The 111,646-nt window shown below is 73.6% G+C and carries 92 protein-coding genes, 3 tRNA genes, 1 pseudogene and 1 riboswitch (1 of these 97 cut by a window edge); of the genes and pseudogenes, 57 read left to right on the top strand and 39 right to left on the bottom strand.

All coding sequences use genetic code 11. From position 1 onward, the window contains the following. From SNE206_RS10765 to SNE206_RS10715, 11 genes and pseudogenes are all read left to right on the top strand, one after another. Window positions 1-136 (top strand): annotated as a pseudogene (locus SNE206_RS10765) (6-phosphogluconate dehydrogenase); the annotation flags it as partial. Between the two features lie 27 nt (window positions 137-163). Beyond that, complete coding sequence (gene recF / locus SNE206_RS10760) at window positions 164-1,297, top strand: DNA replication/repair protein RecF (RefSeq protein WP_407913135.1); 1,134 nt, start codon at window positions 164-166, stop codon at window positions 1,295-1,297. 61 nt (window positions 1,298-1,358) lie between these two features. Beyond that, the gene (locus SNE206_RS10755) at window positions 1,359-1,952 is read left to right on the top strand and encodes a DUF721 domain-containing protein (protein WP_407913134.1); all 594 of its coding nucleotides are present in this window, start codon (window positions 1,359-1,361) and stop codon (window positions 1,950-1,952) included. A gap of 271 nt (window positions 1,953-2,223) precedes the next feature. Then, complete coding sequence (gene gyrB / locus SNE206_RS10750) at window positions 2,224-4,224, top strand: DNA topoisomerase (ATP-hydrolyzing) subunit B (protein ID WP_407913133.1); 2,001 nt, start codon at window positions 2,224-2,226, stop codon at window positions 4,222-4,224. Between the two features lie 86 nt (window positions 4,225-4,310). Beyond that, window positions 4,311-6,884, top strand: coding sequence for a DNA gyrase subunit A (gene gyrA / locus SNE206_RS10745; RefSeq protein WP_407913141.1), 2,574 nt, complete (start codon window positions 4,311-4,313; stop codon window positions 6,882-6,884). A gap of 46 nt (window positions 6,885-6,930) precedes the next feature. Beyond that, window positions 6,931-7,653 (top strand): DUF3566 domain-containing protein, encoded by a 723-nt coding sequence (locus tag SNE206_RS10740; RefSeq protein ID WP_407913132.1) that lies wholly within the window; start codon window positions 6,931-6,933, stop codon window positions 7,651-7,653. Between the two features lie 208 nt (window positions 7,654-7,861). Next, the gene (locus tag SNE206_RS10735) at window positions 7,862-9,238 is read left to right on the top strand and encodes a class I SAM-dependent methyltransferase (protein ID WP_407913131.1); all 1,377 of its coding nucleotides are present in this window, start codon (window positions 7,862-7,864) and stop codon (window positions 9,236-9,238) included. A gap of 16 nt (window positions 9,239-9,254) precedes the next feature. After that, window positions 9,255-9,328 (top strand) — tRNA-Ile (locus SNE206_RS10730). A gap of 424 nt (window positions 9,329-9,752) precedes the next feature. Next, entirely contained in the window at window positions 9,753-10,046 is a 294-nt protein-coding gene (locus SNE206_RS10725; protein ID WP_407913140.1) for a DUF6191 domain-containing protein, read from the top strand. 189 nt (window positions 10,047-10,235) lie between these two features. Beyond that, window positions 10,236-10,364: a DLW-39 family protein gene (locus tag SNE206_RS10720; protein WP_014137031.1), complete on the top strand. Its 129-nt coding sequence runs from the start codon at window positions 10,236-10,238 to the stop codon at window positions 10,362-10,364. Window positions 10,365-10,490: 126 nt separating this feature from the next. Continuing rightward, window positions 10,491-10,563: transfer RNA gene (locus SNE206_RS10715), tRNA-Ala, on the top strand. Window positions 10,564-10,744: 181 nt separating this feature from the next. Here the strand turns inward: SNE206_RS10715 and SNE206_RS10710 are convergent. Then, window positions 10,745-11,647, bottom strand: a complete 903-nt coding sequence (locus SNE206_RS10710) for a DUF5324 family protein (protein WP_407913130.1) — start codon at window positions 11,645-11,647, stop codon at window positions 10,745-10,747. Between the two features lie 152 nt (window positions 11,648-11,799). Between SNE206_RS10710 and SNE206_RS10705 the strand changes: the two genes are divergently transcribed. Together SNE206_RS10705 and SNE206_RS10700 are read left to right on the top strand one after the other, a co-directional pair. After that, window positions 11,800-12,321, top strand: coding sequence for a peptidylprolyl isomerase (locus SNE206_RS10705; RefSeq protein WP_407913129.1), 522 nt, complete (start codon window positions 11,800-11,802; stop codon window positions 12,319-12,321). Between the two features lie 85 nt (window positions 12,322-12,406). Continuing rightward, window positions 12,407-13,306 (top strand): rhomboid family intramembrane serine protease, encoded by a 900-nt coding sequence (locus tag SNE206_RS10700; RefSeq protein ID WP_407913128.1) that lies wholly within the window; start codon window positions 12,407-12,409, stop codon window positions 13,304-13,306. Window positions 13,307-13,604: 298 nt separating this feature from the next. On the opposite strand, the gene crgA is transcribed toward SNE206_RS10700, so the two are convergent. Further along, window positions 13,605-13,856 carry a cell division protein CrgA gene (gene crgA, locus SNE206_RS10695; protein ID WP_405012300.1) on the bottom strand — a complete coding sequence of 84 codons (252 nt, stop codon included), beginning with the start codon at window positions 13,854-13,856 and terminating at the stop codon, window positions 13,605-13,607. 164 nt (window positions 13,857-14,020) lie between these two features. Here crgA and SNE206_RS10690 point away from each other — a divergent pair, with 164 nt between their 5' ends. The 6 genes from SNE206_RS10690 (at window position 14,021) to SNE206_RS10665 (ending at window position 18,546) form a co-directional block, all read left to right on the top strand. Beyond that, the gene (locus SNE206_RS10690) at window positions 14,021-14,779 is read left to right on the top strand and encodes a DUF881 domain-containing protein (RefSeq protein ID WP_407913127.1); all 759 of its coding nucleotides are present in this window, start codon (window positions 14,021-14,023) and stop codon (window positions 14,777-14,779) included. An 87-nt stretch (window positions 14,780-14,866) separates the two neighbouring features. Continuing rightward, window positions 14,867-15,037 (top strand): hypothetical protein, encoded by a 171-nt coding sequence (locus SNE206_RS10685; RefSeq protein ID WP_405012298.1) that lies wholly within the window; start codon window positions 14,867-14,869, stop codon window positions 15,035-15,037. Window positions 15,038-15,102: 65 nt separating this feature from the next. After that, complete coding sequence (locus tag SNE206_RS10680; RefSeq protein WP_407913126.1) at window positions 15,103-15,762, top strand: aminodeoxychorismate/anthranilate synthase component II; 660 nt, start codon at window positions 15,103-15,105, stop codon at window positions 15,760-15,762. Between the two features lie 4 nt (window positions 15,763-15,766). Next, complete coding sequence (locus SNE206_RS10675; RefSeq protein ID WP_407913125.1) at window positions 15,767-16,813, top strand: class E sortase; 1,047 nt, start codon at window positions 15,767-15,769, stop codon at window positions 16,811-16,813. Window positions 16,814-16,838: 25 nt separating this feature from the next. Beyond that, the gene (locus tag SNE206_RS10670) at window positions 16,839-17,537 is read left to right on the top strand and encodes a class E sortase (protein ID WP_407913124.1); all 699 of its coding nucleotides are present in this window, start codon (window positions 16,839-16,841) and stop codon (window positions 17,535-17,537) included. Between the two features lie 37 nt (window positions 17,538-17,574). After that, entirely contained in the window at window positions 17,575-18,546 is a 972-nt protein-coding gene (locus SNE206_RS10665) for a Bro-N domain-containing protein (protein WP_407913123.1), read from the top strand. A 134-nt stretch (window positions 18,547-18,680) separates the two neighbouring features. Here the strand turns inward: SNE206_RS10665 and pknB are convergent, their stop codons facing one another. The 6 genes from pknB to SNE206_RS10635 all read right to left on the bottom strand — a co-directional run bounded on the left by pknB (window position 18,681) and on the right by SNE206_RS10635 (window position 27,021). After that, window positions 18,681-20,717: a Stk1 family PASTA domain-containing Ser/Thr kinase gene (gene pknB, locus SNE206_RS10660; RefSeq protein ID WP_407913122.1), complete on the bottom strand. Its 2,037-nt coding sequence runs from the start codon at window positions 20,715-20,717 to the stop codon at window positions 18,681-18,683. A gap of 251 nt (window positions 20,718-20,968) precedes the next feature. After that, window positions 20,969-22,432 (bottom strand): peptidoglycan D,D-transpeptidase FtsI family protein, encoded by a 1,464-nt coding sequence (locus SNE206_RS10655; RefSeq protein ID WP_407913121.1) that lies wholly within the window; start codon window positions 22,430-22,432, stop codon window positions 20,969-20,971. Window positions 22,433-22,446: 14 nt separating this feature from the next. After that, window positions 22,447-23,865 carry an FtsW/RodA/SpoVE family cell cycle protein gene (locus tag SNE206_RS10650; RefSeq protein WP_407913139.1) on the bottom strand — a complete coding sequence of 473 codons (1,419 nt, stop codon included), beginning with the start codon at window positions 23,863-23,865 and terminating at the stop codon, window positions 22,447-22,449. 61 nt (window positions 23,866-23,926) lie between these two features. Continuing rightward, on the bottom strand, window positions 23,927-25,513 hold the full coding sequence (locus tag SNE206_RS10645; RefSeq protein WP_407913120.1) for a PP2C family protein-serine/threonine phosphatase: 1,587 nt from the start codon (window positions 25,511-25,513) through the stop codon (window positions 23,927-23,929). A gap of 122 nt (window positions 25,514-25,635) precedes the next feature. Continuing rightward, the gene (locus SNE206_RS10640; protein ID WP_407913119.1) at window positions 25,636-26,148 is read right to left on the bottom strand and encodes an FHA domain-containing protein; all 513 of its coding nucleotides are present in this window, start codon (window positions 26,146-26,148) and stop codon (window positions 25,636-25,638) included. Between the two features lie 12 nt (window positions 26,149-26,160). After that, entirely contained in the window at window positions 26,161-27,021 is an 861-nt protein-coding gene (locus SNE206_RS10635) for an FhaA domain-containing protein (protein ID WP_405012289.1), read from the bottom strand. Between the two features lie 440 nt (window positions 27,022-27,461). Here SNE206_RS10635 and SNE206_RS10630 point away from each other — a divergent pair. Further along, window positions 27,462-27,545 (top strand) — tRNA-Leu (locus SNE206_RS10630). A 373-nt stretch (window positions 27,546-27,918) separates the two neighbouring features. Continuing rightward, on the top strand, window positions 27,919-30,939 hold the full coding sequence (locus tag SNE206_RS10625; protein ID WP_407913118.1) for a protease pro-enzyme activation domain-containing protein: 3,021 nt from the start codon (window positions 27,919-27,921) through the stop codon (window positions 30,937-30,939). A 68-nt stretch (window positions 30,940-31,007) separates the two neighbouring features. Here SNE206_RS10625 and SNE206_RS10620 read toward each other — a convergent pair whose 3' ends face one another. After that, on the bottom strand, window positions 31,008-32,159 hold the full coding sequence (locus tag SNE206_RS10620) for a sensor histidine kinase (RefSeq protein WP_407913117.1): 1,152 nt from the start codon (window positions 32,157-32,159) through the stop codon (window positions 31,008-31,010). Then, the gene (locus SNE206_RS10615; protein ID WP_407913116.1) at window positions 32,156-32,827 is read right to left on the bottom strand and encodes a response regulator; all 672 of its coding nucleotides are present in this window, start codon (window positions 32,825-32,827) and stop codon (window positions 32,156-32,158) included. The genes SNE206_RS10620 and SNE206_RS10615 overlap by 4 nt, the downstream gene beginning before the upstream one ends. A 232-nt stretch (window positions 32,828-33,059) precedes the next feature. On the opposite strand from SNE206_RS10615, the gene SNE206_RS10610 reads away from it, so the two are divergent. Next, window positions 33,060-34,934: a phosphatidylglycerol lysyltransferase domain-containing protein gene (locus tag SNE206_RS10610; protein WP_407913115.1), complete on the top strand. Its 1,875-nt coding sequence runs from the start codon at window positions 33,060-33,062 to the stop codon at window positions 34,932-34,934. A gap of 354 nt (window positions 34,935-35,288) precedes the next feature. After that, window positions 35,289-35,975, top strand: a complete 687-nt coding sequence (locus tag SNE206_RS10605) for a hypothetical protein (RefSeq protein ID WP_407913114.1) — start codon at window positions 35,289-35,291, stop codon at window positions 35,973-35,975. A gap of 18 nt (window positions 35,976-35,993) precedes the next feature. Here SNE206_RS10605 and SNE206_RS10600 read toward each other — a convergent pair whose 3' ends face one another. Further along, window positions 35,994-38,702 (bottom strand): SpoIIE family protein phosphatase, encoded by a 2,709-nt coding sequence (locus SNE206_RS10600; protein ID WP_407913113.1) that lies wholly within the window; start codon window positions 38,700-38,702, stop codon window positions 35,994-35,996. A gap of 357 nt (window positions 38,703-39,059) precedes the next feature. On the opposite strand from SNE206_RS10600, the gene SNE206_RS10595 reads away from it, so the two are divergent. The 5 genes from SNE206_RS10595 (at window position 39,060) to SNE206_RS10575 (ending at window position 44,840) form a co-directional block, all read left to right on the top strand. Further along, entirely contained in the window at window positions 39,060-40,232 is a 1,173-nt protein-coding gene (locus tag SNE206_RS10595) for a rhodanese-like domain-containing protein (RefSeq protein WP_407913112.1), read from the top strand. An 85-nt stretch (window positions 40,233-40,317) separates the two neighbouring features. Beyond that, on the top strand, window positions 40,318-40,950 hold the full coding sequence (locus SNE206_RS10590; protein ID WP_407913111.1) for a DUF5819 family protein: 633 nt from the start codon (window positions 40,318-40,320) through the stop codon (window positions 40,948-40,950). A gap of 92 nt (window positions 40,951-41,042) precedes the next feature. Beyond that, window positions 41,043-42,029 carry an HTTM domain-containing protein gene (locus SNE206_RS10585; RefSeq protein ID WP_407913138.1) on the top strand — a complete coding sequence of 329 codons (987 nt, stop codon included), beginning with the start codon at window positions 41,043-41,045 and terminating at the stop codon, window positions 42,027-42,029. Window positions 42,030-42,039: 10 nt separating this feature from the next. After that, window positions 42,040-44,163 carry an FUSC family protein gene (locus SNE206_RS10580; protein WP_407913110.1) on the top strand — a complete coding sequence of 708 codons (2,124 nt, stop codon included), beginning with the start codon at window positions 42,040-42,042 and terminating at the stop codon, window positions 44,161-44,163. Continuing rightward, window positions 44,160-44,840 (top strand): TrmH family RNA methyltransferase, encoded by a 681-nt coding sequence (locus tag SNE206_RS10575; RefSeq protein WP_407913109.1) that lies wholly within the window; start codon window positions 44,160-44,162, stop codon window positions 44,838-44,840. The genes SNE206_RS10580 and SNE206_RS10575 overlap by 4 nt, the downstream gene beginning before the upstream one ends. A 27-nt stretch (window positions 44,841-44,867) precedes the next feature. On the opposite strand, the gene SNE206_RS10570 is transcribed toward SNE206_RS10575, so the two are convergent. The 4 genes from SNE206_RS10570 to SNE206_RS10555 all read right to left on the bottom strand — a co-directional run bounded on the left by SNE206_RS10570 (window position 44,868) and on the right by SNE206_RS10555 (window position 48,980). Next, window positions 44,868-46,184, bottom strand: coding sequence for a peptidoglycan-binding protein (locus tag SNE206_RS10570; protein WP_407913108.1), 1,317 nt, complete (start codon window positions 46,182-46,184; stop codon window positions 44,868-44,870). 140 nt (window positions 46,185-46,324) lie between these two features. Then, window positions 46,325-47,248, bottom strand: a complete 924-nt coding sequence (locus tag SNE206_RS10565; RefSeq protein WP_407913107.1) for a pyridoxamine 5'-phosphate oxidase family protein — start codon at window positions 47,246-47,248, stop codon at window positions 46,325-46,327. Between the two features lie 8 nt (window positions 47,249-47,256). Beyond that, a complete protein-coding gene (locus SNE206_RS10560; RefSeq protein ID WP_407913106.1) occupies window positions 47,257-47,730 on the bottom strand; it encodes a VOC family protein in 474 nt (157 codons plus the stop codon). Window positions 47,731-47,849: 119 nt separating this feature from the next. Beyond that, a complete protein-coding gene (locus SNE206_RS10555) occupies window positions 47,850-48,980 on the bottom strand; it encodes a hypothetical protein (RefSeq protein ID WP_407913105.1) in 1,131 nt (376 codons plus the stop codon). A gap of 415 nt (window positions 48,981-49,395) precedes the next feature. Between SNE206_RS10555 and SNE206_RS10550 the strand changes: the two genes are divergently transcribed. Next, complete coding sequence (locus SNE206_RS10550) at window positions 49,396-49,953, top strand: CGNR zinc finger domain-containing protein (protein WP_407913104.1); 558 nt, start codon at window positions 49,396-49,398, stop codon at window positions 49,951-49,953. Between the two features lie 28 nt (window positions 49,954-49,981). On the opposite strand, the gene SNE206_RS10545 is transcribed toward SNE206_RS10550, so the two are convergent. Next, entirely contained in the window at window positions 49,982-51,463 is a 1,482-nt protein-coding gene (locus SNE206_RS10545) for an FAD-dependent monooxygenase (protein ID WP_407913103.1), read from the bottom strand. A 105-nt stretch (window positions 51,464-51,568) separates the two neighbouring features. Between SNE206_RS10545 and SNE206_RS10540 the strand changes: the two genes are divergently transcribed. Together SNE206_RS10540 and SNE206_RS10535 are read left to right on the top strand one after the other, a co-directional pair. Then, window positions 51,569-52,789, top strand: a complete 1,221-nt coding sequence (locus tag SNE206_RS10540; RefSeq protein WP_407913102.1) for a glycosyltransferase — start codon at window positions 51,569-51,571, stop codon at window positions 52,787-52,789. Continuing rightward, window positions 52,786-54,945 carry a glycosyltransferase family 39 protein gene (locus SNE206_RS10535; RefSeq protein WP_407913101.1) on the top strand — a complete coding sequence of 720 codons (2,160 nt, stop codon included), beginning with the start codon at window positions 52,786-52,788 and terminating at the stop codon, window positions 54,943-54,945. The genes SNE206_RS10540 and SNE206_RS10535 overlap by 4 nt, the downstream gene beginning before the upstream one ends. Window positions 54,946-55,023: 78 nt before the next feature. Here SNE206_RS10535 and paaN read toward each other — a convergent pair whose 3' ends face one another. Both paaN and SNE206_RS10525 read right to left on the bottom strand, forming a co-directional pair. Next, window positions 55,024-56,724, bottom strand: coding sequence for a phenylacetic acid degradation protein PaaN (paaN, locus tag SNE206_RS10530; protein ID WP_407913100.1), 1,701 nt, complete (start codon window positions 56,722-56,724; stop codon window positions 55,024-55,026). Between the two features lie 134 nt (window positions 56,725-56,858). Next, window positions 56,859-58,139 (bottom strand): hypothetical protein, encoded by a 1,281-nt coding sequence (locus tag SNE206_RS10525; protein WP_407913099.1) that lies wholly within the window; start codon window positions 58,137-58,139, stop codon window positions 56,859-56,861. Between the two features lie 142 nt (window positions 58,140-58,281). Here SNE206_RS10525 and SNE206_RS10520 point away from each other — a divergent pair, with 142 nt between their 5' ends. Further along, window positions 58,282-58,866, top strand: a complete 585-nt coding sequence (locus SNE206_RS10520; RefSeq protein ID WP_407913098.1) for a TetR/AcrR family transcriptional regulator — start codon at window positions 58,282-58,284, stop codon at window positions 58,864-58,866. A 38-nt stretch (window positions 58,867-58,904) separates the two neighbouring features. Here the strand turns inward: SNE206_RS10520 and SNE206_RS10515 are convergent, their stop codons facing one another. Continuing rightward, window positions 58,905-59,369 carry an Lrp/AsnC family transcriptional regulator gene (locus SNE206_RS10515; RefSeq protein WP_407913097.1) on the bottom strand — a complete coding sequence of 155 codons (465 nt, stop codon included), beginning with the start codon at window positions 59,367-59,369 and terminating at the stop codon, window positions 58,905-58,907. 147 nt (window positions 59,370-59,516) lie between these two features. On the opposite strand from SNE206_RS10515, the gene pdhA reads away from it, so the two are divergent. From pdhA to SNE206_RS10495, 4 genes are all read left to right on the top strand, one after another. Next, window positions 59,517-60,662, top strand: coding sequence for a pyruvate dehydrogenase (acetyl-transferring) E1 component subunit alpha (gene pdhA, locus SNE206_RS10510; protein ID WP_407913096.1), 1,146 nt, complete (start codon window positions 59,517-59,519; stop codon window positions 60,660-60,662). Further along, window positions 60,659-61,654, top strand: a complete 996-nt coding sequence (locus SNE206_RS10505; protein ID WP_407913095.1) for an alpha-ketoacid dehydrogenase subunit beta — start codon at window positions 60,659-60,661, stop codon at window positions 61,652-61,654. Before pdhA ends, SNE206_RS10505 begins: the two co-directional genes overlap by 4 nt. A gap of 2 nt (window positions 61,655-61,656) precedes the next feature. Then, complete coding sequence (locus SNE206_RS10500) at window positions 61,657-62,994, top strand: dihydrolipoamide acetyltransferase family protein (protein ID WP_407913094.1); 1,338 nt, start codon at window positions 61,657-61,659, stop codon at window positions 62,992-62,994. Window positions 62,995-63,318: 324 nt separating this feature from the next. Continuing rightward, window positions 63,319-64,956, top strand: coding sequence for a globin domain-containing protein (locus tag SNE206_RS10495; protein WP_407913093.1), 1,638 nt, complete (start codon window positions 63,319-63,321; stop codon window positions 64,954-64,956). 34 nt (window positions 64,957-64,990) lie between these two features. Here the strand turns inward: SNE206_RS10495 and SNE206_RS10490 are convergent, their stop codons facing one another. Then, window positions 64,991-65,518 (bottom strand): NUDIX domain-containing protein, encoded by a 528-nt coding sequence (locus tag SNE206_RS10490; protein ID WP_405012263.1) that lies wholly within the window; start codon window positions 65,516-65,518, stop codon window positions 64,991-64,993. A gap of 337 nt (window positions 65,519-65,855) precedes the next feature. Between SNE206_RS10490 and SNE206_RS10485 the strand changes: the two genes are divergently transcribed. After that, window positions 65,856-66,284, top strand: a complete 429-nt coding sequence (locus SNE206_RS10485) for an SsgA family sporulation/cell division regulator (RefSeq protein ID WP_405012262.1) — start codon at window positions 65,856-65,858, stop codon at window positions 66,282-66,284. A gap of 56 nt (window positions 66,285-66,340) precedes the next feature. On the opposite strand, the gene SNE206_RS10480 is transcribed toward SNE206_RS10485, so the two are convergent. Beyond that, on the bottom strand, window positions 66,341-66,718 hold the full coding sequence (locus tag SNE206_RS10480) for a phage holin family protein (protein ID WP_407913092.1): 378 nt from the start codon (window positions 66,716-66,718) through the stop codon (window positions 66,341-66,343). 116 nt (window positions 66,719-66,834) lie between these two features. Between SNE206_RS10480 and SNE206_RS10475 the strand changes: the two genes are divergently transcribed. From SNE206_RS10475 to SNE206_RS10465, 3 genes are all read left to right on the top strand, one after another. After that, window positions 66,835-67,152: a cupin domain-containing protein gene (locus SNE206_RS10475; RefSeq protein WP_407913091.1), complete on the top strand. Its 318-nt coding sequence runs from the start codon at window positions 66,835-66,837 to the stop codon at window positions 67,150-67,152. 100 nt (window positions 67,153-67,252) lie between these two features. After that, window positions 67,253-67,915: a thiaminase II gene (tenA, locus tag SNE206_RS10470; protein WP_407913090.1), complete on the top strand. Its 663-nt coding sequence runs from the start codon at window positions 67,253-67,255 to the stop codon at window positions 67,913-67,915. 204 nt (window positions 67,916-68,119) lie between these two features. Then, the gene (locus SNE206_RS10465) at window positions 68,120-68,320 is read left to right on the top strand and encodes a DUF5326 family protein (protein WP_407913089.1); all 201 of its coding nucleotides are present in this window, start codon (window positions 68,120-68,122) and stop codon (window positions 68,318-68,320) included. A gap of 63 nt (window positions 68,321-68,383) precedes the next feature. Here SNE206_RS10465 and SNE206_RS10460 read toward each other — a convergent pair whose 3' ends face one another. From SNE206_RS10460 to SNE206_RS10435, 6 genes are all read right to left on the bottom strand, one after another. Further along, complete coding sequence (locus SNE206_RS10460) at window positions 68,384-71,158, bottom strand: PKD domain-containing protein (RefSeq protein WP_407913088.1); 2,775 nt, start codon at window positions 71,156-71,158, stop codon at window positions 68,384-68,386. 125 nt (window positions 71,159-71,283) lie between these two features. Then, entirely contained in the window at window positions 71,284-72,192 is a 909-nt protein-coding gene (locus SNE206_RS10455) for an NAD-dependent epimerase/dehydratase family protein (RefSeq protein ID WP_407913087.1), read from the bottom strand. 4 nt (window positions 72,193-72,196) lie between these two features. Then, window positions 72,197-73,243, bottom strand: coding sequence for a cytochrome P450 (locus SNE206_RS10450; protein WP_407913086.1), 1,047 nt, complete (start codon window positions 73,241-73,243; stop codon window positions 72,197-72,199). Next, the gene (locus SNE206_RS10445; protein ID WP_407913085.1) at window positions 73,240-74,709 is read right to left on the bottom strand and encodes a class I adenylate-forming enzyme family protein; all 1,470 of its coding nucleotides are present in this window, start codon (window positions 74,707-74,709) and stop codon (window positions 73,240-73,242) included. The genes SNE206_RS10450 and SNE206_RS10445 overlap by 4 nt, the downstream gene beginning before the upstream one ends. Then, on the bottom strand, window positions 74,706-75,446 hold the full coding sequence (locus SNE206_RS10440) for a glycosyltransferase (protein ID WP_407913084.1): 741 nt from the start codon (window positions 75,444-75,446) through the stop codon (window positions 74,706-74,708). Before SNE206_RS10440 ends, SNE206_RS10445 begins: the two co-directional genes overlap by 4 nt. Further along, window positions 75,443-76,453 carry a 3-oxoacyl-ACP synthase III family protein gene (locus SNE206_RS10435; protein ID WP_407913083.1) on the bottom strand — a complete coding sequence of 337 codons (1,011 nt, stop codon included), beginning with the start codon at window positions 76,451-76,453 and terminating at the stop codon, window positions 75,443-75,445. Before SNE206_RS10435 ends, SNE206_RS10440 begins: the two co-directional genes overlap by 4 nt. 217 nt (window positions 76,454-76,670) lie before the next feature. On the opposite strand from SNE206_RS10435, the gene SNE206_RS10430 reads away from it, so the two are divergent. Then, a complete protein-coding gene (locus SNE206_RS10430) occupies window positions 76,671-77,336 on the top strand; it encodes a VC0807 family protein (protein ID WP_407913082.1) in 666 nt (221 codons plus the stop codon). A gap of 33 nt (window positions 77,337-77,369) precedes the next feature. On the opposite strand, the gene SNE206_RS10425 is transcribed toward SNE206_RS10430, so the two are convergent. Both SNE206_RS10425 and SNE206_RS10420 read right to left on the bottom strand, forming a co-directional pair. Beyond that, window positions 77,370-78,848 carry an SPFH domain-containing protein gene (locus SNE206_RS10425; protein WP_407913081.1) on the bottom strand — a complete coding sequence of 493 codons (1,479 nt, stop codon included), beginning with the start codon at window positions 78,846-78,848 and terminating at the stop codon, window positions 77,370-77,372. Window positions 78,849-79,007: 159 nt separating this feature from the next. Beyond that, window positions 79,008-79,208 (bottom strand): hypothetical protein, encoded by a 201-nt coding sequence (locus SNE206_RS10420; protein WP_405012249.1) that lies wholly within the window; start codon window positions 79,206-79,208, stop codon window positions 79,008-79,010. Between the two features lie 97 nt (window positions 79,209-79,305). Further along, window positions 79,306-79,438, top strand: a riboswitch (TPP riboswitch). On the opposite strand from SNE206_RS10420, the gene thiC reads away from it, so the two are divergent. The 5 genes from thiC to SNE206_RS10395 all read left to right on the top strand — a co-directional run bounded on the left by thiC (window position 79,434) and on the right by SNE206_RS10395 (window position 86,331). Then, the gene (gene thiC, locus SNE206_RS10415) at window positions 79,434-81,251 is read left to right on the top strand and encodes a phosphomethylpyrimidine synthase ThiC (protein WP_407913080.1); all 1,818 of its coding nucleotides are present in this window, start codon (window positions 79,434-79,436) and stop codon (window positions 81,249-81,251) included. Its footprint overlaps the riboswitch before it by 5 nt. 146 nt (window positions 81,252-81,397) lie before the next feature. After that, window positions 81,398-81,943 carry a Uma2 family endonuclease gene (locus tag SNE206_RS10410; RefSeq protein ID WP_407913079.1) on the top strand — a complete coding sequence of 182 codons (546 nt, stop codon included), beginning with the start codon at window positions 81,398-81,400 and terminating at the stop codon, window positions 81,941-81,943. 627 nt (window positions 81,944-82,570) lie between these two features. After that, window positions 82,571-83,923: a hypothetical protein gene (locus tag SNE206_RS10405; RefSeq protein ID WP_407913078.1), complete on the top strand. Its 1,353-nt coding sequence runs from the start codon at window positions 82,571-82,573 to the stop codon at window positions 83,921-83,923. A 151-nt stretch (window positions 83,924-84,074) separates the two neighbouring features. Then, window positions 84,075-84,569, top strand: coding sequence for an N-acetyltransferase (locus SNE206_RS10400; protein WP_407913077.1), 495 nt, complete (start codon window positions 84,075-84,077; stop codon window positions 84,567-84,569). 94 nt (window positions 84,570-84,663) lie between these two features. Next, on the top strand, window positions 84,664-86,331 hold the full coding sequence (locus SNE206_RS10395; protein WP_407913076.1) for a VWA domain-containing protein: 1,668 nt from the start codon (window positions 84,664-84,666) through the stop codon (window positions 86,329-86,331). Window positions 86,332-86,371: 40 nt separating this feature from the next. On the opposite strand, the gene SNE206_RS10390 is transcribed toward SNE206_RS10395, so the two are convergent. The 4 genes from SNE206_RS10390 to SNE206_RS10375 all read right to left on the bottom strand — a co-directional run bounded on the left by SNE206_RS10390 (window position 86,372) and on the right by SNE206_RS10375 (window position 91,070). Beyond that, a complete protein-coding gene (locus tag SNE206_RS10390) occupies window positions 86,372-87,238 on the bottom strand; it encodes a glycerophosphodiester phosphodiesterase (protein ID WP_407913075.1) in 867 nt (288 codons plus the stop codon). A 204-nt stretch (window positions 87,239-87,442) separates the two neighbouring features. Continuing rightward, window positions 87,443-88,288 (bottom strand): hypothetical protein, encoded by an 846-nt coding sequence (locus tag SNE206_RS10385; protein ID WP_407913074.1) that lies wholly within the window; start codon window positions 88,286-88,288, stop codon window positions 87,443-87,445. A 292-nt stretch (window positions 88,289-88,580) separates the two neighbouring features. Then, window positions 88,581-89,771, bottom strand: a complete 1,191-nt coding sequence (locus SNE206_RS10380; RefSeq protein WP_407913073.1) for a metallophosphoesterase — start codon at window positions 89,769-89,771, stop codon at window positions 88,581-88,583. 144 nt (window positions 89,772-89,915) lie between these two features. After that, entirely contained in the window at window positions 89,916-91,070 is a 1,155-nt protein-coding gene (locus SNE206_RS10375; RefSeq protein ID WP_407913072.1) for a LacI family DNA-binding transcriptional regulator, read from the bottom strand. Between the two features lie 329 nt (window positions 91,071-91,399). On the opposite strand from SNE206_RS10375, the gene hisC reads away from it, so the two are divergent. From hisC to SNE206_RS10320, 11 genes are all read left to right on the top strand, one after another. Then, complete coding sequence (hisC, locus tag SNE206_RS10370; protein ID WP_407913071.1) at window positions 91,400-92,479, top strand: histidinol-phosphate transaminase; 1,080 nt, start codon at window positions 91,400-91,402, stop codon at window positions 92,477-92,479. 278 nt (window positions 92,480-92,757) lie between these two features. Continuing rightward, window positions 92,758-94,116, top strand: coding sequence for an efflux RND transporter periplasmic adaptor subunit (locus SNE206_RS10365; RefSeq protein ID WP_407913070.1), 1,359 nt, complete (start codon window positions 92,758-92,760; stop codon window positions 94,114-94,116). Then, window positions 94,116-94,892, top strand: coding sequence for an ABC transporter ATP-binding protein (locus tag SNE206_RS10360; RefSeq protein ID WP_407913069.1), 777 nt, complete (start codon window positions 94,116-94,118; stop codon window positions 94,890-94,892). Before SNE206_RS10365 ends, SNE206_RS10360 begins: the two co-directional genes overlap by 1 nt. After that, window positions 94,889-96,091, top strand: a complete 1,203-nt coding sequence (locus tag SNE206_RS10355; protein ID WP_407913068.1) for an ABC transporter permease — start codon at window positions 94,889-94,891, stop codon at window positions 96,089-96,091. Before SNE206_RS10360 ends, SNE206_RS10355 begins: the two co-directional genes overlap by 4 nt. A 17-nt stretch (window positions 96,092-96,108) precedes the next feature. Then, complete coding sequence (locus SNE206_RS10350; RefSeq protein ID WP_407913067.1) at window positions 96,109-96,774, top strand: DUF5666 domain-containing protein; 666 nt, start codon at window positions 96,109-96,111, stop codon at window positions 96,772-96,774. 347 nt (window positions 96,775-97,121) lie between these two features. Continuing rightward, on the top strand, window positions 97,122-97,883 hold the full coding sequence (locus SNE206_RS10345; RefSeq protein WP_407913066.1) for a response regulator transcription factor: 762 nt from the start codon (window positions 97,122-97,124) through the stop codon (window positions 97,881-97,883). Window positions 97,884-97,886: 3 nt separating this feature from the next. Continuing rightward, window positions 97,887-99,455, top strand: coding sequence for a sensor histidine kinase (locus SNE206_RS10340; RefSeq protein WP_407913065.1), 1,569 nt, complete (start codon window positions 97,887-97,889; stop codon window positions 99,453-99,455). 373 nt (window positions 99,456-99,828) lie between these two features. Further along, window positions 99,829-101,370: a cytochrome ubiquinol oxidase subunit I gene (locus tag SNE206_RS10335; protein ID WP_407913064.1), complete on the top strand. Its 1,542-nt coding sequence runs from the start codon at window positions 99,829-99,831 to the stop codon at window positions 101,368-101,370. 13 nt (window positions 101,371-101,383) lie between these two features. Continuing rightward, window positions 101,384-102,394 (top strand): cytochrome d ubiquinol oxidase subunit II, encoded by a 1,011-nt coding sequence (cydB, locus tag SNE206_RS10330; protein WP_407913063.1) that lies wholly within the window; start codon window positions 101,384-101,386, stop codon window positions 102,392-102,394. Then, on the top strand, window positions 102,391-105,870 hold the full coding sequence (gene cydD / locus SNE206_RS10325) for a thiol reductant ABC exporter subunit CydD (protein ID WP_407913062.1): 3,480 nt from the start codon (window positions 102,391-102,393) through the stop codon (window positions 105,868-105,870). The genes cydB and cydD overlap by 4 nt, the downstream gene beginning before the upstream one ends. Before the next feature lie 133 nt (window positions 105,871-106,003). Then, on the top strand, window positions 106,004-107,848 hold the full coding sequence (locus SNE206_RS10320; RefSeq protein ID WP_407913061.1) for a GAF domain-containing sensor histidine kinase: 1,845 nt from the start codon (window positions 106,004-106,006) through the stop codon (window positions 107,846-107,848). A 28-nt stretch (window positions 107,849-107,876) separates the two neighbouring features. On the opposite strand, the gene SNE206_RS10315 is transcribed toward SNE206_RS10320, so the two are convergent. From SNE206_RS10315 to SNE206_RS10290, 6 genes are all read right to left on the bottom strand, one after another. After that, window positions 107,877-108,404 carry a hypothetical protein gene (locus SNE206_RS10315; protein ID WP_407913060.1) on the bottom strand — a complete coding sequence of 176 codons (528 nt, stop codon included), beginning with the start codon at window positions 108,402-108,404 and terminating at the stop codon, window positions 107,877-107,879. A gap of 109 nt (window positions 108,405-108,513) precedes the next feature. Then, the gene (locus SNE206_RS10310; protein WP_407913059.1) at window positions 108,514-109,344 is read right to left on the bottom strand and encodes an HAD family hydrolase; all 831 of its coding nucleotides are present in this window, start codon (window positions 109,342-109,344) and stop codon (window positions 108,514-108,516) included. A gap of 195 nt (window positions 109,345-109,539) precedes the next feature. Then, window positions 109,540-110,001: a hypothetical protein gene (locus tag SNE206_RS10305; RefSeq protein WP_407913058.1), complete on the bottom strand. Its 462-nt coding sequence runs from the start codon at window positions 109,999-110,001 to the stop codon at window positions 109,540-109,542. Beyond that, window positions 109,998-110,645, bottom strand: coding sequence for a DUF433 domain-containing protein (locus SNE206_RS10300; RefSeq protein ID WP_407913057.1), 648 nt, complete (start codon window positions 110,643-110,645; stop codon window positions 109,998-110,000). The genes SNE206_RS10305 and SNE206_RS10300 overlap by 4 nt, the downstream gene beginning before the upstream one ends. Before the next feature lie 352 nt (window positions 110,646-110,997). After that, window positions 110,998-111,390 carry a DNA-binding protein gene (locus SNE206_RS10295; protein WP_407913056.1) on the bottom strand — a complete coding sequence of 131 codons (393 nt, stop codon included), beginning with the start codon at window positions 111,388-111,390 and terminating at the stop codon, window positions 110,998-111,000. Beyond that, window positions 111,387-111,646, bottom strand: partial view of a hypothetical protein gene (locus SNE206_RS10290; protein WP_407913055.1) — the 3' portion only. The gene runs 22 nt beyond the window's last position; 260 of the gene's 282 nt are visible here — the last part of the coding sequence; its start codon lies off the right edge, out of view; it ends in the stop codon at window positions 111,387-111,389. Before SNE206_RS10290 ends, SNE206_RS10295 begins: the two co-directional genes overlap by 4 nt.

Raw genomic sequence — 111,646 nt, 5'->3', positions numbered from 1 at the left:
CCACGCCGTCCCCCTCCCCGCCATCACCGCCTCCCTCTTCGCCCGCTTCACCTCCCGCCAGGACGACTCCCCCCAGATGAAAATGATCGCCGCACTGCGCAACCAGTTCGGCGGCCACGCGGTCGAGCCGAAGTAATCCACAGAAGGCGGGCGCAGTCCACACATGCATGTCGCGCACCTGTCGCTCGCCGACTTCCGTTCGTACGCCCGGGTCGAGGTGCCCCTCGACCCGGGCGTCACGGCGTTCGTGGGGCCCAACGGCCAGGGCAAGACCAACCTCGTCGAGGCGGTCGGCTACGTCGCCACGCTGGGCAGCCACCGGGTGGCCACCGACGCCCCGCTGATCCGTCTCGGCACCGAGCGGGCCGTGGTGCGCTGCTCGGTCGTCCGGGACCGGCGCACGACCCTGGTCGAGCTGGAGATCACCGCGGGCAAGGCCAACCGGGCGCGGATCAACCGCTCCGACAACGTGCGTCCGCGGGACGTCCTCGGGCTGCTGAGGACGGTGCTCTTCGCTCCCGAGGACCTGGCCCTGGTGAAGGGCGACCCCGGTGAGCGCCGCCGCTTCCTCGACGAGCTGCTGACCGCGCGCGCACCCCGCCTCGCCGGCGTGCGGCAGGACTACGAGCGGGTGCTCAAGCAGCGCAACGCCCTGCTGAAGACCGCGGCGATGGCCCGCCGGGCGGGCGGCGGCAAGGGCGCGGACCTCTCCACCCTGGAGATCTGGGACGGCCACCTGGCCCGGGCCGGTGCCGAGCTCACCGCCTTCCGGCTGCAGCTGGTCGCAACCCTGCAGCCGCTCACCGCGGAGGCGTACCGGCAGTTGGCCCCGGGCGGCGGCGAACCCGTGCTGGAGTACCGCAGCTCCTTCGAGGGCGCGCTGCCGACCAGCCGCGAGGAGGCGGAGGAGCAGCTGCTGGCCGCGATGCAGGCCGCCCGCAAGCAGGAGATCGAGCGCGGGCTGACGCTCGTCGGCCCGCACCGCGACGAGGTGGTGCTGCGGCTCGGCCCGCTCCCGGCCAAGGGGTACGCGAGCCACGGCGAGAGCTGGTCGTTCGCGCTGGCGCTGCGGCTGGCCTCGTACGAGCTGCTCAAGGCGGACGGGGGAGAGCCGGTGCTGATCCTCGACGACGTCTTCGCCGAGCTGGACGCCCGGCGGCGGGACCGGCTGGCCGAGCTCGTGGCCGGGGGCGAGCAGGTGCTCGTGACGGCCGCGGTGGCGGAGGACGTGCCGAAGGCCCTCGCGGGGGCGCGCTACAGCGTCTCCGGCGGCACGGTGGACCGTCCGGACGCGTGAGGCCCGTGGGTTCCGTACGCTGGAAGGCTCATCCGTCGCCGGGACCAAGGAGCACCGCGCCATGAGCGAGACGCCGGAGCCGTCGGGTGCGGGTGCGTCGGGTACGGGTGCGGGTGTGTCGGGTACGGGTGCGGGCGCGTCCGAGCCGGCGGGGGCGGTCACCTCGGGGGTGGATCTGGCCCGGGTCGCGCTGCGTGCGGCCAAGGAGCAGGCGCGGCAGCGCGGCGAGCAGGTCCGGGAGAAGCGCGAGGCGAAGCGGCACGGGCTGCGGAGCGGGGCGCGCGCGGACGGCCGTGACCCGGTGCCGCTGGGGGCGGCGCTGAATCGTTTGATCACGGAGCGGGGTTGGGAGGCGCCGGCCGCGGTCGGCGGGGTGATGGGCCGGTGGCCGCAGATCGTCGGGCCCGACATCGCGGCGCACTGCGTGCCGGTGCAGTTCGTGGAGGCCGAGGCGGTGCTCACCGTGCAGTGCGACTCCACCGCATGGGCCACCCAACTCAGACTTCTGGCAAGGCAGTTGGTGGCACGGCTGAATCACGAGCTCGGGCACGGCACGGTCCGGGTGATCAAGGTGCTCGGACCGGACGCCCCCAAGCGCGGCTACGGCCGGCTGCGGGCGCCGGGCAGCCGGGGCCCGGGCGACACCTGGGGCTGAGCACGTCACCCGGAGTGAACCGTTCCGGAACGGCTGGCGGCCCGCGTAGGGGCGCTGAGACCCCCGGCCGAGTATCGGGACATGTGCGGAGGGGATTCAGGGCGGCACATCTGCCCTCAGGGGCTGCCAAACGCCCATCTCTGTCAGTCGTACCGGTAGACTGGAGCGCAAACACAGTTGCTCGTAGCAACCGAGTCGAAACGCCGTGGTCGCAGACCCGCCCGAGACGGGGGCGGGGGTGCGGCCCGCACTGTGCCAGAGAGGGCGCTTCGTGGCCGATTCCGGCAACCCCAGCCAGACCAATGAACCCATCGACCCGGCGACCGGGAAGTCCTACGACGCCAACGCCATCCAGGTGTTGGAGGGCCTCGACGCCGTTCGCAAGCGCCCCGGCATGTACATCGGATCCACCGGCGAGCGGGGCCTGCACCACCTGGTGCAGGAGGTCGTGGACAACTCCGTGGACGAGGCGATGGCCGGGCACGCGGACACCATCGGCGTGACGATCCTGGCCGACGGCGCCGTGCGGGTCGTCGACAACGGCCGCGGCATCCCGGTGGGCATCGTCCCGGGGCAGGAGAAGCCCGCGGTCGAGGTCGTGCTGACCGTGCTCCACGCCGGCGGCAAGTTCGGCGGCGGCGGCTACGCCGTCTCCGGCGGTCTGCACGGTGTCGGCGTCTCGGTGGTGAACGCCCTCTCCACCCGGCTCTCCGTCGAGATCCACACCGACGGCCACCGCTGGACCCAGGACTACAAGATGGGCGCGCCGACCGCGCCGCTCGACCGGCACGAGGCGACCGACCGCACCGGCACCAGCGTCACCTTCTGGGCCGACCCGGACATCTTCGAGACCACGGTCTACTCCTTCGAGACGCTGTCGCGGCGCTTCCAGGAGATGGCGTTCCTCAACAAGGGCCTCACCATCTCGCTGACCGACGAGCGCCCCGAGCACTACGACGACGAGGGCAACCCGCTCACCGTCAGCTACCGGTACGACGGCGGCATCGCCGACTTCGTCGCCCACCTCAACTCCCGCAAGGGCGAGCCCGTCCACCCGTCCGTCATCGACTTCGAGGCCGAGGACAAGGACCGGACGATCTCCGCCGAGATCGCCATGCAGTGGAACAGCTCGTACACCGAGGGCGTCTACTCCTTCGCCAACACCATCCACACCCACGGTGGCGGCACCCACGAGGAGGGCTTCCGCGCCGCGCTCACCGGCCTGATGAACCGGTACGCGCGCGACAAGAAGATCCTCCGGGAGAAGGACGACAACCTCTCCGGCGAGGACATCCGCGAGGGCCTGACCGCGATCATCTCGATCAAGCTCGGCGAGCCGCAGTTCGAGGGCCAGACCAAGGACAAGCTCGGCAACACCGAGGCGAAGACCTTCGTGCAGAAGGTCGTCAACGAGCACTTCGCCGACTGGCTGGACCGCAACCCCAACGAGGCCGCGGACATCATCCGCAAGTCCATCCAGGCCGCCAGCGCGCGCGTCGCCGCCCGCAAGGCCCGCGACCTCACGCGCCGCAAGGGCCTGCTGGAGACGGCCTCGCTGCCCGGCAAGCTCTCCGACTGCCAGTCCAAGGACCCGGCGGAGTGCGAGATCTTCATCGTCGAGGGCGACTCGGCCGGCGGCTCCGCCAAGCAGGGCCGCGACCCGCGCATCCAGGCGATCCTCCCGATCCGCGGCAAGATCCTGAACGTCGAGAAGGCGCGCATCGACAAGGTGCTCCAGAACACCGAGGTCCAGGCGCTGATCTCGGCGTTCGGCTGCGGCATCCAGGAGGACTACGACGAGTCCAAGCTCCGCTATCACAAGATTGTCCTGATGGCGGACGCCGACGTCGACGGACAGCACATCCGCACCCTGCTGCTCACCCTGCTCTTCCGCTTCATGCGGCCGCTGGTCGAGTCCGGGTACGTCTACCTCGCCATGCCCCCGCTGTACAAGATCAAGTGGGGCAAGGACGACTTCGAGTACGTCTACTCCGACCGTGAGCGCGACTCCGTCATCGCCGCGGGCGTCGCGGCCGGGCGCCGGCTGCCCAAGGACGACGCGATCCAGCGCTTCAAGGGCCTCGGCGAGATGAACGCCGAGGAACTCCGCATCACCACCATGGACCAGGCGTACCGGCTGCTGCAGCAGATCACCCTGGAGGACGCGGCCCGCGCCGACGATCTCTTCTCCGTCCTCATGGGCGAGGACGTCGAGGCCCGCCGCTCCTTCATCCAGCGCAACGCCAAGGACGTCCGCTTCCTGGACGTCTGACGGGGCCGAACCCCGCCAGCACCGTCCAGTCACGCGTGAAAGGAAACTGACCACCAGTGGTCGACGACAACCGTCCCGACGGCGACATGCAGCCGCAGCAGGCCGAGAGCACCGCCACCGACACGTTCGTGTCCCGGGTCGAGCCGATCGAGCTCGAGACCGAGATGCAGCGCTCCTACCTCGACTACGCGATGAGCGTGATCGTGAGCCGCGCGCTGCCCGAGGTCCGCGACGGCCTCAAGCCGGTGCACCGACGCGTGCTGTACGCGATGTACGACGGCGGGTACCGGCCCGAGAAGGGCTACTACAAGTGCGCCCGCGTCGTCGGCGACGTGATGGGCAACTACCACCCGCACGGCGACACCTCGATCTACGACACCGTCGTCCGCCTGGCCCAGACGTGGTCGCTGCGGATGCCGCTCGTGGACGGCAACGGCAACTTCGGCTCCCCGGGCAACGACCCGGCGGCGGCCATGCGCTACACCGAGTGCAAGATGATGCCGCTGGCCATGGAGATGATGCGCGACATCGACGAGGAGACCGTCGACTTCGCCGCCAACTACGACGGCCGCTCGCAGGAGCCGACCGTCCTCCCGGCCCGCATCCCCAACCTGCTGATCAACGGCGCCACCGGCATCGCGGTCGGCATGGCCACCAACATCCCCCCGCACAACCTGCGCGAGGTCGCCTCGGGCGCACTCTGGTCGCTCGACCACCCCGAGGCCACCAACGAGGAGCTCCTCGACGCGCTCATCGAGCGGATCAAGGGCCCCGACTTCCCCACCGGCGCGCTGATCGTCGGCCGCCGCGGCATCGAGGACGCCTACCGCACCGGCCGCGGCTCGATCACCATGCGCGCGGTCGTCGAGGTCGAGGAGATCCAGGGCCGCCAGTGCCTGGTCATCACCGAGCTCCCCTACCAGGTCAACCCGGACAACCTCGCGCTGAAGATCGCCGACCTGGTGAAGGACGGCAAGATCGCCGGCATCGCCGACGTCCGCGACGAGTCCTCCTCCCGGACCGGCCAGCGCCTGGTCATCGTGCTCAAGCGCGACGCCGTCGCCAAGGTCGTCCTCAACAACCTCTACAAGCACACCGACCTGCAGACCAACTTCGGCGCCAACATGCTCGCCCTGGTCGACGGCGTGCCCCGCACGCTCTCGCTCGACGCCTTCATCCGGCACTGGGTGGCGCACCAGATCGAGGTCATCGTCCGCCGCACCACCTTCCGGCTCCGCAAGGCCGAGGAGCGCGCGCACATCCTGCGCGCCCTGCTCAAGGCCCTGGACCAGATCGACGCGGTCATCGCCCTCATCCGCGCCTCCGAGAGCGCCGACGCCGCCCGCACCGGCCTCATGGGCCTGCTCGACATCGACGAGCTCCAGGCCAACGCCATCCTCGAGATGCAGCTGCGCCGCCTCGCCGCCCTGGAGAGCGCCCGCATCCTCAGCGAGCACGACGAGCTGCAGGCGAAGATCAGCGAGTACAACGCGATCCTCGCCTCGCCCGGGCGCCAGCGCGGCATCGTCTCCGAGGAGCTCACCGCCATCGTCGAGAAGTACGGCGACGAGCGGCGCTCCACCCTCATCCCCTCCGACGGCGACCTCTCCATCGAGGACCTCATCGCCGAGGAGGACATCGTCGTCACGATCACCCGCGGCGGCTACGTCAAGCGCACCCGCTCCGACCTCTACCGCTCGCAGAAGCGCGGCGGCAAGGGCGTCCGCGGTGCGCAGCTCAAGCAGGACGACATCGTCGACCACTTCTTCGTGACGACGACGCACAACTGGATCCTGTTCTTCACCAACAAGGGCAGGGTCTACCGGGCCAAGGGCTACGAGCTGCCCGACGCCGGCCGCGACGCCCGCGGCCAGCACGTCGCCAACCTCCTGGCCTTCCAGCCGGAGGAGCACATCGCGCAGGTCATGGCGGTGCGCACCTACGAGGACAAGCCCTACCTGGTGCTCGCCACCCGCAACGGCCTGGTGAAGAAGTCCCTGCTCAAGGACTACGACTCGCCGCGCTCCGGCGGTCTGATCGCGATCAACCTGCGCCAGGACGAGGAGGGCCGGGACGACGAGCTGATCGGCGCCGAGCTGGTCTCCGCCGACGACGACCTGCTGCTGATCTCCAAGAAGGCCCAGTCGATCCGCTTCACCGCCACCGACGACGCCCTGCGGCCGATGAGCCGTGCGACCTCCGGCGTGAAGGGCATGGCCTTCCGCGAGGACGACGAGCTGCTGTCCATGAACGTCATCCGGCCGAGCACGTACGTGTTCACCGCGACGGACGGCGGGTACGCGAAGCGCACGCCCGTGGCCGAGTACCGTGTGCAGGGCCGGGGAGGTTTCGGTATCAAGGCGGCGAAGATCGTCGAGGGCCGCGGCTCCCTGGTCGGCGCCCTCGTGGTCGAGGAGACCGACGAGATCATGGCCATCACCCTCTCGGGCGGCGTCATCCGGACCAGGGTTTCCGAGGTTCGTGAAACCGGACGTGACACGATGGGCGTCCAACTGATCAACCTCGGAAAGCGCGACGCGGTCGTGGGCATGGCCCGCAATGCGGAGGCGGAGGACGAGGACACCGTGGAGGACGAGGCCGGCGAGGCCCTGGCCCCCGCGGACGGAACGACGGCGGACGGCACGGCCGAGCAGGCCTGACCGCACGTCCGGCGGCCGGCCGGGTGGGAACAGCTGGAGGACCAGGGTGAGTGGAGCCACGGGCGGTGCGGCAGGTGCCGCGGGCGGAGCGCCGGGCGCCGCGCAGGGCGGAACGCCCTTCGGCGGTGCGCCCAAGCCTCCGGCCGAGCACCCGGCCGCATCCACCTCGCTGATGCCCCCCGTCGGCGCGGCGGGCCCCGGCGGTGCGGGTCACGGTGGGCCCGGCATCCCGCCGGCCCCCGCCACCCCGCCGGCCGGCGGGTACTCCCAGCCGACCACCTACAGCAAGGGCCAGCCCACGCCCGCGCGCGGCACCCGGGTGCCCGGCGCGGCGCAGTCCGGCGGCGCGGCCCGGCGGCCCGCCGCGGGCGCGGCTGCCGGCGGCCCGGCGGCCGGCCGGGTCCGGAAGGCGCGGCTCCGCGTCGTGAAGGCCGACCCCTGGTCGGTCATGAAGGTCAGCTTCCTGCTGTCGCTGGCCGTCGGCGTGATCATCATCGTCGCGTCCGCCGTGCTGTGGATCGTCCTCAACGGCCTCGGCGTCTTCGACTCGCTCACCAGCACGCTGAAGGACGTCACCAGCTCGGACACCTCCGGCGGGTTCGACCTCATGGACTACCTCGGCTTCGGCCGGGTGCTGATGTTCACCACGCTGATCGCCGTCATCGACGTCGTCCTGATGACCGCGCTCGCCACGCTCGGGGCGTTCATCTACAACACGGCCGCGGGCTTCGCCGGCGGTGTCGAACTCACCCTCGCCGAAGAGGATTGATCGACACCTCCGATGCGCCACTGACACCCGGTCAACTTCGGGAACACTTGGGCCCTCACGGCTGTTGGAGCCGTGGGGGCCCGCTGGCATCCGGGTGACAGCCGCACCGCCCCGGCGAGCCGGACGAATTTCCGGCCACCGGCGGAGGTTGGCTGTGCCGGTGCCGGGAGCGGCCCGGTCGGTCGGTACGGCTGCCCGGAGGTGTGTGATGGCCGAGGTCGCAACGGAGCTGGTCAACGCGGCAGAGGCGCTGCTCGGCGCCCGCCTGCCCGTACGTCTGCAGGCGTGGGACGGCAGCACGGCCGGACCGCCGGGCGCCCCCACGGTCGTCCTGCGCAACCGCCGCGCCCTGCGCCGCCTGCTCTGGCAGCCCGGCGAGCTCGGCCTCGCCCGCGCCTACGTCGCCGGCGACCTCGACACGGCCCCCGACACCGACCTCTACGAGGTCCTCTCGGCGGTCGGCCGCTTCTCCGAACGGACCGACCTCCACCGTCCCGGCCTCGGTGACGTCCTCGGCCCCGTCGGCCGCCACGCGCTCGCCACGGCCTTCCGGGCGGGCGCCGTCGGCCTGGAGCCCGCGCCCCCGCCGGAGGAGGTCCGGCGGCACACCGGCCGCCTCCACAGCCGCCAGCGCGACCGTGCGGCGATCAGCCACCACTACGACGTCGGCAACGACTTCTACGGGCTCGTCCTCGGCCCCAGCATGGTCTACTCCTGCGCGTACTGGGAGCCCGCCGCGAAGAGCCTGGAGGCCGCCCAGGAGGCCAAGCTCGACCTGATCTGCCGCAAGCTCGGCCTCCGGCCGGGCCTGCGCCTCCTCGACGTCGGCTGCGGCTGGGGCTCCCTGCTCCTCCACGCCGCCCGCCACTACGGGGTGACCGCGGTCGGCGTCTCGATCTCCGCCGAACAGGTGGCCCTCGCCCGCACGCGCGTCGCCGAGGCCGGCCTGGACGACCGCGTGGAGGTCCGCCTCCAGGACTACCGCGAGATCCCGGACGGCCCCTTCGACGCCATCTCCAGCGTCGGCATGGCCGAGCACGTCGGCTCCGTCCAGTACCTGACGTACGCCGAGGGCCTCCACCGTCTGCTCGCGCCCGGCGGCCGGCTCCTCAACCACCAGATCTCCCGCCGCCCCGACCGCCCCGGCGAGTCGTACGCCCTCAGCCCCTTCATCGACCGCTACGTGTTCCCCGACGGCGAGCTCGCACCCGTCGGCAGCACCGTCTCGCTCCTGGAGGAGGCCGGCTTCGAGGTCCGCGACGTCGAGTCGCTGCGCGAGCACTACGCCCTCACCCTGCGCGAGTGGGTCGCCAACCTGGAGGCCCACTGGCCGGAGGCCGTCTCCCTCGCCGGGCGGGGCCGGGCCCGCGTCTGGCGGCTCTACATGGCCGCCTCCGCGGTGGCCTTCGAGGAGAACCGCATCGGCATCAACCAGGTGCTCGCCGTCCGCACCACCGACACGGGCGCCAGCGGCCTCCCCGCCACCCGCGAGCAGTGGCTCGCCAGGACCCCGCAGACCCCCGACCAGCCCCGACCCGCCACGGTCGCCGATACGGATTTGGGGGATCGGCCGTCGGTCCGCTAATCTTTCAGTGCGGCAAGGGGCTATAGCTCAGACGGTTAGAGCGCTTCCCTGATAAGGAAGAGGCCACAGGTTCAAGTCCTGTTAGCCCCACCGAAGTCGAAGGCCCGGACGGTCACCGTCCGGGCCTTCTGCTTGCCCCCGCACATCTGCCGCGGGACCTGCCCGGCCGACGGCTCGTCGGACCGGCTGCGCGGAGGCATGCGGGGTCGGACGACTCGAAACCGCCGTGACGTCGGGGACGGCCGGGCGAGAGAACCGGTCACGGGATCCGTGGACGTGATGCGACCTCCGCTCCTGCCGGGCGGTCCTCGACACCGCGATGCTGCTGCACGAGGACGTCGCGGCGCTCCGTGGCGGGCCGGGCCGGCTCGCCGCGCGGGCCGCGGCGGTGGGGGACCGGCGGCCGCCGGCCCTGGACCTTCCGTTCCGCGGGCGGCAGGCTGGTGCGGGACGGCCGGTGGCCCCTGCCGGCCGCGGGACGGAAGGCGGCGTCGCTGTGGCGGTGTTCTGGGCGATGAGCCTGCCGGGGCTGGTGTGCGCCCTGCTGGTGCTGGCCGTGGCCGACCAGCTGGCGCTGCGGGCCCGGCGGTCGCGGTTGGTGCCGTGGCGGGGTACGGGCCGGGAGGGCCAGATCTCGGCGACCGGCTTCGAGCAGTTGCACGCGCAGTTCGCGGCGGGCAAGCAGCACGAGCTGGAGCAGCGCACCACCACGCTGATGCTCCGGGACGAGGAGGGCGAGGGCGCGCCGCCCCGCGGTGGTGTCGACCTGCGCCGCGGTACGGCCGTGGTGCCCGCGCGGCGGGACTGAGCGGGCACCGGCCGTGCAGGTGTTCGGGGGTGCGGCGTCAACCGGGCGGGTGGACGGCCCGGTTGGCCGTGGTGGCGGGCCGTCCGGAAGCGGGTTACCGGTGTGTATCATCGGCCGCAGGGCGGTCTGTCGGCCCGACCGCTCGTCGATGCTCGTACATCCGAACTGCAAGAAGGACGAGGTCCCGCGGTGAAGAAGCTTCTCCTGGTCGCCCTGGTCGCCCTCGGCGGCTTCTTTGTCTACCGTCAGGTCCAGGCGGACCGTGCCGAGCAGGACCTGTGGACCGAGGCCACGGACCCGGTTCCGGCCGGTCGTTGAGACCTGCACGCTCACTGTCGGCCCCTGCCCGGGTGCACCGGGAGGCGGTCGGCGGGCGGCCCGCTCAGGATTCTCCTCCGGAGCGGGTACGCTAGTGCGCAGCGCACGCACGCCGTGCGCTGTCGCGGGGCTTTAGCTCAGTTGGTAGAGCGCTGTCTTTGCATGGCAGATGTCAGGAGTTCGAATCTCCTAAGCTCCACAAGCGGATCGGCCGCCGACCTGGGATCAGGTCGGCGGCCGATCGTCGTTCCGGCGGTCGTGCGGGCCGGTTCCGGTTCCCCGTCCCGTGTCCTGCCCGGGAATCCGTTCCCCGCCCCTCGGGCCCCGCGCCCTGCCCGGGGCGGGCCGTGGCGGGGTCGGCCGGGGCGGGCCGTGGCCCGTCAGTGCGGCTTGCGCGGGTCGTGCGGCTTCGGCCGGTCGGAGTCGGTGTCCGCGGCGGTGGCGTGACCCGTGTCCGTACCCGTGCCGGTGGCGGTGCCGTCGGAGGGCTGGTCGTGCGGCACGGAGCCGTTCACCGTGCCCTCGGCGGCTGCGGGGGGCGTGGCCGGGGCGTTGGTGGCCGTGGAGGCCCCCGCGCCCGTCGGGTGGGCGCCGGTGCCGTTCTGCGCCGGGGCGGTGACGGTGGTGGCCGGCGGTTCGGTGAGCCACTCCGGGTTGTTCTGCTTGCGGTACCACTGCCAGGCGAAGACCCCGGCGCCGAGCGCGACGGCGCCGGTGACGGCGAGGCCGGTGGCCCAGCCGTTGCGGTTCTCCTTCCTGATGTTCTTGGCCGCGAGTTCGCCGATCTCGGCGGAGGTCACGTGGCCGTGCAGCGCGGCGATCGCCGCGGCGCCGCGGACCTGGGCCTCCTGGGCCGCCGGTACGACGGTGGCCTTCGCGCCGGCCACGGCCTCGCCGACCCTCGGGGCGATGGCGGCCCGGGCCTGCTCGGCGGCCTTCTCGGCGGACAGCTTGGCCGCGAGGGCCGCCTCCTGCGCCCGGTGGACGGCCTTCAGCGTGCTCTGCTGGGTCTGCGGCGGGAGCGCCGCGAAGGCGTTCTCCAGTTGCGGGACGACGTGCTTGGTGTACTGGATGCGGGCGGTCTGCGCGGCTCCGGCGGCGCTGCTGCGGGCCTGTGCCCCCGCGGCGGCGGCCTTGGGGCCGAGGGCCTCGATGGCGGGGCCGAACCTCTGCCTGGCCTCGTCCGCGTAGTAGAGGGCGGCCTCCTTGGCGTTGGCGGCGTAGGGCGCGACGGCGTCCTTGGTCCGGCCGGCGGTGTCGCGCGCTGAGTCCAGACGGGTCACGGGCTTCTCCTCCTCGGTGGCGTCCGATATGCACATTTCCACCTCTTCCGAGATCATGCATCCGCTCTCCGGGGAGGGCACGTCGGGCTGAGCCGTCCGCGAGGGCCGTGGGATGATTCCGGGGTCGAGCGAGCGGAATGAAGGAGGGGCCCGTGGCCCGGCTGACTGCCACCCTGAGGACCGACCACGGCGACGTCGTGGTCACGCTGCTGCCGTTCCACGCGCCGAAGACGGTGGCGAACTTCGTGGAGCTGGCCGAGGGCACCCGTGAGTGGACGGACCCGTCGACCGGTGAGAAGGCGGCCAGGCCGCTGTACGACGGCACGGTCTTCCACCGGGTGATCAAGGGCTTCATGATCCAGGGCGGCGACCCGCTCGGCGACGGCACCGGCGGTCCGGGCTACGCGTTCGCCGACGAGTTCCACCCGGAGCTCGCCTTCACCAAGCCGTTCCTGCTGGCGATGGCGAACTCCGGCCCGGGCACCAACGGCTCGCAGTTCTTCGTCACGGTCGAGCCGGTGCCCCGGCTGACCCGCAAGCACACCATCTTCGGCGAGGTCACCGATGCCGCGTCCCGGGACGTGGTGAAGAGCATCGCCGCCACGGCGACCGGCGACGACGACCGCCCGCTGAAGCCTGTGGTGATCGAGTCGGTCGAGATCACCCGCGCCTGAGCCCCGTCGCAGTAGCCTGGACGGTCCCGGTGGAGCCCCCTCGGACGGGGTGCCGCCGGGATCCGTCGTGAGGAGGGAATCCCGGATGCTTCCGGACGAGCCCGTACGTCCGCACCCCGAGGGCCCGGTGCAGCTACCGGGCTGCTACCGGCACCCCGAGCGGGAGACCGGCGTGGGCTGCTCGCGGTGCGGGCGGCCGATCTGCCCCGCGTGCATGGTGAGCGCGTCGGTGGGCTTCCACTGCCCGGCGTGCGTGGCCGGCGAGGGTTCGGCGGCACGTCCTGCACGTCCGGCGCGGACGCGTTTCGGCGGGCTCCCGGTGGGCGACGGCGCACTGGTCACCAAGGTGCTGATCGGGCTGAACCTGCTGGTCTTCGTGCTCACCGAGTACGTCAGCCAGGCGTGGGGCGTGCGGCTGGCGATGCTGAGCGGGACGAGCTTCGGCGGCGTGCCCGTGCGCTACGGCGTGGCCGCCGGTCCGGAGGAGTGGTACCGGATCGCCACCGCGGTCTTCGTCCACGCCGGGCCGTTCCACGTGCTGATGAACATGGTGTCGCTGTGGGTGCTGGGGCCGCAGCTGGAGCGGGTGCTGGGGCGGTCGCGCTTCCTCGCGCTGTACCTGGTGTCGGGGCTCGCGGGCAACGCCTTCGCGTACGTGGTGACCGGCGGCACCGTCTACTCGGTCGGCGCGTCCGGGGCGATCTTCGGCCTGCTCGGGGCGACGGCGGTGCTGTTCCGGGCCAACCGGGCGCCGCTGGGACCGGTGATGGCGCTGCTGGTGTTCAACCTGGTGATCACGTTCTCGGTGTCGGCCATCGACTGGCGGGCGCACATCGGCGGCCTGGTCGCCGGTGCCGTCACCGCGGCGGGCCTGATGTACGCCCCGCCGGCCCGCCGGAACCTCGTGCAGGGGCTGACCGTGGCCGGTGTGCTGGGCGCGGTGGTGCTGATGGTGGCGGTGCAGACGGCCCTGCTGGCGGGCTGACCGGGGCGCCGTGCCCGGCTGTTGTCCACAGCGTGCACAGGGTTGTGCGCAGCGGGTTCGCCCGCATCTCGCGGAAAGGCTTCGCTACGCGTGTCCCGCTGCAGGAATGCCGACGGACAAGGGTGCGGCCGGGGGGCGTGCGAGACGGGCCCGCGAGCGGGTTATCCACAGGGTGGCGGGAGTTTTCCCCAGTGTGGATAACCGTGTGGATAAACGTACGAGCGGCGGTCGGGAAGGCAGCGAAACGCCGCCCCGGGCTGAGCCGGGACGGCGGCGGCCGTTCAGGAGCCGGGTGCCGCTACTTCCACTGCGTGGAGACGCCGAACCCTGCGGCGATGAACCCGAACCCGGCCAGGATGTTCCAGTTGCCCCAACTGCTCACCGGCCAGTCGCCGCTCGTCACGTAGTAGGTGACGATCCACACCAGGCCGATGAGGAAGAACGCCAGCATCAGCGGCGCCACCCAACTCCTGCCGGAGCTGAGCTTCACCGCCGTCGTGGCGGTCGGCGGCGTGTAGTCGGCCTTCTTGCGGACTCGGGACTTCGGCACGAGAGGCTCTCCTGTCGATGCGCTGTGACCGCGCGGTGTGCAGCGGAGCGGGGCGGCTGTGGGGGGCCGGTCCGTACGGTTTCGAACTCCGCACGTGCCACCGGCGTCCGTTAGCGTAGTGGTTCGCCGGGTCTTGAGGAGATAAGGGTACGGTGCAGAATTCGATGATTCCCCATCCCCCGGGCTTCCGGCGCCCCTCACGCACCCGAATTGTCGGCCGTGCCCTGACATGCGCCGTGTTCGTGCTGGCCGGCCTGCTCTTCTACATCAGCGCCCGCACCGCGCAGGGCACCGATCTGCGCACCGACGACTCCCTGCTGCGCCTCGGTGACGTCATACAGCAGCGCAGTGCCCAGAACCAGCAGATCCAGGCCCAGATCGGCGGCCTCCACGACCGGGTCGACGGCCTCGCCGGGGTGCAGAGCCAGAGCCCGTCCGACACCGCCCGCGCCGAGGCCCTGGAACGCTCGGCCGGCCTGCAGGCGCTCCGCGGCCCCGGCCTCACCGTCACCCTCAACGACGCCCCGCCCAACGCCACCGCCCGCATCCCCGGTGTGCCCGAGCCCGGCGTCAACGACCTGGTCATCCACCAGCAGGACATCCAGGCCGTGGTCAACGCGCTCTGGCGGGGCGGTGCCGAGGGCGTCCAGGTCATGGACCAGCGCCTCGTCGCCACCAGCGCCGTCCGCTGCGTCGGCAACACCCTGCTGCTGCAGGGCCGGGTCTACTCCCCGCCGTACGTCATCAAGGCCGTGGGCCGCACCGACCGGCTGCGCTCCGCGGTCGACGCCGACCCGACGATCCAGAACTACCTGCAGTACGTCGCCGCGTACGGGCTCGGCTGGAAGGTCCAGGAGGCGGGGGAGCTCACCGTGCCCGGCTACGAGGGCTCGGTCGACCTCGGCGCCGCGGGCACGCGCTGACCACGGACGGGCGGCAGCACGGCGTAGTCGCCGTACACGGGCGGCGCGGCGTCTAGTCTGGACCCCGACGCGAACCCGAGGAGCACCATGTACGGCTGGATCTGGCGCCATCTGCCGGGGAACACCCTGGTCCGGGCGCTCGTCTCGCTGCTGCTGGTCCTCGGGGCGGTCTACGTCCTGTTCCAGTACGTCTTCCCGTGGGCCGAGCCGCTGCTGCCCTTCGGCGACGTCACGGTGGAGGACGGCGGCGCCGGCTGACCCGGCCCCCGCCCCCAGCACCCGCCAGATCCGCACCGCGGACCCGCACCCCAGGAGTAGCGCGCATGAACTCCGCCGGCTCGCCCCGGATCCTCGTGGTCGACAACTACGACAGCTTCGTCTTCAACCTCGTCCAGTACCTCTACCAGCTGGGCGCCACCTGCGAGGTGGTGCGCAACGACGAGGTGACCGTCGGGCACGCCGTGCCGCGGGCGGGCGACGGGGGCTTCGACGGGGTGCTGCTCTCCCCCGGCCCCGGCACCCCCGAGGAGGCCGGCGTCTGCGTGGAGATGGTGCACCACTGCGCCGCCGCCGGGCTGCCCGTCTTCGGCGTCTGCCTCGGCCTGCAGTCGATCGCCGTCGCGTACGGCGCCGTGGTGGGCCGCGCCCCCGAACTGCTGCACGGCAAGACGTCCCCGGTCGAGCACGAGGACGGCGGCGTCTTCGAGGGACTGCCCTCGCCGCTGACCGCCACCCGCTACCACTCGCTCGCGGTCGAGCCAGGCACCGTCCCGGACGAACTGGTCGTCACCGCGCGGACGGGCAGCGGCGTCATCATGGGCCTGCGTCACCGCGAACTGCCGGTGGAAGGGGTGCAGTTCCACCCCGAGTCGGTGCTGACCGAGGGCGGCCACCGGATGCTCGCCAACTGGCTGGCCGCGTGCGGGTACCCCGAGGCGGTCGGGCGTTCACGCGGGCTCGCCCCGGTGATCGGCCGGAGCTGACCAGGTGACAGCGGTGAGGCCGGAGGGCGAGACGGCCCCGGGGGCGGACGACTGGAGCGTGTACGAGGCCGCGGCCCCCTCCTCCGGGTGGCCGGCGCAGCCTCCGCAGCCCTTCGACGACCGGACGGTGCAGCTGAGGGCGGTCCGTGACGTCCCCCCGGTGGCGCCTGCGGCCGCGGTGCCGCCCACGCCCGTGACGCCCGTGCTGCCGTCCGTGGTGCCGTCCGTGCCGTCGCAGGCGCCCGGCGGGGCCCCTGGAGGCCGCGCCGAGCTCCGCAGGGCGGCCGCCGGGCTTGCAGCACCCGGTACGGGCCGTCGGCGCGCCGTGGGCCGTTCTGCGGCCTCCACGCCACGCCCCAGGGAGCGCCGGGGGGTGATCGCCGCGCGGATGGTCGGCGAGCTCTTCATCACGCTCGGCACGGTGATGCTGCTCTTCGTGGCGTACCAGCTGTGGTGGACCAACGTGCAGGCCGACGCCTCCGCGGACGCCGCCGGCGCGAAGCTGGAGCAGCAGTGGAACAGCGCACCCGCGCCCACCGGCCCGGCCTCCCCGGGCGCGCCCGCCGCGGGTGCCTTCGAGCCCGGCAAGGGATTCGCCCTCCTCCACATCCCCGCGCTCGGCCTCAAGTACCCGGTGGCGGAGGGCACCCAGAAGCAGCAGGTGCTCGACAAGGGCCTCGTCGGGCACTACACCGGCACGGCGATGCCGTCGGACAAGGCCGGGAACTTCGCCGTCGCGGCGCACCGCACGACGCACGGCCAGCCGTTCCGGAAGATCGGGCAGCTGAAGCCGGGGGACAGGATCGTCGTGGAGACGGCGACCACCTACTACACCTACGAGGTCGCCGGGGGCATCCCGGAGACGCCGCCGACCAACGTGACGGTCATTCAGCCGGTGCCCAAGGGGTCGCCGTTCACCCAGGCGGGTCGTTACATCACCCTGACGACGTGCACACCCGAGTTCAGTGCCCGGGGTCGGCTCATCGTGTTCGGCAAGATGGTCGAGGAACGGCCGAGGAGCCAGGGCAAGCCCGCCGCGCTCACCGGCTGACCCTCGCACCGCCGGGAGGCCCGCCGTGAGCCCTGTCGCCAGCAATCGGATCAGGGCGGCGGCCGGGGCCGCCGGCGAGCTGATGATCACACTCGGCGTGGTGTTCGCGCTCTTCGCCGCCTACTCGCTCTGGTGGACGGACGTGGTGGCGGCCCGTCAGGCGTCCGCCGCCGCCGGCCACCTCCGGCAGAGCTGGAGCGCCACGGTGCACGCCGCTCCTCCGGCCGTCCTCGCCGACGGCGCCGTCGGCTTCCTGCACGTCCCCGCCCTGGGCCGCGGCCAGGTGCTCGTCCGGCGCGGCACCGGGCCCGAGGTCCTCGACGAGGGCGTCGCCGGACTCTACGAGCAGCCCTACCCGTCCGCCATGCCGTGGGACGCCGAGGGCAACGTCACCCTCGCCGCCCACCGCGACGGGCACGGCGCGGCGTTCCACGACCTCGACCGGGTGGGCCCCGGCTCCGCCGTCGTCGTCGAGACCGCCGACCGCTGGTACGTCTACCGCGTGGACGGCGTGCTCCCCGAGACCTCCCCGGAGAACGTCGGCGTCATCGCCCCCGTCCCGGCGGACTCGCCGTACCACCGGCCCGGCCGGTACATCACCCTGACGACCTGTACGCCCGTCTACACCTCGCTGTACCGGCTGGTGGTGTGGGGGAGCCTGGTGCGGATCGAAACGGTGGACGCGCGCCGTACGCCGCCGGTGGAGCTGCGGGCCGGGCGGTGAGGGGTTGCCGCCGTCCGGGTGAGTCGTTGGTGCCGGTATGACGACGAACGACACCCCGGCCCTGTTCGACTTCCACGGCCGGGAGGTGCGGGTGATCACCCGCGACGGCGAGCCCTGGTGGGTGGCGGCGGACGTGTGCGCGGTGCTGGAGATCTCCAAGACCGACCGTGCGCTCGCGGGGCTGGACGAGGACGAGAAGGGTGCTCACAGTGTGAGGACCCCTGGCGGTGACCAGCAGGTTTCCGTCATCAACGAGCCGGGCCTCTACTCCCTGGTGCTGCGCTCCCGGAAGCCGCAGGCGAAGGCCTTCAAGCGGTGGGTCACGCACGAGGTGATCCCGCAGATCCGGCGGACCGGCCGGTACGCGGTGGCGGACAGCCGGCAGCAGGACGTGCCGCCGGCGATGGCGGAGTTCCTGCGGCTGATCGCCGGGGCGTCCGCGGAGGCCCTCGTGAACGCGGGCCGGACGGCCGCCGCGCTCGACGGCACCACCCGTGCGGTGGAGGGCCTCAACGGCCGGATCGCGGACCTCGCCGATCTCCTGGCCACGGTGGCGGCACGGCTGCCGGCACAGCCGTCCGGCGCGGACGCCGAGGGTCAGGACCTGAAGGGTCCGGAGGCCGGAGGCGCGGGCGGGGGAGCGGGCGGGGGAGCCGGTGCGTCCGGCGGGCCGGAGGAGCCGATCTGGCATGCCGGCATCCCCGAGGAGGCGCTGCCCTTCGACACGCTCGCCGAACTGCTCGCCGCCGAACTCGGCCGGCCGGGCCTGAGCCGCGGCGGGCTGTACGCGACGGCCTGCGACGCCGGGTTGCTGAGGCAGCTGCCGCCGCCGTACGGCGGCCACTCGCTGACGGATCCGAGGCTGGCGTCGCTGTTCCGGGTGCGCCGCACCAGTGGCGCGCTGCACGGCTGGCCGACCGTCCACCACCACCAGCCGATGGCCCTGCCGCAGGGTGTGGTGATCATGCGGCAGCTGGTGCTGCAGGACATCGGGCGGCGCCTGCTGTGAACGGCCGGCCTCCGTCCACAGGCTGTGGACGAGCGGCGGCGCCGCAGCGGTCGGCGGTCAGCGGTCGGGGGCAGGTGCCGGGAACGGCCGGAGGGGCCGCGCGGTGTGCGCGGCCCCTCCGGTGCGGTCGGTGGTCAGCGCCCCGGGTCGGGAGCCCTGGTGACGAGGTTCACCTTCGTGCCCGGGTCCAGCTGGGTGCCGGCGGGCTGGTCGGTGGTCACCACGATCGCGTTCGGGTCGGCCGGACCGGCCATGATCGTGTAGCCCAGGTTCTGCGCCGTGAGGAGCTTGATCGCGTCCTTGAGCGTCACGTTCGTCAGCGGGGGCACGGTGCCCTTCTCCGCCTGCTTGCCGACCGTGATGGTGACCGTGGCGTTCTTCTTGAGCTGGCCGCTCTTGGGGCTCTGGTCGACCACGAAGCCGATCTTGGTCACGTCGGTGACCGCCTGGGTGACGACCTTCACCTGGAGCTTGGCGTCGGTGATCGCCTGGGTGGCCTCGTCCTGGGTCTTGCCCATGACGGACGGCACCGCGACCTTGCCCGCGCCGCCCGAGACCACGATGGTGATCTCGGTGCCGGCCGCGGCCTTGCCGGTCGGGCTGAAGGAGATGACCTTGTCCTGGTCGACGGTGTCGTCGTCCTTCAGCTCGGTCTTCACCGTGAACCCGGCGCCCTGGAGCTTGGTGGTGGCGGTGTCGGCGGACTGCCCGGAGACGTCGGGGATCTCCGTCTCGACCGGGCCGGAGGACAGGTGCACGGTGATGACGCTGTTGGCGTCGATCTGCGTGTTGGCGGCCGGGTCCTGGGTGCAGACCTGATCCTTCTGGATCTTCGTGTCGGGGCAGGCGACCGGGTCGCCCGCCTGCACCTGGAGCTTCTCGTTCTGCGTCTTCGCCTTGGTCTGGGCGTCGGTCAGGCTGAGGCCGACCAGGGTGGGCGAGGTGGTCTTGGCCGTCCCGCCGCCGCCGCCGAGCATCGCCTGGACGACGAAGAACGCGCCGACCAGCACGAGGACGGCCGCCACGGCGAGCACGATCCACGAGGTGTTGTTCTTCTTCTGCTGGCTCTGCCGGCGGCTGCTGCGGCTGAAGCCCTCGTCGTCGTAGCCGCCGCCCTGGCCGCCGCCGTAGCCGTCGTCGCGGGCCTGGGGCGGGTAGCCGTAGCCGGACTGCGGGGAGCCGACCGGCGGGAGCATGGTCGTCGGGCCGGCCGCACCCTGCTGGGGCAGCAGGTTGGTCTGGCCGTACGGGTCGTACTGCGCCTGGCCGCCCTGGTCGTAGCCGTAGCCGCCCGCGCCGTACGCCGCGGCCTGCTGGGCGGCGGCGACCGGGAGGCCGTCGAGGAAGCGCTCGATGTCGTCGCGCATCTCGTCGGCGCTCTGGTAGCGGTAGTCGCGCTCCTTGGCGAGGGCCTTCAGCACGATCGCGTCGATCTCGGGGCGGACCTCGGGGTCGAACGCGGACGGCGGCTGGGCCTCCTCGCGGACGTGCTGGTAGGCCACCGCGACCGGGGAGTCGCCGACGAACGGCGGGCGCACGGTCAGCAGCTCGTACAGCAGGCAGCCGGTGGAGTACAGGTCGGAACGGGCGTCGACGGTCTCGCCCTTGGCCTGCTCGGGGGAGAGGTACTGCGCGGTGCCGATGACCGCGGAGGTCTGGGTCATCGTCATGCCGGCGTCGCCCATGGCGCGGGCGATGCCGAAGTCCATGACCTTGACGTTGCCCTGCCGGGTGAGCATGACGTTGGCGGGCTTGATGTCGCGGTGGACGATGCCTGCGCGGTGCGAGTACTCCAGCGCCTGCAGGATGCCGATCGTCATCTCCAGCGCGCGCTCCGGCAGCAGCCGGCGGCCGGAGTGCAGCAGCTCGCGGAGGGTCGAGCCCTCGACGTACTCCATCACGATGTACGGGATGGAGATGCCGTCGATGTAGTCCTCGCCGGTGTCGTACACGGCGACGATGGCGGGATGGTTCAGCGAGGCCGCGGACTGCGCCTCACGGCGGAACCGCGCCTGGAAGGAGGGGTCGCGGGCCATGTCGGCACGGAGGGTCTTCACGGCGACCTGACGGCCGAGCCGGGTGTCATGGCCCAGGTAGACCTCGGCCATGCCGCCACGCCCGAGGACGCCGCCGAGCTCGTACCTGCCGCCGAGGCGACGAGGCTCTTCCATAGTTCCGACCCTCTCCCTCACCGGCCGGTGAGGATGTGACGTAGGTGTCCCCGCACGCACTGTCCGACGGTGCCGGCGCCACACCGTTCGTGTGGCGCCGGTTCCGCAGGTGAGCAGTGGGTAGACCCGCTGCTGGCGGATACGCTACCGGGCGAAGCCGAGACGACCCGACCAGCCTGCCACCTGAGACCAGACCGGTATGCACCGGAACGGCTCGACTGTGACCATCGCCTCAGGCCCTCCACCGGCTGCTACTTGGCTCCGACCACGGCTTCCATGACCTTCCGGGCGATCGGCGCGGCGATCGAGCCGCCGCTGATCTCGGCGCTCTCGGCGGCGCCGTCCTCGACGACGACCGCCACGGCGACCTGCTTGTCGTTCGCACCCTTGGCGTACGACATGAACCAGGCGAACGGCAGGCCGCTGTTGTCCTGGCCGTGCTGCGCGGTGCCGGTCTTGCCGCCGACGGTCACCCCCTTGATCTGCGCCTTCTCGCCGGTGCCGTTCTGCACCACGGACTCCATGAGCTGCTGGAGCTTCTGCGCGGTGGTCGGGGAGATGGGCCGGCCCATCTCCTTCTCCGAGTGCTTGGAGACGACGGCGAGCGTGCTCGACCGCTCCTGGTCGACGAGGTACGGCTGCATCAGCGTGCCGTTGTTGGCGATCGCCGCGGCGACCATGGCCATCTGCAGCGGGGTGGCCCGGGTGTCGTGCTGGCCGATGGCGTCCATGGCCGTGCCGTCGGGGGAGGAGCTCTTCGGGAAGACGCTGGCCGACGCCCGGATCGGGACCTCGACCTTGGCGTTGTTGAAGCCGAACTTCTCGGCCTGCGCCCGCAGCTTGTCCTTGCCGAGCTCCGCGCCGATCTTGCCGAAGACGGTGTTGCACGAGTAGTCCATGGCGACCAGCAGCGTGGCGTTGGTGCACGGCTCGGTCTTGGAGGCGTTCTTCAGCTCGGTGCTGGTGCCCGGCAGGATGTACTTCTCCGGGGTCTCCGTGGTGTCCTCGGGGCTCTGGAACTTGCCGTCCTCGAACGCCGCGGCCGCGGTGACCAGCTTGAACGTCGAACCGGGCGGGTACGTCTCGCGGAGCGCCCGGTTGAGCATCGGCTTGTTCGGGTCGGCGTTGAGGTCCGTCCAGGCCTTGGCGTCGGCGTCGGAGCTGCCGGCGAAGGTGCCGGGGTCGTACGACGGGGTGGAGACGAGCGCCAGGATCGCGCCGGTGCGCGGGTCGATGGCGACGGCCGCGCCCTTCTTGTTGCCGAGCGCCTCGAAGGCGGCCTTCTGGGCCTTGGGGTCGATCGTCGTGACGACGTCGCCGCCCTTCTTGTCGTCGCCCGTCAGCATGTCGAGGGTGTTGCGGAAGAACAGCCGCGAGTCGGTGCCGGAGAGGATGCCGTCCTCCAGCGACTCCAGCTGGCTGGTGCCGAACGACTGCGAGGAGTACCCGGTGACCGGCGCGTACATCGGGCCGTCGACCCAGCTGCGCTTGTACTTGTAGCGCAGGCCGTTGACGTTGTCGGAGTTCGTGACCGGGGCGCCGCCGGCGATGATGTTGCCGCGCGGGTAGGCGTACCGGTCGTACTTGTTGCGGTCGTTCTCCTTGTTGGTGGCCCAGGCGTGGGCCTGGACGCCCTGCACCCAGTTGGTGCGCACCATGAGGGCGAGGATGAGGACCAGGCAGAAGACGGAGACCCGGCGGATGGGCTTGTTCACGTGTCGGGTTCCTTTCAGGCCGAGGCCGGCACGGTGGCCGGTTCCGGGTCGGCTGCCGGTCGGCGGGCGCTGTCGCTGATCTTGAGGAGGATGGCGATCAGACCCCAGTTGGCGACGACCGACGAACCGCCCTGGGCGAGGAACGGCATCGTCATGCCGGTGAGCGGGATCAGGCCGGTGACGCCGCCGGCGACGACGAAGACCTGCAGGGCGAAGGCCGAGGAGAGGCCGACGGCGAGCAGCTTGCCGAACGGGTCACGGGCGGCGACGGCGGTGCGCAGGCCGCGCTGCACGATCAGGCCGTACAGCAGGAAGATCGCCATCATGCCGGTCAGGCCCATCTCCTCGCCGAACGAGCCGAGGATGAAGTCGCTCTTGGCGGCGAACTGGATCAGCCAGGACCGGCCCTGGCCGAGGCCGGTGCCGGTGACGCCGCCCGAGCCGAAGGCCATCAGGGTCTGGCCGATCTGCTCGCTCGTGCCCGCCGGCGGCGGGTCCGCGAAGGCGGCCATCGGGTCGAGCCAGGAGTTGATGCGGGTCTTGACGTGCGGCTCCGCCATGGCGACGACGGTCGCGCCGCCGATCGACATCACCAGGCCGAAGACGATCCAGCTGGTGCGCTCGGTGGCGACGTACAGCATCACCACGAAGAGGCCGAAGAAGAGGAACGAGGAGCCGAGGTCGGTCTCGAAGACGAGGATGAGGATCGACAGCAGCCAGACCACGATGATCGGCCCGAGGTCGCGGCCGCGCGGCAGGTAGAGGCCCATGAAGCGGCGGCTGGCGAGCGCCAGTGCGTCGCGCTTGACCATCAGGTAGCCGGAGAAGAACACCGTCAGGATGATCTTGGCGAACTCGCCGGGCTGGATGGAGAAGCTGCCGATGTGGATCCAGATCTTGGCGCCGAAGTCGCCCGCCCGGGCCGGGAAGAACGCCGGCGCCGCGAGCAGCACCAGGGCCACCGCCATCGAGATGTAGGTGTACCGCTGGAGGATCCGGTGGTCCTTCAGCAGCACGATCACGGCGGTGAAGAACGCGATGCCCAGGCCCGACCACATCAGCTGGTTGGCGGCCGCCGGGTAGTTGGAGGCGAGGAGCTTGCCGGCCTTGTCGAGCCGCCAGATCATCACCAGCCCGAGCCCGTTCAGCAGGGTCGCCAGCGGCAGCAGCAGCGGGTCGGCGTACGGCGCGAAGCGGCGCATCAGCAGGTGCGCGACCAGGGCCAGCGCGCCCATGCCGAGGCCGTACGCCAGCATGCCGGCCGGCAGCGTGCCGTCCATCGCCAGGCCCACGTTGGCGTAGGCGAACATCGGCAGCACCACCGCGAACGCCAGCATGGCGAGCTCGGTGTTGCGGCGGTTCGGCGCGTTCTGCGGAGTGATCGTCGTGTTGCCGCGGCGCTGTCTGCCGCGGTCGGTGGTGTTGTTGCTCAGGTCAAAGGTGCTCACGTGTAGGCCGCTCCCCGACGGCTGAGGCCCCTGGCGAGGGGTGGTGCTACTGGGCCGGGCAGGAGGTCGCCAGCTGCTTCTCCTGCTCGGTGAGTTCGGGTGTGGTGCCGGGGTTGCCGGTGCTCAGGGTGTCGGTGGACGGGCTCGGGCTCGCCGTGCCCTCGGTACGGAGGGCGGCGGTGGTCAGCGTGCCGGCGCTCGGGGCGGGCGACGGGCTCGGGCTCGCACCGGGGTCCGGGACGGTCCCCTCCGTCCCCGTCGTGCCGGTCGCGGCGCCCTGGGCCACCTTCTTGCAGACGGCGGCCTGCGTGGAGAGGTTGCGGACCTGCTCGCGGGCGTCGGAGAGGCTCTTGGCCTGGATGGTCCTGGTGACCTGCGTCCGCTGGTACGTGGGCAGGAACTTGAGCTCGACGTCCGCGTGCGCCTCGTACACCGAGGACAGGCTCAGCCCCGCCAGGGACTGGTTGAGCCCGCGGTAGACGGCGACGCCGTCGCCGTCCGCACCCACGTAGTACTGGTCCTGCGTCCACCGCCAGCCGACGTAGCCGCCGCCGCCCAGCAGGCCGAGCACGGCCAGCACGGCCAGCGAGACCTTGAGCTTGCGGCCCTTGCGCCGCCGCCGGGAGGGCCGCTCCTCGTCGCCGTCGTACGACCGCGCGTCGCCGCCGTAGCCCTGCTCGGCGTACTCGTCGTCCGCGTAGCCCTCGGCCGGGCCGAAGCCCGCGGCCCCGCCCTCGTAGCCGTTGGCCGGACCGAACGCGCCCTGCGGCGGCTGCGGCCGGCCGAGGCCGGCGGCACGGCCGGCCGGGGTGTCGAGCAGACCGGGGTCGCTCTGGTGCGGCTGCGCGTCGGCGACCGCGCCGACCACCACGGGGATGTCGACCAGGCGGCCGCTCAGCGTGTCGGTGGCGCCGACGTCGATGACGTCCGCCACGATGCAGGTGATGTTGTCCGGGCCGCCGCCGCGCAGGGCGAGCTGGATGAGCTCCTGGACGGTCTGCTCCGGCGCGTAGTAGCTGCCGAGCGTGGCCTCCAGCGTCTGGTGGCTGACCGGGCCCGACAGGCCGTCGGAGCAGATGAGGTAGCGGTCGCCCGCCCGGACCTCGCGGATCGACAGGTCGGGCTCGACCTGGCCGCGGCCGTCCAGCGCGCGCATCAGCAGCGAACGCTGCGGATGGGTCTCGGCCTCCTCGGGCGTGATCCGGCCCTCGTCGACCAGCCGCTGCACCCAGGTGTGGTCCTGCGTGATCTGGGTCAGCGCGCCGTCGCGCAGCAGGTACGCCCGGGAGTCGCCGATGTGCACCATGCCCATCCGCTGGCCGGTCCACAGCATCGCGGTGAGGGTGCAGCCCATGCCCTCCAGCTGCGGGTCCTCCTCGACCATCTGCCGGAGCCGGTCGTTCGCACCCTGCACGGCCTCGCCGAGCAGGGTCAGCAGGTCGGCGCCGGGGACGTCCTCGTCGAGCCGGACGATCGAACCCAGCACCTCGGAGGAGGCGACCTCGCCGGCCGCCGCCCCGCCCATGCCGTCGGCCACCGCGAGCAGCCGCGGGCCGGCGTAGCCGGAGTCCTCGTTGCCCTCCCGGATCAGGCCCTTGTGCGAGCCGGCGGCGAACCGCAGCACGAGGCTCATGCGGCCGCCGCCCCCTTCCCGGATCGGGCGGTCGTGACCGGGCCGCGGGCGCGCGCGGCAGCGGCAGCGCGGCGTGCGCGCTCCCGGCTGGTCCTGAACGGGATGGTGTCCCTCATGCGCCGCTACTTCCGCAGTTCGATGACGGTCCGGCCGATACGGATCGGCATGCCCGGCTGGAGCGGCATCGGCGCGGTGAGCCGCTGCCGGTCCAGATAGGTGCCGTTGGTGGAGCCTAGATCCTCCACCGTCCACTGCCCAGTCTGATCCGGGTAGATCCTGGCATGACGCGACGAGGCGTAGTCGTCGTCCAGCACGATCGTGGAGTCGTGCGCGCGGCCCAGCGTGATCGTCTGTCCCTGCAGGGCGACCGTGGTGCCGGCCAGCGACCCCTGCACCACGTACAGGTGGGTCGGCGCACCGCGGCGCTGCCGGGGCTGCGGCGGAGCGGCCGCACCGCCCTGCTGGGGCGGTCGGGCCGGTGACGCGGCAGCGGCCGGGGCGGGGCGCCGCGCGGTGCGCGGATTCACCTTGGTCCCGAACAGGTCGCTGCGAATGACCTGCACCGCGACGATGACGAACAGCCACAGCACGGCGAGGAAGCCCAGCCGCATGACCGTCAGGGTCAGTTCTGACATGAGTGGCCCGCTCTACCCTTCGACCTGTCGGTAGACGATGGTGGTGGACCCGAGGACGATTCGGGAGCCGTCGCGGAGCGTAGCGCGCTGCGTGTGCTGGCCGTCCACCACGATGCCGTTGGTGGACCCGAGGTCGAGCACCATCGCGGGCGTCCCCGGGCGGATCTCCGCGTGCTTGCGGCTGACCCCGGGGTCGTCGATGCGGATGTCCGCCTCGGTGGAGCGGCCGAGCACGCACGCGTTGCCCGTGATCTGGTGCCGGGTGCCGTTGACCTCCAGCCAGCGCCGGGTGTCGGTGCCGCCGTGGCCCGCGCCGGGGAACGGCCGGACGTTGCCGCCCGCCGCCGGGGGGCCGGGGGGCATCGCCGGGGGGCCGGGCGGCGGCGGCGGAGCGCCGTAGGGCGCCGCGCCGGGCTGCTGCCACGGTGCGCCGGGCGCGGGCGCGGTCGGGCGCCGCTCGTAGCCGCCCGGCGCGGCCTGCTGCTGCTGGGCGGGGTCCTCGCCGGCGAGGGTGCGGCTGCGCACCCGGTAGTTGCCGGTGTCGAGTTCGTCGGCCTTCTCCAGCGACACGTTCAGCGGCCCCATGAAGGCGTAGCGCTGCGCCTCGGCGTACTCGCGGACCATGTTGGCGAGCTCGATGCCGAGCTGGCGGGCGTACGGGCTGAGCCGCTCGTGGTCGTGCGGGCTGAGTTCGACGATGAAGTCGTTCGGGACGACCGTGCGGTCGCGGTTCCAGATGGTGGCGTTGTTGTCGCACTCGCGCTGCAGCGCGCCCGCGATCTCCACCGGCTGGACCTCGGACTTGAACACCTTGGCGAAGGTGCCGTTCACGAGACCCTCGAGCCTCTGCTCGAACTTCTTCAGGACTCCCACGGGGCACCCCCTTCCAGGGCGTCGGGCCGGTCCGCGGTCGCGGGCCGGGTTGCGGTTTTCCGTACTGATCGTATCCACGTCGGGCCCATCCGTACGGTTCCCCGGGAACGTGGTCCCCGGGCGTGAGACCGCGCACACGGGCCCGCAGGGCCTTCCGGGGGGTCCGGCGGGGGCGCGGGTGCGTACGGACGGAGCTGTGCTGGCATGCGGGGGCTACCCGCGGACGGGCCTGCTCATCCCTCGGTCACCCGTTCGTCCCCGGGGGCCTGCGGCGGGCTCCCGGGTGGCCGGGAAACGGATTCGGAGGTACCCGGGACGGCGTGCTAATGTTTTCCACGTCGGAAGGGGCGCCCGAGAGGGAGCCGAACGGAAGACCGGTGAGGATGCGGTAATATCCTCTCCGAGCCGGAAGGACCGCAAGTCCTGAAGGCGACACCCTTGCGCGGGTGGCGGAATAGGCAGACGCGCTGGATTCAGGTTCCAGTGCCCGAAAGGGCGTGGGGGTTCAACTCCCCCCTCGCGCACAGCGAAGCCCCGCAGATCTTCGGATCTGCGGGGCTTTCTCGTGTCCCCGTGACGTTCCCGGGGCCGCCCTCCCATGCGGAGGAAGCCCTTTCAGGTCTCTGCCCGGTAACAACAGGCGACCCCGAACGAATTGTGTCGTGGCGGGCTGATAGAACATCCCCCGGGAATTCTGTTCGACAGTTCGAGAAAATGTCCGTTTTGGTATTGATGATGCCAACTAGGGCGTCTCCACGGGGGGTTGTACGTGGGGATCGAGCTGGGCACACACCGGTACACGGCCTGCCCCGCCACTTGTCCTACCGCGGTCGACCGCGGCGTTCTGTCCGGAATTCCCCTCATATCCGCAGCATTGTCATCCCAAGGAGAACGCGGATGCTCGACCCATCGGGTCCGACCAGGACGCGAATAAGGGGGGCCGGACGGGCGACCACTCTCGCCGTCGTCACCGCCGCTCTGGTCTCGGGGGCCGGCCTGCCCGTCCTCGCGACCGCCAGTGCGGAGTCCGTCGCGCCGAAGCGCATCGGTTCCGCGCCCGTCATCCCGCACGGCGCCGCCAAGGCGGCGGCGCCCGCCGCCGACACCGAGCTCGACCTCAGTGTCACCCTGGAGCCGAAGGACCAGGCCGCGCTGACGACCTTCGTCAACGCCGTCTCCACCCCCGGCTCGCCGCTGTACAAGCACTACCTGGGCACCGGTCAGTTCGCTCAGCGCTTCGGTGCCGACGCGGCCAGCGTCGCGAGCGTCCGCGCGGCGCTCACCGCCGCGGGCCTGCACCCGGGCGAGGTCGGCGCCAACGGCCTGACCATCCCGGTCAAGGCCACCGTGGCCGAGGCGAAGAAGGCGTTCGACACCGACTTCGCCGGCTACACGCTGCCCGACGGCACCGCCGCCTACGCCAACACCCAGGCCCCCGCCGTCCGCGGCGACCTGGCCGGCAAGATCGCGGGCGTGGTCGGTCTCGACACGACCGCGACCTACGCGCCGCGTTCCGTGGCGAAGCCGAAGGCCGCGCTCAAGGGCCCCGCGGTCAGCGGGGACAAGGCGCGCAACATCGGCGCCAGCCCGCAGCTGTGCGGCGAGTGGAAGACCATCCTCGGCAACGCCGGTCTGGTCGACGGCGTCGACTACTACAGCTCCGCGACGCTTGCCCAGGCGTACAACCTGAACGGCATCGCCGACGGCGCCTCCGGCTCCACGATCGCGATCATGTCGCTGGAGAACTACGACACCCGGGCCGCCGCCAGCTGGCAGTCGTGCAACAACACGAAGACCACGGTGACCAACATCCCCGTCGGCGGCTTCGTCCCGGCGGCGCCGGACACGGCCAACGGCGAGGGCGGCGAGACCGCGCTCGACGTGGACACCATCGCCTCGCTCGCGCCCGGCGCGTCGATCCTGGTCTACCAGGGCGTCAACAGCGGCCAGGGCGTGATCGACACCTACCAGAAGATCGTCAACGACAACCGCGCCCAGGTCGTCTCGATCAGCTGGGGCAGGTGCGAGGCGGAGCGTGACAGCGGCCGCGAGAACGCGATGAACCTGATCCTCCAGCAGGCCGCTGCGCAGGGTCAGTCCGTCGTCGCGGCCTCCGGTGACTCGGGTTCGACCGACTGCAACGGGTCCGGTCTCAACGAGAACGTCCTCAACACCGACAGCCCGGCCTCGCAGCCGTACGTGACCGGTGTCGGCGGTACCTCGCACTCGGGTCTCGGCACCTACCCCGGTCCGATCTCGGTGTGGAACCGCTCCGGCGGCTCCGGCGGTGGCGGTCTGTCCACCCGCTGGGCGCTGAGTGACACCGACTTCCCGTGGAACGCGCAGCACGACGCGCAGTACAGCAACGTCTGCAGCGCCGGTACCGGTCAGTCCTGCCGCCAGGTCCCGGACGTGTCGGCCCTCGCCGACCCGGACCACGGCTACCTGATCTTCACCGACTACGACTCGGACAACACGCTCTGGGCCAACATCTACGGTGGGACCAGCGCCGCCGCCCCGCTCTGGGCGTCCCTGGTCGCCCTGGCGAACGCGTCGACCAACTGCGCCGCCAACGGCCCGGTCGGCTTCCTGAACCCGATCCTGCACAAGCTCGACGGCTCGGTGTTCAACGACGTCACCATCGGCAACAACGACATCAGCGGCTCGGGCAAGTACAACGCCCACGCGGGCTACGACCTGGCCAGCGGCCTCGGGTCGCCCAAGGGCAAGAACGTGATGGCCGCGCTCTGCCAGCAGCTGCCTTCGCAGCCGGCCGGTACCTTCACGAGCGTCCAGCCGAAGCGTCTGCTGGACACCACGACGGCCCACGCGGTGCCGTCGCGGCAGACCACCAGCCTGACGGTGGCCGGTGACGCCAACAGCGGCGTTCCCGCCGGTGCCACCGCCGTCACGCTGAACGTCACGGTCGCCAACACCTCCGGGATCGGCTTCCTGACGGTCTGGCCGTACGGCAAGGCCATGCCGGCGACGTCCAACATCAACTGGGTGGACGGCGGCGGCGCTCAGCCGAACCTGGTGACCGTGCCGGTCGGCGCCGACGGCAAGATCGGCATCTACAACGGCAGCTGGGCCAGCCCGGCCCGTGTCGTGGTCGACATCTTCGGCTACTACACGCCGGACACCAGCGGTGCCGGCTTCGTCCCGCTCGCCCCCACGCGTCTCTTCGACACGCGGTACGGCGACGTGAACGTGGCCAAGGCCCCGCTCGGCGGCCTGAAGCAGATCAGCGTCAAGATCGCGGGCGGTGTCTCCAAGGACGGCGTGTCGCTCAACGTGCCGGCCACCGGCGTCACCGCGGTGGTGCTCAACACCACCGTGACCCGTGGTCAGGGCCCGGGCTGGATGACGGTCTTCCCGGCCGGCAACACCCCGCCGCTGGCGTCGAACCTGAACTGGACCGACAACAAGACGGTGGCCAACCTGGTGACCGTGCCGGTCGGTGCCGACGGCAAGATCTCGTTCTACAACGCCATGTCGGGTCAGGTCGACGTCCTCGCGGACGTGTTCGGCTACTTCACCAGCGACGGCGGCGACAAGTTCCACGCCGCCGGTCCGAAGCGCCTCGTCGACACCCGCACCGGCAAGGGCGCCCCGCTGAAGGCCCAGGTCAACGGCAACACCGTGCACATCGACCTGAAGGACGGCGGCGTGCTGAACGGCGCGTCGTCGGTGGTCCTCAACATCGCGGCGCTCAACACCCAGAACAACGGCTTCCTCGCCGCCTGGCCCGGTTACACCACCCGGCCGGCCGCGTCGTCGAACCTGAACTGGGTCGGTGCCAACCAGATGGTCGCCAACGCGGTCGTCGTCCCGGTGAAGAACAACGCGGTGGACTTCACCACCAACAGCCCGGCCGACGTCATCGTCGACCTGCTGGGTTACTACAGCGCGAGCTGATCACCCGCGGGTGACAAGGGCGGCGTCCTCCCCCCACGGGGAGGGCGCCGCCTTCGTGCTGCCCGGGGTCAGTCCGCGGCGGCGGCGGGCAGGCAGGCGCGGACGGTGAAGCCGCCGTCCGGGGTGGGGCCGGTGACGAGGGTGCCGCCCAGCAGCTGGGCGCGCTCCCGCAGCCCGACCAGACCGTGGCCGCCGCCCGGCAGCGGGGCGGGCGCGCCGGTGCGCCGCGGCGGCGGCGCGTTGTGCACCTCGACGACCAGCCGGGAGCCCGCGCCCGTGACCCGGACGGTCACCGCGGCGCCGGGGGCGTGCTTGGTGATGTTGGTCAGCGCCTCCTGGACCGTCCGGTACGCGGCCCGCTCCACGGCCTCCGGCCAGGGCCGGCCGCCGAGCGCCAGGTGCGGGACGACCGGCAGGCCGGAGCCGCCGATCAGCGCCGGGAGGTCGGCGAGCCGGGGCTGCGGCGCGAGCGGCTCGTCGCGCCGGACGCCGGCCGCCCGGAGCACCCCGACCATCTGGCGGAGCTCCTCCAGGGTGCGGACGGCCAGCTCGCGGATGGTGGCGGCGGTGTCCCGGGCGGCGGGCTCACCGGTGGAGACCTGCAGCGCGCCGGCCTGGATCGAGATCAGGCTGACCTGGTGCGACACCACGTCGTGCATCTCCCGGGCCAGCCGGGCGCGCTCGGTGGCGAGGACGCGCTCGGCGAGCAGCCGTCCCTCGCGCTGCTGGCCGCGGGTCAGCTCGTCCAGCCGGGCGGCGAGTTCGCGGCGGGTCCGGGCGAGGAGTCCGAGGGCGGTCGGGCCGGCGGCGAGCATCAGGCACTGGATGGCGTACAGCGCGTTGTCGCGGTCGAGGGCGAGCGGGTGGTCGGCGAGCGGCCAGTGGAAGAACTCGACGAGGGCGAAGGCGGTCGCGCAGAGCGCCGGGACGCGCAGCGCGGACCGGTGCGCGGCGACCGAGTAGACGGCCGTCATCGGCGCGAGCCAGATGTAGTTCACGAACGCGCCGGGCAGGGTCAGCAGCAGCACGGTCACCGGCAGCCTGCGGCGGAGCAGCAGCGCGAGGGCGGCCAGGACGGAGAGGGCGGCCTCCCACCAGCGGGCGCCCTTCGAGACGAGGGCGGCGTCGAGGAGGGCGATCAGCACCGGCAGGGCCAGCATGAGCCAGGTCGAGGTGCACCAGCCGGGCAGTCTCCGGCCGGGGGTGCGGGTGCCGCTCATGCGCCGGGCTTCCCCGGGCCGCGGACCAGGCCGGCCCGGTGGGCGACGACGGCGGCCTGGACGCGGTTGGCGGCGCCGAGCTTGGCGAGGATCGCGCTGATGTGGTCCTTGACGGTGCCGGTGCCCAGGTAGAGGCGGTCGGCGATGTCGGCGTTGGACAGGCCCTCGCCGAGGAGGGCGAGCACGTCGAGTTCGCGGGTGGTGAGGTGGCGGGTGAGGGCGGCGGCGTCAGCGTCGGGGCCGCCGCCGTCGACGTAGCCGGCGATCACGGTGCGGGCGACGGCCGGGGAGAGGGTGCTGCCGCCGGAGGCGAGCACCCGGACGGCGTGCACGAGCTGGTCGGGTGCGGTGTCCTTCAGCAGGAACCCGGCGGCGCCGGCCCGCAGCGCGGTGCCGATGTACTCGTCGGTGTCGAAGGTGGTCAGCATCGCCACCGCCGGCGGGTCGGGCAGGGCGCGCAGCCGGCGGAGCACGCTGATGCCGTCGAGGTCGGGCATCCGGATGTCGAGCAGGACGACCTGCGGGCGGAGGTCGACGGTCAGCTGTTCGGCCTGTCCGCCGGAGCAGCCGCCGACGACCTCCAGGTCGGGCGCCGAGCCGACGATCAGGGCGAGGCCGGACCGGACGAGCACCTCGTCGTCCACGATCAGGACGCGGATCGTTGGCATGGTTCTCCTCGGTCGTGCGTGGCTCGTTCCGAGCCTAGGCGCCGCCGGACGGCTGCCCGGTCCTCCGGCGAGGCGGGTACCCCCGCCGATCGGCGGGGGTCGGAATCGGCTACCGGATCCACGCAATTCTCATCCGGGCTGGGGAACCATGGGACACGGGCCCCCACGGCGGCCCCCGCCGCTCGCGGACCGGAGGCGCGGGTCGTCCCGTCCCCCCGCGGGTGTCGTACGGATGCGGGCCCCACGTCGATCGTCTGGAATTGGAGCTGTGTCCACTGTGAAGCCGGCGCCCACCGCCGTCCCTGCCGCGCATGACGGAGCCCTCCCGGTGCTGTTCGCCCGATGGCGGCCCCGCGCCGCCGCCGCGACGGTCTGGTACCTGCGGCTCCTCGCCCTCCTCAACCTGGCCGCCGTGCTCGCCGTGCCCTTCCGCGACCAGGTGCAGGAGCACAACGAAGGCGAGTACTTCACCCCGTACCTGCTGACGGCGGGTCTGACGACCGTGCTGCTCTCGCTCTTCCTCGCCGTGGCGATGCGCCGCCGGAAACGGGCGGCGTGGATCTTCAACGCGGTGGTGTCCGGGCTCTTCTCCCTGCTGTACGTGCTGTTGCTGCTGGTGCCGGACGGCCGCTTCGCCGACCATCCGCTGAACTACGTGTCGACGGCGCTGACGGTCGGCTTCTTCCTGGCGCTGCTGGTCGCGCGCCGCGAGTTCACCTCCAAGGGCGACCGCTCCAACCCGAAGACCGGGGTGGCGACCTTCATCGCGGGCCTGCTCCTGGGCGGAGTGGTCGGGGCCGCCCTGGTGCAGCTGACCAACACGCTGTCCGGGGCGGGCTTCGGCTACCGCTTCGGCTACGCGGTGGCCCGCATGGTCACCATCACGCCGTCCGGCCGGGTGGCCGAGGTGATCGTGGTGCCGACCTGGGTGAACGCGTTCATCAACGCCATGGGCGCGGTGCTGTTCCTGGTCGTGGTGTACCTGGCGTTCCGCAGCCCCCGCGGCCAGGAGTTGCTGAGCGGGGACGACGAGGTGCGGCTGCGCGAACTGCTCGACCGCGAGGGCGGGCGGGACTCGCTCGGCTACTTCGCGCTGCGCCGTGACAAGGCGGCGATCTTCTCCGCCTCCGGCAAGGCGGCCGTCACCTACCGCGTGGTCGGCGGGGTGTCGCTGGCCTCGGGCGACCCGATCGGGGATCCGGAGGCCTGGCCCGGGGCGATCGAGGCGTGGCTGGAGGAAGCGCGCGAGCACGCCTGGGTGCCCGCGGTGATGGGGGCGTCCGAGGAGGCGGGCGTGATCTACGCCCGGCACGGGCTGGACGCGCTGGAGCTCGGCGACGAGGCGATCGTCGAGATCGACGAGTTCTCGCTGGACGGGCGGGCCATGCGGGTCGTCCGGCAGGCGTACAACCGGGTCAAGCGGGCCGGGTACACCGTGCGGATCCGCCGGCACGAGGACATCCCGGAGGGCGAGATGGCCGCCCTGCTCGACCGGGCCGACCACTGGCGGGACGGCCAGACCGAGCGCGGCTTCTCGATGGCGCTCGGCCGGCTCGGCGACCCGGACGACGGCCGCTGCGTGATGCTGGAGTGCCACGACGGGGACGGCGGGCTGCGGGCCCTGCTCAGCTTCGTTCCCTGGGGCCGGAACGGCCTCTCGCTGGACCTCATGCGCCGGGACCGGGACAGCGAGAACGGTCTGATGGAGTTCATGGTCATCGAGCTGCTGCAGCGCGCCGACGAGGTCGGGCTCGAACGGGTCTCGCTGAACTTCGCGATGTTCCGTTCCGTTTTCGACCGCGGCTCGCGGCTGGGTGCGGGGCCCGTGCTGAGGCTCTGGCGGGCCGTCCTCGGATTCTTCTCCCGCTGGTGGCAGATCGAATCCCTGTACCGGGCGAACGCCAAATACCGGCCGATCTGGGAGCCGCGTTACCTGCTCTTCCAGAAGAGCAGCGAGATTCCGCGGATCGGCATCGCCAGCGCGCGCGCCGAGGGTTTCATCACGGTGCCGAGTCTCCCCGCCCTGTTCCGCCGCCGTCATGTCCGGGAAGCCGTTCAGGGGCTGCCCGGCCAGGCCTCGGCGGACTCCCGGTCCGGGAAGGGCTAGTCCCTCCGCCGGGGGGCGGAGGGCAGCCGATCGGGGGGTTGCCCCAGGGGGAGGGACGCGTTTCCTCCCCCTGGAGGATGACCCGGAATTCGCCTCGCAAGCTGACGTCCGGGGCATTTCCCCTGCCTACCGTGGATATCGCGGCCCGCTGACGCGCGGCCGCCCGGGAAATGCCCCGGGAACGACATCCACGGCGGCGCCCGGGGCGCGCCGGAAACACGGGCGGGGGATTCGGCGGTGGCGCTGACAATGCGTACGGGGGCCGGTCGGACGGGGGCCGGTCGGACGGTGGCCGGGCGTACGGGGGCGGGCCTGGCGGCGGCCGGTCGGGCGGCGGCCGGGAGGGAACGGTTCGTGCCGGGGGTGGTCCGGGCCGCCCGCGCCGAGTGGGGGGTGCTGGCGCGGGCCGTCCGCGACCACGTGCGGCGGCACCGGTGGGCGTCCGTGCCGCTGGCCGTCGGGGCGGCGCTGCTGGTGCTGGTCTTCTCCGTCGTCCAGCACCTGCCGGGCGGGGAGACGGTCGTCGGCCGGCTCGGGGTGGTGCGGGCGGCGCTGCCGCTCGGCGAGTCGCTGCTGCGGACCCCGCTCTCGCTGTACGTGCCGGCGCCCGACCTGCCGGTGTGGGGCGCGCTGGTGCAGGTCCTGCTGGCGTTCGGGGCCGCCGAGATCGTGCTCGGCCGCCGGCTGACGCTCGCCGTCGCGTACGCCGGGACGCTCGCCGGGACGGTCTTCGCCCGGGTCGCCGTGGAACTCGGACCGGAGCACCTGCTGGGGCTGCCCGGCGTGGTGGCACACGTACGGGACACCGGGCCGTCGGCCGCCGTGGTGGCGCTCGCGGTCTGCACGGCCGTCCGGTGCCGGGCCTGGTGGACGGGCGGGGCGGTCGCCGCGGCGATGGTGGTGGAGGCCGTGCTGCTGCCCAACCTGGCCGGGCTGGAACACGTGGTGGCGGTGGCGGCGGCGCTGCTGATCGCCGGCGCGCTGGAGGCGCTCGACCGGCTCCGGGCCGCGCCGCCGGTCCGGGCGGCGGCGCTGCGTTGAGCCGCCGCCCCCGGGCCGTCAGGACCGGGGCAGCGGCAGCTCGAACCAGACGACCTTGCCGACCGCCTTGCGGGCGGTGCCCCAGCGCTCGGCGAGCTTGCTGACCAGCTGCAGGCCGCGGCCGTGTTCGTCGAGGGACTCGGCGGGCTCCAGCGACGGCAGGTTGTGGTTGTCGTCGCTGACCTCGACGAGCAGCTTGTCGACCCGGATGAGCTGCAGCTGCACGTGGTCGCGGGCGACCCGGACGGCGTTCGTCACCAGCTCGCTGACCAGCAGCTCCGCGGTGTCGGTGAGCCCGGTCAGCCCCCAGGTGCCGAGCTGCTCGCGGACGAGGGCACGGGCCCGCCGCACCTCGCCGTCGGAGGTGCCGAGCTCCCAGGTCGCGACCTCGCTCGGCGGGACGCCGTCGAAGCGGGCGACCAGCAGGGCGACGTCGTCGGCCCGGTCGTCGGAGTGCAGCCGCTCCAGCACGGTGTCGCAGGCCTCGTCGGGGGTCTGCTTCGGGTCGATCAGGTTGCCGCAGAGCGCGGCCAGGCCCTCTCCTATGTCGCCGCCCCGGACCTCGACCAGGCCGTCGGTGCACAGCACCAGCATCGAGCCGTCCGAGACGTCGATCTTCTTGGCGACGAACGGCACCCCGCCGACGCCGATCGGCGCGCCCTCCGGGATCTCCAGCAGCTCGCCCCGGCCGTCCGGATGCACCAGCACCGGCGGCACGTGCCCGGCGCTGGCCAGCTCGCAGGTGCGGTTGATCGGGTCGTACACCGCGTAGAGGCAGGTCGCGAGGTGGTCGTCGCCCAGCTTGTGGGCCAGGTTGTCGAGGTGGCGCAGCAACTGGCCGGGCGGCAGGTCGAGGGCGGCGAGGGTCTGCATGGCGGTGCGGAAACGGCCCATCGCGGCGGCGGAGTGCAGGCCGTGGCCCATGACGTCGCCGACGACCAGCGCGACCCGGCTGCCGGGCAGCTGGATGGCGTCGAACCAGTCGCCGCCGACCTCGGCCCGGGAGTCGCCGGGCAGGTAGCGGTGGGCGATCTGCACGCCCGGGATCCTCGGCGGGCGGGTCGGGATCATCGACCGCTGCAGGGTCGTGGCCACCCGCGACTCGGCGCGGTGCAGCCGGGCGTTGTCGAGGGAGAGCGCGGCGCGCGCGGCCAGCTCCTTCAGGGTGGCCGCGTCGTTCTTGTCGAACGGCGCGCGGTCCGGCAGCCGCAGCAGCTTGAGGATGCCGAGCACGGTGCCGCGCGCGGACAGCGGCAGCACCAGCATCGACCGGCCGATCACCACCGGCACGAGGTCGGGGCCGCCGCCGAGCGACGCGGCGTAGTCGACCGCGACGTCGGGGTCTATCACCGGCACCAGCACCGGCTGGTTCTCCTGCAGGGCGAGACCGGGCGGGGTGGAGCGCGGCATGGCGAGCAGCGAGCCCTCGTCCAGGACGTGGTCCCAGTGGCCGGGGGAGGCGTTCACCGCGCGGGCGACCCGGCGCAGCATCGTGCGGTCGTCGGGCCGGTCCTTCGGCAGCTCGGAGTCGGAGATCAGCTCGTCGAGGAGGTCGACGCAGGCGAAGTCGGCGACCCGCGGCACGAGGACGTCGCACAGTTCGCGCGCGGTGGTGTCGAGGTCCAGGGTGGTGCCGACCCGGCTGCCGAACTCGCTCAGCAGGGCCAGCTGCTCCCCTGCCTGGCTGCCCGTCAGCACCTCCACGGACGGCGGTGCGGGCGGTGCCGGGACGGCGGGCAGGGCGTCGGGCCGGACGCTCGCGGTGCCGTTGGCGATGGACTCGATGGCGGTGCCTCCCTGGCTCTGGCCGTTCGCGGTGGCGGCCCCGGACTCGCGCTGCCCGGGGAGGGTGGTGCCTAGGGGCGGCCGGCCGTCGGCGCCCTGGCCGGCCGGGACGACCTGCAGGCCGATGGTGGCGCGTCCGCCGACGGACGGCGGCTCGGCGGGACGGCGCGCGGCCCGGGGGCGTTCCGCGCGCTGCTGCGGTGTGGGGTAGCGGCGGGTCAGGCCGGCGACGCGGGCCGCCCCGCGTCCCGCGGGCTCGTACGGCAGCACGGGCAGCCGGGTCGCCGCGTCCACCCACAGGGCGGGCAGGCCGGCGGCGGCGAGCTGGGCGAGCAGGAGGGTGCGGCGCCGGCCGGAGCCGAGCGGCAGCAGGTCGGCCAGGGGCGCCGCACCGGCCGGGCCGGCGGGTGCGAAGGCCGGTGCGACCCGGTGGAAGGCGCTGCCGCCGGTGGGCGCCGCCGCGTACGGGAGGAGCCGCTCGCCGAGGGCGATCCGCGGTCCGGCGGACCGCAGCGGGCGGGCGTCGGCGGCCAGCGCCAGCAGGCTGCGGCCGCCCGGTTCGATCAGCGGGTAGGCCCACCAGACGATGTCCCGCAGCCGCTCCTCACGGTCCACCACGGACATCGAGCCGGCCCAGGCGGCACCGTGCCGGGTGAGGTCGTCGAGCGTGTCGAGGGCGTCGCAGCGCAGGGCCGGGGCGCCGGGCCGGGGGGTGCCGGTCTCGGGGCGGGGCTCCACGGCGGGCAGCAGGCCGGAGGCGGTGCGGCCGCAGGCGACCTCGGCCCGGTGGCCGAAGAGCTCCTCCGCGGCGCGGTTCCACAGGGCGATCCGGCCGTCCGCGTCGACCAGCACCGAGGCGACGCGCAGCAGGGCGACCACTCCCGAGGGAGGGCCACCCGCGTCGTCGGCCGGTGCCGGTCCGGAGTCTGGCTCGTCCACCATGGATGTAGGTCTGCTCCCGCCTGGCCGCGCGGGCGGCCCTCGTGTGGGGGCGGCGTCGTGGGCTCCTCGTTGTGCGGCCGCTCCTGCGTTGTCCCCATCTGTTGTACGCCTCTACCCGTGCGGCACTCGGGCAGGCATGCGGTGCCGCATCGGCGCGTCTTCCAGCGAAGCACGTGCGGGGGCGCCTTCGACAGCGAATCGGTGAGATTCGTCGGTATCGGTTGCGTGTCACTCAGTGTGCGCCGCCGGATGCTACGAGTTCAGTCGAACGGGCGAGGGGAAAGCGGCCCGTCGGGATGACCGCGGGGCACCGGTAGGGTGGCAGACCGGACGACCGGCTGCTTGCGGGAGGCACGGGTGAGTGCGGAGAGCCCCGCGCAGTGGAGCGAGCAGGAACGGCTGCAGCTGGAGGAGCGGGTGGCCGCGACCGAGCTGGCCTGGCTGACCCTCGACGTCGACGTCGAGACCCTCCGCGTCGAGATCGACAACTTCGCGCTCGTCCACCACCAGCTGCTCGGCCCGCTCTACGCCCGGCTCGACGAGCTGGACGCGCTGATCGCGGAGACCGTGGCCGCCCGCACCGGCGACCCCGAGGCGCTGCGCCGCGCCGCCGAGGCCCGCAGCCGGGTCGCCGAGCCGGACGACCCCGCCACCGCCGACCTCGCCCCCGAGCCGCCGGCCGCCGCGAAGGTCCGCCCCGACCGGGAGGCCCAGCGGATCTACCGCGACCTCGCCCGGCGCGCCCACCCCGACCTCACCACGGACCCGGCCGAGCAGGAGCGCCGCTCCGCCTTCATCTCCCGCGTCAACGAGGCGTACGCCCACGGCGACGCCGTCGCCCTGGAGGAGCTCGCCGGGGAGTGGTCGACCGCGCCGGAGAGCGCGCCCGACCCCGGCTCCGACGAGCGGCCCGCCTGGCTGCTGCGCCGTCTGGAGTGGCTGACCGCCCGGATCGGGCAGCTCGCCACCGAGCAGGTGCGGCTGGAGCGCACGCCCATGGGCGAACTCCTGCTGCTGGCCCCGCAGGAGCCGGAGCGGCTGCTGGAGGAACTCGCGGAACAGCTCCTCGGCCGCGCCTCCGAGCGCCGCGCCGAACTGGAGCGGCTGCTGGCCGACGCGGAGCACCCCCCGGCCGGTCCGAGTCGGCACAATGGAGGCGAGGACCCCTCCTCGCACCCCGAGCCCCAGGAGACCCGGACGATGTTCGCCCAAGCGCTGCCCACCACCGACGCCGCGTCCGTGCCCGCCGACGCCGCGCTGCTCGACGTCCGCGAGCAGGACGAGTGGGACGCCGGCCACGTGGACGGAGCCCGGCACATCCCGATCGGCCAGGTCGTCGCCCGCCTCGACGAGCTGCCCGACGACCGGCTGTACGTGCTCTGCCGGGTCGGCGGCCGCTCCGCGCAGGTCGTGCAGTACCTGGTGGCGCAGGGCCGCGACGCGGTCAACGTCGACGGCGGCATGTTCGCCTGGGAGGCCGCCGGCCGCCCGATGGTGAGCAGCGACGGCCGGGATCCCTTCGTCCTCTGACGGCGGCCCCGCGCAGGCGCTGTCCCCCGCGGCCCGGGTGCGGCAGGATGACCGGGCAACCGCGCCGCTGGGGGAGGAGACCGCCGTGCGCACCTGGTCGACGCCGGCGCTGACCGTGCTGTGCCTCTCCGGCGCGGGCATGATCGGCGCCACCGGCATCCTGCTGGGCGCCGTGTTCCTGCACGTGGCACCGTCCAACGCGGTCTCGCAGCGCTACCAGCAGCAGGTGGACGGCATCGTCTTCCCCGAGCTGGAGCAGAACTGGAAGCTCTTCGCCCCGAACCCGCTGCAGGAGAACGTCTCCGTCGACGTGCGGGTGCAGACCGTCGCCGACGACGGCGGGGTGCACACCCGTGACTGGGTCGGCCTGACCGCCCAGGACATCGCGGCGATCCGCCACAACCCGGCCCCCAGCCACGTCGACCAGAACATGCTGCGCCGGGCCTGGGACTTCTACGAGTCGTCCCACCCGGAGGGTGACGGGGCCGTCGCCGACGGCCGGCGCGGCAAGCTCGCCGAGGAGTACCTGAAGCGGATCGCCCTGCAGCGCCTCGGCCGGACACCCGGCGGCGAGCGCATCCTGCAGATCCAGTTCCGGTCCACGGCGACGGCCGTCGCCCCGCCCGCGTGGAGCACCGGGCGGCCCGCCGAGGACGCCGGGCACCGGGAGCTGCCCTGGTGGCCGGTCGACGCCCACGACTTCGAGGGGCTGCTGTGAGCCACGACGCCCCGCCGGCGGGGGCGGCCGCCCTGCCCGGGCAGACCGCCCGCGCGGCCGGCGACCCGGCCGGGGACGGGCCGGCGGCGGCGCTGCCGCCCACCCGGTTCGAGCGGCTCTTCGACGCCTTCACCACCGTCACGGCCGGCCGCCACCAGGCGGCGGTGGTGCGGATCGGCTTCGGCCTGGCCTGGCTGGGCTACCTGCTCCGCGAGTGGCCCGAACGGCGGGTGCTGTACGGCGACCGCTCGCCGTGGTCGCCGGAGCTCGCCGACACGCTGCTGTCGGCGACCCACGCCTTCACCGTGCTCACCTGGTCGGACGGCCGGCTGTGGTTCGAGACCGTCTACCACCTGGCGATCGCTGCCGCCGTGCTCATGGTGCTCGGCTGGCGGACGCGCGCGTCCGCGGTGCTGTTCGCGGTGACGGTGCTGTCGCTGCAGAACCGCAACGTGCTGGTCGGCGACGGCGGCGACAACGTCGTCCACCTGATGGCGCTGTACCTGCTGCTCGTCCGGTGCGGCCGGGTCTGGTCGCTGGACGCCCGGCGCCGGGCCCGCCGGCCGGCCGCGGGCCCGACCGGCGAGGTGCGGGCGGTCGCCGACGCCCTGGCCACGATGCTCCACAACTGCGGCATGCTGATCATCGCCGTGCAGGTGGTGCTGATCTACTCGACCGCCGGCTGGTACAAGGTGCAGGGCTCCCGCTGGCAGGACGGCACCGCCCTCCACTACCCGCTGCACCTCGACTACTTCACCCCCTGGCCGGGTCTCTCCGCCCTGCTCGGCTCCAGCCTCCTGCTCACCTTCGCGCTCAGCTACGGCACCGTGATCCTCCAGGTCGGCTTCCCCTTCACGCTGCTGAACCGCCGGCTGAAGAACGTGCTGCTCGCCCTGATGATCGCGGAGCACGCCGGCATCGCGGTCCTCCTCGGGCTGCCGTTCTTCTCGCTGGCGATGATCGCCGCCGACGCCGTCTTCCTGCCGACGGCGTTCCTGCTGCAGGTGGGGGCGCTGCGCCCGGACACCCTGCGGGGGATGCTCCCGCGCCGCCCGGCCGGGGAGCCCGGAAACACCTAGACTGCCCGACATGCCCTGGTCCGTTGCGCTTCGTGACACCGCGAAGGCGGGGCTCGTGCCGGACCGCGCCGTCAACGACCCGCGCCGGGCGGTGCGCGGCGCGCTCGCGGTGGCCCTCGTGGTGTTCCCGGTGCTCGCCCTCGCCGGGCCGGGCCCGGCCACGTCCGCGGCGATGGGTGCCTTCATCGCCGGCACCGCGACGTTCCAGCGGACCTTCCGCTCCCGGGCCTCGCTCGCCGCCGCGGCCGGCATCGCCCTCGGCGCCAGCACCTTCCTCGGCTACGCCGCGGTCGGCGTGCCGGGAGCTTTCCCGGTGCTCCTCGCCGTCTGGTCCTTCGGGGCGGGCATGGTGTGGGCGGTCGGCCCGACCGCCGGCACGGTCGCCTCGACCACCGTCTCGGTGATGCTGGTCGTCGTGCAGCTGCCCGTCAGCCTCGCCACCGCCCTCGGCCACGGACTGCTCTGCGCGCTCGGCGGCGGCGTGCAGGCCCTGCTCGTGGCCGTCTGGCCGGTCGACCGCTGGCGCGGCCACCGCGAGGCACTCGCCGACACCTACGCCGAACTCGCCGACCACGCCCGCCGGCTGCGTCAAGACCCGACCTCCCACCTCGACCCGGAGCCGTTCATCACCGCCCGGCGGGCCGCCGACCTGACCGTCCGGCAGGGGCGTCGGCGGCCGCGCGAGCTGAGCGGCCTGCGCGGCATCGCCGAGCACATCCGTCCCACGCTGGTGGCGCTCGCCGACCCGGGCGTCGGCGCCCCCGCGGAGGGCCCCGGCCGTGACCGGGCCCGCGAGATCCTGGCCGCCGCCGCGGAGTCGCTGGACGCCCTGGCCCGGGCGATCCGGACCGGCGAGCCCGTCCGGCCGCCGTCGAGCACGCCGGCCCTGACCCTGGCGACCGCGGCCGAGAGCGGCCGTCTCACCGGGGCGGCCCGGCGCTCGGCCCGGCGGCTGGCCTCGCAGCTCGGCCGGGCCGCGGACGCGCTCGACCAGCAGTCCCGGGAGGCCGTCGTCGAGCCGGACGACGGGCGCCCGCGCGGCGGACGGCCGTCGCTCCGCCCGCAGGTGGCCCAGGCCGTGCAGGCCGTCCGCCGCCAGCTGCAGCCGCGGTCGGCGGTGTTCCAGCACGCGGTGCGGCTCTCGGGGGTCGTGAGCGTCGCCTACCTCGCGTCCCGCCCGCTCGGGCTGCACCACGGCTACTGGGCGCCGCTGACGGCGGCCATGGTGATGCGCCCGGACTTCGCGCAGACCTTCAGCCGGGGGGTGGCCCGCCTCGCGGGCACGGTGGCCGGGGTGGCGTTCACCACCGCCGTCGTCCAGCTGCTGGACCCGAACGCCTGGGTCTCCGCGGCGCTCGCCGTGGTGTGCATCGCCGGCGCCTACCTGACGATCCGTACGGGCTACGCGGTGACGACGGCCTGCGTCTCCTCGTACGTGGTGTTCCTGCTCGGGCTGCAGGCGGGCGACCCGCTGCAGACGGCGGCGGAGCGGGTGCTGCTGACCCTGCTGGGCGGCGCGGTCGCGCTCGGCGCGTACGCGCTGTTCCCGACCTGGCAGACGGCCCGGCTGGCGGAGCGGCTCGCGGAGTGGCTGGCCTCGGCGGGCCGGTACGGCTCGGCGGTGATCGGCGCGTTCGGCGCCCCCGCGGGCCGCGGCGACCGGACGGTGCGCGACGCCCTGCTGGACGCCCGGGAGGCGGGCTCCGAGCTGCTGGAGGCCATGGCGCGGGCCGACGCCGAGCCCGTCCGGCACGCCGACCGGCTGCCCGACCTCTCCCGCAAGCAGCTCGACCGCGCCCGCACCGCGGTGGGCGTGCTGGAGCGCAGTGCGACGCTGCTGGAGGCCCACCTGCCGGACGCGGGCAGCCCGGCGGTGCCCGGCGCCGCGGAGTTCGCCGAGGAGCTGCGCGACGCCACCGCGATCGCCGCCGCGGCGGTGCTGATCGGCGAGCCGGTCGACTTCTCCGGACTCCGGGAGGCCTACGCCCGCTGGACCGACGGGGCGGGCGGGCGGTCCGACACCGGCCCGGCGGACGGCAGCGCGCTGGCCCACGCCGGGGCGCTGCTGATGCTGCAGGCCGCCGCGGACCTGGAGAAGGCCGTGCGGCGGCGCCGCGTACCCTCGGGGGCGTGAGCGAGACCGGAGTGCCCCACGAGGGCGAGCAGTACGACGACGCCTTCCAGCCGGGTGACCGGGAGGTCGGGGTCGGCCCGCACCCGGGGCCCTGGCCCGAGGGCGACCACTGGGACGGCGAGCTGCTCGCCGCAGGCGACCGGCGCAACGTGGTCGACCGCTACCGCTACTGGACCCGCGAGGCGATCGTCGCGGACCTCGACACCCGGCGGCACGGCTTCCACGTCGCGGTGGAGAACTGGCAGCACGACTTCAACATCGGCTCGGTGGTGCGCACGGCCAACGCGTTCCTGGCGGAGCAGGTGCACATCGTGGGCCGCCGCCGCTGGAACCGCCGCGGCGCCATGGTGACCGACCGGTACCAGCACGTGCGGCACCACGGGTCGGTGGCCTCGCTGGCGGCCTTCGCCGCGGCGGAGGGCCTGCCGCTGATCGGCATCGACAACCTGCCGGGCGCCGTCCCGCTGGAGACGTACGAGCTGCCCGCGCGGTGCGTGCTGCTGTTCGGGCAGGAGGGCCCGGGGCTGACCGAGGAGGCCTGGGAGCACGCGTCGGCGGTCTGCTCGATCGCGCAGTTCGGTTCGACCCGGTCGATCAATGCCGGGGCGGCCGCCGCCATCGCCATGCACGCCTGGGTGCGGGTGCACGGCGACGGCGTCGGCCGCCCGGTCGGCTGAGGCCGGTCGGCCGGTCGGCGGGGCGCGTCACCCGAGGAGCAGCCGCCAGGTGTGCGGTCCGGGGTAGCCGTCGGCCTCGGCGCCGGTCCACCCCTGGGCCCGCTGGAACGCCTCGACGTTCAGCCGGTCGCTCTCGCTCCAGTCGGGGCCGGGGCCGACGGCGTAGTACGCCCCGAAGCCCTTGCGGACGAGCTGCTCGCCCAGCAGCCGGACGGAGGCGTTGCTCCGGCCCGGGCCGAAGGCGTCCGCGCCGGGGTACGCGGTGACCGGCACCGGCGGCACGGTCGGCACCGTCGGTGCGGGCGGCGCCGGCGGCGGGGGGAGGGGCGCGGGCGGTGCCGGCGGCACGGGTGCCGGTGGCGGGGCGGCGGCCGGGATGTCCCGTCCCCCGCCCGCGACGAGCATCGCCCAGGTGTCCTTGCCGGGGTAGCCGTCGGCCTCGGCGCCGGTCCACCCCTGGGCCCGCTGGAACGCCTCGGTGGCCTGCCGGTCGGCGTCGCCCCAGGCCTGGCCCGGGCCGTCCGGGTAGAAGCGGCCGCCGCCGCGCTTGACCAGCATCTCGCCGAGCCGGGTCACGTACGTGTTCTTCTGGCCGGGGGCGAAGTAGCCGAGGCCGGGGAAGGCGGTCTGCGAGGTGCTGGTCGTCAGGCCGCGGTAGCGGTAGGGCACGTAGGAGCCGGCGTGGCTCCAGTACGCGTAGGGGGTGCTGCGCTTGATCGTGGTGGGGCTGGTCTGCTCGTACGCGGTGTAGCGGGTGTGCGCGGTGTCGACCCAGCCGCCGAAGAGGACGACGTGCGAGCCGCCCTGCGGGTTCGCCGAGTCGTTGTAGACGAGCGCGTCGCCGGGCTGCAGCTCGGCCTTGGTGATGCGGTCGGCGAAGTTGGGCAGGGTCCAGGTGGTCTGGCTGCTGCCCAGGCCCCAGGCCATCGAGACGAAGCCGGAGCAGTCCTGCCGGTAGCCGTCGCTCCAGTAGCGGCTCATCGAGTACGGCACCTTCTGGTTCACCCAGCTCTGGGCGCGGGCGACGATCTCGTCGCGGGTGGTGGCGGGCTGCAGCGCGCGGGACTGCAGGCTCTCGCCGCCGAAGGGTCCCGCGACCTCGCCCTGGGGGGTGCCGGGTGCGGGGGCGTCCGCGGTGACGGTCCGGGGGGCGGCGGCTATCGAGCCGGCGGTGCCGCCGAGCACGGTGCCGACGGCGGCGACCAGGACGGCGGCGCGGCGGGCGCCGCGGGCGGAGCGGTGGCCGCCGTCGGCGGGTCGGGCGGCGTGCAGCCGCGCGCGGCGGCGGGCGCCGCAGCCGGGGCAGGCGCAGGCGCCGTCCGGCTCGACCTCGGTGAACTCCATCAGCACGGTGGATCCCTTCTCGTGGTGCGGAGAGGGATGTGTTCCACCCGGAACCGGCTAAATATCACCTGATAAGTGTCAAAATATTATGAATATGCGTGAGCTTGCGGACCGTCAGCCGACATGCTGACGGGTGCCTTTCACCGGGCCGCCGGAGGTGCCGCGGTGGGTGTCCCGCGGCGGCCCGGCGCCGGGTTGGCCGGCGAGTACTCGGGATCGGTCCAGGTCAGCGCCGTGGCGTGGGCGAGCTCCACCACCCGCAGCACGGTGCACGTGACCGCCGGGGCGGCCGGGTCCGACCAGTCCACCGCGGCCCGCCCGCTGATCAGCAGGGCGCCCCCGGTCTCCCAGTCGGGGAGGAGCAGGCCGGCGGCCGGCGACAGCTCCAGGTTGCCCAGGGTCATGAACATGCTGTTGCCGGGGTACTCGGGCCACCGCAGTTGGTCCGGGGCCGTCGCCTCGACGAACCCGGGGAAGCCGCCGCGGTGCGAGGCGTCCACCCGGCCGTCCGGGCCCGCGGTGGCGATGAAGAAGGTGTCGGCGTTCGCCACCGCGAGCTGCTGGCGCAGCGTCAGCCGGTCGGCCGGGGCCGCCGACGGCACGGCCGGCCCGGCGGGCGCGGGCGCGTCCGCGGGAGTGCGCCGCTGGATGTACTTCGGGCAGTTGGCGTACACCTGGTCGGCGGTGATCCGCAGGCCGCCCGGCCCGTCCGGTGCGGACCGGCCGTTGAGCCGCATGCGGCGCCGGCCGGCCGCGTCCAGGGCGATGGTGCCGACCTCCGCCGGGCCGGCCAGCACCCCGGCGAGCGGGTCGCCCGGTACGGGCCGGGCGGCGACGGTCAGCGTGTGCGCGTCGGCGGCGCGGACGAAGCCGGCCGGGCCCGCGAGCTGGGTGGCCCAGAGCCGGCCCTCCGCGTCGGCCGCGCCGACCACCAGGGTGCGCCGGGCGGTCAGGAACTCCGCCGCGACCGGCGGGACGGTGCGGCCGATCGACCGTCCGGTGTGGTCGGCCCGCTCCTGCTGCCCGGTGCGTGCCTGGACGGCCCGCTCACCTGCGTGCCACATCGCCCCTCCTAGAAGAAGCCGCAGGTCGGGGCGGTGGGATCCGGGGCGGTCGCGCCGGTGGCCTCGACCCCGGCGAGGGTGAAGACCTCCAGCCGGATGCCGTCCGGGTCGGTGAAGAAGATCCCGCCCGAGGTGCCGCCCTCGCTGTGCGGCACCACGCCCTCGTACGCGAACTCCGCGCCCAGGCCGGTCAGGAGGGCCTCGGCGGCGCGGACCTCCTCGACGGTGGCGACCTGGAAGGAGAGGTGGTGCAGCCCGGGGGTGCCGGTGGCGAAGGTGCCGCTGCTCTGCTGCCAGAGCGTGAGCACCAGCGTGCCGTCGCGCCCGAGCAGGGCGAAGCGGCGGCCGGGATCGGTGCCCTCGGCCGTGACCTCCAGGCCGAGGAGGCGTTGGTAGAACGCGACGGAACGCGCCAGGTCGGTGACGTTGAGCCCGACGTGGCCGGTCTGCAGGGTGCTCGGGGCGCGGGTGGCGGTGGACACGGCGCATCACTCCCGGTAAGTGGGGACGACCCGGTTGCCTAACCGGTGAGATCGACACTACGGGTTAGGGAATCGGGGCGCAAACCGGTACGGCGCGGTGTAATGGTTAGATGATCGCCCTACTCCCACTGCCAGCGGATGCCGACCTGCCCGGGCGTCTGGTCCGGGGCGAGCACGTGGGCGCTCGCCGACGCCCCGATCCACAGCTGCTCCCGCTTGCGGTCCACCTCCGCGCCCGGATCCCGCTCGAAGCGCTCGCACTGTGCCGGCACGGCCGCCGGATCGAAGTGCACCTGCAGCACGTACTCGCGCACCGGCACCGCGAAGAACCGGCCGTAGTCGGTCGTCGGCCCGGTGTCGGGGATGCCCACCTCGTACTCGAAGACCGTGGAGTCGCCCAGCGCCAGCGGCCGGTCCAGCAGCAGCTCGGCGATCAGCAGGCCGCTCTCCGGCCGCCGCCGCACCCGGCCCAGCCGGGCGTGCCGCACCGAGGTGATCTCCGGACAGCCGACCGCCCCCTCGTCCGCCTTGTGCACCACCACGCACCGCGCCACCCCGCCGACGGTCGCCCGCACCACCTGACGCATCCGCAGCAGGTGGCCGCGGCGCTTCGCGTCCACGAAGTACGCGTCGTGGATGGACAGCCGCTCCAGATCGCCGGTCGGCGGCGCGTCCAGCTCCGCGAACACCTCCGCGATCTCCGCCTCGCCCGGCCAGACCTCCTCCACCCGCAGCGCGTCGTGCGTGGTCGGCGTGATCCACCGGCCGCGCGGGCGCGGCGGGCCGAGCAGCGAGGAGAGCGTGCCGCGGCGCAGCGCGAGCAGCTCCTCCAGCAGGTGGACGGCGCGCAGCGACGCGGCCCGCTCCGGCTGGCTCCGGCCGCGGCGCCAGTAACTGAGCGTCGTCACACTGATCCTGACGCCCTGGTGGGCGAGGGCCGACCTGATCCGGTCCAGGCTGAGGCCGCTCGCCTCGATCGCCGCGTTGAGGGCCTCCGCGAAGCCCAGGCCGTGCCCTCCGGCGCCGTGGTCGGCCGCGCCCCGGGCGCCGCCGTCGTCACCGCGCCCTCCCGCGCCCTCCGCGGGCGGCCGCGCGGCCGGGCCGGCAGGCGCCCGGGCGGGTGGCGGTGCGGCGGGCGGGCCGGCCGGAACGCGCTCTCCGGACGGCTGCGGCCTCCCCTGCGCAGGACCCTGGTCGTGCAGACCGACCAGTCTGAGCCGGCCGGCGTGCTGCGGTTGCTGTGACCCCATCCGGAAACCTCCCCCACCAGGCGAGTTCGGCGGCATCGGCCCAGCGTTCCACTCGTTCGGGGGTTGCCACACCGAGCTGTGGGGCACCCTACGCACCGTCGAGAGGCTACGTCATCAACTCGGACATATGACAGTGGTCACGACAAAGAAGTCCCAGTTCAGGGCAGATCGCAACACGTCCGAAACAGAGCCCCGGACGGCCCGCGGAGGCCCGGAACGAGCCCCCGCCGACGACCGGGACCACTCTCGGCGGACATGCGGCGAACTCACAGGAATCACCCAGGAACGGCCGCGGAGGAGCTGCGCGGCACGCGCCGGAAAAGCCTCCGGACAGGACCGCCGGATTCATCGACGGAATGAAGGCGAAATTCCTGCGGCGAACAGCGCGCGACCCGCCCGCACTACACTCGGCGGCATGGCCGACCCCCGCGACCCGCGCCCGCTGACCGGCGAGCCCCTCGCCCTCGACCTGCTCAACACCCGCTGGCGCGAAGCAGGCGAGCACGACCTCCTCGCCGACCTCGACGGCTACCGCCTCTGGCTCTCCTCCGCCGGCCTCGCCGACCGCTGCACCGCCGACGGTGCAGGTCTGGCCGCCACCCGGGACGCCCGCAGCGCCCTGCAGGCCCTGGTCGACACCCCCGGCTCCGCCACGGGCAGGGCCGCCCTGAACGCCGTCCTCGCGCACGGCGGCGTCTACCGCACCCTCACCGCCGACGGCCCCGCCGACACCGTGCGGACCGACGGCCCGCAGCAGCTCGCGGCCTGGCTCGCCGCCGACGACTACCTCGCCCTGCTCCGCCGGGACGCGCACCGCATCAAACGCTGCGCCCACCCGGCGTGCATTCTCCACTTCTTCGACACGTCCCAGAACGGCCGCCGCCGCTGGTGTTCCATGGCCGTCTGCGGAAACCGCTCGAAAGCGGCCCGCCATTACGAGCGGACCGCCCGGGCGGAATCCGCCGGCCGCTGATCCCGCCCGGCGGCCCCGCCCCGGCCCGTCAGCCCGACGGCCGTCCCAGCCACGCCGTCAGCGCGGCCCGCACCTCCGTGCCGCTCGGGTCGACGGCGGCCCAGGCCGCGTAGCCGTCCGGGCGGACGAGCAGCACGGTGTCGCGCAGCTTGCCGTGCGGGTTCGCCGGCGCCGCCGTGACCAGCCGGCCCGCCCACGGCTCGGCGACCGTCAGCTCGTCGTTGCTCACCAGCACCGACCGGCCCGCGCGCAGCGCCTCGTACAGCCGCGACGGCGCGCCCGGCTCGTCCACGGCCAGCCGCAGGTCCGGGATGCGCCGGCCGACCAGCGGATGCCCCGGGACGGCTGGCGGGTACGCCACGGAGACGCCCGACACCGTACGGGCGCCGAACCGCGTCACCGGGCCCAGCCGGTCGGCGGCCGCCGTCAGCACACCCCCCGCGAGCCGGGCCGGCAGCGACTGCGCCAGCGCCACCCGGATCAGCGCCCCCGAGCTGCGCAGCACCGCCCGGCCCACCGGGTGACGCTCCGTCTGGTAGGTGTCGAGCAGCGCGTCCGGCGCCCAGCCCTGCACCGCGCCGACCAGCTTCCAGCCGAGGTTCGCGGCGTCCTGCAGGCCGGTGTTCATGCCCTGGCCGCCCGCCGGCGAGTGGCAGTGCGCCGCGTCGCCCGCGAGGAACACCCGCCCCGAGCGGTACGTGGGCACCTGCCGTTCGTCACTGTGGAAGCGCGAGGTCCAGCGCGCGTCGTGCGGGCCGTGGTCGGTGCCCAGCACGGACGTCATCAGGGCGGCCAGCGCATCGGTGTCCACCGGGGCGCCGTCGGGCGCCGGGTGGTTGCGGTCCCACGCCACGACCCGGTACCAGCCGTCGCCGAACGGGGCGACGAGCGCGAAGCCGTCCTCGCCGGCGCCGACCGTCAGCGCGTCCTCCGGCTCCCGCTCCAGCCGCACGTCGGCGAGCATCACCGACTCGACCACCGACTCCCCGGGGAACGGGATGCCCAGCAGGTCACGGACGGTGCTGTGCACCCCGTCCGTGCCGACCGCGTACACCGCACGGACGGAGGAGTCCTCGCCGCCCTCGCGGACGTCCAGCCGCACCCCCGCCGCGTCCTGCCGGAGGCCCACGACCTCGGCGCCCCGCCGGATCACCGCCCCCGCCTTCGTCGCCCGCTCCTGGAGCAGCCGCTCGGTGTGCGACTGCGGCGTGACCAGCACGAACGGGAAGCGCGACGGCAGCGAGCCCAGGTCCACCGCCAGCCGGCCGAACAGCCGCAGCGAGGAGACCGGCCGCCCGGTGGCGACGAGGTCGTCCGCCAGGCCGCGGGCGTCCAGCTGCTCCAGGGTGCGGGCGTGCACGGCGAACGCCCGGGTCAGGTTCGACTCCGTGCCCCGCTTCTCCAGCACCGTCACCCGCAGCCCCGCCGCCGCCAGGTCGCCGGCGAGCAGCAGGCCGGTGGGCCCCGCACCGACCACCACCACATCCGCGTCGAACTGCCTGTCAGCCATGCGTCATCTCCCGTTGGTCGTGCCGACGAGCGGGCCGAACGGTTCTCAGTCCGCTCTCAGACTGCCATCATCCCGGCCCCATCAGCCGCTGTGAGCCTCTTTGCCATGACAGAGCCCGCAACGATCCTGGCCGGCACCCTTCCAGCCGCGGACAAGGTACGGACGAGCCTGGTCGAGGTGGTCGTCCCCGTCTACAACGAGGAGCACACGGTCGAGCGGTGCGTCCGCCGGCTGCACGCCTACCTCGACGAGACCTTCCCCTACCCCTACCGGATCACCATCGCCGACAACGCCTCCACCGACGCCACCTGGCAGGTCGCGACGGCACTGGCGACGGAGATCCCGCAGGTCACCGCCGTCCACCTCGACCTCAAGGGCCGCGGCCGGGCGCTGCGCCAGGTCTGGGGCGACAGCGACGCCGACGTCGTCGCCTACATGGACGTCGACCTCTCCACCGGCCTGGAGGCCTTCCTCCCCCTGGTCGCGCCGCTGCTCTCCGGCCACAGCGACCTCGCCATCGGCAGCCGCCTGCACCGCGGCTCGGCCGTCGTCCGCGGGCCCAAGCGGGAGTTCATCTCCCGCACCTACAACATGCTGCTGCGCGCCACCATGGCCGCGAAGTTCTCCGACGCCCAGTGCGGCTTCAAGGCCGGCCGCACCTCCGTCGTGAAGCAGCTCCTCGGCGAGGTCGAGGACAACGCGTGGTTCTTCGACACCGAGCTGCTGCTGCTCGCCGAACGCTCCGGCATGCGCATCCACGAGGTGCCCGTCGACTGGGTCGACGACCCGGACAGCCGGGTCGACATCGTCCGCACCGCCGTCGACGACCTCAGGGGCATGGCCCGGGTCGCCCGCCGCTCGCTCGCCGGCGCCGCCGACATCGAGGTGCCCGAGCGGGTCAGGCAGGCCCAGATGCCGCCCGGCCTCGGCTGGCAGCTCGCCAGCTTCGCGATCGTCGGCACCCTCTCCACCCTCGCCTACGTGCTCCTGTACCTGGGCATGCGCCAGCTCGTCCCGGCGCTGCTCGCCAACTTCCTCGCGCTCGGCGTCACCGCCGTCCTCAACACCGCCGCCAACCGGCGCTTCACCTTCGGCGTGACCGGCCGCCGGGACGCCCTCAAGCACCAGATCGAGGGCGGCATCGCCTTCGTCGTCGGGCTCCTGCTCTCCAGCGGCGCGATCGCGCTGCTCGGCGCCGCCAGTCCGTCCGCCGGGCACTCCGCCGAACTCGCCACCCTGGTGGCCGCCAACGCGCTCGCCACCCTGATCCGCTTCCTGCTGCTGCGGGTCTGGGTCTTCAACCCGAAGCGGGCGGGCGGCCGGTGACCCTCGCGACATCGACGGGGGAGCGGGCGCTGCGCGCCCTCCGCGGCGGACCGCACGACCCCCGGTGGGCCCGTCCCGCGCTCTGGGCCGTGCTGGCGCTGGCCGCCGTGCTCTACTGCTGGAACCTGAGCGGCTCCGGCAACGCCAACGAGTACTACGCCGCCGCCGTGCTCAGCGGCAGCCGGAGCTGGTCGGCGATGTTCTTCGGCTCGCTCGACGCGGGCAACTTCATCACCGTCGACAAGCCGCCGGTCGCGCTCTGGCTGATGAGCGCCTCCTGCCGGATCTTCGGCTTCGGCACCCTGCCGATGCTGCTGCCCGTCGCCCTGTGCGGCGTCGCCACCGTCGGCGTCGTCCACAGCGCGGTGCGCCGCAGCTTCGGCCACCGGGCGGCCACCGCGGCCGCCCTGGTCGCCGCGCTCACCCCGATCAGTGCGGCGATCAACCGGGACAACAACCCCGACCCGGTGCTGGTGCTGCTCATGGCCCTCGGCGCGTGGTTCTGCCTGGAGGCGATCCGCACCGGCCGGCTGCTGCCGCTGGTCTGGTCGGCGACCGCGACCGGCCTCGCCTTCAACACCAAGATGCTGCAGGGCTACGTGGCGCTCCCCGCGCTCGTCCTCGCCTACGCGTACGCCGCCCGGGTGCCGCTCGGACGCCGGCTGCGCAACCTCGCCCTGGCCGGTGCGGCCCTCGTCGTGGCGAGCGGCTGGTGGATGGCGATCGTCGCGCTGGTGCCGGCCGGCTCCCGGCCGTTCATCGGCAGCAGCTCCGACAACACCGTGTGGGACCTCGTCATCGGCTACAACGGCCTCGGCCGGGTGCTCGGCTCGGACTCCCCCACCGGCATGGGCGGCGCCAACTTCGGCGGCGACCCGGGCCTGCTGCGGATGGGCAACGACATCCTCGGCACCCAGATCTCCTGGCTGATCCCGTTCGCCCTGATCGCCCTGGTGGCCGGGCTCGTGCTGCGCGGCCGGCTGCCGCGCACCGACGGGCCGCGGGCCGGGCTGCTCGTCTGGGGCGGCTGGACGGTCGTCCACCTCGTGGTCTTCAGCTTCGGCAGCGGCGGGTTCCACCCGTACTACACGACGGCGCTCGCGCCCGGCATCGCCGGCACGGTCGGCGGCGGCGGGGTGCTGCTGCTCCAGGCCTTCCGCACCGGGCAGCCGCGCTGGTCGCTCGCGGTGCTGCCGCTCGCGGTCGGGGTCAGCGCGCTGTGGGCGGTCGTGCTGCTGCGCCGCAACGACTCCTTCCGGGCCGGCCTGTGGGTGCTGGTCGCGGTGCTCGCGGCCGGTGCGGTGGCGGCGCTGCTGGTCTCCCGGACGGGAGGTGCGGCACTGCACCGGCGGCTGTACGGCGTGGGTGCCGGGGCGGCGCTCGTCGCCCTGCTGGCCGGGCCGGCGGCGTACGCGGCGGCGCCGATGGCCGCCGGGCGGACGGAAGGCGGCAACCCGACCGCGGGGCCGTCCACCGGCGGCATGGGCGGCATGGGCGGCGGCGCGGGCGGCCGGGGCGGCGCGTTCGGCGGCATGCGGGACGGCGAACGCACCGGTGCGGGCTTCCCGGGCGGTGGCGAGGCCCCGGCCGGCGGCGGGCAGGGCATGCCGGCGGGCGAGGGCTTCCCGGACGGCGGCGAGACCCCGTCGGGGGCCGGCGACGGTGCCGCCGGCCGACCGGGCGGCGGCGCGGGCGGCGGGACGGGCGGGGGAATGGGCGGGGGAGTCGACAGCGCCATGCTCGCCTACCTGCAGCAGCACCAGGACGGCGCGACCTGGCTGGTGGCGACCTCGCGGGCGAGCACCGCGGCCTCGGTCATCCTGCAGACCGGCAAGCCCGCCATCGCGACCGGCGGCTTCTCCGGCTCCGACCCGGCGATGACCGTCGACTCCTTCACCGCCCTGGTGAAGGCGGGCAAGCTGCACTACATCCTGCTCGGTGGCGGTATGGGCGGAGGCGGCGGCATGGGCGGCGGCTCGGCCGGCGGCGACGGTGCCTCGCTGCAGTCGTACGTGACGGCCGGCTGCACGGCGGTACCGGCGTCGGAGTACGGCAGCGGCACGGCCGCGGCCTCCGGCACCGCGACGACCGGCAGCACGGCCTCCGGCAGCACGGCCGCGGCCGGTTCGGCCGAGCAGCTGTACCGCTGCGGCTGAGCGCCCGACCGCACGACGCGGCGGCGGCCCGCTCCCTGCACGGGAGCGGGCCGCCGTCGTCGTGGGTGTCGGGCCGGCTCAGCGGTGCCGGCGCACCTCGACCGTGCGGAACCGGCCGGCGACGAACGCGCCGTCGCAGTAGGCGGAGTTGGCGGCCGGGTTGGCCCCGGTGCCGTGCAGGTCGGAGAAGGCGGCGGTCTGGTTCACGAAGACGCCGCCGGTGAGGTTGAGCGAGAGCGAGACGCCGGCGTCCAGGCAGGCCTCGACGAGGGCCTGCTCGACCTCGGCGGAGGAGGTGTAGCCGCCGACCGTCATGGCGCCCTGCTCGCGGACGCTGCGCCGCAGCAGCTCGATGCCGGCGGCGGTGGACTCGACCGCGACGGCGAAGGCGATCGGGCCGAACTGCTCGCCGAGGAACGCCGCCCGGTCGTCCGGCTTGTCGGCGTCGGCCTTGATCAGCGCGGGCGTGCGGATCACCGCCCCGGGGAACTCTGCCGACTCCACCGGGCGCGGTGCGAGGGCGAGTTCGCCGTACTCGCCGCCGGCGGCCTGCGCGGTGCGCTGCAGCACGCCGGGGTTGACCACGGCGCCGAGGATGGCGGCGGCCCGGGCGTCGTCCGCGAGCAGGCCGCTGATGGCGGCCGACAGGTCGGCGACGACCTCGTCGTACGTCTTCTCGCCCTGGTCGGTGGTGATGCCGGTGCGCGGCACGAGGAGGTTCTGCGGAGTGGTGCACATCTGGCCGCTGTAGAGCGAGAGCGAGAAGGCCAGGTTGCCGAGCATGCCGCGGTAGTCGTCGGTGGAGTCGATCAGGACGGTGTTGACGCCGGCCTTCTCCGTGTAGACGAGCGCCTGGCGGGCGTTGTCCTCCAGCCAGTCGCCGAACGCCGTGGAGCCCGTGTAGTCGATGACCTTGACCTCGGGCCGGACGGCGAGGGCCTGTGCGGCGGTGCCGCCCTCGTGCTCGGCGGCGAGGCAGACGAGGTTCGGGTCGAAGCCCGCCCCGGCGAGCACCTCGCGTGCGACCCGGACGGTCATCGCGAGGGGCAGCACGGCCCGCGGGTGCGGCTTCACCAGGACGGCGTTGCCGGTGGCCAGCGAGGCGAACAGGCCCGGGTAGCCGTTCCACGTCGGGAAGGTGTTGCAGCCGATCAGCAGCGCGGTGCCGCGCGGCACCACGGTGAACTCCTTCACCATCTCCAGGGGTTCGCGCTTGCCCTGCGGCTTCGTCCAGCCCGCGCTCTGCGGCAGGCGGGTCTGCTCGGCGTAGGCGTACGCGACGGCCTCCAGGCCGCGGTCCTGGGCGTGCGGGCCGCCCGCCTGGAAGGCCATGCCGAAGGCCTGGCCGGTGGTGTGCATGACGGCGTGCGCGAACTCGTGCGAGCGGGCGTTGATCCGGGCGAGGATCTCCAGGCAGACCGCCGCACGCGCCGCCGGGCCGGCCGCCGCCCACGCCGGCCGGGCCGCCTCCAGCGCGCCGATCAGCGCGTCGGGCTCGGTGTGGGGGTAGCTGACGCCCAGCTCGATGCCGTAGGGCGAGGCCTCGCCGCTCACCAGGTCGCCGTCGGTGGGCTGGCCGTCGACCGTGAAGACCGTGCCGAGCAGCGCGTCGAACGCGGCCTTGCCGTCCTCGGCGCCGGTCTCGCCGTACGCCTTGGGGAACTCGGGGTACGGCGACCAGTAGTCGCGGTCGGCGAGCGCGGTGAGCGCCCGGTCGAGGGTGTCCTGGTGCCGTCCGATCAGGTCGGTGATCGGCTGGGCGGGGGTCGCAGCGGCCATGGTGCGCTCCTCGGGAGGGCGGGCGGGACACCCCACAGAGTAACCGAACGATCGGTCGGGGCAAGCCCCCGCGGCTCCCCGCGCGAAGGCGTCGGGGAGCGGTGCCGGGCGTGGTGCCGGGAGCGGCCGCCGGTCTACGGGATGCCGAGCTCGAAGATCACGAAGCCCGCGTACCAGCCCGAGGCGACCGCGGCGGTGCCGAGCACGGCCGCCAGCACCGGCCGCGACAGCCGGTTCAGGCCGAGGGCGATCGGCAGGGTGAGCGGGAAGACCGGCAGCACGAAGCGGGAGAGCGTGCCGAACATCTGCTGGCTGCCCAGCGTCACGATCAGCGAGCCCACCGTGTAGACGACCAGCACCAGCGGCGGCCGCCGGGCGAGGAACGGCACCAGCAGCACCGGCAGCGCGAACAGCACGACGACCGCGATGAGGTCCTCGGTCGGGTACGGGTAGAGGTAGTTCGTCTCGCCGACCAGGATGTTCGACACCGCGGTCGAGGTGTAGCTGCCCCAGTCGAAGAAGTGCAGCCAGCCGCCGCGCTGCAGGGTCAGGTAGCCGTCCCAGTGGCCCATCCGCCAGCCGACCCAGCCGGTGTAGCCGAAGAAGGCGAGCGGAGGCAGCAGGATCGCCGCGAGCGGGCCGGCCACGCCGTCCCGCCGTCTGTACAGGGCCCCCGCCGCGGCCAGCGCCACCCCCGCGATCAGCGTCATCGAGGCGGGACGGCTCAGACCGGCGGTGAACGCCACCAGGGCGGCGTTCGGCCACTGCCGGGTCATCGTGAAGTAGCAGGCCCAGGCGGCCAGCGCCACGAACAGCGACTCCGTGTAGACCGCCCACGCGACGGCCGCACCCGGGAACGCGCCCCACACCGCCGCGGCGATCACACCGGCCCGGTGCCCGCCCAGGTGGGAGACCACCGCGTAGATGCCCGCCGCGGCCGCGAACGACGACACGACCGACACCAGCATGCCCGCGCCGTACAGGCCCAGACCGGTGCCGTCGGAGACCAGCCGCACGAGGCCCGGGTAGAGCGGGAAGAACGCCGAGGAGTTCTGCTGGATGGTGAAGAAGCCGCCGGTGTCGGGCAGCAGCTTCGGGTCGTAGCCGACCTGGGCGACGTTCTGGTACCACCAGCCGTCCCAGCTGCCGAGCACGTCCCACGGATGGGCGCCGCCGCCGTACCGCGGGTTGTTCGTGCGGAACTTGCCCGACGACTCCAGCAGCATCATGAAGACGCTGAAGCCGATCAGCTTGACCGCGCCGAAGAGGCCGAGCGCAGGCCCGAACCGCCGGGCGGCCGCTTCGGCCGCCCCGCGGAAACTCCCCGGCTCCGGCGGCGGCAGCTGCGCCTCGTCGCCGGCCGGGTCGCCGGCCGGCCGCGGCCGGGGCACCACCGTGTCAGGTATCGCGCTCATGAACGTCGGGCCCCTCGGTCGCCGGTCACCCCGCCGCATGCGGGTGGCGCGCGGATTCTACCGTCCGCGTCCGCACCGCCCGGCAGGCCCTGCCCGCCCCCCGGCCGGATGCGGCCACGGACGGCCGGGGATACTCGTGCCCATGGCCGACAACACCGCCCGTACCGCCTACACCGTCGACTCGCTGCTCGCCGTCACGGTGCAGGTGTTCAACGAGCGCGGGTACGACGGCACCTCGATGGAGGACCTCTCCCGCGCCGCCGGGATCTCGAAGTCCTCGATCTACCACCACGTCCGCGGCAAGGAGGAGCTGCTGCGGCTCGCCGTGGGCCGGGCGCTGGACGCGCTGTTCGCCATCCTCGACGAGCCTGCCGCCGTCACCGGCCGCCCGGTCGACCGCCTGGAGCACGTGGTGCGCCGCACCGCCGCCACCCTGCTGGGCGAGCTCCCGTACGTGACGCTGCTGCTGCGGGTGCGCGGCAACACGGCCACCGAGCTGTGGGCGCTGGAGCGCCGCCGGGAGTTCGACCACCGGGTCGCCGAGCTGCTGCGGGCCGCCGTCGCCGCCGGCGAACTGCGCGCGGACGTCGACCCGCGGCTCGCCACCCGGCTGCTCTTCGGCATGATCAACTCGATCGTGGAGTGGTACCGGCCCGACTCCCGCGGCGCGGACGCCGTCGCCGAGGCGATCGCGCACATCGCCTTCGACGGGCTGCGCGCCGGCTGACCCGCCGGGCCGCCGCGCCGTGCCGCGCGGGCGCCCGTTCACGCGTCCGGCGGCACCTGGTCGGTCTCCTCGAAGACCAGCAGCGTCTGGGTGCCGAGCACGTCCGGGATCGACTGGATGCGCCCCAGGACGAGCTCGCGCAGCGCCCGGTTGTCGGCCGTGTGCACCAGCAGCAGCACGTCGAACTCGCCGCCCACCAGGGCGATGTGCGCGACCCCCGGCAGCTCCAGCAGCTGCTCGCGGACGGCCCGCCAGGAGTTCTGCACGATCCTCAGCGTGATGTACGCCGACGCCCCCTGGCCCGCCTTCTCGTGGTCGACGCGGGCGGTGAATCCGCGGATCACGCCGTCCTCGACCATCCTGGAGATCCGGGCGTACGCGTTGGCCCGGGAGACGTGCACCCGCTCGGCCACCGAGCGGATCGAGGCGCGGCCGTCCTGCCGCAGCAGCCGGAGGATCGCGCGGTCGACCCGGTCGAGCCTGGACGTCTGTTCAGCCGACATGGCCCCCTGCCCTCCCTGTTTGGACGCACTGCTTCCAGTCGACCGCCGTTCGGGCCGATTGTCCACCACCCTGTCGCAGATCTGGTCAAGATGAACAGACAACCGAACAATCGGTAGGGAGCCCCCATCACCCCGGAGGTGCCCGAGATGACCGTTCTCGACCACCGACACCAGACCGCCGCCGTACCCGGCTGGCTGCCCGGTGCCACCCGCCCGCGGACCGACCCCGGACCGCTCCTGCCGGACGCCGCGCCCGTCCGCGTCCTCGGCACCCCCGCCCTGGAGAAGACCGACCCGGCGCTGCTGCGCGAGCTGTACCGCCGCCTGGTCGTCGGCCGCCGCTACAACCAGCAGGCGACCACCCTCACCAAGCAGGGACGCCTCGCCGTCTACCCGGCCTCCACCGGCCAGGAGGCCTGCCAGGTCGCCGCGGCCATGGCCCTGCAGGACCGCGACTGGCTGTTCCCCAGCTACCGCGACACCCTCGCCGTCGTCGCCCGCGGCGTCGACCCGCTGGAGGCCCTCACCCTGCTCCGCGGCAACGCCCACACCGGCTACGACCCGCGCGCCACCCGGACGGCCCCGCTCTCCACCCCGCTCGCCACCCAGGCCCCGCACGCCGTCGGCCTCGCCCACGCCGCCCGGCTGGCCGGCGAACCGCTCGTCGCGCTCGCCCTGCTCGGCGACGGCGGCACCAGCGAGGGCGACTTCCACGAGGCGCTGAACTTCGCCGCCGTGCTGCACGCCCCCGTCGTCTTCCTGGTGCAGAACAACGGGTACGCCATCTCCGTCCCCCTCACCCGGCAGTCCGCCGCGCCGACGCTCGCGCACAAGGCCGTCGGCTACGGCATCCCCGGCCGGCTGGTCGACGGCAACGACGCCCCCGCCGTGCACGCCGTGCTCACCGAGGCCTTCGACCGCGCCCGCAGCGGCGGCGGCCCCACCCTCGTCGAGGCCCTCACCTACCGCGTCGAGGCCCACACCAACGCCGACGACGCCACCCGCTACCGGCAGGACGACGAGGTCGCCGCCTGGCGCGAGCACGACCCGATCCTCCTCATGGAGCGCCACCTGCGCCCGCTCGGCCTGCTCGACGACACCCTCGTCCAGGAGGCCGCCGACGAGGCCGAGGCGCTCGCCGCCCGGATGCGCGCCGAGTTCCACACCGACCCGGTGCTCGACCCCATGGCGCTCTTCGCCCACGTCTACGCCGAGCCCACGCCGCAGCTGCGCGAGCAGGCCGCGCAGCTCGCCGCCGAACTGGCCGCCGAGGCCGAGGTGCACCACCCATGACGACGGCCGCACCGACCCGCACCTCCACCATGGCGCAGGCGCTCAACACCGCCCTCCGCGACGCCATGGACGCCGACCCGACCGTGCACGTCCTGGGCGAGGACGTCGGCCGGCTCGGCGGCGTCTTCCGCATCACCGACGGCCTGACCGCGGAGTTCGGCCCCGACCGCTGCCTCGACACGCCGCTCGCCGAGGCCGGCATCCTCGGCACCGCCGTCGGCATGGCCATGTACGGCCTGCGCCCGGTCGTCGAGATGCAGTTCGACGCCTTCGCCTACCCGGCGCTGGAACAGCTCTTCTCGCACGTCGCCAAGATGCGCAACCGCACCGGCGGCAGACTGCCGCTGCCCATCACCGTGCGCGTCCCGTACGGCGGCGGCATCGGCGGCGTCGAGCACCACAGCGACTCCTCCGAGGCGTACTACGCCCAGACGCCCGGCCTGCACGTGGTCACCCCGGCCACCGTCGCCGACGCGTACGGCCTGCTGCGCGCGTCGATCGCCTCCGACGACCCGGTGGTGTTCCTGGAGCCCAAGCGGCTCTACTGGGGCAAGTCCGCGTGGGATCCGGCCGAGCCGGTCGAGCCCATCGGCAAGGCCGTGCTCCGGCGCCCCGGCCGCTCCGCCGTGCTCGTCACCTACGGCCCGTCGCTGCCCGTCTGCCTGGAGGCCGCCGAGGCGGCGAAGGCCGAGGGCCGGGACCTCGCCGTGCTCGACCTGCGCTCCCTGGTGCCGTTCGACGAGGAGACGGCCTGCGAGGTCGTCCGCTCGGTCGGCCGGGCCGTCGTCGTCCACGAGGCGACCGGCTTCGCCGGACCCGGCGCGGAGATCGCCGCCCGGCTCACCGAGAAGTGCTTCCACCACCTGGCCGCCCCCGTGCTGCGGGTCACCGGCTTCGACATCCCGTACCCGGCACCCATGCTGGAGCACCACCACCTGCCCGGCGTGGACCGCATCCTCGACGCGGTCGCCCGGCTGCAGTGGGAGGAGTGAAGATGCCCGTCGTCCGCGAGTTCACCCTGCCCGACCTCGGTGAGGGACTCACCGGGGCCGAGGTGGTGCGGTGGATGGTCGAGGTCGGCGAGGTCATCGCCGTCGACCAGCCGGTGGTCGAGGTCGAGACCGCCAAGGCCGTGGTGGAGGTGCCCTGCCCGTACGGCGGGGTCGTCACCGCGCTCTTCGGCGCCGTCGGCGAGGAGGTGCCGGTCGGCGCCCCGCTGGTGACCGTGGCCGTCTCCGCGCCGGACGGCCCCGCCCCGGCCTCCGGCGGCACCGGCGGCCCGGCCGAACCGGTCGAGCGGCCGCTGGTCGGCTACGGCGTGGCGGACACCCCGCGCGGCGCCCGGCGCGGCCGGGTCCGGGTCGGCGCCACGGCGGCACCCGCGCCGGCCGCCGCACCTGCACCTGCCGTGCCCGTACCCGTGCCCGTGCCAGCGCCCGTACCTGTGCCCGCCGCAGGGCCCGCCGTGGTGCCGGTCATCTCGCCGCTGGTGCGGCGGATGGCCCGGGAGCACGGCATCGACCTGGCCGGACTCACCGGCAGCGGCCCGGACGGGCTCATCCTGCGGGCCGACGTGCAGCGCGCCGTCGGGGCCGCCGCAGCCCCGGCGCCCGCCGTGCCCGCCGCCCCGGTGGCCCTGGCCGACGCCGAGGTGATCCCGCTGCGCGGGCTGCGCCGGACGATCGCGGAGAAGCTCGGCCGGAGCCACCGGGAGATCCCGGCGGCCACCTGCTGGGTCGATGCCGACGCCACCGGACTCATGGAGCTGCGTGCGCAGTTGAACCGTGCGGCCGGGCCCAAGGTGAGCGTGCTCGCCCTGCTGGCCCGGATCTGCACGGCCGCCCTCGACCGCTACCCCGAGCTCAACTCCAGCGTCTCCGAGGACGGTTCGGAGATCATCCGGCACCGCGCCGTGCACCTCGGCTTCGCCGCGCAGAGCGACCGCGGCCTGGTCGTGCCGGTCGTGCGCGACGCCCAGCTGCTCGGCACGGAGCAACTCGCCGGCGAGCTCGCCCGGCTGACGGATTCGGCGCGATCCGGTTCGCTCACCCCGGCGGAGCTCACCGGCGGCACCTTCACGCTCAACAACTACGGGGTCTTCGGCGTGGACGGGTCCACCCCGATCCTCAACCACCCCGAGGCGGCGATGCTGGGGGTCGGCCGGATCACCCCCAAGCCGTGGGTGCACGAGGGCGGACTCGCCGTCCGACAGGTCACCCAGCTGTCGTTCACCTTCGACCACCGGGTGTGCGACGGCGGCGCCGCCGGAGGTTTCCTGCGGTTCGTCGCCGACTGCGTCGAGCAGCCGGGGATGCTGCTGCGCAGGCTCTGACCACGGCTCCTGCGGGCCGCCCCGGCGGCCCGCAGGACGGCCGGGAGGGCGTGCGCCCCGGGGCAGGGGCGCGAGTTGCGTGAGACTAGCGCGTACGCCGGGCATGTGTCCGGGGTTCCGATGATTCGTGGGATGAGTACTCCAGCGGGTGCCAGTCTGCTGAGGGCGTCAGCAGAGACGAGCCAGCCGGGTGCGGCTGGCCGGGCGACCGGAAGCGAAACGATTCTCTTGGGTACTCGTCATGTCGCGTTGAAGACACGTCCACTGAGGGTCAGGGCCGGAGCGGGCTCCACCGGACCGGCCGCCGTGCCGGGACTCCCCCCGGTGGAGCCGACCGCCCCCGACGGCCCGGCCGGTGCCGTGGCCGCCGTACCGGCCCCCGCGGCCGCCGCTCCCGAGGTGGCCGGGGCAGCCGGGGCAGCCGTTCCCGCGGCCTTCGCCCCGGCCTTCGCCGCTCCGGAGGTTGCCGCCCCGGAGGTCGCCGCAGCCTCCACGGCCGTTGCGGCCGCCCCCGCCCCCGTGGCAGTGGCCGCGGAGCCGGGCCCGCACACGCCCGTCCCGGTGCCCGCCGCCGTGCCGCCCCCGGTCGTCCCCGCGCCGCCGACCGTGCCGCCGCGGATCCCCGCGCCGAGCCGCCCGGCCGACGCCCTGCCCGGCCGTGCCGCCGTGCCGCCCGTGCCGTCGCACCTCCCGCTCCACGCCGACGCCCCCGGCCTCAACTGGGCGGGCCCCGGCGACCGCTGGAGCCGCGCCTGGTCGGACGAAGTGCCCGCCCTCCCGCCGCCGGCACCCCTGCCGCAGGCCGCGCCCTCCGAGTCGGCCGGGCCGCCCACCCCGCGCGACCTCGCGCTGATCCGCGACACCCTCGCCGTCGTCGAGCCCGTCGCCGACCGGGCCACCGCGCACTTCTACGCGCTGCTCTTCGTGCACCACCCCGAGGTGCGGGCGCTGTTCCCCGCGGCGATGGACGTCCAGCGTGACCGGCTGTTCCGCGCGCTGCTGATGGCCGCCCGCAGCGCCCACGACCCCGCCGGGCTCACCGAGTACCTCTCCGCCCTCGGCCGGGGCCACCGCAAGTACGGCACGCTGGAGGGCCACTACGGCCCGGTGGGCGAGTGCCTGATCGCCGCCGTCGCCAAGTACTGCGGCGGCCACTGGGACGCCGGGGCCGAGCTCGCCTGGCGCCGGGTCTACGGCCTGGTCTCCCGGATCATGATCGACGCGGCCGCCCGGGCCGCCCGCACCTCGCCCGCCTGGTGGCAGGGCGAGGTCGTGGCGCACGAGCGGCGCTCCCGCGACGTCGCCGTGCTGACGCTCCGCCCCGACCAGGCCTACCCCTACCGCGCCGGACAGTACGCGGCCGTCGAGACGCCCTGGTGGCCGCGGGTCTGGCGGTCCTTCTCCTTCGCCACCGCACCCCGGCCGGACGGTCTGCTGACCCTGCACGTCAAGGCGGTGCAGGCCGGCTGGGTGAGCACCGCGCTCGTCCGCCGGGCCTCGCCCGGCGACGTGCTGCGCCTCGGTCCGGCCGCCGGCGGCATGGTGATCGACCACGCCCGCGGGGCCGACCTGCTCTGCCTCGGCGGCGGCACGGGCATCGCCCCGGTCACGGCCATGGTGGAGGAGGTCGCCGAGCACGGCGCGGGCAGCCGGTCGGTCGACGTCTTCTACGGGGCCCGGTGCCCGGCCGAGCTCTACGCGCTGGAGACGCTGCAGGACCTCGCCCGCCGGCACCCGTGGCTGGCGGTGCACCCGGTGGTGTCGGAGCAGGGGGTGCCGCCGGGCGGCGCGGCCACCGGCGAGCTGCCGGAGGTCGTCTCCCGGTACGCGCCCTGGCACGGTCACGACGCGTACGTGAGCGGGCCCGTGGCGATGGTGCGCCGGGCCGTGGGCGTGCTGCAGCGGTCGGGGGTGGAGGCGGGCCGGATCCATCACGACCCGGTCGGCGATGCCGCGGGCTGACCGGTCCGGTCGGGGGCGGCACCGGCGGGCGGGCTCAGGCCAGGTCGTGGGCGAGGAGCGCGCGGACTCCCTCGATGTTCGCGGCGAGGTAGGCGCGCAGGCTCGGCGGCACGACGTTGACCGAGGTGACGCCCTCGCGGGTGAAGGGCAGCCGGACGATCTCGTACTCGCCGTTGGGCTCGTCGATCTCCGGGCCGTGCCGGCGGTCCGGGTCCATGGAGGCGAGCCGGCAGACGAAGAAGTGCTGCACCTTGACCCCGTGCGGGTGGGCCGGGGTGCCGTCGTCGTGGTGCGCGTGGGCGACGGTGTCGACGAACGCGTGGACGACGTCCGTGACCTTGCCGCCGAGCTCCTCGTCGATCTCGCGGTGGAGCGCGTCCAGCACGGTGCGGTCACCGGGCTCGACCCCGCCGCCGGGCGTGATCCAGTACGGGTGCGCGGCACCCGGCCGGACACGCCTGATCAGCACGATGGTGGCCGGGCCGTACGGGTCGTCCGGGTCGGCCTCCAGCAGGATCGCCCGCGCGGTGCGCTTGACGACGGGACGGACGGGGACGGCCATGGCCACCTCCGGGGCGCGGGAGTTGTGCGGGATTCTCCCGCACGCGGGCCGGAACGAAACTCGCACAGATGGGCGAAGAGGAGGAAAACGATGGTCCGAACGGCTGATTCCGCGCGCCGCTGCGTGTTCGCCCCTGCTGGGCCGGGCGGGGGATTCGATCTTCCATTCCGAGGTCGTCTGCGAACCGGTCATCGAACACGTAGGGATAGCCATCTTTTGACCATCGAATCGAAGAACAATCGCACTCTTCGCCCGGCGTCATGATTGAAGCCGGGTGGGCCCTGTGCTGCAATGTCCGCCGGGCAGGCCGACACCACGGATCGCGGAGGTAGGGCGCATGCACAGCAGCACAGTCCAGGGCCATGTGGTGATGCACCTCGTGGCGGCCGGCGAACTCTCCCTCCGCATCGCGGTCGACCTCGGGTACGACCCCGAGGACCCGTACGCGGTGCGCTTCACCTTCCACCTCCCCGGCGACACCCCCGTGACCTGGTACTTCGCCCGGGAGCTGCTCGTCGAGGGCATCAGCAGACCCGCCGGCGAGGGCGACGTGCACCTCCATCCGGTCGGCGAGGACCTGACCGAGGTCTGCGTGGTGCTGCGCTCCCCCGACGGCGACGCGACGCTCCGCGCACCCGCCCCGCCGCTGATCGCCTTCCTCGCCCGGACGGACCGGCTCGTCCCGATGGGCAAGGAGGAGAGCCAGGTCGAACTGGAGGCCCAGCTCGACCTGATCCTCAGCGGCGGCTGCGAGAGCACGGGCTGACCGGGATCCCCGCGGCCCCGCCGCTGCCCGCTGCCCGCTCCCGCGGTGCGTCCGGTTCAGTCGTCGTCGCCGAGGGCCAGGCTGAGGCCCCACGACACCACGCTGATGATCAGGGCGCCGAGCAGCGCCGACCAGAAGCCCTCGACGTGGAAGTCCAGGTCGAGCACGTCCGACGCCCACGAGGTCAGCCAGAGCATCAGCGCGTTCACCACGAAGGTGATCAGACCCAGGGTGAGCACGAACAGCGGCAGCGAGAGCAGCTTCACCAGCGGCTTGATCAGGAAGTTCACCACCCCGAAGACCAGCGCCACCGCGATCACGGTCAGGGCCTGGTGGCCCCAGCTGCCGTCGGACAGGGTGATGCCGTCGACGATCCAGGCGGCGATCCAGATGGCCACCGCGTTGATGAGCGTTTTGATCACGAAACTCTTCATGGCACCGGATGGTGGCAGGCCGCCCGCCCGCTGGGAAGCTCTCCGCGGGCACGTCGCGCCGTCCGCCGGTGTTCAATGGGCTCCGGCCCGCCCGGGGCCAGGGGAGGAGCAGTGCCATGAAGGTCTTCCGGCTGGACGAGCTGGACGCGGAACGGGCCGCCAACCAGGGCGCGTATCTGCAGTTCCTCAAGGAACGGCACATGTCCGCCGGGCTCTACGCGCTCTCCCCCGGCGACACCGACACCCAGCAGCCGCACGCCCAGGACGAGATCTACCAGGTGATCAGCGGCCGCGCCGAGCTCACCGTCGGCCGGGAGACCACCACCGTCGGCCGCGGCAGCGTCGTGTACGTGCCGGCCGGGGTGCCGCACCGCTTCCACCACATCACCGAGGAACTGCGCGTCCTGGTGATCTTCTCGCCGCCGGAGGACTGACGGGCCCGGCGGGGCGGGCCGCCGACCGGGCCGCCGGGGCGCCCGGGCCCGCCGGGTAGGGTCGGCGGGGCGACCACCCCGGAGACGAGGAGCAACTGCCGTGGCCCTGACCGACGAACTCTGGTCGGCGATCGAGCCGGTCTACGACGAGATCCTCGCCCACCCCTTCCTGACCGGACTCACCGACGGCACCCTGCCCCGGCAGGCGTTCCGCCACTTCGTCGTCCAGGACTCCCACTACCTGCGCGACTACGCCCGGGCGCTGGCCGTCTGCGCCGCCAAGGCGCCGGACGAGGACGACGTGCGCGCCTTCGCCGACGACGCCGTCGGTGCGCTGGCCGCGGAGCAGGGCATGCACGCCGACTTCCTCACCGCCTTCGGCGGGAGCGCCGCCGAGGCGGCCGCCGAGCCCGTGCTGCCCACCACCCGCGCCTACACCAGCTACCTGCTCGCCACCGTGTACGGCGGCTCCTTCGCCGAGGCGGTCGGCGCGGTGCTGCCCTGCTACTGGATCTACGCCCGGGTCGGCGACGAACTGCTCGCGAAGTCGTCGCCCGAGCCGCTGTACGCGAAGTGGATCTCCACCTACGGCGACGAGGCGTTCCAGTCCGTCGTCCGCCGGGTGCTGGCCCTCACCGACCGGCTCGGCGAGGAGATCTCCCCCGCCGAACGGCGCCGCGTGATCGAGCACTTCACCACCACCTCGCGCTACGAGTGGATGTTCTGGGACGCCGCCTGGCGCGGTGAGACCTGGCCGGTGTGACCTCCCCGGGGCCGCCCTGCCGGCCTTCCTGCCGGCCGCCCCGTCGGGGGTGGCCCCGGCGACCCTCTCGGGGTGATCTCCGGGTTCTCTCCGGGACGCAGGCCCTCGTTCCGGTGCGGACGGCGTCCTAGGATCGAAGCACCGAGACAACGGGAAGCGGCGGACGAGACCGGCGCCGAACCCGAGGGGAGAGAAGGAACGGACATGGCCGAGCTCTGGAAGTCGCTGCCCTCGTGGGTGCGCAACATCGTCGTCCCGATCCTGGCGCTGATCGTCGCCTGGAAGCTGCTGTGGGTCGTCGTCGGCGTGGTCACCTCGCTGATCGGGTTCCTCATCAACGTCCTGGTGCTGGTCGGCATCGCCGCCGCCGTGGTGATCCTGGTCAAGAAGGCCGCCAAGCACTGACCGGCGTCGCCGAAGGGCCTGTCCTCCCGAGCGGGAGGACAGGCCCTTCGGCGTGGTGCGGGGTCAGTTGTGGTCGGTGAACCAGCCGGCGAGGTCGGCGAAGACGTGGGTGCTGCCGGCGAAGTTCTGGACGTCGACCCGGCCCCCCTCGCCGAGCCGGGTGATCACGTGGTTGGGGACGGTCAGCCCCGGGACGAAGTTGAGGTTGCTGGTGCCCGGGCGGGGCGTGCCGTGCGGCCACACGGTGAGGAAGCCGGAGGCCGTGGGGGCGGTGGCCGTGACGTTGAGGACGGCCGCGGTGGCGTCCGCCGGCGCGCCGCCGGTCCCGGTGACGGGCACCGACAGCGAGGTCCCCCCGGCGACCGGCGACCTCGTGCCGTCCGCCCGGGTGTCGGCGAGCCGGACGGGCCCGGCCGGGGTGAACCAGCCCTTGCTGCCGGGGCTGTAGTAGCCGAAGACGTCGACGACGACGCGGGTGGTGCCGGCGAAGTTGTAGACGTCGATCGAGCCGTCCGCACCGATCGGCACGATCGCCTGGTTGGCGACGACGTCCCGGGGACCGAAGTTGAGGTTCGACACCCCCGGACGGGTCGTGCCGTGCGGATAGGCGATCAGGAACCCGCCGGCGGTCGGGGCGGCCGCCGTCAGGTTGACGACCACGGCGGTGGCGTCCGCCGGGATCCCCGCCTTGCCCGTGACCCTGAGCGTACGGGTGGCGCCGCCCGCCAGGCCGGCGTCGGAGATCCGGGTGGGTGCGGTGGGGGTGAACGGCTTCCCGGGGCCCAGGGGTTCGTAGACGCCGACGAAGTCCACGATCACGTCGGTCCGGCCGCCGTGGCTGTAGAGCTGGACGGTGCCGTCGCTGCCCACCGGCACGGTGACCAGGTTGGCGACCGTCCGGCCGGCCTTCACGTTCAGGTGCGACGCGGTCGGCCGGGGCAGCCCGGTCGGCCAGAGCTCGATGAAGGTGTCGCCGGTGGCCTTCGTCGCGGTCACGTTGAGCACGACCGCCTCCGGGCTCAGCGAGGTGTGCCCGCCGTCCGGCTGCGGGTAGCCCTTCGACACGTCGAGCGTCATCGTCGAGCCGCCGTTCAGCGGGCTGCCGCCGGCCCGGGTGTCCAGCATGCGGAAGGGGCTGACCGCGGTGTACGCGGCCGGCGCGTACGCCGCGCGGTACGTCGTGGAGGCGGTCGAGACGGCGCCCTCGACGTCCGTCACGGTCACGGTGACCGTGTAGTCGCCCGGGGCGGTGTAGGCGTGCTCGGCGGTGCCGTCCGACCAGGCGCGCTGGGGTCCGGTGCCGTCACCGAAGTCGAAGGAGACCGTGCTGATCTTCCAGGGCGCCACCGTACGGGCGGACTCGGCCCGCACCGACAGCGAGGGCACGTGGAAGAGCCCGTCGTCGGTGCCCCGCGGGCGCCGGCGGACGTCGAGTGCGGCCCGGAGGGCGCCGGGCTCGGTGACCTTGACGGCGAGCGGCACGCTGGTCCGCGTGACACCGGCGCCGTTCCTGCCGGTGACCGAGGCCACGCAGTCGCACGGGGCCGTGTAGACGTGGCTCGCGGTGGTGTCCGCGGTGTCGACCACCGTCCCGTCGCCGAAGTCGAAGCGGTAGGTCAGCGCGGTCGGCCAGGTGTCCCGGGGGGTGGCGGTCGCGGTGACCGCGGTGCCGTAGGGGGCCCAGGTCTCGTTCACCGCGAGGTCGACGGAGTTGAAGGAGTCGTGCTGCTCGGCCGCGCCGCGGTCGAGGTAGCCGTGACCGGTGCCGGTGTTGGGCACCCGCGGGTCGTCCTCCGCGGGCTGGCCGGTGGTGTCGGTCTCCAGCACGCCGGGGGCCCCGGCGTCCGCCGAGTCGGTGGCGGCCTTCAGGTCGCCGACCGGGTACTGCCCCTCCGCGACCGCCAGGTCGTGCCCGCCCTGCCCGGTGGCGTCCAGGAACTGCCCGGGGTCGGTGTACGCCGTGCCTCCCCAGGAGTACAGGGCGGTGCCGGCGGGCGCGTTCAGCAGGTTGTAGCCCACCCGGGTGCCGGCCGTGGCCGGTTCCGCCACCGTGATCGGCGACCGCTTCTCGCCACCGCAGACGGTGGGCAGGACGGCGGCGGCGAAGACGTTGTTGAAGATGTTCGAGCCGGCCGAGTCGCCGTCGAGGACGACGCCGCACCCGTAGACGCTGCTGTTGTTGGTGACCGTGGTGTGCGGGGCGTCCGTCGCGCTCAGCAGGAGGGACGTGTTCGGGGTCGTGCCGCCGAGGGACCGGTTGCGGACGAGCGTCGTTCCGGAGGCGTTCTCGATCCTGACGCGGGGTGCCCCCTGGGCCGAGAGGATGGAACGGGAGTACGTGACGTCCTGGCTGCCGCCGCCGATCAGCACGGTCGGCCGGGCTCCGGAGGCCGCTGCGGTGACCTTGTCGAACGTGATCCGGTCGGAGTGGTCGACCTCGACCCCGCCGGAGGCGATGAAGCTTTCGACCGCGATGTCGTGCGCACCGCTGACCACGACGGCGGCCTTCGACGCCTGCGCGTCCGCCCGCACGGTCGCCGAGCCGGAGACGGTCCGGAAGGTGATCGGCCTGCCGGGTTCACCGGAGCGGGTGAGGACCACCTGCTCGCCGTAGGTGCCGGGCGAGATCTGGACGGTCTGGCCCGGCAGGGCGACGGCTGCGGCCGCCCCGATGGTGCAGAACGGCTTCTGCTGCGTCCCGTCGCCGCCTGCGGTGCAGGAGCCGTAGTTGCCGTTCACGTAGAGCGTGGTGGGCGCCTCGGCCCACGCCGGTGCCGCCAGTCCGAGGACGCCGGTGAGACCGGCGACCGTCAGGCCGACGACGCGATGTCTGTGCACGTGCTGGTCCCCCCGGGGGTTGTTTCCGGCCGCGCAGGCCCGGATCCGATCGATGCGGGCAGCACCGTACTGCTCCGCACCCGGAGGACCCCATGCCGGGGTGGCCGGAATCCCTTCCCGCGGGGTCAGTTGTGTGCGGACATGTCCCCGATGGCGTCGAATGTCCCCCCGCCGTCGGTCAGCCCGTACGCCGGATTCCAGCCCCGGGCGCGGGCCCTGGCGATGTCGAGCACGACCGGCCGGGCGAGCTGGTCGACGGCGTACGGTGTCAGGCCCGGCAGCAGACGGCGCCGGGCGGCGAACTCGGCTAGGCCGACCGGCACATGGCCGATCCGGGCGCGGACCCCGTGCGCGGCGAGCACGGCACGGACGGCCGCGTCCCGCCGGTACGGCGCCGCGTCGGTGATGTTGTACGCGCCGGGCGGCCACCCGGCGGCGGCGAGGCAGGCGTCGGCGAGGTTCTGCACGGCGGTCAGACTGAGCGCCACGTCGGGGCCGGGCAGCAGCAGGAGGCCGCCGCGGACGCGCTCCAGCAGGCGCGGCAGCAGGTGCGGGTCGCCGGGCCCGTACACGGCGCGCGGCCGCAGCACGACGGCGCCCGCGGCGAGGGCGAGCCGGTCGGCGGCGGCCTTCGTGCGGCCGTAGGCGTTGCGGTGCCCGCCCGCGGTGGCGTGGTCCTCGGTGACGAGCGAGCGGTCGGGACGCGGGTCGTAGACGCTGGCGCTGGAGACGAACACGACCGGCCGCCCGGCGGCGGCCTCCAGCAGCCGGGCGGTGCCGTCGACGTTGACGGCGTGCTGCCCGGCCTCCGCGGGGGAACCGGGCGGGTGGTCGCCGACGGCGGCGGCGCAGTGCACGACGAGGTCGGCCCCGCGCAGGTCGGGCGGGTGCGCGGCGGCGTCCCACGGCACGTGCGTGCCGGTCGGGCCGGGGCGGCGGCCGAGGCACAGCACCTCGGCGCCGCGGGCGGCGGCCGCACGGGCCAGGTGGGAGCCGCAGAAGCCGCTCGCACCGGTGACGGCGATCCGGAGCATGCGGTCAGCCCTTCCGCACGAGCAGGGAGGCGTAGCCGGGCAGGGCGGCGCGGCGGTCGGCCCTGGCCCGCACGACGACCGGCCGGTGCGGGGCCAGCGCGGTCAGCAGGCCGGTGAGCTGGGCACGGGCCAGCGGCGCGCCCGGGCAGGCGTGCGGCCCGGCGCCGAAGACGGCCTGCGCGGCCTGCGGCCCGGCGGGCGCGGTGCGATGGGCGCCGGCGGCGTGCCGGGCGACGAGCACGAGCCGGTCGCCGCGGCCGACCGGGCAGCCGGCCGCGGTGGCGTCGGCGGCCGCGACCCGCGGCAGGATCGGTGAGGCCGCGGTCAGCCGGAGCAGCTCGACGGTGAGCGCGGGGGAGACCTGGTCCCACAGGCCGGCCCGGGCGCACCAGGCGGCGGCGCGGGGGAGGGCGGCGAGCGTGGTGTTCACCGCGGCGACCGCGAGCATGGCGTCCCGGGCGTGCGGCAGCAGGGAGTTGAGGTGGTCGGCGGCCGCGGTGGAGGCCCGCCGGGGCAGGCCGGGGAGGTGCTCGCGGGCGGCCTCGGCGGCGGCGGCGCTGCAGGCCCGGGCGAGGGCGACGGGGTCGGCGGTGCTGCCGGTCAGCGCGGCCGCGGTGACTCCGGCGACCTCCCGGACGACGTCCACCAGGTCGATCGTGCCGGGGAGTTCGGTGAGGTGCCGGTCGAGGACGCCCTGCCACACCGGGCCGAGCTGCGCGGTGCCGTGCGCGCCGAGCAGCTCGGTGACGTCGCGGCGGGCGGCGCGGTGGGCACCGCCGTCCTGGTCGAAGAGCAGGCCGCCGTCGGTGCGCCGGGCGGCGGCGCCGCCGGTGGTGCCCTCGGCGGTGCGGTCGAGCGGCACCCGGGTGAGCACCTCGCGGTACGCCTCGGGGCCGTGCACGAGGACGGTCCGGCCGAGCCGGACGACGGGCCGTCGGCGGGTGGCGGCGAGCAGGGCGAACAGCACCGGGTGGCTGCGCAGGTAGACCTGCCGGTCGAGCCGGCGGGCCCGGCGGTGGGTGCGGGCGGTGCCGTCGACGGGGCCGGTCATCGGGCGAGCTCCCGGGCGCAGAGGCGGGCGGCGGCGGCCCGGTCGGGCTTGCGGGAGCGGCCCGCCAGCGGGACCTCGCCGAGCAGGACGGCGTCGGGACGGGCGCCGCCCATGCGGGCCAGCGGGCGTTCCAGGTCGGCGCGCAGCCGCTGCCGGTCGGTGCCGCGGCGGGGCTGCACGAGGGCGACGAGCCGCTCGTCGCCGTCGCCCGCGGGCACGCCGACGAGCACGGCGAGTTCGACGCCGGGCAGGTGGAGGGCGGGCTCGTACAGGCCGGGGTAGATGTTCTCGGCCCGCCGCAGCACCATGTCCTTGCAGCGGCCGGCGAGCACGATCCTTCCGTCCGGGGTGAGTGCGGCGCGGTCGCCGGTGCGCACCCACGGGTCGGGGCGGTCGCCGAGGTAGCGGTCGCGGGCGGCGGGGCCGGCGAGCAGGAGTTCGCCGTCGTCGGTGAGCCGGGTGCCGACCCCGGGCAGCGGGTGGCCGAGGAGGTCGCCGTCGCCGTCGAACGCGGACTTGTCGGCCTCCTCGACGGCCGCCGCGGGGAAGAGCTCGGTCAGCGCGTACACGCCCCACGCCTCGGTGGCGCCCGCGCGCTTGACGCGGCGCAGCAGCTCGGCGGAGGCGGGCGCGGAGCCCGTCCAGACGCGGCCGGTGAAGTGGCCGACGGAGCGCAGCTGCGGCGGCGTCAGGTAGGTCTCGGACGGCGCGAGGCGGCGGATCTGCCGGCCGAGCACCGCGGGCGTGCGGGCGGGCAGGGCGACGGTGGCACCCGCGGCCAGCGACGGCACGAGGACGAAGAACGTGCCGCCCAGCACCGCCTGTCCGGCCTGCGGGCGGACCAGGCCGGTGACGGCGCGCATGCCGGCGGCGAGCCCGGCGCGGGTGTGCACGACGGCGCGGGGGGCGGAGGTGGTGCCGGAGGTGAAGACGATCACCGCGTCGCCGTCGCCGTCGTAGGGGGTGGGCGGGCGTCCGCCGGGGGTGCGCAGCGCGGGCGCGCAGCCGGGGCGGCGCGGGCCGACGGTGGCGACCGGCCCGAGGGCGTCCAGCCGGGGCAGGGCGAGGTCCGCGCGGTGGGCGAGCCGGCGGGCCCAGCCGGCGACGGCCTGGGCGGCGGCGTCGGCGACGACCAGGGCCGGGCGGGCGAGTCCGAGGCGGGCGAGCAGCACGTCCGGCCCGGCGGACGGGTCGAGGACGGCAGCGCGCAGGCCCAGCCGGTGCGCGGCCAGCATCACGGCGAGGGCGCGCGGGCCGGGGCGCACGGCGACGCCCAGGGTGTCGCCCGCGGTGAGTCCGTGGCCGTGGTGCAGGGCCGCCGTGTAGGTGTCGGCGAGGTCGGCGAGGTCGCCGCTGCGGGCGCGCACGCGGACGGCACCGCTGCGGGTGCAGCCGAGCACGGCGGGCCGGTCGGCGCCGTCGCGGAGGACGCGGGTGAGGTGGTCGAGCACGGTTCGCTCCGTCATCGGGGGTCGACGCCGCGGCCGCCCGCGCCGCGGTCCAGGTACCAGCGGGCGGTGCCGACGACACCGTACGCGCGGATGCGGCGGGTGGAGTTCTGCACCACCATGTCGCGGCGCTGCACGATGGCGGTGGTGCGGCGGCGCACCCGGTTGACGAAGGTGCGGTCGGTCGGCGACGGGCGGCGCGGCATGCCGCCGACGGCCTCGTACAGCCCGGCGGTGATCGCCATGTTGTTGCCCGCGTGCATGCGGTACGGGGTGAGGTAGCCGTGCCGGCGGCGGTGGGCGGGCCGGATGCGGCCGAAGAACGCGCCGGTCACCACGAGGCCGCGGAACAGCCGGCGGCCGAGGGGCCCGTGTTCGTCGGCGCGGGCCGTGATGTGCCCGCAGACGAGCCCGCCGGAGGCGAGCAGCCCGGCGCGGGCGGCGGCCGTCCAGCCGGGCTCCGGCAGGCAGTCGGCGTCGGTGCGGGCGAGGAGGGCGGCGCCGTGCGCGATGGCGTGCCGGAAGCCGGTGTCGACGGCGCAGCCGACGCCCTTCTCCGGCTCGACCAGCACCTCGACGGGGAACGGCGCCCCGGCGGCGAACTCCCGGGCGATCCCGGCGGTGCGGTCGTCGGAGCCGTTGTCGACGACCAGCAGGGTGAAGTCGGTGTCCTGCTGCGCGGCGAGGGCCTGCAGGGTGCCGCCGATCCTGGCCTCCTCGCGGTAGGCGGGCACGATCACCCACAGGGCGGTCACGGCACCTCCCACACCATGGTCATGAGGCTGACGCCGCCGCCGAGCCCGACCATCAGCACCCGGTCGCCGGAGGTGAGTTCGCCGTGCACGCGGTCGAGCTGCACGCCGAGGGTGGCGCTGGCGACGTTGCCGAGCTCCGGCACCGTCAGCACGAGCTTCTCCGCCGGCACGCCGGTGAGTTCGACGAACCGCTCCAGGTAGGGCAGCGTCACCTGGTGCACCAGCACCCGGGCGTACGCGTCCCAGCCGAAGCCGGTACGGGCGGCGACGCGGGTCAGGATGTCGCCGCCGATCTTCTCGAAGACGCCGCGCAACTCCTTGCCGCCGCCCCGGAAGTAGCTGTACTCGTCGCCGCGCGGGTGCCGGGATCCGCCGCCCGGTATGCCGCCGACCGCCCAGTGCTCGGACGCGGTCTCGGTCTCCACGTCGAGGATGCCGCCGCGCTCGACGGGCTCGACGACCACCGCCGCGCCGGCATCGCCGAAGGTGTACCCCGCGAAGCCGTCCCGGAAGTCGGCGAGGCCGGACGGATCCCGGCGCATCGCCCGGCTCGGCGTCTCCCCGGTGACGACGAGCGCCCGGCGGGCCCGGCCGGCGAGGATCATCGCGCGCGCCACGTCGATGCCGTTGAGGAAGCTGTTGCAGGCGTTGGAGACGTCGAACGCATGCGCGCGGGAGCCGAGTCCGGCCTGTACGAGGTGCGCGGTGGCGGGCTCGCAGACGTCCCGGGTCGCCGAGGCGTACACCAGCAGGTCGATGTCGAGCGGGTCGTGGCCCGCGGCGTCGAGTGCCCGGCGGGCGGCCGCGAGGGCCAGCGTCGACGCGTACTCGTCCTCCGCGGCGAAACGGCGGGTCGCGATGCCGGTCGCCTTCTCGAACATCCGCTCCGGCAGGCGGAGTCCGCTGCCGGCGACCACCTCGTCCTGCAACTCCTGCGACGTCAGCACGCGGGCGGGGAGCCCGGCGCCGACCGCGGTGATACCCACTCTCGGGGATGGGAGGTTCATGCCCGCCATGCTGCCGGTGCGGGGCCGTCCCGGGCTTGAGTACCCGTACTCAGCCGTGCAGGCCGCCCGGCCGGTGACCGGGTGCAGGCCGCGGCCGTGACATCCGTCATGCGGTTTCCGGTGCTGCCGGCACTGACGGCGCACCCGCCCGGCGCGGGATTCTTCCATCACCGGGGCAGCCCCGGCAGCGGGCACCACCGGACGGGGAGCGGACACCATGGCGGTCATCACCACGAGCGCGACGGCGGAGCAGGGCGAGTCGAGGGCCGCGGCGCTGAAGCCGCTCGTGATCGACGTCGCCGTGCCGATCGCCGTCTACTACGCGGCCCACGGCCTCGCCGGCCTCGGCCTGGCCGCCTCGCTCACCCTGGGCAGCGCGGTGCCGGCCGTCCGGACCGCCGCCGGGCTGCTGACGGACCGCCGCGTCAACACCCTCGCCCTGGTCATGCTGGTGGTCAACGTCGCCGGTGTCGCCCTCTCCGCGGTCGCCGGCGACCCGCGGCTGATGATCGCCAAGGACGGCGCGCTCAGCAGCGTCATCGGCGGCTCGATGATCGTCTCGGTGCTCGCCGGGAAGCCCCTGATGACCGCCGGCCTGCGCCCGTTCGTCGTGAAGGGCCGCGCCGCCCGCGAGGCCGCCTGGCAGCGGCTCGCCGCCGGCTCGGCGGAGTTCCGCCGTCACGAGCGGAACTTCACCCTCACCTGGGGCACCGTGCTGGTCGCCGAGTGCGCGGCCAAGGTCGTCGGCGCCTACACGCTGCCGGTGGAGACGATGGTCTGGCTCGGCACCGTCCTCCTGGTCGCGGCGATCACCCTCGGCGTCCTCGTCGGCAACGTCTTCGCGGGCCGCATGGCCGGGCTGGTCGTCGCCGAGGAGGCGTGACCGCACCCGGCCCCGGCGTCCGGCGTTCCGGGCTCAGCCCGCGGCGCCGTCCTGCACCGGGATCGCCTGCCCCGCCGTACGCCGCGCGGACGGCCCGGCCGCCACCCCGTCCGGCCCCTGCTGCGGACCCATCGCGGAGAGCAGCTGCCGGGCCAGACCGAGACCGGTGCCGCCCATGGTCAGCGCCTTCGCGAACATGTCGCCCATGCCCTCGGCGCCGTTCAGCAGCACCATGTGCTCGACGTTGCCGAACGCCTCCGCGCCGGCCCGCACGATCTCCGGCCAGTTCTCGGCCAGCTGCTGCGCGACCACCGCCTCCTGGTTCTCCGCGAGGGCCGCCGCCCGGGCCTTGATCGCCTCCGCCTCGGCGAGGCCCAGGGCCCGCGCCGCCTCGGCGGCCGCCAGACCCTTCGCCTCCGCCGCCGCGGCCTCGGCCGAGCCGGTCGCCTTGGTGGCCTCCGCCGACGCGAGGCCGCGGGCCCGGGTCGCCTCCGCGTCCGCGACGGCCGCGACCTTCACCCGGTTCGCCTCGGCCGTCGCGTTCAGCTCGGTCTCCCGGGCCAGCGCCTCCGCCGCGGAGATCCGGGCGTCGCGGTCGGCCTGCGCCTTCGTCCGCGTCTCGTACGCGCGGGCGTCGGCAGGCTTGCGGACGTCCGCCTGGAGCTGCTGCTCCTTGCGGTGCGCCTCCAGCTCGGCGACCTTCGTCTCCTGCACGACCACCTCCTGCCGCGCGGCGGCCTGCGCCAGCGGACCGGCCTGCAGCGCGCGGGCCGTCGCCGTCTCCAGTTCGGCCTGGTACCCGGCCTGCTGGATGCCGGAGTTGCGGGTGGCCTCGGCCTTGCGGGCGAACGCCTCCTGCTCGGCCTCGGTGGCCCGCCGGTCGGCCTCGGCGGCGGCGATCCGGGCGTCGCGCTGCACGGCGGCCGCGTGCGGTGCGGCGAGGTTCCGGATGTAGCCGGTCGGATCCAGGATCTCCTGGATCTGCAGCGAGTCGATGATCAGGCCGAGCTTCTCCATCTCGCTGCCGGACGCGGCCCGGGTCTCCCCGGTCATCCGCTCGCGGTCGCGGATCATGTCCTCGACCGTCAACCCGCCGACGATGGACCGGAGATGACCGGCGAAGACGTTGTGCACCCGGTGCCCCATCAGCTTCTGCTGGTCGAGGAAGCGGCGCGCGGCGTTGGCGATCGACACCGGGTCGTCGCCCACCTTGAAGATCACCACGCCCTTCACGTGCACCGGGATCCCCTGCGACGTCACGCACTCCACGTCCAGATCGGCCTCGTTGAGGTCGAGCGAGAGCCTGCGGACGACCTGGACGCCCGGCGTCACGAGCGTGCCGCGCCCGGTGACGATCCGGAATCCGAGTCCCTCCGCGACTCCCTCGGACCGGTGCTTCGAACCGGAGATGATCAGTGCCTCGTTCGGCTCGGCGACCCGCCACATGAGCTTGAACAGCACGATCAGGACGATGATCGAGGCCACGACGGCCCCGGCGATGCCGATGAGCATCGGCTGATTCCCCCTTCAGGGCACGCCGGCGTCCCGTGGCTGCGCTCTGGTGTGCAGGAAGGCGCGGAAGCCGGCGGCAGCAGGAGATTCTGCGCCTGCCGTGATCTCCGCGGAAGAGCCGGCGGCCCTCGATCCGCCCACGAACGCGTCAAGATTCCGTCAAAGCGCCGCCACGTACACCGTCCGCGGCGGCTGGTACTCGACCACCAGCACCGGCGTACCGGGCGCGAAACCCTCACCCGGCACCGCCGGGTACGCGAGGAACGCCTCCGTGCCCTGCCGCTCCGCGACGTGCACCAGCACCTCGCCGACCAGTCCCGTCCCGACCCTGCCGGTCACCCGGCCCGTGCTGCCCACCATGCCGCCAGTGTGCTCCCCCGGCCCACTGGCCGGAACCCGTCTGGACCGGTCCGGGGCCGCCCGCTACGGTGTTGACGTCTTGTTGCGGACGCCCGTCCGCAACCAACGGGAGCTCGGAGCACCGGGCTGAGAGGGCGCTGAAAGGTTCGCAGGTGTGCGAACCGACCGCTGCGCCGACCGCAGGAACCTGACCGGGTAATGCCGGCGTAGGGAGTAAGAGGTCTCATGACCACGTTCGAAGCACAGCCGACGTCTGCCTCCGGCCGTACGGCCGACAGCACGTCCACCGGCTACCCGACCCCGGCCTGGCGCAAGGCCTACCTCCAGGGCAGCAGCCCCGACCTGCAGGTGCCGTACCGCGAGGTCGTCCTCACCGACGGCCGCAGCGTGCCGCTGTACGACACCTCCGGCCCGTACACCGACCCCGCCCACACGTCCGACGTGCGGCGCGGCCTGCCGGCCCTGCGCGACCCGTGGATCCGCCGGCGCGGCGACGTCGAGGAGTACGACGGCCGCGAGGCGCGCCCCGAGGACGACGGCATCAGGCACACCGCGCCGCGCGGCGGCAGCCTGCGCAACCTCGACGCGGTCTTCCCCGGCCGTCCGCGCCGTCCGCTGCGCGGCCGTCACGGCGCCGCCGTCACCCAGCTCGCCTACGCGAAGCGGGGGACCGTCACCCCGGAGATGGAGTTCGTGGCCCTGCGGGAGGGCCTGGAAGCGGAGTTCGTGCGCGACGAGGTCGCCCGCGGGCGGGCCGTCATCCCGGTGAACGTCAACCACCCGGAGGTCGAGCCGGCGATCATCGGCACCAACTTCCTGGTGAAGATCAACGCCAACATCGGCAACTCCGCCGTCACCTCCTCCATCGAGGAGGAGGTGGAGAAGATGACGTGGGCCACCCGCTGGGGCGCCGACACCGTCATGGACCTCTCCACCGGCCGCAACATCCACACCACCCGCGAGTGGATCCTGCGGAACTCCCCCGTGCCGATCGGCACCGTGCCGCTCTACCAGGCCCTGGAGAAGGTCGACGGCCGCGCCGAGGACCTCAGTTGGGCCGTCTACCGCGACACGGTCGTCGAGCAGTGCGAGCAGGGCGTCGACTACATGACCGTGCACGCCGGCGTGCTGCTGCGGTACGTGCCGATGACCGCCCGCCGGAAGACCGGCATCGTCTCCCGCGGCGGCTCGATCATGGCCGCCTGGTGCCTCGCCCACCACGAGGAGAACTTCCTCTACACGAACTTCGAGGAGCTCTGCGACATCCTCGCCGCGTACGACGTCACCTTCTCGCTCGGTGACGGCCTGCGGCCCGGCTCCATCGCGGACGCCAACGACGAGGCCCAGTTCGCCGAACTGCAGACCCTCGGCGAGCTCGGCCGGATCGCCCGCGCGCGCGACGTCCAGGTGATGATCGAGGGCCCGGGCCACGTCCCGATGCACAAGATCAGGGAGAACATGGAGCTGCAGAAGGAGATCTGCGACGAGGCCCCCTTCTACACGCTCGGCCCGCTCACCACGGACGTCGCCCCCGGCTACGACCACATCACCTCGGGCATCGGCGCCGCCATGATCGCCTGGTGGGGCACGGCGATGCTCTGCTACGTCACGCCGAAGGAGCACCTGGGCCTGCCCGACCGCGACGACGTGAAGACCGGCGTCATCACGTACAAGATCGCCGCGCACGCCGCCGACCTCGCGAAGGGCCACCCCGGCGCCCAGGCCTGGGACGACGCCCTCTCCGACGCCCGGTTCGAGTTCCGCTGGGAGGACCAGTTCAACCTGGCCCTCGACCCGGAGACCGCCCGCGCCTTCCACGACGAGACGCTCCCCGCCGAGCCTGCGAAGACCGCGCACTTCTGCTCGATGTGCGGACCGAAGTTCTGCTCGATGAAGATCTCCCAGAAGATCCGCGCCGAGCACGGCGACGGCTCCACCGCCGTCGCTTCGGGCTTCGACGAGGACGCCCGGGCCGGCATGCAGGCCAAGTCCGAGGAGTTCGCGGCCCAGGGCAACCGGGTGTACCTGCCGCTCGCGGACTGACGACACGGCTCGCAGAGGCGCCGCACCGGGGGCGGGAAGGTCTTCCCGGTGCGGTGCTCCTGCATGCGCGTCCGCGCTTCACGAGTACTGCTGCGCTCCGGCAGCAAACCGGTAGCGTGATGCGGGTTCGTACTCCTGGAGGACAGATGAACCCCGACCATCTCGCCCTGATCGGGGAATTCCGCAGGTTCGCCCCGTCCAACTTCAAGATCGAATTCTCGGGTGACGTCATCATCGTGCAGGTGTCGCCCCCGGCCATCCACGAGCGGAACCTCTCCGTCGTCCGCCGGCAGTTCGAGGCGCACGCTCCGGCCGGCTACCTCTCCACGGGGAACATGGACCTCGCGTCCCCCCAGGTCGCGAAAGTGCGGAACCCTGACCTGACGTATCTCCCGGAGGACGCCATGGCCAGTACGGCGAACTCGGTTCCGGCCGAGCTGGCCCTCATCGCCGTCGAGATCGTCTCGCCGTCGAATCCGGAGAACGACTGGGTGGGCAAGCTCCGTGACTACCCGGTGATGCAGATCCCGCTCTACCTCCTGGTGGATGCCTCGCAGAAGACCGTCACTCTCTTCCGGGAGCCCGAGGGCGGTCGCTACCGGATGCGGGAGGACGCCGCCTTCGGGGAGACCGTGCACATCCCCGAGCCCTTCGGCTTCACGCTCGACACCGCGGTTCTGCTTCCGTACTGAGGGCTGATGCCGTCCGGCCCGTCGCACCGTTCCGGTCGGCACCTGCCCGGGCGCGGGTACGGACCTGGCGGCTCCGGGCCGAATCTCCGCCCGACGAAAATTTCCCGGAAGGTCCGCGCCGGGCACGGCGACGGTTCCACCGCCGTCGCTCCGGGCTTCGACGAGGACGCCCGGGCCGGCATGCAGGCCAGGTCCGGCTCTCGGACCGGGCCGGAGCGGGCAGTTCATTCCGTCGGCCGGCGTCCGGAGCCGGGTGTTCGGAGCCGGTGTCCGGTGATGGGGCCCGGACGGAGCCGTGCGAGGTGATGCCCGTTCCGGATGGCCGCCGACGCTCCGGGTGGGCGGCGGTTCGGCCCGAAGCCTCCCCGGCACGAGGTGCTCATCGGGTTACCTGCACGAGTACTTGACGGATCATCCGATCCGCGGGTTCCGAACTGTGCTGTCACCGTGCCCTGGTGTGTCCGGGGATGGCCCTCCGGTGGCGGAAGTCCGATGAGCATTGGGCTGTATGGCGTCCACGGCCGGTTCGCGCGCGTGTCAGAGTAGTCGGCCGCCCGAAATGCTTCAGAATGTCAGGAACTATCCAAGTGATGACCGCGGTTGTCACGATGTCGAGGAGCGTGAGTCATGCATGCTCGTGAATGGCTCCCCGATCAGCCTGTCCGCATCGGCCGTATCGATTGGCCCGAGCGCAACAACGACGGAACCCATATTCACCTGGAAGCCGGTCGGACCGTCGTCCTGGACCGGCAGCCGTGGCAGATTCTGGAGATCCACGAGCACCCCGACCGCGAGTGGCCCGAGGCCTACCGGAAAGCCTGGAACGAACACGTCGAGCTGTGGAGGCACTCCGAGAATCTCTACAGTTCGGGCGGGGCGTCGGGGTTGCTGCAGCCCGACCGGGCCGACTTCTACAAACGGCCCATGATCCTTGTCCTGCGTAACGAGAACTTTCCCCGTTCCGCACCGAAACACTGGTGCGCACCGGCCAGCCACGACTGGCAGGTCCTCCCGGAGCACTACGCCGTCTGCCGTACCTGCGGCGAGCTGCCGCCCTGCCACAACGGGGAGTACCGCTGGAACGGCGGCCCCCGGAAAGCCGAGCACAACGGGGGCATCGGCCTCATCGTCCCGCCCGGCTGCTGCATGGGCTGTGCGGAACTGATCAGGCCCCGGGTGCGCACGGTGCGCTTTCCCGGACCGAACCTCTGGTATCCCGACCTGGGCTACGGAAGTGCCGTCTTCCACGCCCGGACCGCCTGCGCCGACCAGGTCGACTGCTACCGCATGCAGTGGCGGTCCGAGTACACCGCGCGCAATCCCCAGTCGTCCCCCGACCTGTTTTTCCCGGACGGGGAGAACTTCACGCTGCCGCGGACGAGACTCGCATCGGATCACGCGCAGCCGACCCAGGATCTTTCGGTGCCGAACGGTTTCTCCCCCGCGACGCACGCGATGTTCCCGGCACCCCATGGGAATCTTCCGCCGGTCACCACTTCCGTGCCGCCGGAGTTCCAGCAGTCCTCCGCCCACCAGCAGCCGGCCGCCCAGGTCGCCCACCAGGTGCAGGCCGCCCACCAGCAGCCTTCCGCCCACCAGCAGTCAGTCGGTCATCAGGCCCAGGCCGCCCACCAGCAGCCTTCCACCCACCAGCAGTCAGTCACTCATCAGCAGTCGGCCACCCACCAGGTGCAGGCCGCCCACCAGCAACCGGCCGCGCACCAGGCCCAGGCCGCCCAGCCGGCTCAGATCGTTCATCAGCAGCCTTCCGTGGCTCCCGTGCAGTCCTTCGTCCCCTCGGCCCCCGCGGAGGACATCGACGCGGTGCTCCGTCTCACGGGAGCCCTCGACCTCGCCATGGCCGACCGCCCGGCCTTCCACGACGCGGAGCAGGCCGCCCGGGTGATCGAGGAACTCACTGCCGCGGTACGCAACATCGCGCTCTGCCTGAACGGGACGAACACGCGCGCCCGCGCCTGACCGCCTGACCACCTGTCCGCCGGGCCGCCGGCTCCACGGGACGCGGGCCCGGCGGTCCGGCCCGGGGAGGCCGGCCGGGCCCGGCGCGGGCCCGGTCGGGCGCGGGCACATCCCGGTGCGGGAGCGGTGGGTGTGGGTTAACCTCCGGCGCATGACCTGGCTTCCGGACGACTTCGTGCACCCTCTCCGTGTCGTGCTGCCCGACGGCTATCACCTGCGGCCCATCACGGGGGACGACACCGAGCTCGACCACCCGGCCGTGATGGGCTCGCGCGAGCGCCTCTGGTCGATCTACGGCGAGGCCTGGGGCTGGCCGTCGGCGACGATGACGGTCGAGGCCGACCGGGCCGACCTGGTGCGGCACGCCGAGGAGATGGTGGCGCACGAGTCGTTCAACTACGCGCTCCTCGACGACGCCGGGACGGCCCTGCTGGGCTGCGTGTACATCGACCCGCCGCGCAAGGCCGGCTTCGACGCCGAGATCTCCTGGTGGGTGGTGGACGAGCGGGTCGGCACCCCGCTGGAGGCAGCACTCGACGCGCTCGTGCCGCGGTGGATCGCCGAGGACTGGCCCTTCGAGCACCCCTGCCACATCGGCCACGACCTCTCCTGGAAGGAGTGGCTGGCCCTGCCCGACCTCGTCTGACACGGCCCCGCACCGGCCCCGCACCGACCTGCCGGCGCTCCCCGGGGGCCGGGCGGGACTGCCGTCCGGCCGCGGCACTTGGCAGACTGTCCGCGTGACGTCGAAATCTCTGGCCAAGGGTGCCAATCTGCCGGTCGCCGCCGACTCCGTGCGGGCGGTGTTCGGCTGGTCCGGTGGCCCGGGTGCGCCCCGGGTGCACGTGTGGGCCCTGCTGGTCGGCCCGGACGGCCGGGTACGGGCCGACGGTGTCGTCGGCGGCCCGCAGCCGCAGCACACCGCGGAGCCGGTGGAGACCCGGCCCGACGGGCCCGTCGAGGTGCGGCTCGCCGCGCTCTCGCCGGAGACCGACCGGGTGCTCCTCTGCGCCACGGCCGAGGGCGGGACGTTCGGCGGCCTCGGCGGTCTGGAACTCCTGCTGACCGATGCCCGGGACGGCACGCCCGTCGCCGAGTTCGCCATCGCCGCGACCACGGAGACGGCCCTCGTCGGCGGCGAGCTCTACCGCAGGGCCGGTCAGTGGCGCTTCCGCGCGGTGGGCCAGGGCTATGCGACGGGCTGGGCCGGTCTGGCCGCGGACTTCGGTGCCGTCGAACCGGCCGGGGCCGCCCCCGCCACGCCTGCGCCTGCCGCAGCTGCCCCCGCCCCCGCCCCCGCCGCCCCTGCCCCCGCCGATGCCGCGCCGGCCGCTGCTGCTGCCGACGCCGAGCCCGACTGGGTGCTCCCTCCCGCGCTCCCCGCGGCCACCGAGCCCCCGCCGTCGACCGTGCACCTGCGGATGCCCCCCGCGCAGCCTGCGCCGTCCGGTCCCGCGTCCGCGACACCGCCGCCCCCGCCGGCCACGCCGCCCCCGCCGTCGACCGTGCACCTGCGGATGCCGCCGTCCGGCCTTCCCAGCGGTGCCGACGCGGCGGCCCCGTCGTCGTACGTGCCTCCGGTGGCCCCGTCGGGGGTTCCGCCCGTGGGGCACCCCGGGATGCCCCACGGCACGCCGCCGGCCGGGGTTCCGGTGCCGTCGCTGCCGGTCGACATGGGCAAGCGGCTGTCGCTGCGCAAGCAGCAGGTGGCGGTGAGCCTGGCGAAGCACGGCGCGGCGGGCGTCGCGGCCCGGGTGGTGCTGGTGCTGGACGCGTCGGGCTCCATGGCGGGCCTGTACCGCAAGGGCACCGTATCGGGCGTGGTGGAGCGGATGGCCGCGGTGGCCGCGCAGCTCGGCGAGGACCGGCCGATGCCCGCCTGGACGTTCGCCTCGTACCCGGCCCGGCTGCCGGACCTCGTGCTCGGCGGCCTGCTGGAGTGGCTGCAGGTGCACGTCCGGGTGGGGGAGATCTCGCTGTTCGGCCGGCCGAAGAAGCCCCGCAAGGGACTGCCGCCGGGCCAGGTGGACATGCGGATGGTCGGCATCCAGAACGAGGAGCAGCGGGTCATCGCGGAGGTCCGCGCGTACGTGCGGGCGTACCCGGCGCCCGTGCCGACGCTGGTGCTCTTCTTCTCCGACGGCGGGGTGTACCGCAACGCGGAGATCGAGCGGGAGCTGCGGGAGGCCGTCGAGGAGCCGGTGTTCTGGCAGTTCGTCGGGCTGGGACAGTCCGACTACGGCGTGCTGGAGCGGTTCGACACGCTGCCGGGGCGCCGGGTCGACAACGTGGGCTTCTTCGCGGTGGACGACATCGAGGTGCTCTCGGACCCGGAGCTGTACGACCGGCTGCTCACCGAGTTCCCGCAGTGGCTGAAGGCGGCCCGGGCGGCGGGCATCCTGCACTGACGCCGGGCGGTGCCACCGGGTGTGATCGCCCGGCGTCCTGTCACGGTGTCCTGCCGCACTGCCGGTCGGCCCACCGGCGGGCGTCGGCGGGGGTGTCGGTGACGAGGGCGTCGGCGTGGCGGTCGGCCATGGTGCGCCAGGCGGTGTCGTCGTCGAGCGTCCAGACGTAGACCCGGCGCCCGGCGGCGTGCTCGGCGGCGATCCGGTCGGCGGTGGCGAGGGGTTCGTCGAGGGCGATGCCGTCGAGCCGCAGGCCGTCCGGCTCCCGGGCGAGGAAGCGGCCCTGCAGCAGGACGACGGGCAGCCCGGGCGCGGCGCGGTGGGCCTCGCGGAGGTGGTCGGGGAAGAAGGAGTAGAGCACGGCGTCGGCGCCGCTCGCGGCGGCGGTGCGGGCGATCCGGGCGGCGTCCCCGGGGTCGCGCTGCTCCTTGATCTCCATGAGCAGGCGGGTGCCGGTGCCGGCCAGGGTGTCGAGCAGCTCCTGCAGGGTGGGTACGGGCTGCGCGGGGCCGGGGCCGGCGGTGACCCGCAGCGAGGCGATCTGTTCGTACGTCAGGTCGGCGACGCTGCCGTGGCCGTCGGTGACGCGGTCGACGGTGTCGTCGTGCATCAGGACGGGGACGCCGTCGCGGGTGGTGCGGACGTCGGTCTCCAGCCAGTCCGCTCCGCCGTCGAGGGCGGCGCGGAAGGCGGCCATGGTGTTCTCGGGGGCGGTGCGCGGTGCGCCGCGGTGCCCGGCGACGGCGGGTGCGGGGCAGGGCGGTGCGTCCGGCCCGGCGGTCGCGGTGCGGACGCTGTCGACGGGCAGGACGAACGCGGTGATCACCAGGGTGGCGGCGAGTACCGTCGCGGCCCGGGAGGCGGGGGTGGTCCGGGTGGTCCGGACGGTCCGCTGCGGGGTCTCCATGCCCGGGATGATGGGCCGGTGGGCGGGCCGATCCGCGGCCCTTCCCGGGATGATGGGCCGCTCGGGTCAGGATGTCCGCCCGTCGGGGTGAACGGGCCGGTGCGCGGCTGACGGACCGTCCGGCCGGCGCCGTCCGGGTCCTCTCCCGCCCGGGTCCTCTCCCGTCCCGCCCGGGCCGTGGCCGGGCCGTGGCCGGTCCGGGTCTCAGACCTCGTCCGGTCCGGTGAAGCCGGGCGCCGTGTAGCCGGGGCCGGTGAACTCGGCGGTGCGGGGTTCCCGGCCCTCGGGGTCGGTGAGGCCCTCGACGCCCGGGCTGGTGAAGCTCGCGCTGCTGTAGCCGGGCCGGCTGTAGCCGGGGCTGAGCATCTCGGGAGGCACGGGCCGTCCGGCGGGGTGGGTGGAGAGCGCCGGGTCGGAGCCGAGGTTGGCGTGCAGGTAGGGCAGCAGGGCGCGGTCGAGCAGGGCGGTGTGCCAGGCGCGGCGGGCCTCGGCGACGTCGGCGGCGAGCTGCGGGTCCTGTCCGGCCGGGCCTGCGGAGCTGTCCCGCAGGGCGGTGAGGAGCAGGCCGACGATGCCCACCGCCATGGCGGCGATGCCGATGGCGATGGCGGCCCAGCCCGCGGTGACGACGCTGCGGCCGAGGGGGAGGGCGGGCCGGGCGGCCCGCAGCAGGTAGCCGATGAGCAGCAGCAGGGCTGCGGCGGCCCACGACAGGATCGGGGCGAGCACGGTCAGCACCGGGAAGAGTCCGGCGCCCTCGTCGGCGCGGAGCCGTCCGGAGAGCTCGCTGCCGAGGCCGCCGGCGGCGCGGTCGGGGCGGCCGGAGCGGGCCAGGTCGTCGCGGAGGCCGAGGTAGTGCCGGTACTCGGGGCCGGCCGCGGCGGCCACGGTGTCCGCGGCGAGCATCGCCTTGGTGCGCAGCTGTTCGGCGTTGAGGTGGTGTTCGGGTGTGCGCAGTGCGTCGAGGATGGTGGTGTCGCGCAGTGCTTCGTCGAGGATGCGCTCGTAGTCCGGGCGGTCCTCGGCGAGCAGGTGCGGGGCATCGGTCATGGGGACCCCGTTCCGCTTTTCACGGAGGTGGACTTGTGTGGGCGCGGCGGCCCGGTGGCGGGCGGGCGGTCGCGCGGTGCCTTGATGGTAGGGGCGGGGACCGATGTGCAGACAGTCGCTTTCCGGATTTTCCGTACCGTCAGGGTCGGGTCAGTGTGCGGTCAGCGGCAGTTCAGCCGGTTCATCGACGCTCTGTCAGGTCCGGTGGACGCTGGGTCAGAGGGGGCGTGCCGTCCGGCGTGCCGCGCGGCGGGCTGCGCGGGCAGCCGGCGGCACGCCGTCCCGGGGCGGCTCAGTTGAGCGGCAGCCTGGCGATCAGGAGGCGGCCCTCCATGGTGACGCCGCCGTCCATGGCGATGGCCAGCTCGTCGGCGTAGATGTACGGGCCGGGGACGAGCGGGGGCGCGCCGTCGTCGGCGTGCACGGCGCCGGTGAGGTACGGGATGGGGCTGTGGCCGTGGACGACGCGGTAGCCGCCGAAGGCGGCGAGCAGCTCGTGGACGGTGGCCGGGCCGGTGTCGCCGCGGAAGGCGAAGCGCTTGGTGAAGCGGCGGAAGCAGTCCCACCACTCGTCGGCGCCCTCGTCGGCGAGGAGCTGGTGCACGGCGTCGTTGACGTCGGCGATGGAGGTGCCGTACTCGAGGTAGGCGGTCGTGTCGGAGTGCAGCAGCAGGTGGCCGTCCTCCAGCGCCATGGCGGGCAGGCGGGAGAGCCAGCTGATGTGGTGCGACTCCAGGCGGTCCAGGTCGTGCTGCTGGCCGCCGTTGAGCCGCCAGGCGGCGAGGAAGGAGGCGGTGCCGGCGGTGGACTGCACGGGCTCGTCGCCGTAGCGGGCGGCGCCGAGGAAGAGGAGCTCGTGGTTGCCCATCAGGGCGCGGCAGTAGCCGCCGGCGGCGGCGGCCTCGGCGGCGAGCTGCATGACGAGGTCGATGACGCCGATGCCGTCGGGGCCGCGGTCGGTGAAGTCGCCGAGGAACCAGACCCGGGAGCGGCCGGCCGCCCAGTGGCCGTCGGCGTCGATGAGGGACGCCTGCCGGAGGGCGGCGTGCAGTTCGTCGAGGTAGCCGTGGACGTCGCCGATGACGTAGAGGGGCCCGGGGGCCTCGCCGGGTTCGGGCTGGGGGTACGGGAAGTTGACCGTCTCGGTCAGCGGGAGGCCGAGCTCGATGGTGGGCGGGTCCTCGCGCTGGACGGCGGGCGCGGGGGCGTCGGCCCCGGCGGGAAGGTCCTGGGCGTCCTGCCGGAGGGTGCCGAGCTGCACGGTCGGCTCGCTGCCGGGGTGGCCCTGCGGATCGTCGGCGTGCCAGTGCTGTTCGAGGTAGTGGGCGCCGCCGTAGCCGCTGTATGTCTCGTCGTAGCCGTAGCCGGCGGCGGGCTCCGCGGGTTCGTAGTAGGAGCCGTACGGGAGCACGTCGAGGTCCTGGTGGTGGCGGGGGCCTGAGTGGGGCTGTTCAGGCCCGGGGAAGCGGTCCTCGGGTGTCATTCGACCATCATAGGAAGCCCGCTCTCCCGGCGTCCTCACCTGGTGGGCATCCAATCCTTCGGGGCGTCACCGGGCCGGGCCGGAGGGCCCGGTCCGACCCGGTCTGTGGTGGTCCGGACCTCGTGACCGTGCGGGGTGCGCCCGCTACTCGTCGCCGGGGGTCCGGGGCGGGCTGACCGTGGTGCGGGGGCTGCGGCGTTGCGAGGACGCCCGGACGAACAGTTCGGTGGGCATGAGGGTGCCGGGCGGCGGGCCGGTGCCGGCGGTGCGGAAGCGGGGCGGGAAGAGCCGGTTGGTGTCGGTGCCGCCGCGGGGGTCGACTCCCTCGATGGCGTCGATCAGGAGGTTGACCACGGTGGTGCCGATCTTGCGGGGCTTGAGGGAGAGGGTGGTGATCGGGGGTTCGGTGCCGGCGTACACGTCGCTCTCGCTGCAGCAGACGAGCAGCAGGTCGTCGGGGACGCGCAGGCCGTAGCGCCGGGCGGCGGCGAGCAGGTCGGTGCCGTTGGGGTCGAAGAGTCCGTAGACCGCGTCGGGGCGGTCGGGGCGGGCGAGGAGCCGGTCGGCGGCGACGGCGCCGGCGGCGGGGTCGTGGGCGGGGTAGGTCTCGTACACCGGGTCCTGGCCGACGCGGGCGCACCAGCCGAGGTAGGCGTCGGTGGAGAGCCGGGTGTAGGTGTCGGTGCTGGTGCCGGTGAGCAGGCCGATGCGGCGGGCGCCGGCCTCGGAGAGGTGGTCGAGGATGTCGAGGACGGCCGCCTCGTGGTCGTTGTCGACCCAGGCGGTGACGGGGCAGTTGCCGGGCTTGCCGTCGCTGACGACCGGCACGCCGGACCGGTAGAGCTCGGTGACGAGGGGGTCCTGGTCGGGTGGGTCGATGACGACGGTGCCGTCGAGGGCGATGTTGCCCCAGACGTCGTGCCGGGAGGAGGCGGGCAGGACGACGAGCGCGAAGCCGCGGCTGAGCGCCGCGCTGGTGGCGGCCCGCGCCATCTCGGCGAAGTAGGCGAACTCGGTGAAGGTGAAGGGCTCCTCGCCGTAGGTGGTGACCGTCAGGCCGATGAGGCCCGAACGGCCGGTGCGCAGGGTGCGGGCCGCGGCTGAGGGTCGGTAGCCCAGGCGCTCGGCGACCTCGCGCACCCGGCTTCTGGTGTCGTCGGGAAGACGGCCCTTTCCGTTCAGGGCGTCGGAGACCGTGGTGATCGACACTCCGGCGGCTGCCGCCACGTCCCGGATGCCGGCCCGCTCCAGACGCCGAGAGGTGGGTCGCCGACCGCTCTGGTTGGCTGCTGCTGTCATGGCGGACCGATCGTATGGCGCGCCGCCCGGGGCTGTGACCGGCGCAGGCCATCGCCGTGAAGATACGTTTTTTCAAGAGCTTGCAGGGATCGCTTCCTTCGATGTCGCCGCAGATTCGGGCCTGTTACCTCTGACATGTGCCGTAGGAACGCGGCAGAATGGCTGATCTGCATCTGTCATCCGAACGAGCAACTCACCCGCATGGGTGAGCCCGGTCGGTATCGTTCGGGGCACCCGACCGGGGTGGCGTGCGGGTGGCGCACGACCCCCGGGCCCCATGGCGCGCCACCCGGGCAGACCCCCGGGGCCAGCACAGAAGGAGAACGACCGTGAGCGGTACCGCAGCGCAGGGCCCCCGGCTGAGGCCGTCCCTGGACGGCATCCCCACCTACAAGCCGGGCAAGCCGGCCGGTGCCGACTCCTACAAGCTGTCGTCCAACGAGAACCCGTACCCGCCGCTGCCCGGCGTGCTGGAGGCGGCCACCGCCGCCGCGGGCTCGTTCAACCGGTACCCGGACATGGCCGTCACCGGCCTCACCGAGGAGCTCGCCACCCGGTTCGGCGTACCGGCCGAGCACATCGCCACCGGCACCGGTTCGGTCGGCGTCGCGCAGTCCCTGGTGCTCGCCGCGGCGGGCCCCGGCGACGAGGTGATCTTCGCCTGGCGCTCCTTCGAGGCCTACCCGATCATCGTGCAGGTCGCCGGTGCCACCCCGGTGCCCGTCCCGCTCACCGCCGACGAGCAGCACGACCTCGACGCGATGCTCGCCGCGATCACCGACCGCACCCGCCTGATCTTCGTCTGCAACCCGAACAACCCCACCGGCGCGGTCATCCACCGCGCCGAGCTGGAGCGCTTCCTCGACGCGGTGCCCGGCGACGTGCTCGTCGTGGTCGACGAGGCGTACATCGAGTTCATCCGCGACGCCGAGGTGCCGAACGGCATCGACCTCTACCGCGACCGCCCGAACGTCTGCGTGCTCCGCACCTTCTCCAAGGCGTACGGCCTGGCCGGCCTGCGGGTCGGCTTCGCCGTGGCGCACGAGCCGGTCGCGTCCGCGCTGCGCAAGACCGCCGTGCCGTTCGGCGTCAGCCAGCTCGCCCAGGACGCCGCGGTCGCCTCGCTGCGCGCCGAGGAGGCGCTGCTGGAGCGTGTCGAGGCGCTGGTCGCCGAGCGCAGCCGGGTGCTGGCCGGGCTCCGCGCCCAGGGCTGGACGGCCGTCGACTCGCAGGCCAACTTCGTCTGGCTGCGGCTCGGCGCGCGCACCCTCGACTTCGCCGCCGCGTGCGCGGCCGCCGGTGTCGTCGTCCGGCCGTTCCCCGGTGAGGGCGTGCGCGTGTCGATCGGCGAGGCCGAGGGCAACGACCTCTTCCTGGTGACCGCCGAGGCCTTCCGCAAGGAGCTGTAGGGCCACCCCTGCGGCACTCCCGGACCCGAGCAGGGGCCCCGGCCGGCGACGGCGGCGGGCCCCTGCGGCGTTCCACCGGCCGCCCGCCGGGCCCGAGATTCAGAAAGCGGCCGTAAATCCTGGGAACTCCCTGGGAGGTCGATCAACGGTTCATCAGAACGAGGTATCGGGCGTCCCCCTCCTGTCCCGGAACGGACGGATTGTCCGTATTGCTGGGTTCAGCCGGCTCCCAGCCGGGGGCCAGGAAGGTGCAAGAGCACCGGGCGAAGCTGTCCGCCATGAAGGTGCTCCCGCGACGGCGTGGTGCCGTACTCGTCAACTTTGCGCTCGGCGTGGCCCTGTTGGGCGGGGCCGCCCTGGCGTACACCACCCTGGATTCCGGGACGAGCTCCGCCGCGAGCGCGACTCGTACCCGGACCGCGACCGTGGCGAAAGGCACGGTCCTGGCCACGGTGTCCGGTTCGGGCACCCTGGCTTCCCCCTCCGACTCCGGTCAGGACTTCGTGACCGGCGGCAAGGTGACCTCGGTCAAGGTCGAGGTCGGTGACACGGTCAAGAAGGGCCAGGTGCTCGCCACCGTCGACACCACCGCCGCCCAGCAGGACGTCGACGCCGCCGAGGCCGCCCTGACCACGGCCAAGGCCAACCTCACCAAGGCGAAGGCCGGCGAGACGGTGACCACCACCGCGTCGTCCGGCTCGTCGTCCGGAGGCTCGTCGTCCGGCAGCCGGACCGGCAGCAGCACGCCTGCCACCACCACGACCACGACCACCAAGGTCGACGCCGCGCAGGTCGCCCAGGCCCAGCAGCAGGTCGACACCGCCGAGACCACGCTCACCAACGCCGAGGCCGCCCTGGCGGGCACCACCCTGACCGCCACGGCCGACGGCACCGTCGCCTCGGTCGGCGGCAAGACCGGCGACACGGTCAGCGGCACCGGTACCACCGGCAGCTCCAGCAGCAGCGGCAGCAAGACGAGCAGCACCGGCACCACCGGCAGCAGCACGTCCTCCTCCGCGCCCAGCGGCTTCGTCGTGCTCACCAACCCGTCCGGCATGCAGGTCACCGCCAACTTCTCCGAACTCGACTCGCTCAAGCTCAAGAAGGGCCAGTCGGCGACCGTCACGCTCAACGCGCAGTCCGACACCAAGCTCAACGCCACCGTGCTGTCGGTCAGCTCGCTGCCCAGCTCGTCGAGCGGCAACAGCACCGCCGTCCAGTACGGCGCGGTGCTGCAGATCAGCAGCGACACCAGCAAGCTGCGCACCGGCCTGAGCGCCACCATCTCCGTGACGGTCGGCGAGGCCGACAACGCGCTCTCCGTGCCGACCGCCGCCCTGGCGGGCACCGGCACCAGCCGCACCGCCACCGTCGTCCACGACGACGGCACCAGCGAGCGGATCTCCGTGACCGTCGGCATCGAGGGCGACACCACCGTGCAGGTCGTCGACGGCCTCGCCGAGGGCGACAAGGTGCAGCTGGCCACCACCACCGCCACCACCGGCAACGGCTTCCCGAGCGGCAACTTCCCCGGCGCCGGCGGCGCGGGCGGTGCGGGCGGTGCGGCCGGAGGGCTCGGCGGTGCGGCCGTCGGCGGCACCGGCGGCGGCGCCCGCACCGGGGGCGGCACGCGCTGATGACCGCCACGAAGCCCCCGGTGATCCAGATCCGCCGGGTCACCAAGTCCTACGGCCACGGCGACGCCACCGTGCACGCCCTGCGCGGTCCGTCCGCGCCGGGCACCGGCACGCCGCTCGGCGTCAGCATCGACATCGACGAGGGCGACTACGTCGCGGTGATGGGCAGTTCGGGCTCCGGCAAGTCCACGCTCATGAACATCCTCGGCTGCCTCGACGTGCCGACCTCCGGCCGCTACCTGCTCGACGGCATCGACGTCGGCCACCTCGACGAGGGGCAGCTGTCGCTGGTGCGCAACCGAAAGATCGGCTTCGTCTTCCAGTCGTTCAACCTCGTGCCGCGCACCACCGCGCTCGCCCAGGTCGAGCTGCCGCTCGCCTACGCCGGCGTCCGGGCCGCCGAGCGCCGCAAGCGCGCGCTCGCCGCCCTGGCCCTGGTCGGCCTCGCCGACCGGGCCGGGCACAAGCCCAACCAGCTCTCCGGCGGCCAGCAGCAGCGTGTCGCGGTGGCCCGCGCCCTGGTCACCTCGCCCGCGATGCTCCTCGCCGACGAGCCGACCGGCAACCTCGACTCCCGCTCCACCGAGGAGGTGCTGGCCATCATCGACGGCCTCAACGCATCCGGCCGCACCGTCGTCGTGATCACCCACGAGGACGAGGTCGCCCGGCACGCCAAGCGCGTCGTGCGGCTCGTCGACGGCGAGATCGTGCACGACGTCCGCCAGGCCCCGGTGGGCGGCCCGCCGCCCGCCGTCGCCGCGGGGGTGCACGCATGATCTTCTGGCAGATGATCCGCTTCGCGGTCGGCGGCCTGGCCGCCAACAAGGTGCGGTCCGCGCTCACGATGCTCGGCGTCCTCATCGGCGTCGCCTCGGTGATCCTGCTGCTGGCGGTCGGCAACGGCTCGTCCGAGGCGGTGAAGGACTCCATCACCTCCCTCGGCACCAACTCGCTGACGGTCTCCTCCAGCAGCCTGCGCGGCTCCTCCGGCAGTGCCAAGGCCCTGACCGTCGCCGACGCCAAGGCCCTCGCCACGGACGCCGACACCACCGCGATCAAGTCCGTCGCCCCGGTGGTCACCACCAGCGGCACCGCGCTGTACGGCGACATCTCGTACCAGCCGGGCTCGATCGTCGGCACCTACCCGGCGTACTTCGAGACCGCCAACCAGAAGGTGACGGACGGCGACTACTTCTCCAACGACGACGTGCTCAACTCCCGCAAGGTGGCCGTGATCGGCTCCACCACCGCCAAGCAGCTCTTCGACACCGAGGAGCCGGTCGGCAAGCGGATCGTCATCGGCGGCACCCCCTTCACCGTGGTCGGCGTGCTCGCCACCAAGGGCTCCACCGGATTCAACGACCCGGACGACGTCGTGATCGCCCCGCTGCCGACCGTGCAGAACGCCTTCACCGGCTTCGGCTCGGTCAGCCAGATCCTGGTGCAGGCCGCGTCGGCCGAGGCCACCACCGAGGCGCAGAGCGACATCACCCGGATCCTGATGGGCACGCACGCCATCACCGACGCCACCAAGGCCGACTTCCGGATCAGCAACCAGGCGTCGCTGCTCACCGCCCGCGAGTCCACCACCAAGACGTTCACCGTGCTGCTCGGCGCGGTGGCCGCGATCTCGCTGCTGGTCGGCGGCATCGGCATCACCAACATCATGCTCGTCACCGTCGCCGAACGGACCCGGGAGATCGGCATCCGCAAGGCGCTCGGCGCCCCCCGCGGCGTCATCCTCGGGCAGTTCCTCACCGAGTCCACCCTGCTCTCGGTGATCGGCGCCGGCCTCGGCGTCGCCGCCGGAACGATCGGCTCGCACTTCTCGATCGTCGGCATCAAGCCGGTGATCATCCCGGAGTCCGTCCTCGGCGCGTTCGGCATCGCCGTGGCCATCGGACTGTTCTTCGGCAGCTACCCCGCCGGCCGGGCCGCGTCGCTGCGCCCGATCGAAGCCCTTCGCCACGAGTGACCCAGGAGAAGCCAGCCATGACCAGCCACAACGACCCCGGCCTGACGGCGGGCGCACAGGAGCCCGCCGAGCTGCTGGCCTCGGGGCCCGACGCCCGGGACATCAGCGCGGAGATCGCCGCCCCGCCCCGCCGCAAGCTGCCCTGGCCGACGCTGGCCCTGGCCGGCGCGGTGATCGCGGTGCTGTCCTTCGCGGGCGGCGCCTGGTACCAGAACGACAGCGGCACGGGCGGCGGCCAGCAGGCCGCCGGCGGGCGCGGGCAGGCCCCGGGCGGGATGGGCGGCTACGGCGGCTTCGGCGCGGCGGGCGGCTACGGCGGCCGGGCCGGCGGCACCGGCAACGTGCCCGGCGGCACCGGCAACGCGGCGGGCGCCGGCTTCACCCGCGGCACCGTCACCTCGGTGGACGGCACCACCGTCTACCTGACCGACGCCTCCGGCAACACCGTCAAGGTGACCACCGGCGACACCACGAAGGTCACCCTCAACAAGGAGGGCAAGGTCGCCGACCTCCAGCCGGGCCAGACCGTGACCGTCGTCGGGCAGAAGGGCAGCGACGGCACCTACACCGCCACCCAGCTCTCCGAGGGTGCGGCGGCGGGCGGGTTCGGCGGGGCCCGCGGCACCACGGCCGGCGGCGCCGGTGCGGCTCCCGGTGGCGCTCCGGGCGCCGGGAACGGCTGACCCCGGGAACGGCTGACCCCGGGAACGGCTGACCCCAGGGACGGCTGATCCCCAGGAACGAGCGGGCCCGGTTCGGTGGACCGGGCCCGCTTCTGCCGTTCCGCCGCCGGGCGGGCCGGAACGACGGGCCGGAACGACGGGCCGGAACGACGCGCCGGAACGACGCGCCGGAGCGTCGGGCCGCCGTCGGGGCGGCGGGCGGGCGGCGGACGGGGTGGCCGGGAGAGCGCGACACGCGGCATACCATGATGAAAGCCACAATCATCCAACTTTCATCAACCCCGCATAGCCTTCCCGGGCTATCGTCCGATGAGAAGAAATCGTGAGGACCGGGAGGCTCAGGACTCGTGTCAGGGACAGTGCAGATCGCGGGCGGCACGACCGCCGCACCCGGTGAGGCGTTCCTGCTGGTCGTCGACGACGAACCGAACATCCGCGAGCTGCTCTCCGCCAGCCTGCGGTTCTCCGGCTTCAGGGTCGCCTCGGCCGCCACCGGCGAGGAGGCGCTCGCCGCCGTCGCCGCCGAACGGCCCGACCTCGTGGTGCTCGACGTGATGCTCCCCGACCTCGACGGCTTCACCGTCGTCGAGCGGCTCCGCGACCAGACGCAGTGGCCCGCCGCCGGCGAGCACGTGCCCGTGCTCCTGCTCACCGCCCGGGACGGCACCGGCGACAAGGTCCAGGGCCTGGCCCTCGGCGCGGACGACTACGTCACCAAGCCGTTCAGCCTGGAAGAGCTGATCGCCCGCATCCGGGCCATCCTGCGCCGCGCCGGCGGCCCGAGCGAGGACGGCCGCCTCATCGTCGCCGACCTCACGCTCGACCCCGTCGCGCACGAGGTCACCCGGGCCGGCCGGACGGTCTCGCTCTCCCCCACCGAGTTCAAGCTGCTGCACTACCTCATGGCCAACGTCGGCCGGGTGGTCTCCAAGGCGCAGATCCTCGACCACGTGTGGGCCTACGACTTCGGCGGGGACCTCTCCATCGTCGAGTCGTACATCTCCTACCTGCGCCGCAAACTCGACTCCGGCACCCCCGTGCACGGCCCCAAGCTGATCCACACGGTGCGGGGCATCGGCTACGCCCTGCGCCGCCCGCCGCAGGGCTGACGGGTGGCCCGGCTCTCGCTGCGTGTCCGGCTCCTCGTCCTGGCCCTGCTGCTCGTCACCACCGGCCTGGTGGTCAGCGACACCCTCGTGATCGGCACGGTGGAGTCCCAGCTGGTGGACCGCACCGACCAGCAGCTGGAACGCTACGGCGAGCCGCTCTCCCGGCGCGTCCCCGGCCGCCCGGCGGCGACGGCCGGCCAGACCACGGGCACGAGTGCGGCCACCGGCACCGGCACCGGCACCGGCAGGGGTGCGGCCACGGGACAGGCGGCCGGCACCGGTACCGGCGCGGGCACCGGCCAGGGCGCCGGACGGCGCATCACGCAGTTCCTGCCCAGTCAGTACGTCGTCCACTACCTCGCCGCCGACGGCGGCCTGCAGGTGGTGCTCCGCCAGCCGATCTCGGAGTCCGACGCGGCCCCCGCCCTCGGCCGGCTGACCGGCGCCGCCCTGGCGGCCCGGCAGCGGGCCGCCTTCGACGTCCCGGCCGAGCACGGCTCGGGCACCTGGCGGGTCCTGGTGCTGCCCGTCGACCCGGTCGCCGCCACGGCGGCCGGCGCCGCGACCACCACCCCGCTGCCCTCGTACGTGCTGGTCGCTGTGTCGCTGGACGACGTCGAGGAGACCGTCGACCGGCTGCGCACCGCCTTCCTCGCGATCGGCGGCGCCGTGCTGCTGCTCATCGCCGTGCTCGGCCTGTTCGCCGTACGCGCCGGGCTGGCCCCGCTGCGCCGGATCGAGGAGGGCGCCGCCCGGATCGCCGCGGGCGAACTCTCGCACCGGATGCCGGAGCTGGCCGCCGGTACGGAGGTCGGCCGGCTGTCGGCGGCACTGAACGGCATGCTGGCGCAGATCGAGGCGGCGTTCGCGGTGCGCGCGGAGTCGGAGGCGCGGATGCGCCGGTTCGTCGCGGACGCCTCGCACGAGCTGCGCACCCCGCTGGCGGGCATCCGGGGCTTCGCCGAGCTGCACCGGATGGGCGCGCTGCCGGACACCGACCGGGCGATGGACCGGATCGAGGCCGAGGCGGTGCGGATGGGCGGCCTCGTCGAGGACCTGCTGATGCTGGCCCGCCTCGACGAGGAGCGCCCGCTCGACCTCGCGCCGATGGACCTGCGCACCCTCGCCGCCGACGCCCTGCACGACCTGACGGCGCTCGACCCGGGCCGCCCGGTCTCGCTGACCGGGCCGGACGGCACCGGCGCCCCGCAGGCCGCGCCGGTGCTGGGCGACGAGGCCCGGCTGCGGCAGGTGGTGACCAACCTGGTGGGCAACGCGGTCAAGCACACGCCGCCGGGCACCGCGGTGCGGATCGGCGTGGGCTCGGCCGACGGCGGCTGCCTGCTGGAGGTCGCCGACCGCGGACCCGGCCTGGCGGAGCATCAGGCGCTCCAGGTCTTCGAGCGGTTCTACCGGGTGGACGCCTCGCGGACGCGCCGGGAGGGCGGGGGAGCGGGGCTCGGCCTCGCCATCGCCTCGGCCCTGGTGCACGCGCACGGCGGCACCCTGACCCTGGACACCGCCCCGGGCGCCGGCGCGGCCTTCCGGGTGCGCCTGCCGCGCCAGGCCTGACCCGCGCCAGGTCCGACCCGTACGGATCCGGTCCGCGCCGGACCCGGTCCGCCGCGGGGTTCCCGGCCCGCGGTGGCCGCGCGCCGTGGCAGCACCGGACGGCGGCTGTCAAGTGCCGTGCCGTCGAAGGTCCGTGCCGCCCCGTTGCTTGTGACCCTCGACCGTCTCATCGGATCATCCGACAGGCGGACCAGCAGAGATGTCCGCCGGTCCGAAAAGCACACCCCGCCGATTCGGCCTCCGCGGGCATGGTGCATACTGCGCTTGTGAACGTGTTCACTTTCACAAGCGGGCAAGCTTGGCATGTTTCGGTGCATGTGCGTGCTAAGGACGGATCTGTCCGACACGAGCGATTTCGACAGGAGCGGGTGCAGTGGACCTAGCAATCGCACACGAGACCGTTGCGCGATGGCAGTTCGGTATCACCACCGTCTACCACTTCCTCTTCGTGCCCCTGACCATCAGCCTGGCCGCCTTCGTCGCGGGCCTGGAGACGGCCTGGGTGCGCACCGGTCGGGAGAAGTACTTCCACGCCACCAAGTTCTGGGGCAAGCTCTTCCTGATCAACATCGCCATGGGCGTGGTCACCGGCATCGTCCAGGAGTTCCAGTTCGGCATGAACTGGTCCGACTACTCGCGCTTCGTCGGTGACGTCTTCGGCGCCCCGCTCGCGATGGAGGCGCTGATCGCCTTCTTCTTCGAGTCGACCTTCATCGGCCTGTGGATCTTCGGCTGGGACCGGCTGCCCAAGAAGATCCACTGCGCCTGCATCTGGATGGTCGCGATCGGCACCGCGCTCTCCGCGTACTTCATCCTCGCGGCCAACTCCTGGATGCAGCACCCCGTCGGCTACCGGGTCGACCCGGTCACCGGCAAGGCCCAGCTCACCGACATCGGCCGGGTGCTGTTCCAGAACACCACGCTCGTCCAGGTCTCCCACACCCTGACCGCGGCCTTCCTCACCGGAGCGGCCTTCGTCGTCGGCATCGCCTCGTACCACCTCTGGCGGTCCAAGCGCGGCAAGGTGCCGGACGGCCGGAAGACCGCGGCCATGCGCACCTCGCTGCGGGTCGGCCTGGCCATGGCCGTCGTCGCCGGCCTCGGCACCGCCGTCAGCGGCGACTCGCTCGCCAAGGTGATGTTCGAGCAGCAGCCGATGAAGATGGCCGCCGCCGAGGCCCTGTGGGACACCCAGGCACCCGCCCCGTTCTCGATCTTCGCGGTCGGCGACGTCTCCGAGGGCCACAACTCGGTCGAGCTGGAGATCCCGGGGATACTGTCCTTCCTCGCCCACAGCGACTTCTCCACCGCCGTCCCCGGCATCAACGACACCGCCGCCGCCGAGGCCGCGAAGTACGGCGGGCAGCCCGAGGACTACATCCCCAGCATCTTCGTCACCTACTGGGGCTTCCGCCTCATGATCGGCTTCGGGATGTCCTCCTTCGTCGCCGCGCTGATCGGCCTGTGGACCACCCGGCGGAGGTTCTGGCTCGCCGAGGAGTACCGCACCGGCGAGGAGGAGGCGCCCCGCCTGATGCTGACGAAGCACCGGGAGATGAGCACCTTCTTCACCCGGTGGAGCTGGCGGATCGGCATCCTCACCATGGGCTTCCCGCTGATCGCCAACAGCTTCGGCTGGATCTTCACCGAGATGGGCCGTCAGCCCTGGGTCGTCTTCGGCCTCATGAAGACCGCCGACGCCTCCTCCCCCAGCGTCGGCGTCGGGATGCAGACCGCCGGCCTGGTCACCCTCACCGCGCTGTACGCGATCCTCGCGGTCATCGAGGTCGGACTGCTCGTCAAGTACGCCAAGCCGGGGCCGGACACCTCCGAGCGGCCGCCCGCGCAGGATCCCGTCCTCCGTGGCCCGTCCGGCGGCGACGACGCCGACAAGCCCCTCGCCTTCGCCTACTGAGGACGGAAACGGCATGCACCTCCACGACCTCTGGTTCATCCTCATCGCCGTCCTCTGGACCGGCTACTTCTTCCTCGAAGGCTTCGACTTCGGCATCGGCATCCTCACCCGGCTGCTCGCCCGCGGCACCACCGAGCGGCGCGTCCTCATCAACACCATCGGCCCGGTCTGGGACGGCAACGAGGTCTGGCTGCTCACCGCGGGCGGCGCCACCTTCGCGGCCTTCCCCGACTGGTACGCCACGCTGTTCAGCGGCTTCTACCTCCCGCTGCTGATCATCCTGGTCTGCCTGATCGTCCGCGGCGTCGCCTTCGAGTACCGCGCCAAGCGCACCGAGGAGCGCTGGCAGCGCAACTGGGAACAGGCCATCTTCTGGACCTCCCTCCTCCCCGCCTTCCTGTGGGGCGTCGCCTTCGCCAACATCGTCCACGGCGTCGACATCGACGCGCAGAAGAACTACACCGGCACCTTCTGGGACCTCCTCAGCCCGTACGCGATCCTCGGCGGCCTCACCACCCTCGTGCTGTTCACCTTCCACGGCGCGGTCTTCGCCGCGCTCAAGACGGTCGGCGACATCCGCACCCGGGCCCGTGCCCTCGCGCTCCAGCTCGGGCTCGGCGCCGCCGTCCTCGCCGCCGTGTTCCTGATCTGGACCCAGGCGCACTCCGGCGACGCCTGGAGCCTCGCCGCCCTCGTCGTCGCCGTGGCCGCCCTGCTCGGCGCCCTGGCGGCCAACCAGGCCGGCCGCGAGGGATGGGCGTTCGGGCTGTCCGGCGCGACGATCGCCGCCACGGTCGCGATGCTCTTCCTCGCGCTCTTCCCCGACGTCATGCCCTCCACCCTCGACCCGGCGTGGAGCCTCACCGTCGAGAACTCCGCCTCCTCGCCCTACACGCTCAAGGTCATGACGGTCGTCGCGCTCGTCTTCACCCCGATCGTGCTGCTCTACCAGGCCTGGACGTACTGGGTGTTCCGCAAGCGGATCGGCGTCCAGCACATCCCCGCGGCCGCGCAGCACCGATGAAGCCCGTCGACCCCCGGCTGCTGCGGTACGCCGCCGCCACCCGCGCCTTCCTCGCCGGCTCCGTCCTGCTCGGCGGGGCCGGCGCGGTCCTCACCGTCGTCCAGGCCGGCCTGATCGCCGAGATCGTCGTCCGCGCCTTCCAGCAGCACGCGTACGGCCTCACCGGTCCGCTGCTCGCCCTCGCCGCCACCGCGGCCGGGCGGGCCGCGGTGGCCTGGCTGACCGAGCTGACCGCGCACCGCTCGGTCGCCCGGGTCAAGTCCGAGCTGCGCAGCCGGCTCCTGGCGCACGCCACCGCCCTCGGCCCCGACCGCCTCGACGCCCGCCGCACCGGGGAGCTCGCCACCCTCGCCACCCGCGGCATCGACGCGCTCGACGACTACTTCGCCCGCTACCTCCCGCAGCTGGCCCTCGCCGTCGTCGTGCCCGCCGTGGTGCTCGCCCGCGTCCTCGGCGCCGACTGGGCCTCGGCCGCGATCATCGCCGGCACCCTGCCGCTGATCCCGCTGTTCATGGTGCTGATCGGCCTCGCCACGCAGTCCCGGATGGACCGCCAGTGGGAGCACCTCGCCCGGCTCTCCCACCACTTCCTCGACGTCGTCGCGGGCCTGCCCACCCTCAAGGTGTTCGGCCGCGCCAAGGCCCAGGCCCGCACCATCGCGAGGATCACCGACGACCACCGCCGCGCGACGATGCGCACCCTGCGGATCGCCTTCGTCTCCTCCTTCGCCCTGGAACTGCTCTCCACGCTCTCCGTCGCCCTGGTCGCCGTCGGGATCGGCTTCCGGCTCGTCGACGGCACCCTCGGCCTGGAGACCGGCCTGCTGGTACTCGTCCTCGCCCCCGAGGTGTACCTGCCGATCCGCCAGGTCGGGGCGCTCTACCACTCCAGCGCCGAGGGCCTCACCGCCGCCGGGCAGGTCTTCGAGGTGCTGGAGACCCCGCTGCCCGCCGCCGGCCGCCGGCCCGCCCCCGCCCTCGGCACCGCCGTGATCACCCTCGACGGCGTCACCGTCACCCGGCCCGGCCGTGCCGCGCCCGCGCCCGACGGTGCCACCCTCACCCTGCGGCCCGGCACCACCACCGCCCTCACCGGCCCCAGCGGCTCCGGGAAGTCCACCCTGCTCGCCGTCCTCCTCGGCCTGACCGCGCCCGACGCCGGCACCGTCCGCGTCGCCGGGCACGACCTCGCCGACCTCGACCCCGCCACCTGGCGGCAGCAGATCGCCTGGGTGCCCCAGCACCCGCACCTCTTCGCCGGCACCGTCGCCGACAACGTCCGGCTCGCCCGGCCGGAGGCCACCGACGCCGAGGTGCACGCCGCCCTCGCCGCCGCCCACGCCCTCGACTTCGCCGACCCCGCCGCGACCGTCGGCGAGGGCGGCGCCGGGTTCTCCGCGGGCCAGCGGCAGCGCCTCGCCCTCGCCCGTGCCCTGCTCGCCGACCGGCCGCTGCTGCTGCTCGACGAGCCCACCGCCCACCTCGACGGTGCGAGCGAGGCCGCGGTCGTCGAGGCCGTCCGCGCCCTGCGCGGCACCCGCACCGTGCTCCTCGTCGCCCACCGGCCCGCGCTGCTGGCCGCCGCCGACCACCGGCACCACCTGCCCGGCCCGGCCGTCCCCGCATCGGCCGTCCCGCACGCCGACGTCCCGCACGCCGACGTCCCCGCCGCCCGCACCCCCGTCGCCGTACGGCCCCGGCCCGCCGGGCCGGCGGAGACCGAACCGGCCCCCGCCACCCGGCCCCGGCTGGCCTCGGCGGTGCTGCTCGGCACCCTGGCCCTCGGCTGCGCGGTCGCGCTGCTCGGCACCTCCGGCTGGCTGATCTCGCGCGCCTCCCAGATGCCGCCCGTGCTGTACCTCATGGTCGCCGTCACCTCCGTGCGCGCCTTCGGCATCGGCCGCTCCGTCTTCCGGTACGCCGAGCGGCTGGTCTCCCACGACGCCGTCCTGAAGGCGCTCGCCGGCATCCGCACCGACGTCCACCGCCGCCTCGAACGCCTCGCCCCGGCCGGCCTGCCCGCCTTCCGCCGCGGCGACCTGCTCGCCCGGCTGGTCGCCGACGTCGACGCCGTCCAGGACCACCACCTGCGCTGGCGGCTGCCCGCCGCCGTCGCCCTGCTCGTGTCGGCGGGCTCGGCCGCCGCCCTCGGCCTGCTGCTGCCCGCCGCCGGGGCGGTCCTCGCCGTCGGGCTGCTGCTCGCCGGCGCCGCCGTCCCCGCGCTCGCGACCCGGCTCTCCGGCCGCGCCGAACGCCGCCGCGCCACCGCCCGCGGCGAGCTCGCCACCGCCGTCGTCGACACCCTCACGGGCACCGCCGAGCTCACCGTCGCCGGCGCCCTGCCCCGGCGGCTCGCCGCCGCCGGCGCCGCGGACGCCCGCCTCACCGCCCTCGACGCCCGCTCCGCCGCCGGTGCCGCCCTCGGCGCCGGCCTCACCGCGCTCGTCACCGGCGCGACCCTCGTCGCGAGCGCCGCCGTCGGTGTGCACGGCGTGGCCACCGGCGCCCTGCCCGGGGTGTGCCTGGCCGTCGTGGTCCTCACCCCGCTCGCCGCGTTCGAGGCGGTCGCCGGCATGCCCACCGCCGTCCGGTACCGCGAGCGCAGCCGCACGGCCTGCGCCCGGCTGGACGAGGTGCTCGCCGCCCCCGTCCCCGTCGTGGAGCCGGACGCCCCCGCCCCGCTGCCCGCCGAGGTGCTGCCCGTCACCGTCCGCGGCCTCGCCGCCCGCTGGCCCGGGCAGCAGCGGGACGCCCTGCACGGCATCGACCTCGACCTGACCGCCGGCCGCCGGATCGCCGTCGTCGGCCCGTCCGGCTCCGGCAAGACCACCCTCGCCCACGCCCTGCTCCGCCTGCTCGACCAGCACGCCGGCACCGTCACCCTCGGCCCGGCCGCCGCCGACACCCGCACCCTCGACGGCGACGACGTCCGCCGCGTCATCGGCCTCTGCGCCCAGGACGCCCACGTCTTCGACAGCTCGCTCCGCGAGAACCTGCGCCTCGCCCGCCCCGACGCCGACGAGCCGGACCTGCACGGAGCCCTCGCCGCCGCCCGGCTCCTCGACTGGACGGACACCCTGCCCGACGGCCTCGACACCATGGTCGGCGAACACGGCGCACGCCTCTCCGGCGGCCAGCGGCAGCGCCTCGCCCTCGCCCGCGCCCTCCTCGCGGACTTCCCCGTCCTCGTCCTCGACGAGCCCGCCGAACACCTCGACCTGCCCACCGCCGACGCCCTCACCGCCGACCTCCTCGCCGCCACCGCGGGCCGCACCACCCTGCTCGTCACCCACCGCCTCGCCGGACTCGACGACAGCACCGTCGACGAGGTGATCGTGCTCGACGGCGGCCGCGTCGCCGAACGCGGCCGCTGGTCGGAACTGACCGCACGCCAGGACGGCCTGCTCGCCGCCCTCCACCGCCGCGAACAGGCCGCCGACCTCCTCGCCGCCCCCGCCCCCGCCCTCACGGGGTGACCACGGCCGACGGGCCCGCCCCGCCCGCCGGCCGGCCTGATCCGCCGACCGGCCGGCGCGGCCGGGGACGCACCGGGGCCACCCGCCCCCGGCCTCGGGGCGCGACCCGGCCACCGGGCCTAGGCTCGGCCTCATGGAGCCGTCAGCCGAAAACGGACCGCGGGCCGCCCGGGCCTCGCACCGGGTGCCGGAGATCGCCTCGCTCGGGCTGGACACGCTCGTCACCGAGGTCTCCGAGCGCCTGCAGTCCGCGGCGGCCGTCACCGACCGGATGCAGCGCCTGCTGGAGGCCGTCGTCTCGGTCGGCTCCGGCCTCGACCTGCACGCCACCCTGGAACGGATCGCCGCCGGCGCCGCCGAGCTCGTCGACGCCGACTACGCCGCCCTCGGCGTGATCTCCCCGCACGGCACCGGGCTCTCCGACTTCATCCACGTCGGCATCGACGACGCCACCGCCGACCGGATCGGCGGGCTGCCCTCCGGCCGCGGCATCCTCGGCGCCCTCATCGACCGCCCCGAACCCCTCCGGCTGGCCGACCTCCGCGACGACCCGCGCTCCTCCGGCTTCCCGCCGCACCACCCGCCGATGACCTCGTTCCTCGGCGTGCCGATCCGGGTGCGCGGCGAGGTCTTCGGCAACCTCTACCTCACCGAGAAACAGGGCGGCGGCGCCTTCACCCCCGAGGACGAACAGGTGGTGCTGGCCCTCGCCACCGCCGCCGGCGTCGCCATCGAGAACGCCCGCCTCTACGAGGAGGGCCGCCGGCGCGAACGGTGGATCGCCGGTGCGGCCGCCGTCACCACCGCCCTGCTCTCCGCCGACGAGGCCGAGGTGGCGCTCACCGTCGCCGCCGAGCAGGTCCGCGAGCTCGCCGACGGTGCGCTCGGCATGATCCTGCTGCCCGCCGGCAGCGGCCAGATGCGGGTCGCCCACGCCTCCGGCGAGGCCGCCGGGTACGTCCGCGGCGAACTCATGCCGGAGGGCAGCTTCGCCGGACGCCTGCTGGCCGGCGAGAGCGTCCACTTCGAGGACATGTCCACCGACCCGGGCGTGGTGATCCGGCTCGCCCGCCGCTTCGGCCCGTCGCTGGCGGTGCCGATGGTGTCCGCCGGGCGGGTGCTCGGCGGCCTGGCGATCTGGCGCAACCGCGGCACCGTGCCGTTCAGCGAGGGCGAGAAGCAGCTCGCCCAGACCTTCGCCTCGCAGGCCGCCCTCGCCCTCCGGCTCGCCGAGGGCCAGCGCGACCAGCAGCGCCTCGCCGTCTTCCAGGACCGCGACCGCATCGCCCGCGACCTCCACGACCTGGTCGTCCAGCGGCTGTTCGCGACCGGCATGATGCTGGAGGGCGCCGCCCGGCGGGCCGTCGTCCCCGAGGTGCAGGCCGGCATCGGCAAGGCCGTCGACGAACTCGACGCCACCATCCAGGAGGTCCGCACCACCATCTACGCCCTGCAGCACGACACCGGGGACGAACCCGACACGCTGCGCACCCGGGTCCTGCGCGAGGCCAGCCAGGCCGCCGCCGCCCTCGGCTTCAAACCCTCCGTCGGCTTCACCGGCCCGGTCGAGAGCCTCGTCGACGACCGCACGGCCCGCCAGTTGCTCGCCGCGCTCCGCGAGATGCTCTCCAACGCGGCCCGGCACGCCCGGGCCTCCCGGGTGTCGGTCGGGCTCGCCGCCCCCGTCCACCTCGACGACGACGGCCGCCCGGTCACCGACGGCCCGGCCGCCGACGGTCCGGCGGCTGGCAGCCCGGTCACCGGCGGTCCGGCGGCCGGTGGTCCGGTCGCGGCGGAGGGCGGCAGGCCCGGGGTGCTGCTCACCGTCACCGACGACGGCGTCGGCATCCCGGAAGGTGGCCGCCGCAGCGGCCTGCGCAACCTCACCCGGCGTGCCGAGGCCCTCGGCGGAGACACCTGGCACGAACCGGGCCCGCGCGGCCGCGGCACCACCGTCCGCTGGACGGCCCGGCTCTGACGGAGGACCGGTCGTGCCGCCGCCCCGGTCAGGAGTCCGGACGCTCGGCCATCGCGGTCACCCGGCCGGCCTGGTCCAGGGTGAGCTCCCAGGTGCTCCCGGAGAGGCAGGCCGGCGTGTCCGGCCGGCCCGCCAGGCAGGTGCCGAGGTGCTCGACGAGGCGGGTGACCGTCACCTGCTGCGGGGCGCCGGAACCGGCCAGCGTCGCGGTGGCGCCGGTCGCGAGGGTGTACGTCCGCTCCTGGCCGCTCGGCTGCCAGCCGCGTCCGCACGCGTACACCGCGTCCCGGGCGGTGAGCTGCGTCGCCGACGCCGGCCTGCGCTCGACCGCCACCATCCGGTGGCCGCTCGGCACCACCGACGCGCGGCACGACCTCGTCGGCGACGGCGTCGCGGTGGACGTCCGGGTCGACGTCGGGTGCGAGGTCGACCCGGTCTTGTGCGAACCGGACCTGTGCTTGGACTTGCCGCTGCCCGTCCCGCAGGCGGTGAGCGAGAGCGCGGCGGTCACCGCCACGGCGGCGGCGACGACCCGGACGGCTCGGTGCGTGGTCACGATGGTGGATCCCCCCGTCGGTGCGCGGCCGGCCGGCCGCATCTGACGGGCATCCAATCTACCCACCGGACAAGCCCGGTGGCCCGGGAGGCCCGGGATCGGCACAGGATCAGAACAGCGTCTCGATGACCGCCGCCACCCCGTCGTCCTCGTTGCTCACCGTGTGCCGGGCGACCGCCGCGAGCACGTCCGGGTGCGCGTTCGCGACCGCGTACGAGTCACCGGCCCACGCCAGCATCTCCAGGTCGTTCGGCATGTCGCCGAACGCCACCACCTCCGAGCGGTCGATGCCCTGCGCGGTGCACCAGCGGGCCAGCGTGCTCGCCTTCGTCACTCCCGCCGCGCTGATCTCCAGCAGGCTGACCGGGCTCGACCGGGTGATCTCGACCAGATGCCCGGCTGCCTCCCTGGCGAGGGTGAGGAAGAGGTCGGGGGCGAGCGCCGGGTGCTTGGCGAGCAGCTTGAACAGGCCGTCCACCCGGCCCTCCGTGATCAGCTCCTCGGCCGGAGCGACCGGGTGCTCCTTGTCCGACTCCCACATCACCAGGTCGTACTCCGGCTCGCGGGCGAACCCGCCGGGGAACTCGAAGGCGAACGCCGTCCCCGGCAGCCGATCGCGCAGCAGCCCGACGACCGCCAGCGCCTGCTCCACGGCCAGCGGGAACGACTCCAGCAGCTCCCCGCGGTGCACGTCGACCACCGCACCGCCGTTCGAACAGATCGCGACACCGTGGCCGCCGATGTGCCCGCTCAGCTGCGCCATCCAGCGGGGCGGCCGCCCGGTCACGAAGACCACCCGGAGGCCCGCCCGCTCGGCGGCGACGAGTGCCGCCGCCGTCCGGTCGGAGACCGTGCCGCCCCGGCACAGCAGCGTGCCGTCCAGGTCGGTGGCGATCAGGCGGGCACGGTGCGGGGTGCTGCGGTGCGGGGTGGCGGTCACCGCTCCATCTTCGCGCACCGGGCCGACGCCCGGGAGAGGTGAGGAGCGGCCCCGGGCCGACGACGCCACGACGATGCCACGACGACGCCGACGGAACCGGGCGGATCCGCCCCGGGACGCCCGTGACCTCGGTCGAGCCTTTTCACGCATCACGCATCGACCTGCGATGTTCGACCGGTCCAGCCCTTGGTGCTCCTACCCCTGTGAGTCGGTGGGCCAGAACTTGGGCGGGGCGCCGGCAGGATCCGTGATCCGCAAGCGGCTCTGCTGGGACGGGTCGACCGCATTCAGCGAGATCAGGTGCTGGCTGTCTGCCGGCTCAAGTTCGGCCAGGGCATGGGGCAGGCCGGCGCACACGGTGGCGATAGCTGCACCGAGACCCACCAACCCGCCGTGCTTGTGGTTCTGGCGGTACTCGATGCGATGCAGGCCGGACCGGGCGATGGCAACCACCTCCAGCGGGCGGCTCAGTTGCTTCGTGTCGTTCGTGACGACGATCTGAAAGCCGTCCACCGCCGCACGCGTATAGAGGTCCACGTCCCTGGTTCCCGCCCAGCCGCCGAGTTCGGCTACGTGCTCGACGACGTGGTGCTTCAGGAGCAGCCGCACGATCCGTGCCATGGGAAGCGGCACATTCTCGTCGAGCAGCAGCTTCAAGACGCCGCCTGCCGGATTTCCGCATCCTCGTAACTGTCGACGTAGTCGGCGAAGTCCGCTGCGTCGCGCGCTGCCTCTGCTCCGACGCCTGGGTAGTAGTCGCCGATCTGCTCGGGTGGCACGCCGTCCCGGAGGAGAGCGGCCACCTCCGTCACCGGGATGCGCGTCCCTTCGACCACCGGCTCGCCACCTCGCACGGCAGGGTCGATCGACACGTGCGGTCGGGGTTCAAGGAGGTCCGGGATTCGACGGCCACCGCGGTAGAAAGGCGCCAGCACGTCCACCATGTCGTGGATGACGACATTGCCTTTGCTCCGCACGAGGTCCACCGCGTGGTCCGGGTCTGCCAGGTAGATCGTGTCGCCGCCCGCGACAAGCCGGTACGCCGAGAGGTGCTCCCGTTCGTCGAGGCCCTCGCGCAGCATGCTCAGCGCACGCCTGATCTTCTGGAGGGACGCCTCCTCCCGGAGACGGACACAGGCCCGGAGAGCGACCACGTCGCGGAAGGAGTAGAGGACCGGACGGGACGCCGAGATCTCCGGCACCAGGACAGCGCCGCGCTCGCCTGTGGCCCGCCGCCAGTGAGACAGCTGACGCAGAGTGGCGCCCGACAGCGCGGCAGCGAGCTTCGGCTCGTAAGACACGGCGGCACCTCCCAGAACTCACACGACGGCGTACGAGACCGTACTTCATGGTCTCGTACAGCCTGCACGCTTGCCAGGATTTCACCCTCACGGGGACTCGCCGGAGGCCGGGGCTCCGCCGATCCTGCCCTCCCGTAGGGTCGGTTCCATGCGTCTGAGCAGGGTGATCCTGCCCATCCACCGGTGGAGCGAGGGGCAGAAGGTTCGGGTCGTCCCCATCCTGACGGCCGCTGCGACGGTGACCGGGCGGATCTGCCTCGGGGCGCCCGTGACCTCGGTCAATCCTCGTTCACCCATCGCATCCTGACCTGCAAAAACACTCCATCGAGCCGGAACGGGCCTGTCGAGCAGGTCAGATCGACTCGACCGCGATGCGACCGTGGCACAGGCGTCGCAGATCATCGACATCGCTGGTCACCACAGTCACGTCGCCGTGTTCCGCGTGCGCGGTGGCTGCGAGCATTGCGTCGATGGCGTACTTGTGGCCGTGAAACCCCTCGGCTGCCAGTAGCCTGCTCGCCGCACGTGCGATGTCCTCGGTGACGGGGCGCACCTTGGCCAGGGAGACCGCGTGGTCGAACGCCGCCTGCGGCACCTTGGGATCACGCGCCTCCACCAGGGTGGCCGCGCTCGTCACCACCAGAAGATCCAGCGTGCGGGCGACGTCAAGCCACGCAGTCATGTCCCGGTGCCGCCGGGAGAGCTTCGAGAGCGCCTCGCTGTCGAGAACAAGAGTGCCGCTCACGCGGCATCCGCCGGAGCGGCCTTTCCGCGATGGGCGGCGTGGTGCGCGCGGATGCGCTCGGCCCTGGCCGCTACCTCGGCCGGATCCACCGGTCCGTGCTCGGCTTCGGCAGCCTCGATGTACTCGTCGATGGCTTCGCGCTGGAGCTGTCGCTGCACAGCCTCCTCGATGTAGGAGGAGATGCCCTGCTTGCCGGCACGTGCGCGAATCGCCTCCAAGGTCTCGGCCCGCAGGGAGACGCTGGTGACTCGAGTCC

The organism is Kitasatospora sp. NE20-6, from assembly GCF_045862635.1.
Note: the sequence above shows the minus strand (reverse complement) of the source record. Positions and strands in the feature narration are given on the sequence as shown.

Excerpts from the sequence above, each read along its gene's own strand:
- recF (WP_407913135.1), top strand. The coding sequence starts at position 164 with ATGCATGTCGCGCACCTGTCGCTCGCCGACTTCCGTTCGTACGCCCGG.
- SNE206_RS10755 (WP_407913134.1), top strand. The coding sequence starts at position 1,359 with ATGAGCGAGACGCCGGAGCCGTCGGGTGCGGGTGCGTCGGGTACGGGT.
- gyrA (WP_407913141.1), top strand. The coding sequence starts at position 4,311 with ATGCAGCCGCAGCAGGCCGAGAGCACCGCCACCGACACGTTCGTGTCC.
- SNE206_RS10735 (WP_407913131.1), top strand. The coding sequence starts at position 7,862 with ATGGCCGAGGTCGCAACGGAGCTGGTCAACGCGGCAGAGGCGCTGCTC.
- SNE206_RS10725 (WP_407913140.1), top strand. The coding sequence starts at position 9,753 with ATGAGCCTGCCGGGGCTGGTGTGCGCCCTGCTGGTGCTGGCCGTGGCC.
- SNE206_RS10700 (WP_407913128.1), top strand. The coding sequence starts at position 12,407 with ATGCTTCCGGACGAGCCCGTACGTCCGCACCCCGAGGGCCCGGTGCAG.
- SNE206_RS10690 (WP_407913127.1), top strand. The coding sequence starts at position 14,021 with ATGATTCCCCATCCCCCGGGCTTCCGGCGCCCCTCACGCACCCGAATT.
- SNE206_RS10685 (WP_405012298.1), top strand. The coding sequence starts at position 14,867 with ATGTACGGCTGGATCTGGCGCCATCTGCCGGGGAACACCCTGGTCCGG.
- SNE206_RS10680 (WP_407913126.1), top strand. The coding sequence starts at position 15,103 with ATGAACTCCGCCGGCTCGCCCCGGATCCTCGTGGTCGACAACTACGAC.
- SNE206_RS10665 (WP_407913123.1), top strand. The coding sequence starts at position 17,575 with ATGACGACGAACGACACCCCGGCCCTGTTCGACTTCCACGGCCGGGAG.
- pknB (WP_407913122.1), bottom strand. The coding sequence starts at position 20,717 with ATGGAAGAGCCTCGTCGCCTCGGCGGCAGGTACGAGCTCGGCGGCGTC.
- SNE206_RS10645 (WP_407913120.1), bottom strand. The coding sequence starts at position 25,513 with ATGAGCCTCGTGCTGCGGTTCGCCGCCGGCTCGCACAAGGGCCTGATC.
- SNE206_RS10640 (WP_407913119.1), bottom strand. The coding sequence starts at position 26,148 with ATGTCAGAACTGACCCTGACGGTCATGCGGCTGGGCTTCCTCGCCGTG.
- SNE206_RS10625 (WP_407913118.1), top strand. The coding sequence starts at position 27,919 with ATGCTCGACCCATCGGGTCCGACCAGGACGCGAATAAGGGGGGCCGGA.
- SNE206_RS10620 (WP_407913117.1), bottom strand. The coding sequence starts at position 32,159 with ATGAGCGGCACCCGCACCCCCGGCCGGAGACTGCCCGGCTGGTGCACC.
- SNE206_RS10615 (WP_407913116.1), bottom strand. The coding sequence starts at position 32,827 with ATGCCAACGATCCGCGTCCTGATCGTGGACGACGAGGTGCTCGTCCGG.
- SNE206_RS10610 (WP_407913115.1), top strand. The coding sequence starts at position 33,060 with ATGCGGGCCCCACGTCGATCGTCTGGAATTGGAGCTGTGTCCACTGTG.
- SNE206_RS10600 (WP_407913113.1), bottom strand. The coding sequence starts at position 38,702 with ATGGTGGACGAGCCAGACTCCGGACCGGCACCGGCCGACGACGCGGGT.
- SNE206_RS10580 (WP_407913110.1), top strand. The coding sequence starts at position 42,040 with ATGCCCTGGTCCGTTGCGCTTCGTGACACCGCGAAGGCGGGGCTCGTG.
- SNE206_RS10570 (WP_407913108.1), bottom strand. The coding sequence starts at position 46,184 with ATGGAGTTCACCGAGGTCGAGCCGGACGGCGCCTGCGCCTGCCCCGGC.
- SNE206_RS10565 (WP_407913107.1), bottom strand. The coding sequence starts at position 47,248 with ATGTGGCACGCAGGTGAGCGGGCCGTCCAGGCACGCACCGGGCAGCAG.
- SNE206_RS10555 (WP_407913105.1), bottom strand. The coding sequence starts at position 48,980 with ATGGGGTCACAGCAACCGCAGCACGCCGGCCGGCTCAGACTGGTCGGT.
- SNE206_RS10550 (WP_407913104.1), top strand. The coding sequence starts at position 49,396 with ATGGCCGACCCCCGCGACCCGCGCCCGCTGACCGGCGAGCCCCTCGCC.
- SNE206_RS10545 (WP_407913103.1), bottom strand. The coding sequence starts at position 51,463 with ATGGCTGACAGGCAGTTCGACGCGGATGTGGTGGTGGTCGGTGCGGGG.
- SNE206_RS10540 (WP_407913102.1), top strand. The coding sequence starts at position 51,569 with ATGACAGAGCCCGCAACGATCCTGGCCGGCACCCTTCCAGCCGCGGAC.
- paaN (WP_407913100.1), bottom strand. The coding sequence starts at position 56,724 with ATGGCCGCTGCGACCCCCGCCCAGCCGATCACCGACCTGATCGGACGG.
- SNE206_RS10525 (WP_407913099.1), bottom strand. The coding sequence starts at position 58,139 with ATGAGCGCGATACCTGACACGGTGGTGCCCCGGCCGCGGCCGGCCGGC.
- SNE206_RS10520 (WP_407913098.1), top strand. The coding sequence starts at position 58,282 with ATGGCCGACAACACCGCCCGTACCGCCTACACCGTCGACTCGCTGCTC.
- SNE206_RS10515 (WP_407913097.1), bottom strand. The coding sequence starts at position 59,369 with ATGTCGGCTGAACAGACGTCCAGGCTCGACCGGGTCGACCGCGCGATC.
- pdhA (WP_407913096.1), top strand. The coding sequence starts at position 59,517 with ATGACCGTTCTCGACCACCGACACCAGACCGCCGCCGTACCCGGCTGG.
- SNE206_RS10505 (WP_407913095.1), top strand. The coding sequence starts at position 60,659 with ATGACGACGGCCGCACCGACCCGCACCTCCACCATGGCGCAGGCGCTC.
- SNE206_RS10500 (WP_407913094.1), top strand. The coding sequence starts at position 61,657 with ATGCCCGTCGTCCGCGAGTTCACCCTGCCCGACCTCGGTGAGGGACTC.
- SNE206_RS10490 (WP_405012263.1), bottom strand. The coding sequence starts at position 65,518 with ATGGCCGTCCCCGTCCGTCCCGTCGTCAAGCGCACCGCGCGGGCGATC.
- SNE206_RS10485 (WP_405012262.1), top strand. The coding sequence starts at position 65,856 with ATGCACAGCAGCACAGTCCAGGGCCATGTGGTGATGCACCTCGTGGCG.
- SNE206_RS10480 (WP_407913092.1), bottom strand. The coding sequence starts at position 66,718 with ATGAAGAGTTTCGTGATCAAAACGCTCATCAACGCGGTGGCCATCTGG.
- SNE206_RS10475 (WP_407913091.1), top strand. The coding sequence starts at position 66,835 with ATGAAGGTCTTCCGGCTGGACGAGCTGGACGCGGAACGGGCCGCCAAC.
- SNE206_RS10465 (WP_407913089.1), top strand. The coding sequence starts at position 68,120 with ATGGCCGAGCTCTGGAAGTCGCTGCCCTCGTGGGTGCGCAACATCGTC.
- SNE206_RS10455 (WP_407913087.1), bottom strand. The coding sequence starts at position 72,192 with ATGCTCCGGATCGCCGTCACCGGTGCGAGCGGCTTCTGCGGCTCCCAC.
- SNE206_RS10450 (WP_407913086.1), bottom strand. The coding sequence starts at position 73,243 with ATGACCGGCCCCGTCGACGGCACCGCCCGCACCCACCGCCGGGCCCGC.
- SNE206_RS10445 (WP_407913085.1), bottom strand. The coding sequence starts at position 74,709 with ATGACGGAGCGAACCGTGCTCGACCACCTCACCCGCGTCCTCCGCGAC.
- SNE206_RS10435 (WP_407913083.1), bottom strand. The coding sequence starts at position 76,453 with ATGAACCTCCCATCCCCGAGAGTGGGTATCACCGCGGTCGGCGCCGGG.
- SNE206_RS10430 (WP_407913082.1), top strand. The coding sequence starts at position 76,671 with ATGGCGGTCATCACCACGAGCGCGACGGCGGAGCAGGGCGAGTCGAGG.
- SNE206_RS10425 (WP_407913081.1), bottom strand. The coding sequence starts at position 78,848 with ATGCTCATCGGCATCGCCGGGGCCGTCGTGGCCTCGATCATCGTCCTG.
- SNE206_RS10420 (WP_405012249.1), bottom strand. The coding sequence starts at position 79,208 with ATGGTGGGCAGCACGGGCCGGGTGACCGGCAGGGTCGGGACGGGACTG.
- thiC (WP_407913080.1), top strand. The coding sequence starts at position 79,434 with ATGACCACGTTCGAAGCACAGCCGACGTCTGCCTCCGGCCGTACGGCC.
- SNE206_RS10410 (WP_407913079.1), top strand. The coding sequence starts at position 81,398 with ATGAACCCCGACCATCTCGCCCTGATCGGGGAATTCCGCAGGTTCGCC.
- SNE206_RS10405 (WP_407913078.1), top strand. The coding sequence starts at position 82,571 with ATGCATGCTCGTGAATGGCTCCCCGATCAGCCTGTCCGCATCGGCCGT.
- SNE206_RS10400 (WP_407913077.1), top strand. The coding sequence starts at position 84,075 with ATGACCTGGCTTCCGGACGACTTCGTGCACCCTCTCCGTGTCGTGCTG.
- SNE206_RS10390 (WP_407913075.1), bottom strand. The coding sequence starts at position 87,238 with ATGGAGACCCCGCAGCGGACCGTCCGGACCACCCGGACCACCCCCGCC.
- SNE206_RS10385 (WP_407913074.1), bottom strand. The coding sequence starts at position 88,288 with ATGACCGATGCCCCGCACCTGCTCGCCGAGGACCGCCCGGACTACGAG.
- SNE206_RS10380 (WP_407913073.1), bottom strand. The coding sequence starts at position 89,771 with ATGACACCCGAGGACCGCTTCCCCGGGCCTGAACAGCCCCACTCAGGC.
- SNE206_RS10375 (WP_407913072.1), bottom strand. The coding sequence starts at position 91,070 with ATGACAGCAGCAGCCAACCAGAGCGGTCGGCGACCCACCTCTCGGCGT.
- SNE206_RS10365 (WP_407913070.1), top strand. The coding sequence starts at position 92,758 with ATGAAGGTGCTCCCGCGACGGCGTGGTGCCGTACTCGTCAACTTTGCG.
- SNE206_RS10360 (WP_407913069.1), top strand. The coding sequence starts at position 94,116 with ATGACCGCCACGAAGCCCCCGGTGATCCAGATCCGCCGGGTCACCAAG.
- SNE206_RS10355 (WP_407913068.1), top strand. The coding sequence starts at position 94,889 with ATGATCTTCTGGCAGATGATCCGCTTCGCGGTCGGCGGCCTGGCCGCC.
- SNE206_RS10350 (WP_407913067.1), top strand. The coding sequence starts at position 96,109 with ATGACCAGCCACAACGACCCCGGCCTGACGGCGGGCGCACAGGAGCCC.
- cydB (WP_407913063.1), top strand. The coding sequence starts at position 101,384 with ATGCACCTCCACGACCTCTGGTTCATCCTCATCGCCGTCCTCTGGACC.
- cydD (WP_407913062.1), top strand. The coding sequence starts at position 102,391 with ATGAAGCCCGTCGACCCCCGGCTGCTGCGGTACGCCGCCGCCACCCGC.
- SNE206_RS10320 (WP_407913061.1), top strand. The coding sequence starts at position 106,004 with ATGGAGCCGTCAGCCGAAAACGGACCGCGGGCCGCCCGGGCCTCGCAC.